Below are 113,782 nucleotides of genomic sequence, written 5' to 3'. Positions count from 1 at the left end.
GACACGGCCCTTGGTGCTGACGGCCTGCAGCGGCGCCGCGACGGTCTCGGGGAGGGCGCGATCGCGCGCGGCGGCGTAGAGGAGCCGGCCCGCCTGCAGCGTGATCGCGATGATCGCGTTGATCACGGCGAGGGCGATCGAGAGCATGACCACCATGGCGACGGCGTGACCGGCGCGTTCGGTGAGGAAGGCCTCGACGGGGAGGTCGGATCCGAAGAGTTCGGTCTGCGAGCGGGCGCCGACCATGATGGCGATCAGCGGGACGAGTTCGGTGGCGACGGTGATCACGGCGCTCCAGATCACGGCCTTCGCGATCGAGCGGGCGGCGTTCTTGGTCTCCTCGGCGAAGTACACGGCGCCGCCGTACCCGTTGTACGCGAAGATTCCCTGGGTGACGGCGAGCATCAGTCCGGAGATCGCGAGGGGTGCGAGCCGGCCGGTGGACGTGTCGAGGACCTCCGGGCTGAGCAGGCTCGACAGCGGCCGTTCCATGTGGACGAAACCGAGGACGGTGAGCAGGGCCAGTGCCGCCATCTCGACGCCCAGGAAGACCCCGGTGAGCCACGCGTTCGTCCGGATGTCGAAACACGCGGTCACGGTGGTGATCACGACGACGACCAGTGCGGTCTGCTGCGGCGACAGTCCGTGGATCGCGACGCCCAGATAGTCGGCGACGCCGAGGGCGAAGACCGCGATGATCAGCGGCAGCGAGATGAGACTGATGAAGAACGTGGCGACGCCGAAGGCCGGTCCGAGTGCCCGCGACACCAGCGAGTAGTCGCCGCCCGCAACGGGATACGCGGAGGCGAGTTCGGCGTAGCAGAAGGCGATGAGGATGCTGACGATGCCGGCGATGAGGAACGCCCAGAAGACGCCGGTGCCGAACAGGGCGAGGGCGGAGCCGCCGAGGATGAAGACGCTCGACGCCGGTGAGATCGAGGACAGGGTGATCAGGATGTTTCCGCCGACGCCGATGCTCCGCGAGAGTGAGGCCTCGTAGGCGTCCGGGGCGGCGGGGGGAGTGGCGGTGGGCGGCCGGGCGGTCTGGTCCATGAGCTGTCCGTTCGGGGAGGGTGAGGGGGTGAAATAGTTTTTTTGACAGACACGTCAAACAACTGGGCCGAGTGTCACAGATCACGTCGGCTACTGTCAACGCCATGGCACGACCGAACACTCAGAAGCAGCGGCGGTCCGAACTCGTCGAGGCCACGCTGCAGGCGGGATCCGCACACGGACTGCGGTCCCTGTCCCTGACCGACGTGGCGAAGCGGGCGGGCCTGACACGCGGTGCGCTGCTCTACTATTTCGACGACCTGAATGCGCTTCTCGCCGAGGCCCATCGGGCGGGCACCGAGCGCTACTGCGATCAGCGCGACGAGGCGGTGGCCGCCCAGACGTCGTACGCCGCCAAGTTGAGGACGGCCATCGACGCGGGCCTGCCGAGCGGGCCCGACGACACCCTGATGCGGCTGCTCTACGAATTCGACTTCATGTCGGGCACTTCGACGCTGCACGACGAACTGGTCCGGAAGATGTATCTGCGGCAACTCGCGACGTACCGCGCGATCCTCGGCGACGGACACGCGTCGGGGGAGTTCGCCGTGAACGGCGACATCGACCAGGCAGCCATGAACCTGGTGGCCCTCGAGGACGCGTACGGTCTGCACATCGTCGGGGGAAACAGCCTCATCACCGTCGACGCCGCCCGAACGGCCATGCTGGGATTCTGCGAACAGATCGGCTGCGGCGTCGCGAAAGACGCCGCAGCCGAACGGGACTGACCGGAACGGCTACGCCGGGAAGCTGCCCGCCACCTCGGCTTCGTGGCGCACCGCGCCGGCCACCACGGTCAGCTGCACCCGTGCGGTGAGCAGAAAATCGGCGCCCGCGGTGAACGGATCCCCGTCGAGGACCACGAAATCGGCGGCCTTGCCCTCGACGAGCTGACCGGTGAGGTCGTCCCAGCGGCACGAGTAGGCGGCGTCGCGGGTGGCGTGCGCGAGCGCGTCCGCCATCGGCAGCGCGTACTCGGGCAGGTTGGGCGCGAGCGCCGGATCGATCGCGGACTTGCGCGTCGTCGCGATGTACATGTTGGGCAGCGGGGGGTGCGGTGCGGTGGGGGCGTCGGACCCCAGCGCGAGGACGGCGCCCGCCGCCGTCATCTCGGGCCACGGGAACGCCCGCTCGACCCGATGGTCGCCCAGCATCGCCCGCCAGTTCTCCTGGATCGCCGGATCGGCGTGCACCGGCTGCATCGAGGCGACGACGCCGAGTCGCGCGAGCCGCTGCACGTTGTCCTCCGTGATCGTCTCCAGGTGCTCCATCCGGTGCCTGCGCGGGCGAATCCCGTTGGCGACGAACGCGTATTCGAGCGCGTCGAGCGCGATCTCCGACGCCTCGTCGCCGATGGCGTGCATCGCCACCTGCAGTCCGGCGGCGTCGGCAGCGGCGACCACCGGTGCCAGCGAGGCGAGGTCCCAGATCGGTTCGGCGTTCGTGCCGTCCGAGTACGGTTCCTTCATGGCGGCGGTGCAGCTGTCGATGACGCCGTCGATGATGACCTTGATCCCGGCCATTCGCAGCCAGGGGCCCTGCAGCCGCTGCTGGAATTGCGCCGCCTCGTGCACCTGGCGGACGTTGTCCTCTTCCGAATCGGTTCGTTCGATCAGCCAGTGCCCGGCCACCCGGAGCGGCAGCGTGCCGTCGCCTGCGGCCAGTGCGCGTTCGAGCGCCGCGACCTCGTCCGCGCCGAGCGCCATGTCGACCGCCCCGGTGACGCCGTCGGAGAGATACTGCTCGAACGCGGCCGCGAGGGCGGTGTCCCGTTCGTCGTTGCTGATCACTTTCGCGAGGGCGGGCCACACGATCTGGGTCACCGCCGTCTCGAACAGCATGCCGGTGGCCTCGCCGGTGACGGGATCGCGCTCGATGCGGCCGCCGATCGGGTCGGGGGTGTTCGCGTCGATGCCGAGTTCGCGTACCGCGGCGGTGTTCACCCACGCCGAGTGCACATCGTTGGAGTCGAGGTAGACGGGTCGGTCGGCTTCGGCCGCGTCGATCATCTGACGCGTCGGCGGGTGCCCGTCGAGTGCGGAGAACAGCCAGCTGCGGCCGAGGAGCCGGGGCGCGTCCGGGTTCTCGGCGGCGAACCGGCGGATGCGGTCCTGGATGTCGGTCAGGTCGGCGGCGCTCTGCAGGTCCACCTTCTGCAGGGCCTGTCCCATCATCAGCAGGTGGGTGTGGGCGTCGATGAAACCGGGCAGGACGAACGCCCCGCCGAGGTCGACGACGTGGGCGTCGCCGGACAGCGTGTCGGCGGTCGCGGTGTCGCCGACGTACGTGAGGCGGTCGCCCCGGACGATCATCGACTCGGCCCAGGCCGGTTCGGCGGCGGTGAAGATCCGGCCGCCGCGGTAGTGGGTCGTGTCCGTGTTCATGGTGTTCTCTCTTTCCGTCAGACGACGACCGAGGTGGTGTACCGGGCAGTGGGATCCTGTCCGGGTGACGCGGAGGCCTGCTCGGTGCGCGTCGACAGGCGGGCGATCCAGACGATCGGCACGAGCAGGACGAGGCTGATGCCCGCCAGGACGAAGCCGAACGCGGCGTACCCGACGGCGCCGGTCACGAGCGTGCCGAAGAGCGGGGCGAACGCCGATCCCACCAGATACGTGCCGAGGAGTGGGGCGGACCAGCGGCCGGACGAGTCCAGCGCGGCGGCGATGGCCACCACGTAGATGAAGGCCGCGGCGTACACCGTGTTCCAGGCGATGATGAGCACCAGGTACGTCGTCGAATCGGTGGCCAGGCAGGAGCCCAGCTTGAGGGCCGCGCCGAGTCCGAGGAGGACGGCGGTGGGGACGGTGCGGCCGAGGCGCGAACCGAGCGCCGTGAGGACGAGGGCGGCGCCGATGCCGCCCGCGGTGGACAGGCTGAGGGCCAGACCCATCTGCTGTTCGGTCAGGGACGCGTGTTCGGCGCCCATGATGCCCGACACCGCCCACAACGAGTCCTCGCCGATCGCCCAGATCGCGAAGAGCACGAGGAGGGAGAAGCCGGCGACGGCCAGTTTCTTCTCGGTGACGCCCTGGGGCAACGGGGTTCGCGTGTGTGCCGCGCTCGGCTCGTCGTCGTCCTCGTTGACGGCGGGGGCGGACGGCAGCCAGGTGATCGTGAACACCGTCGCCAGCGCCAGCACCGCGACGATCCCGAAGGCGTTGGTCATGTGCAGGCCGAGGATCGGGATCAGCGCGAGGACTCCGGTGACCGCGGTGCGGTTGACGAGCCCGTTGATCCCGGACACCCGGTTCGGATTGTTCAGCGCGGCCAGGGCGGCCCCGCCGACCGCGACCGCGCCACCGGCGCCGATCCCGCCGACGATGACGGCGGCGCACGCGACCGGCGCGGAGTGGACGAGGGCGGCGACGCCGAACCCGGCGGCCATCACGACGAGGCTGACGCGGCCGAGTAGGTGGCGTGAGCGGCCGGCGGCCCAGCGGGTGGTCGCGAGGCAGACGAGCGCGGTGGCGAGCAGCGAGCCGGTGAGGACGGCGCCGGCGACGGTCTGGGTGACGCCGAGGTCGTCGACCATCGCGATGATCATGAGCGGGATGAGATTGGCCGTGATGTAGCCGACGACGAAGACGCTGAAGGTGGCGATACCGCGGCCGAGAGTCAGGGGGACGCGGACGGCGGCGGTCACGTGGGATTCCTGGGGTGGGACAACGACAACTCCGGGTCTCGGGTGGCGGCCCGCGTGAGACGTGGGTCACTTAGCGAATGGGATTCGTTAAGTATGCGGAGGGTGTGCCCCGGGCGCAAGAGGGCAAACGAACTTGATTCGTTAATGTTGCGTTTCGGCGTTGTTCGAGGTCGGCGTCTGACACAATGGAGTAGTCGTCCGTGCTCAGCTGGCCAACTTGTCCAGCGCAATCCCGATTCCGACCGGTCAGGGTGGCACGGACCCGACCGCACACTGCGCAGGAGCCGACATGACCGTTCCCGTTCGCTGGATGTTGTCCCAGCCGGACCTGGCTCTCGAACTGAAGGGTGGCGCCGCCGGTCTCGGCAACGAGATCACGTTCGCCCACACCACCGAACTGCAGGACCCCTTCCGCTGGCTCTCCGGCGGCGAACTGCTCCTCACCACCGGTATCCGGCTGCCGCTGACGGCCGCCGACCGGGGGCGGTACCTGCGCGGACTCGGCGAAGCCGGGGTGGCGGCCGTCGGGTTCGGCACCGGACTCTCCCATCCGGAGGTGCCCGAGGACCTCGTGATCGTCGCCGACGAGATCGGGCTGCCGCTGCTCGAGATTCCGCTGCCCACTCCGTTCGCGGCTGTGGTCAAGAGGGTCATGAACCGTCTTGCGGAGCAGGAGTACGAGGCGGTGCTGCGCGCGTCCCGGGCCCAGCCGCGGATGACCCGCGCCGTCATCCAGGGCGGCACCGGCGCCACCGTCCGCGAACTCGCCGTCGCCACGGCGTCCACCGTCCTGCTCCTCGACCTGTCCGGCCGGGTGCTGGAGGCGCATCCTGCGCAGCCCGCGGAGGACGTCCTCGGGGAACTGCGCGACGTGCTGGAGGCGGGCACCGGCGGGGCGTCGAGCAGCGTGTCTCTCGCGCGCTCGGGCGCGTCGATCACGGTGCAGCAGATCAGCGTCGGCAGCACCCCGCACGGCCACCTCGCCGTGATCAGTCCCACCGCGCTCAGCCACGTGGACCAGATCCTGCTCGGGCACGCGAACTCGTTGCTCGCGTTGGATTTCGAGAAACCGGTGCGGCTCCGGACAGCACAGAACCGGCTCAATTCGCACGCCCTCGGCCTGCTGCTCACCGAGGACCGCGACCTCGCGCCCGCGTGGTCACAGATCCGGCACGCCGCGGACGCGGACGGGATGATCCGCGGACTCACGGTCGTGGCGGAGACGCCGGCGCTCGCGGAACGGGCGGAGTCGGCGGTCGCGGTGGCCATGAACAAGGCCGGACGGCAACTGTTCTCGCGCAGGCACGATGCGCGGGTCACCGTGCTGCTGCGCGGAACCGACGACGTGGACTTCGCGCGGGCGATGCTGCGCAGTCTGTCCGCCCCGGAGCGGAAGGCGATCCGTGCCGGGCTGAGCGGGCGGCGGGAGATCGCCGGACTCGTCGCGGCCATCGAACAGTCCCAACTGGCCGCGTCGGCCGCCGAGGCGGGCGCGGATCCGCTGGAATTCGCGGCGCTGACCGGCAGCGCGCTGCTCGCGTTCAGTTCGACGCGGGAGGTGCTGAACTCGCTGGCGGACACGATGATCTCGCCGATCGACGACTACGACCGCACCAACGGCACCGAACTGCTGGGGTCGCTGCGGGCGTTCCTCGAGGCGAACGGGCACTGGGAGTCGGCGGCGGCGACGATGGGCGTGCACCGGCACACGCTGCGCAGCCGCATGGCGCGGATCGAGTCGCTGATCGACTGCAGGCTGGACGTGGCGCGGGTACGCGCCGAACTGCTGCTCGCGATCATCGCCCGGCAGTCGTGACTGCCGGGCGATGACCGGACGGGATTACTTTCCGAGGCGGGCGACGATGTCCGCGGCGGTGCGCTGACCCATCCGGACGGCGCCGTCGACGTGCTGGTAGCCCTCGGCGGCGATGTCCGAGCAGGAGAAGTGGAACGGTCCGACCGGTGTCCGCGTGTCCTTGCCGTACCGGTGCAGGCCACCGAGGTCGAAGCTCGCGGCGTACGCGCCCCGGGTCCATTCCTCGGAGCCCCAGTCGGACTCGTAGTACACGACCGGCTCGGCGGCCTTCGGTCCGAGGTAGCGGGCGAGGGAACCGACGATGGTGGCGCGGCGCTCCTCCTCGCTCAGTGCGAACATCGCGTCGGCCTTCTCGTCCGACACGAACGCGACGAGGGTGCCGCGGGTGTCCTCGTGGTTGGTGTTGTCGTACACCTCCTGCACGACCTCGGAGGCGCCGAATCCGGTGCCGGACAGGCCGTCCGCGCGCCAGAACGGGGTCTCGTACACGGCGTGCACCTTGATGACCAGTCCCAGCGACTGGTGCTGGTGCATCTGGTGCTGGCGGCGCGGCAGCGGCGGGTCGTAGGAGATGCGGGAGTACAGGTTCGGCGGGACGGCGAGGATCACGCGGGAGGCCTCCACGCGAATGTCCCCGTCCGCCAGTACCACCGCGCCGTCCTCGCTCCACCGGACGGTGCGCACGGGGGCGTTCAGGAAGACGTCGTCGCCGAGGGCGGCCGCCATCCGGATCGACACCTGCTGCATGCCGCCGATGACCCGCTTGTCGAGGATGAAGTCCTCGTCCACCAGGTGCGAGAACGATCCGGCGGACGCGGCCATCAGCACCGCCTGCAGCGCGGAGAACGCGTGCGCGGGCTTGGTCAGCATGCCGCCGGCGATGAACAGGCCGATGTTGTCGCGGGCCTCGGCGTCGTCGGACTGCTCGATCAGCCAGTGCTTGAACGAGATCGTGTCCAGTTCGCGGGCCAGCGGATGCGCCCACGGCTCCTCGGCCCCGATCTGCGCGGCGAGGTCGTCGAGGATCTGGACCAGGCGGTCCATCTCCTTGCGAGTGGTCTCGTCGACGGGGAACGACTCACCGGTGTAGCGGGTGCGGTCGCCTGCTGCCGAGATGTAGACGGATTCGCCCTCGCGGTACCGGTCGAACGTCTCGAGTCCGAGTTCGTCGAGCAGCGAGATCAGCGCCGTCTGGTCGGGGGACACCCACTGGCCGCCGATCTCCAGCATCGCGCCGTCGATGGTGTCGGTCCAGGTGCGGCCTCCGACGCGGTCGCGCGCCTCCAGGACGGCGACGGACAACCCCGCCTTACGCAGCGCCGTTGCTGCGGCCAGGCCGGACGGGCCTGCGCCGATGATGGCGACATCACGTTGGAGAGTAGGCACTTTCGAGCTCCTTTGGTTGAAGTGCTGATCGGTTCGGGAAAGGTGGTTCTGGTCAGCAGCGGGTCAGCGCGAGCGACAGTTCGGCGTCGATGACACAGATGCTCGAGTTGTCCACGCGGTCGAGGCTGCGCAGTTCGCCGAGCATCTGTGCCAGGCGGTCCGCGGCGGTGGTGTGTTCGGTGAGCCAGTGGGCGACGGCGTCGGCGGCGGTCGTCGCGGGCGAGGCGCCGCGCAGGACGAGCCCGATCAGGCCGTGCCAGTGCTCCTGGAGGTTGTCGACGAGGACGGCACCCGCCATGGCCTCCCAGTAGGCGGTCCCGGTCTCGCCGACGGAGAATCGTTCCGACAGCCAATCGAGGCCCACCACGCGGCCGAATTCGCGGTACGTCTCGGCCACCTGGGTGATCGGCACGTCCAGCGACTGCGCAGTGGTCTCCAGGGCGAAGGCCTGCGCCAGGATCCGCAGCGTGGCCAGGTCCTGCGCCGGCGCACCGGTGAGGCGTGGCAGCGCGGCCGTGAGTTCCTGGACCGGCTTCGCGAAGCGCTCGATCAGCTCTTGCGCATCCGTTCCACGGTGCCGCAGCAGCCACGACGTGGTGCGCTCGATCAGGTCCTGGATGCCGAAGTGCAGGTTCAGCCGGGTCCGGTGCGACGCGCCGGGCAGCGTGAGGACCTCGTTCCACAGGCGGTCGATGTCGAACACCTGCCGCACCACCGCGTACGCGACGGTGATCTCGGGGGTGCCGACGCCGAGCCGCTCCTCCAGTCGGTGGATCAGGCCCGGTCCGACACGGTCGATCATGTCGCCCGCCACGATGACGGCCACGATTTCCCGGGCGAGCCGGTGCCCGCTGATCTGACGGGGGACGCGTTCGCGGATGGGGGCCGGGAAGTAGTCGGCGAGCACACCGTCGAATACCGCGAAGTCGAGCACGGGGGAGGCGAGCAGTTCGGTGACGACGAGGTTCTTCGACTGCGCGAGCAGAACGGCGATCTCCGGCCGGACCAGTCCCTGGCCCGCGCGGTGCCGCGCGGACAGTTCCGCCGCCGACGGCAGGACCTCCGCGGCCCGGCTGATGCCGGCGTCCCGCTCGAGGTTCTCGATCAGCCGCTCGTGGCGTCCGAGGAGGAACGGGGCGTGGACCTCGGCCAGGCTGATCGCGAGAGTCTGGGAGGCGGCGTCGGCGAGCACCGATTCGCCGATCTCGTCCTGGACCCGGGCGAGCAGCGTGTTCCGTTCCGCCGCGGGGAGTTCGCCGACCGCGACGGCGGCGTCCAGCGCGACCTTGAGGTTCACTTCCCGATCCGACGTGGCGACGCCGGTGGCGTTGTCGATGAAGTCGGCGTTGATCCGGCCGCCGTTCAGCGCGTACTCGATCCGGGCGCGCTGGGTGAGACCGAGGTTGCCGCCCTCGCCGATCACCGCGGCGCGCACATCGCGCGCCTCGACCCGGACGGCGTCGTTGGCCGGGTCGGCCGCGTCGGCGTGCCCCTCGGTGGACGCCTTGACGTACGTGCCGATTCCGCCGTTCCACAACAGGTCCACGTCCGCGGTGAGCAGAGCCTTCACGACCTCGTGCGGGGGGAGTTCGGTCGCGGTCACGCCGAGCCGTTCACGCACCTGCGGCGACAGCGGGATCTTCTTCGCGGTCCGCGGCCACACACCGCCACCCGCCGAGACGAGGCTGCGGTCGTAATCGTCCCAACTGCTGCCGGGCACCGCTGCGAGGCGCTCGCGTTCGCGGTAGGACGCCTCGGAATCCGGTTCGGGATCGAGGAAGATGTGCCGGTGGTCGAACGCGCCGACCAACCGGATGGCGCGGCTGAGCAGCATGCCGTTGCCGAACACGTCCCCGGACATGTCGCCGATGCCGACCACGGTGAACGCGTCCGTGTCGACGTTCTTGCCCATCTCCGCGAAATGCCTGCGCACCGAGACCCATCCGCCGCGCGCCGTGATGCCCATCGCCTTGTGGTCGTAGCCGGCGGACCCGCCGGACGCGAATGCGTCACCCAGCCAGAACCCGCGTCGCGTCGCGATGCTGTTGGCCAGATCGGAGAACCGGGCCGTCCCCTTGTCGGCCGCCACCACCAGATACGGGTCGGACTCGTCGTAGATCACCGTGTCGCGCGGATGCACGACCTCGCCGTCGACGATGTCGTCGGTGACGTCGAGCAGTCCGTCGATGAAACTCGTGTACGCCGCGCGGACCGCGTCCGGGGTCGTCTCGGTGCGCACCACGAACGCGCCCTTCGCGCCCATCGGGACGATCAGCGAATTCTTCACGTGCTGCGTCTTCATCAGACCCAGCACCTCGGTGCGGAAGTCGTCCTTGCGGTCCGACCAGCGCAGGCCGCCGCGGGACACCGGACCGCTGCGAACATGGCTGCCCTCGACGATCGGTGAGTGCACGAAGATCTCGCGGTACGGCGTCACGGCCGCGGACAGCGACAACAGCGACGGGTCGATCTTGAAGGCCGCGGGGGCGGCGCTGATCGTGCGGTCGTGGCGGAACCAGTTGGTGCGCAACACCGCCGAGGTGAACGACAGCAGTCCGCGCAGCAGCCGGTCCTCGTCCATCGTCGCGGTGCGGTCGATCGCGGCGAGCAGCACCCGCTCGGCGTCCGCTGCGGCGCTCTCACGGTCGGAGCCGGCGACGGCGGGATCGAACCGGGCGGTGAACAGGTCGCGGAATCCGCGCACGAAATCGTTGTGCCGCAACAGGATCGCGACGATGTTCGGTTCCGACAGTCCCAGCCCCACCTGCCGGAAGTACCGGCACGCCGCCCGGATCAGGACGGCGTCCGTCCACGTCAGGTTCGCCGCGGCGACGAGGCGGGTGAAGCCGTCGACCTCCAGATGTCCTGCGGCCGCGGCCTCGAACGCGTCGGAGAGCAGACCGGGAGTTTCGGCGTCCCAGGCGAAGTCGCCGGTGCTGAAGTCGAACCGGTGGACGAGCGGGCTGCCGGACTCGCCGTCCGGCAGCTGTTCGTGGGACGCGACCCGCAACCCGAGGTCGGCGAACAACGCGACCAGTTCCGCGAGCAGCGGGGTGCCCTGCGGCCACACCATCACGGCGGCCGGCTCGGGCCGTGCATCCGCGGAGTCGACGAAACGCAGCCGCGGGGTGGTACCTCCGGACGCCAGGACCGCGCTCGACACGGCGGCCTCGTCCCGGCGTGGACCGGGTGTGTCGGTCGTGCTCGGAATGACACCGGTATAGCTCATCGTGTGGCTCCTGACCCCTGATCTGACGAACGCGTGACTGGGAACCAGTGTGTCGGGGAGAGACGCACGCCACATCCGACGAAGTGGAGCGTCGTGTGTCGGTGGGCGCGACGTTTCGGCACCCGTGAGTACTTGTTAACCGCCGGCGGTTAAGAAGTACTCACAGCACGCCACGTCGAGACCGCCGCGGTGCCGAGCAGACCGCCGGTGATCACGAAGATCGACGACGTGCCCGCGACGCCCGCCGCGGCGCCCGCGGCCAGCGGAATCAGGACCTGCCCGAGCCGGTTGCCGGTCAGCCGCAGCGACAGCGCGGCGGCCCGGTTGGCGGCGGTGACGAGCCCGGCCACCCACGTCATGGTCAGGGGTTGGCCGATGCCCCAGAAGAATCCGGCGACGACGAGCAGCAGTGCCATCCCGGCCGGGTCGGGGACGAACGGCAGCAGGGCGGTGGGCAGCGCCGAGCACAGCGTCGCGGAGACCAGCAGTCTCGACCGCGGCACCCAAGTGAGCAGCCACGGCAGGAACGCGCGCGACACGATCGACGCCGCGGTGCGCGCGGTCAGCAGCAACGTCACCAACAAAACGCTGAAACCGAACTCGTGCCCGAGGACGGGGAGGTACGCGACGACGACGTCGACCGACGCCAGCACGATCAGGCTGCTGAACACGGCCGGCCGCATCCCCGTCGTCGAGATCATGCTGAACACGGACTGCCGGTCGCCGGGCGACGGTGGTCCCGCCTGCTGCGGACGTTCGCGAATCGGCCAGGCGAACGGCACCGCCGCCAGCGCCACCGCACCCATCACCGTCAACGCCAGGGTGGTCTCGACGACGCCGCCGTCCGAGCTGCCCGCCGCGATCACACCGACCAGCGGCACCCCGACGGCCTGGCCGATCGAGACGCCGAGCGTCAATCCGGCGAAACCGCGGTCCAGTTCACCCGGTGGGGAGAGGAGCGTGATGAAACCCTGCCCGGCGACGGTCACGAGGATCTGCCCGAACCCGAGGATCACGTTGCCGAGCCCGAGGACGATCAGGTCGCCGCTGACGGCGATCACCAGGACCCCGAGGGAGGTCAGCAGCACCCCGGTCCGCAGAACCGCGGCCGCGTGCCGCCGGTCCACGGCGCGTCCGATCCGGACGGCCACGAGCAGCGGCGCCAGCGAGAACAGGGCGGTGACGACGCCGATCGTGACGGCGTCGCCGCCGAGAGCGAGGACACGGTAGGAGACGAGAACGCGAACGGCGTGATAGACGGCCTGGAGGAGAGCAGTGGCAATGCAGACGTTGAGAAACCAGTGCTTCACCAGGTCAACCGTTGATCACCTGACGATTGCCGAGCGGCCCCTGCAACTGGACCTCGAGGGTGCCGAATACGGCGACGAGGATGCACATCTTGTCGGCCGCCTCCGGGAGAGTACCGGTGCGCAGCGAGATCGTCACGGTGGTGTCGGTCTCGCTCACCGTCGCGTCGGCGCCGTAACACTCCGGGGTTCCGGTGACGAAGTGGATCGCCACCTTGTTGCCGTCCGCGCGGGACCACGACTCGAACGGCGTCGGATTCGCCCGGACGATGTCGGGGCGCGATTCGAAGACGGTGCCGAAGTCGTCGCCGGGCACCTCGGAGGGAATGGGCATCCCCGACGGATTGGTCGGGCTGGGACCCACTGCGGACGCGATCTCCGGGGGAATCGTCGGTTCGTCGGTGCTCGAACCGGACCCGCATCCGGCGACGGCGAGGCAGGCCAGCACTGCGAGGGCGATTACGCGCATAAGCCACGGTAACCTCATCCCGCGAGCAGGCCGGAGACCAGCGCAATCCCCGGAATCGCAGCCAAAGTCGTGACGAACGCGGTGTCCCGGGCCATCACCGTTCCCACCCCGTACCGGCTGGCGTAGACGAAGACGTTCTGCGCCGTCGGCAGCGTCGCCACCACCACGATGGCGAACAGTTCGTGGCCGCTCAGCCCGAGCAGATAGCGTGCCATCACATAGGCCAGCACCGGTTGCACGACAATCTTGAGCACCGACGCCAGCGCGACGTCGCGACGCGGACTCGTTCCCTTCTCCAGCACCCGCACCCCGTACAGCGAGATGCCGAACGCGAGTAGTGCGCCGGGCACCGACGCGCCACCCAGGAGCCGGAACGGCTGCATCAGCGCCTCAGGCGGTGTCCAGCCGAGCAGGGCGACCAGCAGTCCCGCCGCGCCCGCCACGACGATCGGGTTCTTGAACGGCGCGGTGATCGTGTCGAGTCGCGACCCGCCCCGCCGGAGTGTGGTGACGTCGAGGATGGTGAGGGCGATGGGGGAGTACGCGATGATCTGGAACAGCAACAGCGGCGCGACGAACGACGCGTCCCCGAGCACGAACACCGCGATGGGAATGCCCAGATTCGCGGAGTTCACATACGAGGACGACAGCGCGCCGATGGTCAGTTCCGGAAGGGACCTGCGTAGCCACACCCGCGCGACGACCATGTACAGTGCGCCGACCGTCAATGCCGTGACAGCCGCGACGGCCAGTGTGGGCGAGAAGATCACGGAGAGGTCGGACGATGCGAGCGATTCGAACAGCAACGCCGGTGTGGCGACGAAGAACACCAGCCTGCCCAGGACGGACTCGCCCTCCGCGCCCAGCGTCCCACGCCGGCCGAGAATGTAGCCGATCGCGATGATCACGAATATGACGGTGAATCCCGCAACAACTCCCGACACGCTGCGGGGCACCTCCTCGACAGGGATGCCTCCTGTCGGCAAACCTTCCGAAGTCTAGTGCCAGGTATTCGGGTGAGTGACAATAGCGTCCGGTCGGGAACATCGTCTGTGTGCGCGTTCCGTCGCGCTCGAGGAGTCGCAATGCTGCGTCGTACGACCGTTCTCTGCGCGCTGTTCTGCGCGTGGACTCTTGCTTGGGGTGCCGCGCCCGTGGCGTCGGCGCTGGCCCCGCCGTCGAGCGGGGATCCCGCTCTGATCGCGCTCGCCGGGCAGGTCCTCGGGCGCAGCTACCGCGAGCACGCGAGCGTCGCGTACATCGACTCCTCCGGCACCCGGTTCGCGAACTTCGGGGCCACCGAGGACACCGACTACGAGATTGGCTCCGTCACCAAGACGTTCACCGCGGAACTGTTCGTCGACGCGGTCGCCCGCGGCGAGGTGCGGGAGGACACGAAGGTCGCGGACGTGCTGCCGCTGCAGGGCGCGCCGGTCGGCGACGTGACGCTGCTCGAATTGGCGTCCCACACGTCCGGGCTGGCGCAGTTCCCGATGAGCACGGACACCGTAGTGGCCGTCGGGAACTGGGTGGTCGCGTCCAACCCGTTCACGTACGACCCGGACACGCTGCTGGAGCAACTGCGGTCGGCGCCGCTCACCACCCGCGGCAGCTACTCCTACTCGACCGTCGGCTTCGCGCTGCTCGGCCAGGCGCTGGCCGCGGCCGCGCACACCGACTACCCGTCGCTGCTCCGCGAGCGCATGCTGTTCCCACTCGGACTGTCGCAGTCGTGGATGCCGCTCACCGCCGCCGACCTGCCCGCGGACGTCACCCGCGGATTCGACGTCCTGCACCGGTCGCAGGACCCGTGGCCGCTGGACGCGTACGCCCCCGCTGGTGGGTTGCGGTCCACGGTGAACGACATGTCGACGTACGTCCGGGCTCTGCTCGACGGCACGGTCCCGGGCAGCACGGCAATGGATCCGCGGTGGGTCGGCGCCAACTACCGGGCGCTGACGTGGTCGATCGTCCCGTTCGAAGGCCGGGACTACACGCTGCACGGCGGCGCGACGGGCGGCTTCCAGTGCACTGTCGTGCTCGACCGGGCGAACGACCGCGGGCTCGTCATTCTCACCGACACGATCGGCGGACTCGAGCAGCAGGGTCTGGAGATCCTCGCGCACACCCCCATGTGAGTGCGAAAGCGTCCCCCGGCACACTTTGTCACTCACCTGCCCGGCGTCCCCCCACGTGAGTGACGAAGTGTCCTCGGGCACGCGTTGCCACTCACCTGCGTACCCCCGCCGGGTATGTCCGGTTACAGTGGTGCCTGTGGAGGCGGCAACCGGGCGGAGGCGGATGGTCGCGGCTCGTGTCGCCCTGCTGATCGCCGTCGCCGCCGGGGTGCTCCTCATGCACAGCCTGATCGCGCCGACCGCGATCGCCGCGGTGCACGAACAACCCGCGGCCACCGCGTCCCACGCCGAGGACCCTCACGGATGTGGCGGGGACGGCTGCGAGCAACCCCATCTCACCGGCCACCAGTGTGCCGGTGTGGTCGTGGTTATCGCCGCGCTGACGTCGGCGATGCTGCTGTGGTGGCAGTCCGCGGATCCTGCGGCGCGACGGTCGCGGGTGAGCGCCGGCCGGGTGCAGTCGGGGCGCGGCCCGCCGCCGTGGACGGTGTTGTCGTTGGCGGAACTCTCGATTCTGCGGGTGTGACAGGGAGCCCGGGGCGTGTGCCCCGGCGGATCCGACTGTCATTTTCCGAGCTGATTCCGAGGAGTTCCTCATGCGTACCACCAGCACAGCCCTGATCTCCGCCGCGGCGGCCGCTGCTCTCGTCCTGACCGGGTGCAGCACCGATTCGGCGGGCACCCCGTCGACGTCCGGTGCCACGACATCCGTCGTCGAATCGCAGGCGCGGTTCAACGGCGCCGACATCGCGTTCCTGGACGGGATGTACCCGCACCACGCGCAGGCGGTGGAGATGGCCGATATGGTCGCCGGCCGCACCGACACCGCGAAGGTGGTCGCTCTCGCCGCCGCGATCAAGGCGGCGCAGCAACCGGAGATGGACCGGATGACCGCGTGGCTCCAGCAGTGGGGACAACCGGTTCCGGCGTCCGGCATGGACCACGGCAGCATGGACCACGGCGACATGGACCACGGCGACGGCATGATGTCGGCCGATCGGATGGACGCCCTGATGGCACTGTCGGGCACCGAATTCGACCGGCAATGGCTGACCATGATGATCGAGCACCACGAGGGCGCGGTCGAGATGGCGAACGTCGAACTCGCCGACGGTGAGAACCCGGACGCGAAGCAGATGGCCGCCGACATCGTGACCGCCCAGCAGAGGGAGATCGCCGACATGCAGGCCGCGCTCGGCTGACCGGAATGACGAAAGGCCCCGTAATCCCAGGATTACGGGGCCTTTTCGGTGCCTTGCGAGTTACCGGCTCGTGAAGGGCAGCAGAGCCATCTCGCGAGCGTTCTTGACGGCGACGGCAACCTGACGCTGCTGCTGCGGGGTCAGGCCCGTGACGCGGCGGCTGCGGATCTTGCCGCGGTCCGAGATGAACGTGCGGAGGAGGTTGATGTCCTTGTAATCGACGTACTCGATCTTGGCCGCGAACAACGGGTTCTTCTTGGGCTTGCGGCCCTCGACGGGACGCGGCTTCTTCGACGGTGCTCTCTTGACTGCCATCTTCTTCCTTTACCAGCTCGACTTGTGGACGCCTGGCAGCTCCCCGCGGTGCGCCATCTCGCGAACACGCACGCGAGAGAGCCCGAACTTCCTCAGGTGGCCGCGCGGACGTCCATCCGCAGCGTCTCGATTGCGCAATCGTACCGGACTCGCGTCGCGGGGCAGACGCTGCAGTGCCGCTCGGGCCTCCGCGCGCTCGTCTGCGCTGCTCGACGGGCGGCGGATGGTCTCCTTCAGCTCCGCGCGGCGCTCGGCCCAGCGTGCCACGACGATCTTGCGCTGCTCGTTCTTCGCGATCTTCGACTTCTTTGCCATGTGCGGTGTCTTCTACTTCTCTTCTCGGAAATCGACGTGCTTCCGCACGACCGGGTCGTACTTCTTCATCACCAGACGGTCCGGGTCGTTGCGGCGGTTCTTGCGGGTCACGTACGTGTATCCGGTGCCTGCCGTCGACTTCAGTTTCACGATCGGGCGGATCTCGTTGCGGGCGGCCATCAGATCTTCTCCCCGCGGGCCCGAATCCGGGCGACGACGGCTTCGATGCCGTCCCGGTCGACGGTCTTGATGCCCTTCGTGGACAGCGTGAGGGTGATCCGCCTGCCCTCGCTGGGCAGGAGATACGTCTTCTTCTGGATGTTCGGATCCCAGCGCCGGTTGGTGCGCTTGTGGGAGTGCGACACGGACTTGCCGAATCCTGGTTGGCGTCCGGTCACCTGGCAGTGCGCCGACATGGGCGTTCCTCTCTGCCCTCTGCGACAACTATGCGAGAGGGTGATGACAATCATTTTCGACAGCGACGGGATTCCAATGTAGCGTTCTGTCCACGTAATGACAATCGTTATCGAAAGGGTACGCGTGAACGAGATAGTCGACGGCCGGACGCCGCTGATCCTGGTATCCGGCTGGAACGGCCCCACCGAGGACGCGGCGCGCTCGCTGCTCCGCGACGGCACCGTCGTCGTGCATCACGACCTCGACCTCGTGCACGAAGGCGTCGTGCGACGCACCGTCACCACGCTGGAGTCGGGGGCGCCGCGCGAGCGCCTCCGCATCCTCGAACTGACACACGGCTGCATCTCCTGCACGCTGCGCGAGGACCTCCTCCCGCTGATCCGCCGCCTGCACACCCGCAGTTCGGTGCAGCGCATCGTGCTGCACCTCGACCGCAGGCTCGAACCCGAGGCCGTCTGCTGGGCGGTCGAGCACGTGTCGGTGTCCGGTGTGGTCGGGCAGATCGACGGTCCGGCGTCGCGGGACGTGCGCGTCGACGGCGTCGTCACCTGCCTCGACGCGGGGTCTTGGCTGGCCGATGCCACCGGCGACGACGCGCTGGACGACGACCGCACCGTGGCGCAGGTCGCGGTCGGGCAGGTGGATTTCGCCGACGCCCTGGTGGTGTCGGGCAGCGCGGGCGACGGCTGGCAGCAGGCAAGGCTTCACGCCGTCCTGGCGCGGCTCGCACCGGGCGCACCGATCAGCTGGGGCGGGGTCACCCCCGACGTCGAACGACTGCTCCTCGACATCCCGGCCGGCGCGCGACGCGGTGAGCCGTCCCACGCCCACTCACCGCTGCTGCGCGGGCAGCCGCCGCTGTCCCACGACTGCGGCGTGATGCTCGTCGAGTTCACCGCCACCCGCCCGTTCCATCCGGAGCGGCTGTACGAGGCCGTCGACGTGCTCCTCGACGGCGTCGTCACCTCGCGCGGACGCGTGTGGGTGGCGACGCAGCCGGACGAGGCGCTGTGGCTCGAGTCGGCCGGTGGGGGACTGCGGGTGGCAGCCGCCGACCGCTGGCTGGCGGCCATGACCCCGGATGAGCAGGCGCAGGTCGGGGTCGCGCGTCGTGCGATGGCAGCGCTGTGCTGGGACGAACGCTTCGGCGACCGGCACACGTCGATGGTGGTGCTGGTGCACGCCGCCGACCCGACCGAGATCGACCGCACGCTGCAGTGGGCGCTCGTCACCGACGACGAACTCGCGGACGAGGCCGGATGGCGGTCGTGGCCCGACCCGTTCGGGCAGTTCCACGAAGACCCCTGCGAGACCAGCGAATCACCCTACGCAGAACCCGAATCGAGAGAGGCACAGCGCCAGCGCCCGTGAGTACTTGTTAACCGCCCCACGTTAATCCTGGATCCACCGATGCCGGGTGGGGTTGGGTGAGTCGAAACGGCGAGATGCCCTTGCGTGCTGACAGAATTGGACTTCTCACAGAACCAGTTCGATCGACACGAAGGGCATCTCTAGGGTGCAACTATCCCACACCCGCCCGGTGACGGCCGCGGCGTTCGACGACCGCAACCTGCTNGCCGCGGCCGGGCTGATCCCGATACTCGGGTTGGCNCAGCNCTGCGGCCTCGCTGACCTGGCGGACGAGNATCTGTCGGTGCCCACCGACAAGGGCGCACATCCGGGCCGNAAGGTGACCGCNCTGGTGNCGGGCATGGTCGCCGGCGCCGACAGCATCGACGACATGGCGCTGCTGCGGCACGGCGCCATGCCNACGGTNTTCGACCGCCCGTACGCACCGTCGACGCTGGGCTCATTCCTGCGGGCGTTCACCTTCGGGCACGTCCGCCAACTCGACGCCATCGCCACCCGATTCCTGCGTGGCCTGTCCGAACGAACACCACTCGTGTCCGGTCCCGGCACCGGAACCAGTGGACGGATCCTGGTCGACATCGACGACACCATCGTGCCGGTGCACGGGCACCGCAAGCAGGGCTCGGGCTACGGATACTCCGGNATCCGCGGGCTNAACGCCCTGATCGCCACCGNCACCATCGACGGACGGGCTCCGGTCATCNTCGGCCANCGCCTGCGCCGCGGCGCCTGTGGATCCTCCCGGGGCGCGTCCCGGATGGTCACCGACGCCCTCGCCACCCTCGGCCACNTGGGCCCGCAGTCACCGGGTNGGGTGTTGGTGCGGGCCGACTCCGCGTTCTACGGGCACCCGACCGTCTCCGCGGCGCTGCGCACCGGCGCCGACGTGTCGGTCACCGTGCGGCTCACCGCGAAGGTGAAGGCGGCGATCACCGCAATCGACGAGGATGCGTGGACCCCGATCGAATACACCGACGCCGTCTACGACGAACAGACCGACCGGTGGATCTCCCGCGCCGAGGTCGCCGAGATCGACTTCACCGCNTTCACCCGCCTTGCATCCGANCGAACACCGGGCCGGTTGGTGGTGCGCCGCATCCCCGACCTGAATCCCCGATCCACCGACGGTCAGGGCACGTTGTTCGACACCNGGCGGTTCCACGCGTTCTTCACCACCACCGACCCNNCCGTCCTGGACACCGTCGCCGCGGACAAGGTTCACCGCGGCCACGCGATCATCGAGCAGGTCCACGCCGACCTGAAGAATTCTGCGCTCGCGCATCTGCCGTCGGGTCGGTTCGCCGCCAACAGTGCCTGGCTGGTGCTGGCGGTGATGGCGTTCAATCTCACCCGCGCCGCCGCCACCCTCACCGGCNCACGGCTGGNCAAAGCGACGACCGCCACCATCCGGCGGACCCTGATCTCGGTGCCGGCGCGGATCGCGTCCTCGGCCCGCCGGCTCACCCTGCACCTGCCGCGGCACTGGCCNTGGGAATCGGAATGGAATCACCTCTTCNCCCACACCCGACATCGAAAACCCCAGGCCACCTAATCCGNCCGGCCCTCCCGGCCNCGACCCGAAACCCAGTGGAACAACCCGACACCCAGGTCGGACGATCACCCACACCCAGACAGCCCATCAACGCCCGCAACCGGACTCACCACACAACCCGATGCCGATCGGTGGATCGAGGATTAACCACGGGCGGTTAACAAGTACTCACGGGGGCGTCAGCCCAACCAGTCCAGAACTGCTGCGGCCGTCCACGACTGCTGCATGCTGCCGAGGGGCTGACCGGTGAACGGCTCGTAGTATTCGGCGAAGCTGCCGTCGCTGGCCTGCCGCAGCCCCTCGGACCGCAGCAGGTGGGCGCGCTCGGCCCACCCGCGGCGGGCGAACGCCCAGGAGAACAGCCACGTCATCACCGGCCACACCGGACCGCGCCAGTATTCGCGCGGACGGAAGTCGCCCGACACCGGCGACGTCGACGGCGGCACGGCGTACCGGAGGTCGGGGTGGCCGCAGAACTTCGGCCCCTCGAACGTGCGGATCAGGGCGCGTTCGGCGTCGCGGCTCAGGCCGCCGCACAGGAGCGGGGAGAACATGGCGAGGGTTTCGGTGGCGATCCACCGGCCGCTGCGCAGATCGAAATCACGTGCGGCCCCAGACCGTTCGTCGGTGGTCGTGAGAACGCCCTGCCGGAACCGGGCCGCCCACCCGTGCAGTTCGCGGACGTCGGAGTTCGGCATCGAGTGTTCCTCGCCGATGGTCGCGAGCACCTCGCACGCCATCGAGAACACGGCACTGACGAACACGTCCTCCACCGCGAAGCTCATGGCGGTGGCCAGTTCCGCGTCGTCGTAGCGGACGGTCTTCATCTCCTCGAGCAGCCACAGGTAGCGGTCGTACTCGCCGTTCGACGGCCGCTGCCCCGTGTCGGCGACGTGGGACAGGTCCTCGCGCAGATACGTGGGCATCGCCCCGGCCACGACGTTGGCGTACGAGTGGTCCCAACGCGGCGAGTTGTCCATGCCCGACTCCCAGCCGTGGTACAGCGCGATCCGGCCGTTGCCGTCGAGGTCGCGGGCGTTGGCCAGCCAGCGGTGCCAGCGCACGAGGTCGGGCCAGCGCCGGTCGAGGAACTCCTCGGCGACGGCCCGGGTGCTGCGACCGTGCCTGCGCGAGTGGTCGAGGATCCGCTGCACGGCGATGGCGTGGACGGGCGGCTGCGTGATGCCCGACGTCTGCGTTCCGCTCGGCGCGTGCGCCGCGAGGGTTCCACACTCCCACCGCCCGGGGCCGGGGAAGTACCCGTCGACGCCGTTCGCGAACACGATGTGCGGGATCATCCCGTTCTTCCACTGCGCCGACAGCAGGGTGTCGAGTTCGACGACGGCCCGTTCCACACTGAGGGGTGCCAGTCCGACCGCGACGAACGCGGCGTCCCAGCTCCACATGTGCGGGTACAGGCGCGGCGCGGCGCTCGTCATGGTGCCGAGGTCGTTGCCGCGAAGCAGGTACGCGGCACGTGCCGCGAGCTGTGTCGGGGTGAATCCGCGGTCCGCCATTGCCCCATTCTGCTGCCGGTCGGCCCACACCGCTCGTCGGAGGGGGTTCAGGGGCGCGGTCTCAACCTAGCCGGAATGCGCCTCGAGGTACTCCTCGACCGCCTCGCGCATGACGTCGCTGGGCTTCCTGTGCTGATTCTCGGCGAAGCGATCGAGTCTCTCGCTCAACGGACGCGGCAACCGGACCTGCCGGCGCGGCGATTCGCCGCTCACACCAACGGCCTGCCCCAAGGACGGACGACCCGCCCCGACTCGGTCCAGCAACTCCCTGCCGGCTGCGGCAGCGTCCTGGCCTCGCTTTGCGGTTGCGGAGTTCTCGGGCAACTTCATGTCACGCTCCGCCCACTCGGCGAGCCGGCCGAAATCGGGCTCCTCATTTTCAGTGTTCATCTGTGTCATCCCTTCGGGTATGTTGCGCTGCGGTCACCTCTTCAGCGGCCAACATTCAGTCGGTGTCGCATTGGTGGCGGGCGTTCGATGTCCGTCGCCATCAGGGCCGGTCGTTCATTCGGTCGAGGTGCTTTTGGGGTGCCTCCATTACATGAAAGATCACCATCCCTCGCGGCGGAACAACTTCGACCATGACTTCGAGTAGCGGTCCAACCCGTTTGCGCGGTGGACCGATGAACAGCCACGGCTTCGAATGACCCGGCACGCGTGGCTCGTCAAACTCCCGCTCGAGATAAACCGCGTTCTCGATTGCGTGAATTGCGTCCTCACGTTCGATTAGATGTTTCCCTGCACTGTTCGCCCACTCGACCCCCACCAATATTGTACGACATAATTGGTCGACCGTCTCTAACCCGGGGTGCCTGGCCTGGACTCGCGAGTGCAAGCGCCCACGTGCGTGCACTCAGCCCGCAAATCCGCACAGGGTCAGTGTCGGAAGCGAGTTGCGCAGGGGCGGCAGTTCCGACAGCCGGCGGAGGAGGGTCGAGCCCCACGGGCCGCGGCCGAGGGGCAGCATCACCTCGCGGGTGTACGCGAGGTGCGGCACCCGGTCAGGGTTTCCGCCTCGCCTGCGGAGAGGTGGAACGGCATCGGCGGGACGGTGTAGTTGCCGTGGATCCTCATTCCCTTCTGCGTCTTGCGGCTGAACCACCGGGCACCGGATCGAACATCATCCGGCCACCGGGGAATCGCCGGGCGCAGTCGCCGATGAGGGACAGCGACTCGTCGGGAGGCAGATACATCAGCAGGCCCTCCGCCGAGACGAAGAAACCCCGTCCGGTGTCGACGTGGTCCATCCACATGCGGTCGAGCGCGGACACCGCGAGTGTGGTGACGTTCGGCTCGTCCGGCAGCAGTTGCCGGCGCAGCGCGACCACCTCGGGCAGGTCGATCGACAGCTACCGGATGTCGGGGTCGCCGATCCGCCAGTAGCTGGTCTGCGAGTTCCCGCGTGGGCGAGGAACACAGGTCGTCCGCAGCTTTGCGGGAATACGGTAGGGGGGTATGGTAGTTCTCAGAGAAGACATCGATACCCCGAAGAGAGGCGAACCCCGTGAGTACCTCCAGCGTCACCGTCACCGGCATGACCTGCGACCACTGCGTGTCTTCGGTAACCGAGGAGATCAGCGAACTCCCCGGCGTCACCGCCGTGAACGTCGATCTGGCCACCGGCAAGGTCGTCATCGAGAGCACCACCGACCTCGACCCGGGCGCCGTCGCGGATGCCGTCGAGGAAGCCGGGTATTCCGTCGCCGGCTGAGCCGGCAACTCCAGCACGGTCGGCTGAGCCGCCAAACCCGGCTGAGCCGCAACTCCAGCACAGGAGCCCCATCATGAACGCAACCGGCAAGTTCGCCGGATTCACCGTCGGCCTCGTCGTGATCTTCGGTGCCGCGCTCGCCCTCGGGTCGGTTGCCGGCCCGGATGTGGCCGAGCCCGCCGTGCACACGGCCGGGGACGGCGGGCACGGCGCGGCGGGTCATGACGCCGTCGCCGACCCGACGCCGGGCGGACTGTCGCCCACGACGGACGGGTACACTCTCGAACTGGCATCCGACCAGGTCACCGCCGGTACCGCGGTCCCGGTGCAGTTCCGGATCACGAACCGCTCGGGGGTACCCGTGACGGACTACACCCCGGAGCACGAGAAACTGCTGCACCTGATCGTCGTCCGTCGCGACCTCGCCGGGTTCCAGCACGTGCACCCGACCCTCGACGCGACCGGAACGTGGAGCGTCCCCCTCGACCTCGGCCGCGGCGGCGACTACCGCGTGTTCGCGGACTTCACGCCTGCGGGCAGCGAGGGCGTCACCCTCGCCACCGACCTGCGCGTCGCCGGCACCTACGACCCGCAGGAACTGCCCGCACCCGCACCGACCACCACCGTGGACGGCTACACCGTCACACTCGACGGCACGCTGCGACCGGGTGAGACGTCGAACGTCACGCTCTCGGTGAGCCGCGACGGGCGGCCCGTCACCGATCTGCAGCCGTACCTCGGCGCCTACGGTCACCTGGTGGCGCTGCGCACCACCGACCTCGGCTACCTGCACGTCCACCCCGACGGACATCCCGGCGACGGCGTCACCGCGGCCGGTCCCGGGATCGACTTCGCCGTCACCGCGCCCAGCGCGGGCGACTACCGGCTGTTCCTGGACTTCCAGCACGCCGGCGCCGTCCACACCGCCGAGTTCACCGCCACCGCCGGACCGGAGGAGAAGTGATGACCCGCGGGGCCGACATCGCGGCAGCACCCGATTCCCAGATCGAACTGGCCATCGGCGGGATGACGTGCGCGTCGTGCGCCAACCGCATCGAGCGCAAGCTGAACAAACTCGACGGTGTCACCGCGACCGTCAACTACGCGACGGAGAAGGCCCGCGTCCACTACCACGCCGCCGACGTCTCACCCGAGGATCTCCTCGCGACGGTGGAGCAGGCCGGGTACACGGCCCGGCTGCCCGAGGTGAAGCCGCCTGCCCCGGAGGAAGAGGATCCGGCGGCGGAACTGCGGCAGCGGCTGCTCGTGTCGGCGGTGCTGACGGTTCCCGTCATCGCGATGGCGATGATCCCGGCCCTGCAGTTCACCAACTGGCAATGGCTGTCGCTCACGCTCGCGGCCCCGGTCGTGGTGTGGGGTGCGTGGCCGTTCCACAAGGCCGCGTGGACGAACCTGCGGCACGGCACGGCGACCATGGACACACTGGTGTCGATGGGCACGCTGGCCGCGTTCGGCTGGTCGCTGTACGCGCTGTTCTGGGGCACCGCCGGCATGCCGGGGATGACGCACCCGTTCGAGCTCACGATCGCACGGGTCGACGGGACCGGCAACATCTATCTGGAGGCGGCCGCGGGCGTCACCACGTTCATCCTGGCCGGCCGCTACTTCGAGGCCCGCGCCAAGCGCCGGGCGGGAGCGGCGCTGAGGGCGCTGCTCGAACTGGGGGCGAAGGAAGTGTCGGTGCTGCGTGACGGCACCGAACAGCTGATCGGCATCGACCAGCTCGACGTCGGCGACCTGTTCGTGGTCCGCCCGGGCGAGAAGATCGCGACCGACGGCGTCGTCGTCGAAGGCTCGTCGGCGGTGGACGCGTCGATGCTGACCGGTGAATCCGTGCCCGTCGAGGTGTCACCCGACTCCGAGGTGGCAGGCGCGACGGTCAACGTCGGCGGCCGGATCGTGGTGCGCGCCAGCAGGATCGGCGCCGACACTCAGCTCGCGCAGATGGCGTGGATGGTCGAGGACGCGCAGACCGGCAAGGCCGAGGTGCAGCGACTGGCCGATCGGATCTCCGGCATCTTCGTCCCGATCGTCATCGCGTTGTCGGTCGCGACTCTCGGCTTCTGGATCGGAACCGGGGGGTCGATTGCGGCCGCGTTCACCGCCGCCGTGGCCGTCCTGATCATCGCGTGCCCGTGTGCGCTCGGACTCGCCACTCCGACTGCCCTCATGGTGGGCACCGGACGGGGCGCCCAGCTGGGCATCCTGATCAAGGGCCCCGAGGTTCTCGAATCGACCCGGCGAGTCGACACCGTGGTGGTCGACAAGACCGGCACCGTCACCACCGGCACGATGTCGCTGCACGACGTAGTCGCCGCCGACGGTCAGGACGAGGAGCAGGTTCTCCGGTTCGCCGGGGCTCTCGAGGACGCGTCCGAGCACCCCATCGCCCGGGCGATCACCCGCGGCGCGAAGGAGCGGCTGACGACGCTCCCCGACGTCGAACAGTTCACGAACGTCGCGGGCCTCGGCGTCCAGGGCATGATCGACGGACACGCGGTGGTCGTCGGCCGCGCGAAACTGCTCAACGACTGGTCGCTGCACCTCACCACCGAACTCCAGCGGGCGGTCGAAGCGGCGGAGTCGGACGGCAAGACAGCGGTCGGGATCGGCTGGGACGGACAGGCGCGCGGCGTGCTCGTCGTCGCCGACACCGTCAAGCCGACGTCCCGCGAGGCGGTGGCGCAGTTCCGGGAACTCGGTCTCACCCCGATCATGCTCACCGGCGACAACAAGTCCGCGGCCCGGGCCATCGCCGACCAGGTCGGCATCGGCGAGGTGATCGCGGAGGTGCTGCCGCAGGACAAGGTGGACGTGGTCAAGCGTCTGCAGGCCGAGGGCAAGGTGGTCGCGATGGTCGGCGACGGGGTCAACGACGCCGCCGCGCTCGCGCAGGCCGACCTCGGTCTCGCCATGGGCACCGGCACGGACGTGGCCATCGAGGCCAGCGACCTCACGCTGGTCCGCGGCGACCTCCGCGCCGCCGCCGACGCGATCCGGTTGTCGCGCAGAACGTTGAGCACGATCAAGGGAAACCTGTTCTGGGCCTTCGCCTACAACGTCGCGGCGCTGCCACTGGCAGCGGCGGGTCTGCTCAACCCCATGCTGGCCGGTGCCGCCATGGCATTCTCTTCGGTGTTCGTCGTGAGCAACAGCCTGCGACTGCGCCGGTTCCAACCGCTGACCACTCCCACCCGAGGGGAACAATCATGACCGAGCAACCGCACACCGACCACGAGCACGAGGCCGGCCACGGATACATCAGCGCCAAGGACGACTACCTCAAGCGACTGCGCCGCATCGAGGGCCAGGCGCGGGGACTCCAGCGGATGGTCGAGGACGAGAAGTACTGCATCGACATCCTCACCCAGGTCTCCGCGATGACCAAGGCGCTGCAGGCGGTGGCGCTGGGTCTGCTCGAAGACCACATCAGCCACTGCGTGGTCGACGCCGCCGTCGCGGGCGGCTCCGAGGCGGACGCGAAGATCAAGGAAGCCACCGACGCCATCGCACGACTGGTGCGTTCCTGAAAACCTGACCACGAGAGCAGCTTCCGAGGGAGCAGACATGTCTCACGATCATCAGCAGGAAATGGAACAGGTCCGGCACACCGGACACGATCACGACGCCCACACCGATCGGCACGCCGGCCACGGCGCGCACGGTGAGGTGTTCCGGCAGAAGTTCTGGATCAGTCTCGCGCTGTCGGTGCCGGTGGTGGTGTTCAGCCACATGTTCGCCGACCTCCTCGGCTACACCGTCCCCGACTTTCCCGGCGCGTCCTGGATTCCGCCGGTGGTCGGTACCGCGATCTTCTTCTACGGCGGCGCACCGTTCCTCACCGGCGCGTGGAGCGAACTGAAGTCGCGGCAGCCGGGCATGATGCTGCTGATCGGGATGGCGATCACGGTCGCGTTCCTCGCGTCGTGGGTGACGACCCTGCAGATCGGCGGGTTCAACCTCGACTTCTGGTGGGAACTGGCGCTTCTCATCGTCATCATGCTCCTCGGCCACTGGCTGGAGATGCGGGCGCTGGGGTCGGCGTCCGGTGCCCTCGACGCGCTCGCCGCGCTGTTGCCGGACACCGCGGACCGGGTCACCGACGACGGCGTCACCGAGGTCCCCGTCTCCGAACTCGCCACCGGCGATCTGGTGCTGGTGCGGGCCGGTGGCCGCATCCCCGCGGACGGCACCGTCGCGGACGGCCGCGCGGAGGTCGACGAGTCGATGATCACCGGCGAATCCACTCCCGTCGCCCGGACCATCGGCGACCCCGTGGTCGCGGGCACCGTCGCCACCGACAGCGCGCTGCGGATCACCGTCGGCGCAGTGGGGGAGGACACCGCCCTCGCCGGCATCCAGCGCCTGGTCGCCGACGCGCAGTCCTCGTCGTCCCGCGCCCAGGCCCTCGCGGACCGTGCGGCCGCGTTCCTGTTCTACTTCGCTTCCGTCGCAGGGCTTCTCACGTTCGTGGTGTGGTCGCTGCTCGGCAACCTGGACGAGGCCGTGGTCCGGACCGTCACCGTCCTCGTCATCGCCTGCCCGCACGCGCTCGGATTGGCGATACCCCTCGTGATCGCCATCTCCACCGAACGCGCCGCGAGGGCCGGTGTGCTGGTGAAAGACCGGCTGGCACTCGAGCGGATGCGCGGCGTCGACGTCGTGCTGTTCGACAAGACCGGCACCCTCACCCAGGGCAGGCACGCGGTGACGGGCGTCGTCGCGACGGCCGGTGTCACCGAGACCGACCTGCTCGCGCTCGCCGCCGCGGTCGAGGCCGACAGCGAACACCCGGTCGCCCGCGCGATCGTCGCCGAGTCCGCCGCGAAGGTACCCGACGCGTCCCGCCGCACCGCCACCGAATTCCGGTCACTGCCCGGTCGCGGGGTGCGCGCCGTGGTCGACGGCGAGGACGTGGCCGTCGGCGGACCGGCGATGCTCGCCGAATTGAACGTGACGGTCCCGGACGACGTTGCTGCGCAAACTAAACGGTGGGTCGAGCGCGGGGCCGCCGTCCTCCACGTCGTCCGTGACGGGAAGGCGCTCGGCGCGGTGGCGCTCGAGGACGCCGTCCGTGAGGAGTCCCGGCAGGCGATCGACGCCCTGCACGCGCGGGGTGTGAAAGTCGCCATGATCACCGGCGACGCCCGGCAGGTCGCCGACGCCGTCGCCGCCGACCTCGGGATCGACGAGGCGTTCGCCGACGTCCTGCCCGAGAACAAGGACGCGCAGGTGACGGCGCTCCAGGCCCGCGGTCACCGCGTCGCGATGGTCGGCGACGGGGTCAACGACGCCCCCGCGCTCGCCCGCGCCGACGTGGGCGTCGCCATCGGAGCCGGCACCGACGTCGCCATCGAATCGGCGGGGGTCGTCCTCGCCGCCGACGACCCCCGTGCGGTGCTGTCGATCATCGATCTGTCGCAGGCGAGCTACCGCAAGATGTGGCAGAACCTGGTGTGGGCCACCGGTTACAACATCATCGCCGTGCCGTTGGCCGCCGGTGTGCTCGCGTTCGCCGGGGTCGCGATCTCCCCCGCGGTGGCGGCGATCCTGATGTCGATTTCCACCATCGTCGTCGCCCTCAACGCACAGCTGTTGCGACGACTCGATCTGGATCCGGCACGGCTGGCGCGGAGTTGATCGTCTCGACGGCGAATTCCGGTGCGGCGACGACGGGTTCGGCGATCCGCCGCAGTGCGGACACCAGACCGTCGACCGTGCCGGTGACCGCCGCGACGTAGGCGTCGGGGCGGATGACCCACACCTCACCGGGCTTCGCGTCCAGCGCGGCGGTGAGGACACCGGTGGCGTCGATCTCCGACAGCCGGACCAGACGGATCGGTGTGTGCACCGCGCCGAGGGCCGCCGTGCGGATCTCGTCGGCGTCCACGCCGTCACCGAGCAGCAGCAGAAAGCCGTTCCGGGCGATGTTCCGGAGCCGGGTACCCCCGCCGCCGCGCAGCGTCACCGGGGTGTCGGGCACGAGGATTCCCGGCGCCGCCGCCGGGGTGCATCCACGATCCGGGCGACCGGCGAAGATCCGTCCCGGATCGTGTGTGGTCAAGGGTGATTCGACGTACCAGAACGGCTCGGCGAGGCGGCCACTGTCGACGAGGGCGCGGGCCTGCGGGTCGGCGACCGCCGCGGTGAGCACGTCGCGGCGGTGCCGGTGCTGCTCGTCCGACTGCGGGACGAGGAAGTCCATCGTCGCCGTCGTGACGGCGATGTTCTCGACCGCCGCCGCGTGCCGTTCGGTGTGATACGTCTCGAGCAGCGACTCGTCCGCCCAGCCGCGCAGGACGAACGCGAGCTTCCAGGCGGCGTTCTCGGCGTCCGCGACACCCGAATTCAGTCCGCGGGCGCCGAACGGGGACACGATGTGCGCGGCGTCGCCGGCGAGCAGCACCCGGTCGACGCGCATCCGGTTCGCGACCCGGGAGTGGAAGCGGTACACCGATTTCCACACGATGCGGTAATCGGTGTCGCCGATGATCTTGCGGATCCGCTCGTCCAGCGCCCCCGACCGCTCCTCGGCCTCGAGGTCGTAGTCGCCCGGCACCTGCCAGTCGATGCGGAACGTGGAATCGGGGCACGGGTGGATGAGCACCTGCCTGCCCGGGTTCCATTCAGGGTCGAAGTAGAAGCGGCGCTCGTCGGCCCAGCCGGGAATGTCGGCGGCGATGTCGCAGATGAGGAACTTGTCGTCGAACGAGAGGCCGTCGAACGTGACCCCCAGTTGCTGCCGGATCGCGCTGCCCCGCGACCCCACCGCGACCACCGCATAGTCGGACTCGACCACCCGGTCACCGTCGTCCGTGCGGCACGTGACGGTCACGCCGGTCTCGTCCTGGTCGACGGACGTGGCCTCGTGTCCCCACCGGACGTCGATCGTGGGTGTGGCCGCGATCCGCTCGTCGAGCAGTTCCTCCGTGCGGGCCTGCGAGATGTTGACGAACGGCGGGAACGACGAGATGCCGCGGTCGACGAACGTCTGCGCGAACAGTTCGTGGTCGCGGTGGAACGTGCGGGCGCACCCCCACGTCACGCCCTCGTCGGCCAGTTGACGGCCGACGCCGATCGCGTCCCACACCTCGAGGACGTCCCGCTGCTGGCAGATGGCCTTCGACCCGATCGGATCGCGTTCGGCCCGGGCGTCGAGCAGCGTGACCGGTATGCCCCAGCGTGCCAGCAGCAGCGCCGTCGTCTGGCCCACCGGGCCGTTGCCCACGACGGTGACGGTGCCGCCTCGGGTGTGTCGTCTTCCCATGATCCTCGCCTTGTCAGTGTGAAACGGTGACGGGTGAAACGGTGACGGATTTCAGCCCTGCAACTGGTCCCAGACCTCGCGGTCGCGCTCGGCGGTCCAGATGACGGGGCGTTCGATGCCCGAGAGTTCGTCCCACACGCGGGAGACGTCGAACGGGAGGCAGTGTTCGAAGATGGGCCAGTGGCCGTACTGCTCGTTGAGAGCGGCGTGGGTGGCTTCGAACGCCTCCTTGAGGGTGCCGCCGCGTTGCTGCACGGCCCCGACCTCGGCAAGCATGACCTCGATGAAGTGGCGGGTCTGCTCGATCGCGGCGTCGACGGCCTCCCGACCGTGGGAGACGGCGCCGCGTCCGCCGATCAGGACCTCGGCGCCCAGCGCCTTGATCCGGTCGAGGGTGCCGGTGGACCAGTCGCGGTGGAAGGCGTCGCCGGTGTACAGCGCGGCCTGCGCCTCCACGAGGTCGCCGGCGAAGAGGATCTTCTGCTTCGGCAGCCACGCGGTGATGTCGCCTTCGGTGTGCCCGCGGCCGAAGTGCTGGAGCACCAGGTCACCGCGTCCGCCGCCGAGGTCGATGGTGAGCTTGTCGGCGAACGTCAGGGTCGGCCAGGTCAGTCCGGGCACCGAGTCCGCACCCTTCGCCAGGCGCGGCATGCGGCCGAATTCGCTTGCCCAGTCTTCCTTTCCACGCTCCTCGATGAGGGCGCGGGTGGTCTGGTGTGACACGATGGTCTCGGCGTCGAACGCGGACGCACCCAGCACGCGGACGGCGTGGTAGTGCGAGAGCACCAGGTAGCGGACGGGCTTGTCGGTGTGCTCGCGCAGCTTGCGCAGCCAGTCCTGAGCGGCGACCGGGGTGGCGAGCGCCTCGAAGCAGACGACGAAGTCCTCGCCCTCGATGGCGCCGATGTTGGGATCGCCCTCGGCGGTCAGCGCGTACACGCCGTCAGCGAGCACTTCCAGGGTCTGTTCCTTCTCGCCGAGGTCGGCCGAGGACGCGAAGTTGATCGGGCTCATGCGCTGCACCTAACTAATCAAAGGTTTGATTGATGGTGACCACAGTAACCCGGCTCACAAAATAATGAAAGCCTTGATCAATATTTGTCCCGGATCTCTCCGTCCTGCCCCCTCCCCGCTACGACGAACGGGACGCTCGTTGCGTCAGATGCAACGAGCGTCCCGTTCGTCGTGCGAGAATCACCCCGCGAGCAGCACGCCGACCAGTGCGATCGAGCCCACCCAGACCGTGGAGATCGTGGCGAGGACGAAGGGGCGGGCGCCGACCTTCTTGATGGTGGCGATCTGGACGCCGGCGCCGAGGGCGAACATCGCGGCGGTGAGGAGCGCGGTCTGCAGGATCTTGGCGTCGGCGAGCAGACCCGCGGGCAGCAGACCGGACGACCGGAGTCCGACGCAGGCGAGGAACGCGACGACGAACAGCGGGACGAGCGGCGGACGCTTCACGTCGGCGTCGTTACCGGCGAGGGAGCGCTGCCGCACGCTGAGCACGGCCATGACCGGCGCGAGCATGAGGACGCGGGCCAGTTTGACGACCGCGGCGACGCCGAGGGCGGCTCCGCCGATCGCTCCGCCGGCCGCGACGACCTGCGCGACCTCGTGGATCGACCCGCCCGCCCACAGGCCGGCGTCGGTGTCGGAGAGTCCGAGCGCCCGCGACAGCAGGGGGATCGCGGGGATCATCAGGGTGCCGAAGATGACGACGAGCGCGACCGCGGTGATCACCTCTTCCTCGTCGGCGTCCACGACCCCGTCCACCGCCGCGACCGCGGCCGCACCGCAGATCGAGAACCCGCAGGCGATGAGCAGTCGTTGTGTCCAGCTGAGGCCGAGCAGTTTGCCGACGAACATCGTGCCGACGATGCCCAGACAGACGATCGAGACGACCACGACGATGACGCCCCAGCCGAGTCCGAGGATGTCGCTCAACATCAACTGCAGCCCGAGGAGGGCGATGCCGACCCGGAGCAGTTTCTTGGCGGAGAACTGCAGTCCCGGACGAAGGCGCTCGGGCAGTCGCGCGACGTTCGACAGTACGGCGCCGAGCACGATGGCGATCAGCAGCGGGCTCACCGTCGGGAGGAACCGGCCGATGCCCATCGCGAGGGCGGTGGCGGCGGCGCACAGCGCCAGGCCCGGAAGGAGAGTCGCCGTGGCGGTCTGCAGTCGCGGGAGCGTTCCCGCGCTCTCGACGCGCTGTTCCTCGGACTTCGATTCGCTCAGTTCGGTGCTCATGCTCCTACGGTCCGTCACTGCGGCACTTTGCGATAGCCGTCATTTCGGCATGAACACATATCAATCGGATATGTCTTGCGGCAGGGTCATATACTCGGTGCATGTCCCGCAAATGGCCGGAGTTTCCGGTGCTCGAGTTACTCGTCGGTGTCGACGACCACGGAAGTCTCAGCGCTGCCGCCAGACTCGCGGGCATGGCGCAGCCGAATGCGAGTCGCGCCATCAAGCAACTCGAGCGCCAGTTCGGCATGACCCTGCTGCAGCGCAGCCCGACGGGTTCGATCCTGACGCCGCAGGGCACGGTGATCGCGCACTGGGCGCGCCGGGTGCTGTCCGATGCGTGCAGGCTGCTCGACGTGGCCGAGGGGCTGCGCGCGGAACGCTCGGCCGAGTTGACGGTGGGCGCCAGCATGACGGTGGCGGAACACCTGATGCCGGGGTGGCTGGGACAGTTTCGCCGGTTGCACTCCGACGTCACGATCCACCTGCAGGTGCACAACTCGACTCAGGTGTTCGAGCGCATCAACAACAGGATCTGCGACGTCGGGTTCGTCGAATCGCCGACGGTGCCGCGCCCGTTGAAGAGTCTCACGGTGGCACGCGACCGGCTGGTCGTCGTCGTTCACCCGACTCATCCGTGGGCGCGGCGGCGAAAAGCTTTGTCCGTCAGCGAATTGGCGCTGACACCACTGCTGGCCCGGGAACCGGGATCGGGCACCCGGACCACCCTCGACGTGGCGTTGCAGGAATACGAACGGGCGGCGCCGCTTCTCGAACTCGGCAGCGCCGCCGCGATTCGCACCAGCGTGCTGGCCGGGGTCGGACCGGCGGTGATGAGTACCCTCGCGGTCGCGGAGCAGGTCGCCGCCGGCGAGCTGAAGGTGATCGACGTCGACGGCCTCGAACTCGACCGGGTTCTGCGGGCCGTGTGGCGGGGCGCGCGCCAGCTCGACGGTCCCGCAGGCGAACTGGTGCGCCTGGTGCGCCGGGTCGGAGCCGAGAACTGAGCGACGCTCAGCCGAGAAGGAACGTCGTCGCACCGGCGGCGATCACCAGCACGATGACGGCGGAACGGAAGACGCCCGGCGGCAGTCGCCTGGCGATCGCCAGTCCGGCGACGTTACCGATCACCGCCGCCGTCACGAAGACCGGGAGGCGCGGCCAGAACATCGACTCCGTGATCTCGTCGTGAAACCACAGGACACCGAGGGCCATGATGTTGGCGACGATGAAATAGCCTGCGAGATCTGCGATGAACGCCATCGGTGGCAGCCGCGCGCGCATCAGCAACAACACCGGGGGCGGTCCGTTGAGGGAAGTCGTGGTGCCCAGGTAACCGCCCACGGAGCCGGTGAGGACGTGCGCGGTGGTGGAGGGGGTCCGCGTGGTGTCCGCCCGGGTCGGGAGTGCCATCGCGATCCCGCACAGCATGACCACGACTCCCGCCGCCGGCTTCAGATATTGTTCCGGCATCAGTCCGAGCGTGACCGCACCCAGCCAGGCGCCGGGCAGACTGCCCCCACCGAGCAGTGCCACCCGTCCCCAGCTGATGTGTTCGCGCAGGTGATACGCCGCGCCGATCCGGGTGATCAGCCCGGCGACGAGATTGACGAATACCACTTCGGGAACGGCGAATCCGATCATCAGCATCACCGGCGTCGCGATCAGTGCCGTGCCGAACCCGGTGGCACCGCCGATGACCGAGGCGATGCCGATACACAGGGCACCCACGAGGAGCATCGTCATCGCGACTCCCTTCTCGATCCGGTGGCACGGTGTCGTGCCGGTCCGCCGCTCAGATGGCGAGGGATTGGACTGCGCTCACCAGCGCCATCAATTCGATGTCGCTGCCGGTGCATCCGCGGGACAGGTCGTTCCACGGCGCGGCCAATCCTTGGAGGATGGGCCCCAAGGCTATTGCACCGCCGAGCCGCTGGGCAATTTTGTACCCGATGTTACCGGCGTCGAGGTTCGGGAACACCAGGACGTTCGCGCGACCGGCGACCCGCGACCCGGGCGCCTTGGACGCGCCGATCTCGGCGACCAGCGCGGCGTCGAACTGCAGGTCCCCGTCCACGTGCAACTGTGGGTCCCGGACGCGCACCCGTTCCGCGGCCTCGCGGACCTTCTCCACCCGCGGATGGCTGGCGCTGCCCTGGGTGCTGAACGACAGCATCGCCGCGATCGGGGTCTGCTCGGTGAGCTGGAAGTGGGTGGCGCTGGCGGCGAGCGCGATGTCGACCAATTCCTCGACCGTCGGGTCGGGGACGACGGCGCAGTCGGAGAACGTCAACTGCCTGCCGTCCGGCAGCAACATCAGGATCGCACTGGACAGGGTGTTCGAACCGGGTGCCAGCCCGACGATGCGCAGCCCCGCCCGCAACACGTCGGACGTCGGCCTGCTCGCACCCGCGACACCGGCATCGACCACCCCGGCGCGCACTGCCGCCGCGGCCAGGCACACCGGATCCGACAGCGCCGCCTCGATCCGGTCGGGATATTTCGCGAATCCCGATTCGACGGCGCCGCGGATCGCGGGATCGGCTGCGGCCTCGTCCAGGTCGACGACGAGTTCCTCGGCCAGCGGAATGCCCGCGGCCTCCGCGGTGCGCCGGATGACGTCCCGCCGCCCGAACAGGCGCGGGGCAACGACACATTTGTGGTGCAGATGGTGCGCCGCGCAGATCGCGCGTCCGTCTTCTCCGTCCGCGAGCGCGACGGTTCGGTTCCGGCCGCTCAGGGTGGCGGTCCAGTGGTCGATCAGCGATGAATCATTCAGACGTGCAACGTCGGTGGGGGGTGCAGTGGTGACGCCCGGGGCCATGGCCTCGCTCTCCCGTCGATACGAAGAGGGGTGGCGGTCGTCGATGACGACGACCGCCACCCGTTGGAACTCGGGGAAGGTGCCCTTCCCTTACGGCTGGATTGCCTTCTCGATGTCGGTGAGCATGCTGTCGATGCCGTGCAGCAGTTCCGAGAGCACCTCGTCGTCGGCGACGAGCGGCGGCGAGATCATCAGCATCGTGGCACCGCGGTCGTCGCCGCGGAGGATAACCTTGGTGCGGGCGAACGCCTCCGGCAGCACCTTGCGCAGCACCGTCAGCGACTCCTGCTCGGTGAACTCGCGGCCGCTGTCGCTGTCCGCCATCAGTTCGATCGCGTAGAAGAAGCCGGTGCCGCGGACGTCCTTCACGCAGCGGTGCGAGCGCATCAGCGAATCGAGTGCCGACTTCAGCTTCGGGCCGCGTGCGCTGACGTTGCCGAGCACGTTCTCGTCGCGCATCGCGGTGATGTTTGCGACCGCGACCGCCGTCGACACCGGGTGCCCGCCCCACGTGGCGCCGTGGGTGAACACGCCACCCTTGGGCGAGTCGTAGAGTTCGCGAACCAGTTGCTCACGCACGATCAGGCCGCCGAGCGGGGCGTATCCCGAGGTGGAGCCCTTCGCGAACGTGATCATGTCCGGAACCACACCGGTGAGTCCGTACCCGAACCAGTGCCCGAGGCGGCCGAACGAGCAGATCACCTCGTCGGAGACCAGCAGAATCCCGTGCTTGTCGCACAGCGCGCGTAACGCGGCCCAGTATCCGTCCGGCGGGACCAGGGCGCCGCGCCCGTTCTGGACCGGCTCGGCGAACACGGCGGCGATGGTCTCGGCGCCCTCTTCCTCGATGACGGCTTCGATCGCGGCAATGCAGTCGAGTTCGTTCGCCGGGCCGCAGTCGCCGAGGTAACCGAGCGTGTTGGGTACCGAGCGGACCCCGGGCAGCAGCGGGCCGAACGGATCCTTGATCTTGGGCAGCTGTGTCACCGAGAGGGCGCCGAGAGTGGTTCCGTGATAGGCCATCTCGCGGCTGATGATCTTGGTTCGCTGCGGGTTGCCCTGGCTGCGGTGGTACTGGCGGGCGAACTTGACCGCCGTCTCCACGGCCTCGGAACCGGAGTTGACGAAGAATGTCGTCCCGAGGTCACCGGGCGCCAGGTCGGCGATCAGCGCGGACGCCTCGATCGCGGGAATGTGGGCACTGCCCCAGTTGGACGCGTACGCCAGCGTCCCGATCTGCTCGCTCGCCGCCTTCGCGATGTCGTCGCGGCCGTGACCGATGTTCACGCAGAACAGACCAGCCAGACCGTCGAGAAAACGGTCTCCCTCGGTGTCGATCAGATAGCTTCCCTCGCCGCGAACGAACACCGGGAAGTCGCTTTCCCAGGTGTCCTTGCGGGTGAAATGAGGTCCGAGGTGCCGGCGGGCCCGTGCTCGCAATTCGGTGACGTCCACGACCATCTCCTTCGTTGTCGAATGGCTGTGATCCACAACATACCGACGAGGCGGACCGCAGGTCAGAACCAGAAGAGCGGTATTCGATGGGTCCAGACTGGTCCCCGTAGACGGTGCTCAACTGGTCCTTCTGGTCCCATGCCAGAGTGATCCAGACTTCGGTATCGCTCGGGGACCACGGCATGTGGTCGGAGCGGAACAGCCCCAGCTAACGGAGGTCTCAGATGAGGATCGGTATCCCCAAGGAAGTCAAGAACCACGAGTACCGGGTGGCGGCCACTCCTGCCGGTGTCCACGAGATGGTCGCCCACGGGCACGACGTGTTCGTGGAACGCGGTGCGGGGGAGGGCTCGTCGATCGGCGACGACGCCTACGGCGCGGCCGGCGCGAAGATCCTCGACAGCGCCGACGCCGTGTGGCAGAGCGCGGAACTCCTGCTGAAAGTCAAGGAGCCCATCGCGGAGGAATACCACCGGATGCGTTCGGACCTCACGCTGTTCACCTACCTGCACCTCGCCGCGGGCGAGGAGTGCACCCGGGCCCTGCTCGCCGCCGGCACGAATTCGGTTGCGTACGAGACGGTTCAGCTTCCCGACGGTTCGCTGCCGCTGCTGTTCCCGATGAGCGAGGTAGCCGGCAGGCTCGCCCCCCTCGTCGGTGCGCAGGCACTCATGCGACCGGAGGGTGGCCGGGGTGTACTGATCGGCGGCGTGTCCGGTGTGTCCCCGGCGCGGGTCGTCGTGATCGGTGCCGGCGTATCGGGCATGAACGCCGTCGCCGTCGCCGCAGGCACCTGGGCCGACGTCGTCCTGTTCGACAAGAACGTCGACAAGCTGCGCGCCGCCGACCGCATGTACCAGGGCCGGATCCGCACCCTCGCCGCCAACGCCTACTCGATCAAGCAGGAGGTCATGCAGGCCGACCTCGTCATCGGTGCCGTGCTCGTCCCGGGCGCCAAGGCCCCGAAGATCATCTCGAACTCGCTGGTCTCACGGATGAAGCCGGGCAGCGTCCTCGTCGACATCGCGATCGACCAGGGTGGTTGCTTCGAGGACTCGCGTCCCACCACCCACGCGGACCCCACGTTCAAGGTCCACGACTCGGTGTTCTACTGCGTGGCGAACATGCCGGGAGCGGTGCCCCACACCTCCACGTACGCGCTCACCAACGTGACCCTGCCGTACACGCTGCAGATCGCGGAGAAGGGCCTGGCCCGCGCGGCCCGGGAGAACGCCGCGCTCCGCGCCGGAGTCAGCACGATCTCCGGGCGACTGACCAACGACGCCGTCGGTGCCGCACTCGGCATCGAGTCGGTCGGCGTCGACGAAGCGCTCAACCTCGTTTGATTTCGCCGCCGGCCCGGCATACTGAGAAGTGCTCGTTCGGGAACTTCTCGGCGTGCCGGGTCGGCCTACACCTGGCCACTCTTGGATCCACAGGAGGCGATGCGTGCCGAGAACACTGATCGAGATCGACCGCAATTCCGCCGAACCGCTCTACCGGCAGGTTCGGCGGGCGATCGAACACGGCATCGCCAACGGACTGTTCGATCCACGCCACCGCCTCCCCAGTTCGCGCGAACTGGCGGTCGATCTCGCGATCTCCCGGAACACGATCAACCTGGCATATCAGGAACTGATCGCCGAGGGACTCGTTCAAAGCCACCAGCGTTCGGGCATGTTCGTCAATCCCGACATGATCGAGACGCTCGCATCCGACGCCCGCGCGACCATCCCGCGCATCGACTGGTCGTCCCGCATCCGGCGGTACCCCGACGCCGACGTTCCGCACATCGAGAAGAACCTCGACTGGCACAGCTACCCGTATCCGTTCCTGGCCGGGCAGATCGACATCCGCAGCTTCCCGGCCCGCGCGTGGGTCCGGTGCCTGCGTGACGCCCTGTACCAGCCGCATGCCTACGCCAGCCTGCAGGACAGCGTCGGCGCGGACGATCCGATGCTGATCGACATGATCCGCCAGCACCTGCTGCCGTCGCGCGGAATCGAGGCCGGTGCGGACGAGGTTCTCGTCACCGTCGGTTCCCAGCAGGGACTGGACCTCGTCGGCCGCGTACTCCTCGGACCCGAACATCGCGTCGCGATCGAGAACCCCGGTTACCTCGACGCGCGACACATCTTCCTGCGCACCGGCGCTCAGGTGTACGGCATCGACGTCGACGCGCACGGCCTGCGACCGCCGGAGACGCTGCGCGGCACGGACCTGATGTATCTGACTCCGAGCCATCACCATCCGACCAACGTGACGCTCGGCATCGACCGCAGGCAGCGTCTGCTGCAGCTCGCCGCGGAATCCGGCACCGTGATCGTCGAGGACGACTACGACAGCGAGTTCCGCTATCACGGCAGCCCCAGCCCGGCGCTCAAGGCGCTCGACTCCAGCGGCGACGCCGTGTACCTCGGCACGTTCTCGAAGTTCCTGGCCCCCGGTCTGCGCCTCGGCTACCTCGTCGGACCCGCAGATCTGGTGCGTGAACTGCGCAAAGCCCGCCGGTACGTGCTGCGGCACCCACCGGGTCATCAGCAGCGGGCCCTGGCGATGCTCATCGACAGCGGCGAGTATCACCGGGCGCTGCGCCATCACCGCACTCAGATGAAACACAAATGGGAACGCCTGTGCGCGGCCGTCGACAAGTACCTCCCCTGGCCGCAGGAGCCGTACCCGCCCGGCGGGGTCAGCCTGTGGATGACCGGTCCGGAGAATCTCGACTGCCGGGTCCTCACGCGGGAGGCCGAGGCCCGCGGCGTCCTCATCGAACGGGGCGACATCTTCTTCACCCAACCGGTACCGCCCCGCAACCACTTTCGCATCGGCTACGGGGCGATCCCCTTGCGCTCCATCGAGGAAGGCATCGCCCTCCTCGGTCAGGCGTGCCAGGCGAGTCTGCGCCGGTAGCGGGAAACCGTGCTACATATGGTGAGGCCTCGGTATGGATCGCCGGCTCGACGAGATCCTCGAATACAGATCCACCCCCGTCGAGTGACACGTGACCTCACCCCCTCATCGTCTGCCCTTTACGCCGCCTGACGACCAGCACCCTTGGACCCACACAGGCCTCTTATGCGGATGCCGCGGCTGCGACGATCTGCTTCGCCGGCGGGCGGCTGTAGAAGTCGTCTGACGAAGATGCCGGCATCTCGATCCCGTAGCGAGCCTGCAACTCGTCGGTCATGGCGATGAGCTTGGCCATGTCATGCTGATTGATGTTGCGATGAGTCGCGAGTAGGTTGTCGTTCTTCAGTGGCGGATCGTAGTTCATGATCTCGTCTCTGAACTCCTGGCCGGCGCCGGTCATCAGCCGCTTGGCATCCCACACTGCCAGCTGGATCAAGCGGTCCCACGTGAGGTACGTCAGACCTGGGAAGTGCACGGCGCCAGCCGCGTACAGTCCTTCGACTTTGCCCGCAATGGTGCCGAGATGGAATTTCGGCGAGTCCTCGTCCCAATCGAGAAGCTCGGGGTCCAACCACGGAATGTCGAAGACATACCCGGTCGCGCAAATGATGAGGTCGACCTCTGCAGAGGTGCCATCGACAAATCGCACGGTCTTCTCGCTGATCGAATCGATGTCCTGATGGGCCTGCATGTGGCCGTGCGCGATTTGGTAGAGCACTTGGTCGTTCATGATGTAGTGCGTTGCGCCGACCTCGTGGTCAGGCTTTTGCAGACCGTACGAGGTTAGGTCGCCGACGCTCTGGAGAGCCAACTGCATGGCCTCGGCTTCGCTGAGTTTGCTGAGCGGAGTGACGGCATCGGGGACTTTCCCGCTGCGGCTCAGTACCTGCAGGATGGGCTGGCCGAAGAGCAGCTTGGGAAAGAAGTGGTATCCGCGACGCACGGAGAGATGCGCCATCTCACCGGCTATTGCCGCATCACACGCGATATCGACTCCACTGTTTCCTGCTCCGATGACCAGAACCCGCTTACCGACGACCTGTTCGATCCGCTTGTACTTGTAGCTGTGGATGACGTCGCCGGTGAAGTTTTCGAGACCGTTGATCTCAGGCAGGTAAGGCGTTCGTTGGAGACCGCAGGCCCACACGACGCCACGGTAGAGGGTCTCGGCTCCATCTGCAGTCTTGACAACCCAGCGCTGGCCCCCATCGGTCTCGATGGGGTGGGCTTCGGTCACTTCTTTCCCCGTGATGACGTACTGCTCGAGATCATTGTCGCGTGCGAACGCACGAATGAAATCGCGTACCTCGTCCCAGGCGGGAAACACCGGGATTCCCTCCGGCATGGGGTATCCGACCATGGCGCTACTGGCGCGGTCAGAGATGAAGTTGCATGTCTGGTACACCGGGCTGTTCGGGTTGTCGATGTTCCAGATTCCGCCGACGGCATCGTGCCGCTCCAGGATGTCGAAGTCCAGCCCGCCGCGTTTGAAGGCGCGGGCGGCGATCAGGCCGTTCGGTCCGGCCCCGACGATTGCGAAGCGGTTTTCTCGGTTCTCCATGGTCATTCCTCGGTAGCTCTGGTTTTGATGTTCGTGGTTGGGTGTGCTGAACTCGCCTGGATCAGCCGAAGTCGTGGTAGTCGACCATGCGTCCATTTCTGAATGTCATGAGTGAAAGCCTGCTCGACGACCCCGTTCAACTGGTCCTGGGAGCGGACGTCCGCCTTCACCGCAATCACCCGTCGGTCCAGTGCTTCGACCTGGCGAACGGTCTCGGCCAGGTCTTTCTCGACCGCCACAGGGTAGTGAACGCTGGTGATCAGTCTGCAATGTCGATGATCACGACATCCGCGCCCTCTCGGGCGAATGCGACGGCGTGGGCGCGGCCTTGCCCTCGCGCACCTCCGGTATCACGACGCCCTTCCCGCTGACATGTGCATGCCATCTCCTTTGCAACCGCACTTGATTCAAACAGTCGGTTGATAGATTACACCAGTCGATGCGATGCGCGCCACACCTCGCGAGGTGTGATCGCAGACGGCGGCTGCTGCGACCGCCGGTCGGTCGATGCCCCTGTCGGCGCGTCGCTGTCAGCCGAACAGTTCCACAACCATGGCCATCCCTTGCCCCCGCCACGCACATCGTCCGAAGTCCGTAACGCCCACCCCGAGAGCGCAATCCACGAATCAGCGTTCCTGTGATGCGGGCACCCGGACATACCGAACGGGTGGCCCAGCGCGATAGCGCCCCCGAACAGATTGACCTTCTCGAGTGGGACACCGAGTTCTCGATAGGTGGGAATCACCATTGCTGCGAACGCTTCGTGGATTCCACGAGATCGATATCCGAGAGATCCAGGCCGGCTCGATGCAAGCCGAGATCGCCGCGATGCTCGGCGTCAGCAGGAAGACGGCCGGGCGACTGGCACGGCATCACGGCATCCCGATTCGTCCGCCGAGCGAGGCCGGCCGTACCGGACAGCTCAGCGAGCCTCATTGACCGCACTCGAGTTATCGCCCGGTCGACGGGCGTTTACACCGAAGTCGGATTTTCAGGGATTCGGTTCCCACGGGTTGACACATCGGACACCGAGCGGGTCGAAGTGCTTGGCGTTGCGCGTCGCCACGGTCATCTCGGCGGCCTGGGCGACAGCGGCGATGAGAGCGTCGTCGAACGGCGCATGCTCGGGCACCCGGTAGGTGGCCAGCACCCGTGCGGCCGACAGATCGAATGGCAACACACGGTCAGCGAAGGCCGGCAGGACCCGCTCGTCGAACCACCGGCGCAGGACCCCTCCCTGCTTCGGGTCGGATCGCTCCTTGGCGCTTACGCCTCGCTCGATCTCGGCAATAGTCATGGCCGTCACGAACTGGTCGGCCACCGGCACCGACGCCGCCCAGACCTCGACCGACCGGTTGCGGCCCCGAACCCGCAGCGCGGACACGACGTAGGTGTCCAGGACATACTTCACAACTCAGCAGTTCGGGCAGCCAAACCGAGGCGCTCGGGCTCGAACTCGATGTCGGCACCCTCATCGGTGCTCAATAGGTCGACGAGCGTGACTGGCTCCCGCTCGAGGGCCTCGCCGAGGATTTCGCGTACCTCCGCCTCGACCGACCGGTGATGCTGCTCAGCACGCGCCCGCAGGGCAGCCTTGGTTCCCGCGGGAAGGTTGCGGATCAGGATCTGTTCCACCGTGACCACCTCCGATATCACACTAATGATTCACCCAGGGTGTCGGAGGACGGCGGCCCAGAGTGGCAATCGCGTGTCACCGATCGTGAGCGCCGCAGACGAGTGAACGAGGTCCCGGCGCGAAGCGGGCTGATATCCGCAGGTCGGGCAGTCGGTTCCAGTTACGTTCGTCGCGCGCGAAGGGCGGGGCCGGATCACCGGGCCCCGTCCTTCTGTTTGCCGCTACCCGGCCGACACCGGTTGGTGCGCGGATTCGCCGTCGATCATCACCCGCGCCGGACGGGGTATGTCGACGGTGCCGTCGCCCAGATCGCCGAGGCCGCCGTCGAGCGCCACCAGGTCTGCGCGACGGCCGGCCGTCAGGGTGCCGACGCGTGTCTCGTCGTGGACCAGGTACGCACTGTCGACGGTCATGGCCCGGATGGCGCGATCCACCCCGATCCGCTGGTCCCCGCCGAGCACCGTGCCGCCCCGCGTCATCCGGGTGACCGCGGTGCGGATGGTCGCCAGCGGGTCCATCGGCGTGATCGGACAGTCCGAATGCAGCCCGAATCGCAGACCCAGTTCGTCGGCGCAGGCCAGCGGATCCATGTCGGCGGCGCGCTGGGCGCCGAGGAACCGGTCGCGGTGGCGGTCGCCCCAGTAGAAGACGTGGTTGACGAAGAAACTCACCCCGAGTTCGGACTCCCGGATCGCGGCCAGGTCGCTCGGCGCGCTCACCTGGCAGTGTTCGATGCGGTGCCGTCCCACCCGGCCGTCGGTGGCCTGCGCCCGCCGCAGCGACGTGATCGCGGCGCCGACGGCCGCGTCGCCGTTGGCGTGCACGGCGACCTGACCACCCGCGCGGTGCACCCGCAGGATCATCTCGTCGAGTTGCTCCTGCGGATAGAGCAGGTCGCCGTGATGAGCGGGGTCGCAGGCGTACGGGGCGCGGAGTGCGGCGGACAGCCCCTGGATCGATCCGTCGGCCCAGAATTTCGCGCCTGCCAGCCGGAAATGCGCTCCGGCCGCGGGTGCGTGCTCGAACGTGACGCGTCGCTCGTCGAGGGCCTGGAGCGCCAGGTCGCCGCGGAGGAACCCGACGACGTGCACCGGTAACTCACCCGATGCGTCCAATGAGCGGTAGGCGGCCAGTTCCTGCTCGCCCGCCGAGAGGCCCACGCCGAGGTCGTGGATCGTGGTGATTCCCCGCGCACGAGCCGACAGCAGGCTGCGGAGCAACGCACCGTTCACCTCCTGCTCGGTCAGCGCGGGGACCGCCGCGGTCAGCCTCGACACCGCATCGATTTCCCACGCCATGCCGGTCAGCCGGCCGTCGTCCCCGCGGGGGAAGAGCGGGTCGTCCGCCGCCACCGTCGACTCGTCGATGCCCGCCGCCGCGAGTGCGGCGGTGTTGGCGACGGCGAAGTGCCCGCAGATGTGCAGCACGATGACCGGCCGTTCCGTGCTGACCGCGTCGAGGTCCGTCCGGGTCGGGTGCCGTCCCTCGGCGATCTGGGTGTCGTCGTAACCCCAACCGCGGATCCAGCCACTGCCGCCGGCCGAGGCACGCAGCGCCTGCTGAATGTCGGCGATCGACCGGCACGGTGGCGTCCGGCAGTCCGCCCAGCCGTCGGTGAGACCGGCGTAGGTGGGGTGGATGTGCGACTCGATGAGTCCCGGGATCACCGTGGCGCCGGGCAGGTCGAGCCGGCTGGCGCCGATCCCGGCGCAGTCGGCCATGTCCTTCCTGGTGCCGGTCGCGAGCACGCGGTCGCCGGCTATGACCAGTGCTTCCACGGTCGGCGACGACGGGTCCTGGGTGTGGATCGCGTCGGCGGTGAGCAGTGTTCGGGACATTCAGGCACCTACTTGGCTGGGAGCGGCCGTGGATTCCACGGCGACGGCGGGCGTGCGACCTTCGGTGCGAAGGCCACGGACGGGGTCGGTGGCCGGCCAGAACAGCCGGGTCGTCACCACGAACAGGATGTTGAGGACCAGGGCGGCCGCGCCGATGTTCACACCGTGCTCGGTGAGCCACACGGACGCGGGGCCGTGCTTGTCGAGATACAGCCACAGCACCACGGCGTCGCCGAGCACCACGCCCATGGCGAGGGCTGAGGGGCGCAGTTTCCAGCCGAACACCATCGTCGCGAACACCACGGCGGCCTGCGTGACGCCGTAATACGCGGTGTTCACCAGGGTCAGCAGGAGCTGAGGCGTCGCGAGGGTGAGCAGGAGCGAGATCGCGAGATATGCCACGACGACTCCGCGTACCCAGATCCGCTGGCGGGATTCGGGGATCCCGGGAATGATGTTGCGCGACACGATCGCACCGATGCCGAGGGCCGCCCCGCACAGCACCACGATCGCGCAGAGTGCCGCGCCTCCGGCAACGACACCGGTCAGCCAGTCGGGCAGCACCTGCCTCGACAGCCGCAGAAGCACCTGGTCGGATTCGGTTCCCTCGAGCTTGGTCGGCAGCAGCGTGATCGCACCGAACGCGGCGGCGACCAGGAACGGGTACATCAGCATGTACAGCGGGTTGAACTTGGCGACCCGCTTGATCGTCGCCTCGGATTTCGCCGCGAGCACGGCCTGCACGACGATCGGGAAGATGAAGAACCCGAGCGACTGGAACACGATCGTCGTCAGGACGAACGTCAGGGACGACCCGGTGACCGTGGAGTGCGAGGCCGTGCCGCCACTGGATTCCGCCGCGGCGAACAGCTTCTCGGTCCCACCGGTCTGGACGATTGCCGCCAGCCCGATCAGGACGGCGCCGAGCAACAGGGCCGTGTCCTTCACGTAGGACACGAAAGCCGGCGCGCGCACCCCGGACAGCATGAGGAACAGCAGCGTGAGTGCCGCACCCGCGAAGACCGCGACGGTGGGGTCGATGGAGATCCCCAAACCGGTCAGCGCGATCTGCAGACCGGCGAGCTGAAGCTGGCCCCACGGGATGAGGAAGACGACCGCCGCAATGGCGATCGTCAATTCCAGACCCCGCGAACGGAAGTGGCGTCCGGCGACGTCGGGCAACGTCATGGCGCCGTATCGCTTGCCCGCCCGCCACAGGTACGGCGCGAAGAAGTACCCGATCGGGTAAGCCAGCAGGATGTAGCCGATGAACCAGACGCCGTAGCTCGCGCCATGCGCGTACACGCCGCCGGGGAACCCGATCAGGGTGCCGATGCTGTACGCCTCACCGGCCCCCAGGATGAAGACCAGCAGCGGACCGAACGACCGGCCACCCACCAGGTAGTCGGAGATCTCCTTCTTGCTGCCGCGCCGCGACAGCACACCCGCCCCGAGAGCGAGGATCAGCACGAGCGTGAAGAACGCCGCGGTCATGACCGTTCTCCCGTCGCCGTGCTCGCAGCGGCGGCTTCGGCACGCTCGGCAGCTTCGAAATCTTTGCGGTCGAACAGCTTCCAGGCGAGATGGAGGCACAGCGAGGTGAGCGGCATCCACAGGAACAACCACGCGAACAGGATCGGCACTCCGAAGACCGCGGCCGTGGAACCGGACAGGACCACGATGCCGCCCAGAACCCCGGCGAACGGGACACCTATCGCGAGTAAGGCGCTTTTTGCCTCGTTGGACATGATTGTTGGGCTCCTATTCTGACTGCGTCGACCGGCGTCGCGGGTTGGTCCGGTGCCGGTCGACGTGCACTCTGGCACTAGTGTGGTCCGAGTCACTCCCCGCGGGCCATGGGTGAATCCCGGAAAACGCCGAAGCGGTTCGTGAATTTCACGGGAGTGTGGAATGCGAGGGGAATGTGCCCGAGTCCGCGGGTGAAGACACGATCCAGCGGTTGTGCCGGCAGGTGTCGGAGGAGATCGAGTCGGTAACCGACCGTGCGGTGCGTCAGATCCGCGCCGAGTTGCAGTCGTACGCTGCCGTTCCGATCGACGAACAGCACGAATACATCGCCCGGCAGCTCGCGGCGACACTGCGCGCCCTCGCGGAGAGCGAACCCCTCGCCGACGACGTCCTCGAGCGTTCACGTCAGCTCGGCCGTCGCCGGGCCATGCAGGGATTACCACTGTCCGACGTCATCGAGACGTACCACATCGCGTCCCGCGAACTGTGGAACACGATGGTCGCCAGAGCCGCCGAACCGACCACCGACCTGTTGCGTGCCGGCGGCATGATGTGGGACCTCGTCCACACCGCCACCAGCGCGGTCGCCGTCGGGCACACCGACGCGACCCGCAGCGAACAGGCCATCCGCGCGGGCGTGCGGTACCGGTTCTTCGAGGCCCTCGCGAAGTCCGCCGACGGCGACGACCGTGACGTGCGCGAGCTGGCGGAGGCGCTCGGGTTCACACCGCAACACGGGTTCCGAGCGGTGTGCATCGCCGCGGTGGAATGGTCGGAAGCGCAGCTCGAGCGGCTGCAACGCACCCTGGACACGATCCCGGGGACGACCCAATGCAGCGGGCACGGCACCGTCATCGTCGCCCTGAGCCAGCACGCACCGGTCGACGACATCGTCCGCGAGGTCCGGCTCGGTCACCCGGGCACCACCGTCGGAGTCGGACTGGACCGCCCCGGCCTGGCCGGAGCGGCGATGAGCATCACCGACGCGCGGCGGGTCCTGCAACTGGCCTCACCCACCGGCGCCGTGGTCCGATTCGCCGACGAATGGGTCGCCGCCACCCTCGCCGACCATCGCGCCGAACTCACCACGCTGCTGGAACCGGGTGCCACCGTCGCCGCCGACCACCCGCACCTCGTCGAGGCGGTGTCGGCCTTCGCCCGCAACGGGTTCTCCATCAGCGCGGCAGGCCGAGACATCCACCTCCACGCGAACTCGATCACCTACCGGCTCGACCGCTGGCAACAACTGACCGGCTGGGACCCCCGGACCCTCGACGGCCTGCAGCGGTCGGTGTTGAGTCTCGGACTGTTCCACCGCGATTCGGGCGACACGGCCCCCGAAGTCAACGGGGAGTAGCGAACTACCGCAACGCCACCTGCACGAGGACGGCGGCGCCGAGGAAGCCGAGCAACCACAGCACCCGCTGGCGGACCTGGTGGGCGGTGGTGCGGTCGAACATCCATTTCCCTGCGGCGGCGCCGAGCATGCAGAGTGGTGTGAACAGGGCGATCTGCGCGAGGACGGGCAGTGTGAGGAGTCCGCCTGCGGCCGAGCCCGCTGCGCCGAAGGCGTCGATGACGAGGAAGAACACGACGAGTGAGGCGCGTCCGGCGGCCACGTGGGTGGACGCGGAGAAGTACATGAGGACGGCGGGCGGGCCGCCGAGGGCGAAGCCGCCGTTGAGGAGTCCGGACGCCATTCCCGTCGCGGCGGTGACGCCTGGGCCCGGCAGCGACTGCCGGTCGGGGACGGCGGCCATGGCGACGGCGGATCCGATGATGGCGACACCGAGCAGTACGCGCACCAGGTCGCCGGACAGTTGCGTGAGCGCCCACATGCCGAGCGGCATTCCGATCAGGGTGCCTGCGAACAACCAGCGCAACGACTTCCAGTGCACCTGCCGCCACACCTGGGGCAGCATCGCGGCGCTGGCGACGACCTCGAGGACGAACACGGTGGGAATCACGGAGGTGGGCGGGAGCAGGACGACGAGTCCGGCGACCCACACCATCGCGCCACCGAAACCCCCGAAGCCGCGGACGACGCCACCGGCCACCACGATGCCGAGGGCGACGAGGAGCGCGGGCAGCGACAGATCCCACACCGTTGCCGCCATACCCTGTTGCTCCGCTTCCGTTCGTCGTCGTCTCCGTCAGAAGTGTGGGGGTCGCGGCGGCGAAGCGACAGATCCAGACGGCGTCGAATCGTCGGTACCAGGAACGCACGGGACGTGGCCTCCGGCGTGATCGCCGGAGGCCACATGCTGGCGGGGACGGATTACACGTAGTCGCCGTAGTGGAACTACACGTAGTCCTTGTACTTGTCGAGCAGGCGCACGGGCTTGGCGAGGGCGTCGCGGCGGAAGGGGTCGCCGAGTTCGCGGGTGCACATGATCTCGATGACCGTGGTCTTGCCCTCGTTCATCTGCGCGGCGACCGCGCGCTGCAACGCGGGACCGACCTCTTCGAGTTTGTCGACGACGATGCCCTCGGCACCCATCGCCTGCGCGATTCCGGCAAAGGATTCGCTCTCGAGTTCACCGGCGACGAAGCGGCGGTTGTAGAAGTCGACCTGGTTCTTCTTCTCCGCGCCCCATTGCCGGTTGTGGAACACCACGGCCGTGACGGGGATGTCGTGCCGGACGGCCGTCATGACCTCGCCGAGGCTCATGCCCCAGGCGCCGTCACCGGCGTAGGCGATGGCGGGCCGTTCCGGTGCCGCGGCCTTCGCGCCGATGACGGTCGGCAGTGCGTAACCGCAGTTGCCGAAGCTCATCGGGGCGAGGAAGCTGCGCGGCTTCTCGAAGCGGAGGTAGCTGTTGGCGACGGAGTTGATGTTGCCGATGTCGGTGGAGACCATCACGTCCTCCGGCATCGCCTTCTCCAGCTCACGCAGCACCTGACGCGGGTGCAGCCAGTTGCCTTCCTCGCCTTCCTGTTCGGCGATCATGTCGAGGCTGAACGGGTCGCGCTCGTGCGTCCACTCGTCGAGTTCCTTCTCCCACGCCGCCTTCTCGGCGTCGATCTTCCCGGCGCGCTCCTCGCGGTTGGCATCACACGCGAGGGCCTTGCCCTCGAGCCGCTCGGTGAGCGCGACGGCCGCGGCCTTCGCGTCGCCGCAGATGCCGACGGAGACCTTCTTGACCAGGCCGAGCATCTTGTGGTCGGCGTCGATCTGGATGATCTTGGCGTTCTTCGGCCAGTAGTCCATGCCGTGCTGCGGGAGGGTGCCGAAGGGGCCGAGACGGGTACCGAGGGCGAGCACCACGTCGGCCTGGCTGATCAGCTTCATCGCGGCCTTCGAGCCCTGGTAGCCGAGCGGTCCGGTCCACAGCGGGTGGCTGGCAGGGAACGAGTCGTTGTGCAGGTAGCTGTTGACGACGGGGGCGCCGAGTCGCTCGGCGAGTGCCTTGCACTCGTCGACGCCGTCGGCCATCACGACGCCGCCGCCGGAGACGATGACCGGGAACTTGGCCTGCGCCAGCAGTTCCGCCGCCTCGTTCAGGCTCTTCTCCCCGCCGGGGCCACGATCGAGGCGGGTGGGCTGCGGGATCTCCGTCTCGATTTCGCCGTAGAAGAAGTCGCGGGGAATGTTGAGCTGCGTCGGACCCATCTCGGACATCGCGCGGTCGAAGCAGCGGCCGGTGAACTCGGCCATGCGCTTGGGATTGTTGACGTGGCCCTGGTACTTCGTGAACTCCTGGAACATCGGCAACTGGTTGGCTTCCTGGAAGCCGCCCAGGCCCGTTCCCATGGTGCCGGCCTCGGGGGTGACGATGACGACGGGGCTGTGCGCCCAGAATGCGGCGGCGATCGCCGTGACGCAGTTGCTGATGCCCGGGCCGTTCTGCCCGATGACCATGCCGTGACGTCCGCTGACCCGGGCGTATCCGTCGGCCATGTGTCCGGCGCCCTGCTCGTGCACGACGGGGACGAGCCGGATGCCTGCGGGAGCGAAGATGTCCATCGCGTCCATGAAGGCCGATCCCATAATGCCGAACATGTCGGTCACGCCGTTCGCGACCATCGTTTCGACGAACGCCTCCGACGGTGTCATCTTCTGTACGCCGGAAACAGCGGTGCGATCGGCACCGTTCTTCTTCTTGGTCATGTGTGATCCTCCTTCAGGGGCGCGCCGGAACCGGCCGAGAATGTCAAAAATCGGAACGTTTCGTTCGTGATTTTGTGATCTGCAGTGACAGTAGGCCACGTCACACGCTTCGTCAATGAATGTTCCTAAAAACGGAACCGGATGTATGATTTTTCGATACACGATGCGAATGCGTCGCCGTTCTGCCTAGGAGGAACCGTGGGTGAGATTCACCGGATCGACGAGTCGAACGGACACCCGACGACGGAGCTACCCGGAGACACACCGACGCTCCGTCTGTTCGCGCTGCTCGAGATGATCGCGTCCAAGGACCAGCTCTTCACGTTGCAGGGACTCGTCGAGGAGACGGGCATGGCCAAGCCGACCCTGCACCGCATGCTGCAGCAACTCGAGGGCGCCGGACTCCTCACCCGGCAGAACAACGGCAGGCACTACGGCACCGGTGTGCGCCTGCGGCGCTTCGCCGAGAACCTGCTGCTCAACGACACCCACCACGGCGCGCGGCACGCCATCCTCCGCAACCTCGTCGCGGAACTCGGCGAGAGCTGCAACGTGACCACCCTGTCGGGTAGTGAGGTGGTGTACCTCGACCGTGTGGAAACCTCCGAGCCCCTTCGGTTTACACTCCATGCGGGGTCGCGGGTGCCCGCGCACTGCTCGGCGAGCGGCAAGATGATCCTGTCGCAGCTCAGCCCCGCCCAGCGCCGGCGACTCCTCGGGCGCATGCCGCTCGAGCGGTACACCAACAAGACGGTCACCGACATCGAACTCATCGAGACCGAACTCAAACAGGTCCGCCGCGACGGTTTCGCCATCGACGACGAGGAGTTCCTGCCCGGTCTCGTGTGCGCGGCGGTGCTCATTCCCTGTGCCACAGGTAATTCCAATCTCTGCATCGCAGTCCAGGCCCCGGTCATGCGACTCACCCCCGACAAGGCGCTCAAGCTGCTTCCCGCGTTGCGGCGGGCGGCCGACGCCATCGGTGAGATCGAGAACGAGGTCCTGGACGACGGAACGGCAGAAATGAACTGAAGGAGGGCGCATGCCCGAAATGACCACTGCGGCACCCAGCCACGTGCTCTCGGCGCGTGAGCTGTTCGGACTCGACACCGACCTGACGGTGCGTGCCTTCCGCGAACCGGTCGACCACGTCCCCGACGTCGACCCCGCGTACCGGTTCGATCACGCGGTGACCACCGCCCTGCTCGCCGGGTTCGACCGCAACCGCCGGGTGATGGTGCAGGGACTGCACGGCACCGGTAAGTCCACGCACATCGAGCAGGTCGCGGCGCGGCTCAACTGGCCGTGTGTGCGAGTCAACCTCGACGGCCACCTCAGCCGGCTGGACCTGATCGGCAGGGACGCGGTCGTGCTGCGAGACGGCAAGCAGGTCACCGAATTCCAGGAAGGCATCCTGCCGTGGGCGCTGCAGCGCCCCGTCGCCCTCATCCTCGACGAGTACGACGCCGGCCGCCCCGACGTCATGTTCGTCATCCAGCGCCTCCTCGAGCGCGACGGCAAACTCACCCTGCTCGACCAGAACCGGGTGCTGACTCCGCATCCGGCGTTCCGGTTGTTCGCCACCGCCAACACGGTCGGCCTGGGCAACCTGAACGGGATGTATCACGGTGCGCAGCGGCTCAATCACGCGCAGATCGACCGCTGGAACATCGTCGCGACGCTCGATCATCTCCCCGCGGAACAGGAGATCGAGATCGTGTCCGCGCGGGTGCCGTCCGTGGGACGGTCGCTGATCGCGTCGATGGTGGCCGTGGCGAACTTGACCCGCAACGGTTTCCGGCTCGGTGACCTGTCGACGCTGATGTCGCCGCGCACGGTGATCACCTGGGCCGAGAACATCGAGATCTTCCACGACCCGGCACTGGCGTTCCGGTTGTCGTTCGTCAACAAGTGCGACGAGGCCGAGCGGCCGGTCGTCGCCGAGTACTTCCAGCGATGCTTCGACGAGGAACCCGAGTGGTCGGCGATGCTCGCGGCGAGCACGGCCTGAGCGGGCGGTCATGGCAGAACTGCCCGTGTGCCCCGAGTCGGTCCGTCGTCGGCAGGAGGTTCGTGAACTCTGCGCCACCAGCATCCGTGCCCTCGCCGGTGAGGGTGAGTTGCATTTTCGCGGAACGGAACTCCATCGCGGACATCGGCGGGTGCCGATGCCCGCCCCGCACCTGCATCCGTCGTTCGGCCGCGCCGACGTCGCCTCCTTCCGCGGCGCGGGCGACGGCATGGCGCTGCGACTGCTGCACACCGATCCCGCCCTGCACCGCAGCCTGTGCCCGGAGGACACGCCGGGTCGGCTGATCTTCGAGACCCTCGAACAGTTCCGCGTCGAATCGCTGGCCGCCGGCGAGTGGGACGGGGTGCGCGCGAATCTGGCCCACCGATTCTCGCGGTGGTCGCAGGAGTTCGTGGCGTCCGGGCTGACGGAGACCGTGCACGGCATGCTGCTGTTCACGGTGATACAGATGTGCCGGGCGCGGATCACCGCCGAGCCGATACCGGAGACCACGCAGGACCTGATCGAATCGACCCGGTTCGGCCTGGCCTCCGTTCTCGGTGACCAGCTTCCGCTGCTGCGCCGAACCCGGCGCTCGCAATCGGATTTCGCGGTGCATGCACTGGCGATCGCCGACGTGATCGGCCGTCGACTGGAGCAGGCCGCGGACGGGGACGAGCCGGGCGGCGCAACGCGCGACGACCGGGCCGCGACCTTCTCCCTGCTCTTCGACTTCGAGCCGGACGAGAGCGACTCGTTCGCGACGGCCGTCTCGGGGCACAGCCGCGTGCTGGGTGACCGCGGCGACGGGTACCGCGTGTACACCCGCGCCTACGACGAGACCCGGCAGATCACGTCCCTCGTCCGGCCCGAACTGCTCCGCGACTTCCGACTGCGCCTCGACCGCGGCATCGAGAACAATCGTCTCAACGTCCGAAAGCTCGGACGGCAGCTGAAGACCCTGCTGTCCGAGCCCGCCCGCGACGGCTGGGAGGGCGGCCGGGACGAGGGCTACATCGACGGTCGCCGGCTCGCGCAGCTCGTCACCTCGCCCACCGAACGCAGACTCTTCCGCGCCGAACGCACCGAACCGCGGAACGACACCACGGTGACGTTCCTCATCGATTGCTCCGGTTCGATGAAGAAGTTCAGCGAACCGGTCGCCGTCCTGGTCGACGTGTTCGCGCGGGCGCTGGAACTGGCCGACGCCCGGTGCGAGGTCCTCGGCTTCACCACCACCGCGTGGAACGGCGGCCGGGCCCGGAAAGACTGGCTCCGGTCCGGTCGTCCGGACGATCCGGGACGTCTCAACGAGGTCCGGCAGCTGGTGTTCAAGGACGCCGAGACCACCTGGCGCCGCGCGCGTCCCGCCATCGCGGGACTGCTGAAGGACGACCTGTTCAAGGAGGGCGTCGACGGTGAGGCCGTCGACTGGGCGTGCTCACGGATGCGCGACCGCGGCCCGGGCAGGAGGCTGCTGTTCGTGATCTCGGACGGCAGCCCACTGGACGGCGCCACCGCGCTGGCCAACGACGAGTTCTATCTGGACCACCACCTCCAGGTCGTGGTCGAACGGCACGAGGACGAACGCGCGGTCGAGGTGTACGGCCTGGGCGTCGGGCTGGATCTGAGCCCGTACTACGACCGTTGCCGGACGCTCGATCTGACGCACGGAACCAACAGCGACGTCATCGCCGACGTGCTGTCGATGATCGCCCACTGACAGGCGCGCCTGTGAGTGGCTCGACTGCGAAGGAGTCACCCCATGACCGAACCCCGGGTATCGCTGGTCACCCTGGACATTGCCGGCACGAGCGTCGACGAGGGCGGCGCCGTGTACGTGGCGTTGCGCGACACAGTCGAGAACTACCTCGGCGGACCGATTCCGGACGACCGTTTCGACCGCTGGAAGGGCACGGGCAAGCGGCAGGCCATCGAGGGACTGCTGCGTGAGAGCGGAGTCCCGGCCGACACGGCCGTTCTCGACTCCGTCGAATCCGAGTTCACGGCAATGCTTCTCGCGGTGTACCGGAAGAGACCGCCCACCGCACTGCCGGGAGTCCACGACGCCTTCGGCGCCCTGCGGCAGCGCGGCATCAAGATCGTTCTCCAGACCGGATACTCACGCGAAATCGCGCAGCCTCTGCTCGAGCAGGTCGGCTGGGAGATCGGACGGGACATCGACGGCGTGATCACCAGCGACCAGGTACGGATGAGCAGGCCCTCGCCGTATCTCATCTTCCGTGCGATGGAACTGGCCGGCGTGCAGAGTGTGGACGAGGTCCTGGTCGGCGGCGACACCCCCAACGATCTGCGGGCAGGCACGAACGCCGGGGCGCGGTACGTGGTCGGTGTGCTGACCGGCGCCCACGACGCCGCGACGCTGCGCCCCGAGCCCCACACGCACATTCTGGAGAGCGCCGCGAAGATCCCCGAACTGCTGGGCTGATCGACGAGCGCGGGCCGGTCCTGTTCTGCAGGACCGGCCCGCGACCCGTCAGTCCCGGTAACTCGGCGTCGGTGGACCCGCCGTCGGCCCCAGCAAACTCAGCCACTGGTCGTACAGGCGATTCCACGTTCCGTCGTCGCGCATCCGTTCCAGGGTTCGGTTGACGAAGCGGACCAGAGCGTCGTTGTTCTTGTTCGCGACGACGCCGTACGGCTCCAGTTCCAGATTCGGGCCGACGATTTCGAGGTTCGGATCCTGCGCGGCGAGCCCGGCGAGGATGGAGTTATCGGTGGTCGCGGCGTCGGCCTGGCCCAGTTGCAGCGTGGTCAGGCAATCGTCCCAGTCGGGGACGGCGACAATCGTGGCTCCGGGTGCCACCCGCTGGATCGTGGCGAGCGACGTGGTGTCGATGAAGGTGCACACCCGCTTGCCGGCCAGGTCCGCGGGAGAAGTGATGCCGGATCCCTCCGGCACGAGCAGACGCTGGAACGCCTCGAAGTACACGGACGAGAATCCGACCCGGGCGGCGCGCTCGCACGTGATGGAGGTGGCGTGAACCACCAGGTCCACGTCGTTTCGCTCCAGTGCGTCGAAGCGGCCGGCCGACGTGAGCAGACGGAATTCCACTTTGTCCGGGTCGCCGAAGAGGTCGCGGGCGATCTCCCGCGCCAGGTCCACGTCGAATCCCGACAGCGTGCCGGTCGACGGGTTCCGGAAACTGAACAGGTTCGTGTTCTGGTCGGTTCCGACGATCAGCCGTCCCCGCGCGACGATCGCGGCCAGCGCCGACCCCGGCGGCGCCGTGTCCGGCCGCAGACCGGGGTCGGGCTTCAGACTCGACAGTGCGCCGCAGGAAGAGGGATCCGGTGGGGGCGGCGGAACGACAGCCGTGGGCGGCAGGATCTCGGCACCGTCCGGGAGCGAGTATTGCGAGTAGTCACCGGCGAGGGGCGGGGGGAGCGCCGAGGGGGCCGCGCACGCCCCACCCACCACGCACAGGGACACTGCCGCGACGAGCACCGCCCGGCACCGCAGGTGCGGGCCGGCCGGGGTTCGTCTCCACGATCTCGTCATCGGCTGCTGCGCGTTCGATCAGGTCACCGCATCATGGTTCACGACTGCCTCCGGTGGTGGCGGTGGGAATTCGGCTCCTGTTGCGCTGCCGCGGCCAGTTCGATGTCCGAGCCGCCGAGTGTCTCCACGGACTCGATGCGCTTCTCGGCCTGCGAGACGGACTCGTCCGCCGAACCGACCGGGGGAGCGGCGGACAGTGATTCGTCGTCGACGCCCGCCTTGCCGAGCCACCTGCGCACCTCGTAGCTGATCAGGATGGCGATCAACGTCAGACCGCTCATGAGGAACTGCGAGCGGGTGCTCGGGAGGAAGGCCATCGCGAGGATGACCGTGGCCATCAGCGCGATGGTGGCGTAGCTCAGCCAGGGGAACAACCACATCCGGAGTTGCAATGCCGCAGGATCTTCGCACTCGAGGCGCCGGCGGAGCACCACCTGGGAGACGGCGATCAGCAGGTACACGAACAGCGCGACGGCGCCGTAGGAGTTGACGAGGAAATTGAACACGACGTCGCCCCACACGTACGTGCAGGCGACGGAGATGTAACCGATGGTCGTGCCGAGCAGAATCGCGCGACGGGGCACACCGTTGCGGGAGAGCTTGGTGAAGAACTTGGGCGCGTCGCCGTTCCGGGTGAGCGCGAACAGCATTCGTGACGTGGTGTACAGCGCTGAGTTCAGGCAGGAGAGTACCGCGGTGAGGACGATGAAGTTCATGATCGTGGCGACGCCGGGAATTCCGAGCACCTCGAGCACCGACGCGTACGGGCTCACGCCGACGCTCTCGGTGTCCCACGGCTGGATGGTGACGACCACCAGAATCGACCCGACGTAGAACGTCACGATCCGCACCACGATCGACCGCATGGCCCGGGCGACAGCACGTTTCGGTTCTTCCGACTCGGCGGCGGCGATCGTCACGATCTCGGCCCCGGTGTAGAAGGCGACGCAGGGGACGACCGCGGCGAGCACCGCACCCCAGCCCAGCGGGGTGAATCCGCCGTGACTGACGAGGTTGCCGAGCCCCGGCGTCGAATCGGGCCACAGCCCGGTGATCCAGAGGGCGCCCATCCCGAGGAACAGGACGATCGCGACCACCTTGATCGAGGAGAACCAGTATTCGAACTCGCCGTAGGAGCGGGCGGACACCATGTTGGTGGCCGTCAGCAGCAGCATCAGCCCCAGGCTCAGCATCCACAGCGGCACCATCGGGATCCACAGTTGCAGGATCCGGCCGCCGGCGATGGCCTCGACCGCAACGACGATGACGAAGAAATACCAGTACATCCACCCCGTCGCGAACCCGGCCCGGCGCCCCAGCGCCTGGCGGGCGTAGACGTAGAACGATCCGACCACCGGCCTGGCGACCGCCATCTCCGCCAGCATCCGCATGATCAGCAGCGTGATGATGCCCGCGAGGAGGAAGGAGATGATCGCGGCAGGTCCCGCGCCGCCGATGACGACGCCGCTGCCCACGAACAGGCCGGCACCGATCACGCCACCGAGCGCGATCAGGTTCATGTGCCGGCGTTTCAGGCCTTTTCCGAGACCGGAACTGTCGGTGTGTTCGGGAACGGTACTGTCCACATTTCCTCCAGAGGGCGTTGACCGAGCGCGCCGGCTGTCTGCGGCCGTCCGTCGTCGGACGGTGGTGCAGGGCGGGCACCGAGCATGTGTGACCCACGTCACTTATTTGGTGAGTCACCTCACCTTACGACTCGCAAACAGCACCAGCCCAGAGCCAGATTTGCGGGGAGGAGAGGGACCAGAGGATTTATGGAACCTGCCCTGCCACGCCCTTTTCCAGAAGGTCCCGTGCGCAGTCCAGTACCGCCTGTTCGGGCGAGCGGGGCTCCCAGCCGAGGACCCGCTTCGCCTTCTCGATGCTGTGCCGATTCCGCCGCCCCAGCGCCGGTGTGATCTCCCGGAGCGAGGGATCGAGATAGCGGGCGGCGAGGCGAACGATGAAGTCGGGGAGTTGGCGCGTGCGCACTTCCCGGCCTTGATCACCGAGGCCGGAATGCAGGACTTCGGCCATTTCCCGCATCCACCGGTAGTCTCCGGTCGCCAGAAACCGTTCGCCTGCCGCCGCCGGCGAGGTCATCGCACGGATGTGGATGTCGGCCAGATCCCGGACGTCGACGATCTCCAATCCGATGCGTGGAACTCCGCGCATGCGGCCGGAGATCATTCGCTGGACGATCCCGACGGATCCGAGGTTGGCGGTGGTCAGCACCGGGCCGAACACGGCGCCCGGCAACACCGTCGTCAACTCGGTGACGCCGCCCTGCTCGCGCATGAAGTCCCAGGCCGATCGCTCGGCGAGTGTCTTCGATCGGCGGTACGGAATCAGCGTGGGATCGTCGGGGTCGGTCCACAACTCTTCGTCCGTGACACCTTCGGTCGCATACGAGGAGGGGCTCGCCGCGTTTGCGGCGGATGTCATCACCACTCGCCGTACGTTCGCCGCGGTGGCGGCGCGTAGGACCCGGAGTGCACCGCCGCGCGCCGAGGCGATCAGCATGTCTTCGCCGCCGGGGCCCGAGATTCCGAGCGGGGAGGCCACGTGCAGCACGTAGTCGACCCCGTCGACAGCCTCGTCCCAGCCGGCGTCTGCGGTCAGATCCGCGACGGCGAACGTCAGGCGACCCGGATCGACGTCGACCACGCCGGACACCGCCGCCCGCACGTCATTCGCCCTGCTAGCGCTGCGGACGGTCGTCCGGACGTCGTATCCCCGCTTCAGCAACTCGACGATGCACCAGCCCGCGACGTAGCCGCTGCCGCCGGTGACCAGTACCAACTCGGTCATGACGTCCATCCTTCCGTAAACCGACCCGGTCCGATGCGCGCCACAACCGTGGCGTGAGCACGTCGTCACGCTGACACGCGCAGCGCATAACGCCCTTCCCGGCGGGTACTACTTCCGTACCGATCCTCGTCGCCGCGGGAGGCGCTATGACCACCGACAACCAGGGCGACCGAACCGACGTCGACAAGGCGTTGCTCGGACACTCGACGTACCGCAGCCTCGGCGAACAGCAACTCTCGCCCGCGGAGGAGCGATTCGAGAAGGGCCGCCGCACGATCGGGCTCTTTCTCGCGCCACTGCTCACCATCGGATTCCTCGCGCTGCCCCTCGACATTCCGCCGAACCAGCAGACACTGGCAGGCGTCCTGCTCGGCGTCATCGTGCTGTGGGTGTCCGAGGCGGTGCCGATCCCGATCGGCGGCCTGCTCGGTGTGGCCGTCGTGGTGTTTCTGGGGGTGGCGCCTGCCGACGAGGTCCTCTCGGCGTTCGGGTCGTCGACGATCTTCACGTTCATCGGCGCGTTCATCCTCGCTCAGGCGATGCTCGAGCACGGCGTGGCGCGGCGGTTCGCGTTCCGGATCCTGACGCTGCCGAAGGTCGGCCAGTCCACCACCGGGGTCATCGTCGCGTTCGGCGTCATCACGTGCGGGCTCTCGGCGTTCGTGTCCAATACCGCCACGGTGGCCATGCTGCTGCCCACGGCGCTCGGCATCCTCGGCGTCATCGCCAAGCTGATGCAGCACCGCGGCGTGGTCGCACCGGACTTCGACCCGTTACGGCTCCGCGTCGGCGCCGCGATCATGCTGATGCTCGCGTACGGCGCGAGCGTGGGCGGCCTGCTGACGCCGGTCGGGAGCCCGCCGAACCTGATCGGGCGCGGGCTCATCGAGGAGGCCACCGGGGAGCGGATCACGTTCGGGCAGTGGATGGTCATGGCCGTCCCGATCTGCCTGGTGATGTTCATTGCGCTCGCCTTCATCCTGCTGCGCCTCAACAAACCGGAGATCCGGCGCATCGAAGGCGTCTCCGACTACCTGGCGGAGCAGCGCGCGGAAATGGGCCCTCTGTCGCGGGCCGAGAAGAACACGCTCATCGCGTTCGGGGTCACGGTGACGCTGTGGATTCTGCCCGGCGTCGTCGCCGTGTTCGCAGGCAACGACTCCGACCTCTACGCGACGATCAGCGACCGACTCGACGAAGGCATGGTGGCGGTGTTCGGGGCTGCGCTGCTCTTCCTGCTGCCGACCGACTGGAAACAACGCGAGTTCACACTGCGCTGGCGGGAAGCGGCGCAGATCGACTGGGGCACGATCGTCCTGTTCGGCACCGGCATCATCTTCGGGTCGCTGCTCGCCGACACCGGTCTCGCCGAGACGATCGGCACCTCCGTCGCCGACTCGCTGGGCCTGACGAGCGTCGTCGCCATCACGATCTTCGCGGTGCTCCTGGCCATCGCCGTGTCGGAGACGACGAGCAACACGGCGTCCGCGGCGGTCGTGGTGCCGATCGTGATTCCGGTGGCGATCGCGGCCGGGGTCAACCCGTTCGTCCCGGCTCTCGCGGCCACGTTCGCCGCGTCGTTCGGCTTCATGCTGCCGGTGTCGACGCCGCAGAACGCCGTGGTCTACGGCTCCGGCGCGGTACGGATCACCACGATGATCCGAAGCGGTATCACGTTCGACATCATCGGCGGAATCCTGATCATCGTCCTGCTGCCCCTCATGGTCGCCGTGGTCGGTCTCGGCGCCGGCTGACGCACGGACGTGGTCGCAAATGCCGCTGCGGTGGACGCGATCTGAGAGACTGGCCGCGGAACGATCGCGAGAGTACGAGGGGGCAGCGGGAGTATGCGGGGGATCTTCGGACGAGCGGCCCTGGCCGTCGGTATCGGCGTCGTCTTCGCGGCGGGGGCCACACCGCTCGCCGCCGCGCAACCGGCGCCGGGCGACGAACTCGACTGGGGGCCGTGCCCGGCCGAATACGAACTCGATCCGGCGTCCGAGCAGTGCGGGTCGGTCACCGTGCCCCGCAACTATGCGGATCCGGCCGCCGGCACGATCGACGTCCTCGTCACCCGCCACCGCGCCGAGGATCCCGGCGCGCGGCGGGGTGTGCTGTTCACCAATCCCGGTGGGCCGGGCGGCGACGCGATCGGCTCGAACAGCATGTTCGTCGACGTGCTGCCCGACGCGGTCCGCGCGCAGTGGGACGTGATCGGTGTGCAACCGCGCGGGCTCCCGTACGCAGGCGCCGTCGACTGCGCCCTGTCCCCCGAGCAGACGACGGAGATGGGCCTCGGCTTCGGCGGCGCCGCAACGCGTGCCGCGTGCGAGTCCGCCGCGCCGGGCACCACGGCACACCTGACGACCGAGAACACCGCGCGGGACTGGGAGCAGGTCCGGGCGGCACTCGGCGAAGACGTCATCGACATCTACGGCCTGTCCTACGGCACCATCCTCGGATCCACCTACGCGACGCTGTTCCCGCAGCACACCGGCCGGATGGTCCTCGACTCCGCGGTCGACCAGAAATGGCTGTGGAACGACGTGCTGTGGCAGCAGAACGACGGCTACAAGGAACGCTTCTACGACCTCATGGACTGGGTCGCCGCCCACAACGACACGTACGGGCTCGGCGACACCCCGCTGAAGGTCTACCAGCGGTGGTCGGACCGGATCGTCGAGGAGGCGGGCGGCAACCCGACGCTCGCGCCGCCGCCCGCACAGGTCGGTGACGTACCGCCCGGCCTGGAATCGCTCGCCGACGCCTACCGCGGCGGGGTCGATCTGACCGGACCGGCCCGCGTGCAGTTCGAGGCCTTCATCCGTGGCATCGCAAATCCGTCGCACACCCAGACGTCGTCCAGCATCTACGTGATGACACGGCAACTGCTTCCCGCCCGGAACAACTGGCCCCTCCTGGCCCGGGTGGTCCGCGACGGACCCGGCGCGATCCCCGAGGGTGCCGGGCTGAACGACCTGACGGAGCAGGAGTACGCGCGACTGCTCCAGTCCCAGACGATGCAGACGCTCGTGCTGTGCAACGAGAACGCCGTCGCGGCCCGGCCGGACCGCATCCCCGGGTGGCTGTTCTCCACGTTCGTGACCGGCGACCTCTTCGACCTCATCAGGTACGGCTACAGCTCCGGAACGTTCTGCGCCGGTGCGCCGCCCGTCGTCGCACCACCCGCGTTGAGCAACCGGGGGCTGGTGACGGCGCCGCTCGTCCTGCAGGGCCTGCGCGACCCGCAGACCCCGTATCAGGGCGGAGTTCGGCTCGCCCACGACATGGGGGCGAACCTCGTCACCGTCGGGGGCGGAGATCACGGCGCCGGAATCCAGGGCGGCAACGCCGTCGTCGACCGGGCCGTCACCGAATACCTCGAGACCGGGCACACGAGCGTCACGGAGGCACCCGAGGCGCCGATCACCGCACCGCTGTGAATCCGGCCCGGAGCGTCAGCGAACGTAGTCGGCACCCGTGATGTCGACGGTCGCCCCGGTTGCATGACGGGCACGACCCGACGCGAGGAACGCGATCGTCTCGGCCACGTCCTCGGGCGGTGTGGCCTCGCCGAGGGGGAGCGCGGCCGCTGTGCCGCCGACCAGCGCGTCGTCGGCGAGATCGGTGGCCACCCATCCCGGGGCCACCGCGTACGCGAGGATGTTGTCGCCGGCGAAGCCGCGGGCGACACCTCGGGTGAGCGCCAGGATCGCGCCCTTCGCGGCGCCGTATGCCAGGTGGTCGGCGTCGTCACCACGGTGGGAGGAGCGGCTGGCCACGGTGACCACGGCGCCGCCGCCGTGTTCGCGGAAATGCCTGATCGCGTATCGGGTCAGATCGGCGGGCGCGGTGAGATTCAATGCGAGGTTGCGAGTCCACCCCTCGTTCCACTCGGACTCGTCGTCGATCGGGGACGCGATCCAGGCGCCGGCGTTGTTGACCAGCACATCGATCCGCCCGCACACGCGCACCGCCTCCTCCCACACGTCGCGGGTGGCGGCGGGGTCGGTGAGGTCTCCCTGAACAAGGTGCACCCGGGTGCCGCCGAGTTCCTCGGCAAGGTTCTTCGCCGCGCGCTCGTTCGACGCGTAGTGCACGACGACGCTGCCGCCGTCCCGGTGGATCACCCGGGCGGTGGCCGCACCGATACCCCGGGACGCACCGGTCACCAGGACAGCCTTTCCGGCGAACGGACCTGCCGCGGCGGCACTCACGAGACAGCCTGCGCGCCGGTAATTTCCACGGCCGCACCGCAGAGGAACGGAGCCTCGTCGGAGGCGAGGAACGCGACGAGCGCGGCGACCTCCTCGGGCCTCCCGATGCGCCCGAACGGGACCTTCGCGTCGAGGTCGGCGACGGTCAGGCCCTTGCGGGCCAGGCCGGCCTCGAGCATCGGCGTGCGAATCTCGCCGGGACACACGGCGTTGACCCGGATGTTGTGCGGGGCGTAGTCGCGGGCGAGGTTCTGGGTGAAGGAGACCACCGCGGCCTTGGAGACGTTGTAGGCGACGTGCCCCGGGGCGGGGTACAGGCCCCACTGGGACGCGGTGTTGACGATGGCACCCCTGCCTGCCTCGATCATCGTCGGGAGCACCGCGCGGCACAGGTGGAAGAGGGCGTCGACGTTCACGGCGAACGTGGCGGACCAGTCGTCCTCGGTCAGCGACAGGAGGTCGCCGCGCCGGTTGATGCCCGCGTTGTTCGCCAGGACGTCGATCCGGCCGTGGCTCTCGGCGACATCCGCGGCGAGTGCCGCGCACGCCTCGGGATCGGTGACGTCGAAGACCCGGGCCGCGGCGAGCAGACCCCGCCCGGCGAGTTCGTCGGCGACGGCCTTGGCGGCGGCGTCGTCGGCGTCGCACACGAGAACGCGGGCACCCTCCTCCGCGAACCGGGCGCTGATCGCGGCACCGATGCCGCCGCCGGCGCCGGTGACGATCACGACGTGGTCGTCGAACCTACGAGTGGTCTGGGTTGGGCTCATGGCCTGGCTGCTCCCGTTCGGTCGGAGTGTCGGTGGGTGGTGCGGTCAGAACCGGACGGCGTCGATGAACTTGTTCAGCTCTTCGTTGTCGGACCTGGTGAACGCGAGTTCCGGCGTGGTGTTCACGGCGATCTCGCCGTCCTGGAAGAACACCAGGCGGTCGGCCGCCTTCGACGCGAAGGCCATGTCGTGGGTGACCAGCGCGATGGCGATGCCTTCCTCGGCCTTCAGGCGCCGCAGCACCTCGAGGACCTCGGCGGCCACCGGCGGGTCGAGCGCCGACGTGATCTCGTCGCACAGCAGCAGTCGCGGCTTCATCATCAACGCGCGGGCGATGGCGACGCGCTGACGTTCACCGCCGGACAGCTGGGGGCACCGGCTCAGGATGTGCTGCTTCATCCCGACCTCCGCGAGCGCGGACTCGGCACGGTCCCGTGCTTCCGAGCCGGACATGCCGAGCCGTTTGCGGGGCGCGAGGGTGAGGTTGTCGAGGACGTTCATGTGCGGCCAGAGGGTGTACGTCTGGAACACCATGCCGACGTGAAAGCTCTTGTCCGCCCATGCTTCGGTGCGCTGCTGGTCCTCGAAGACGCGGACGCCGTCGAAGTCGATGGTTCCCTCGTCGGGTTCGGTGAGACCGGCGAGCGCGCGCAGCATGGTGCTCTTGCCGGATCCGCTCTTGCCGATGATGACGGTGATGTCGCCGGCGTGCATGTCGAAGTCGACGTTGCGCATGATGGTGCGGCCGTGGAAGCTCTTCTGCAATCCGCGGGCGGAGACGAGGACGCCGCCGATGTCGGTCTGGAACGGTGCGGTGGATTCGAGGGTTTTCATCGCCGGCCTCCGGTTCGGTTTGTGCGATCGGTGGGGGTGCGGTGGTCGGTCGTCATGCCGTCGCCACCCGTCGCCCGGGAATCATGCGACTGAGGAAGCTCTGGCTGCCCGCTGCCCCGCGTGCCGAGTTCTGCTGCATGCGGCGTTCGAGATTGCTGGTGGCCAGGGAGACCGGGAACGCGACCGCGAAGTAGATCACCGCCGCGAGGGTGAAGACTTCCAGTGAACGGTAGGTCTCGGACGAAATCGTGTTCGCGACGAACATCAGGTCGGCGACCGCGATCGTCGACACCAGGGCCGAATCCTTGAAGATCGAGATGTTCAGCGACAGGATGACCGGCGTCTGCTGCCGAATCGCCTGGGGGACAATGATGTAGCGCAGCTGCTGCAGCCGCGTCAGGCGCAGCATCTTGCCGGCTTCGACCTGCTCGGCGGGCACTGCCTGGAATCCGCTCCGGTAGGCCTCGGCCATGAACGCGGTCAGGTTCGCCGACAGCGCGATGACCGCCGAGGTGAATCCGGAGATCGTCAGGCCGGTGAGGGCGGGGAGTGCGTAGAAGATCCAGAAGAGTTGCACGAGCATCGGGGTGCACCGGAACACCTCGATGTAGGCCTGCGCCCCCCAGCGGACCAGTTCGATCTCCGACATCCGCGCGACCGCGATGGGCACGGCGAGGACCATGCTGATCGCGATGGTGATGACCGTGAGTTCGAGCGTGACGACCAGGCCCTGGAGCATGAGGGGAAACGCGTCGGCGACGACGTTCCAGTCGAATTCGTACTTCATGGCTGCCGTCCCTACTTCTTGGCCAGGTCGCCGAGATCGTCGATCTCGTGGTAGTCGACGTCGGCGTAGGCACGGGAGAGTTGTCCGCTCTCGCGTGCACGCTCGATGGCGATGTTGATGATCTGCAGCGACCGCGCGTCGGTGTCGGCGGGGATCCCGTACGCGGCCGACGCGGAGTAGATCGGCGGATCGGGCACGACGATCTTCAGGCTGGGATCGGCCAGGGTCTGGGCCTCGGCGGTCGGCAGATCGGCGAACTCCGCGATCACGCGGCCTGCCTGGAGGGCGGAGAGCGCGTTGGAATAGTTGTCCACCGGCATGACGGTCAATCCTGTTTCTTGAACTGCCTTTTCAGGAGCGGAGCCCTGCGCGGTCGCGACGGCACCCCCGTCCGTCCTGATCTGTTCGGCGGTGGTGTGCGGCGAGTCCGCCTTCACCACGTACACCGCCTGGTACTCGTAGACCGGATCGGTGAACTGAATGGCCAGCGACCGTTCGACGGTGTAGTCGAGGTTGGCGGCGAAGTCGTAGCGATCGGCCTGCAGTCCCGCGACGATGTTCTTCCATTCGGCGGCCACCGGCTTCAGTTCCACGCCGAGTTGATCCGCCAGGGCCTGCAGTGGGATGAGGTTCGGTCCCCCGAGCGTTCCGTCGGCGCCCTGGACGGTCATCGGCGCGGCAATTGCCACACCCACCCGGAGTTCCCCCCGGTCCTTGATGTCGTCGACGAACGAACCCTGCGGACCCCCGACGCCGCCGGACTCCGATCCGCTGCTCAGGCCGGCGCCGACGTAGCCGGATGCCGCGGCGACGACGCAGATGCCGGCGACGCCGAGAACTCTCTTGGTGCTTTTTTGCATGACTGCCCTCTTCGTGTGCAGGGTGCAGGCGCCGTGGGGTGCGGCGGCACTGGGTCCGAATTCCGAGTTCGGTGAGGCGATTCGAGTGAAGCGCGTGTGACTCCATCGCTCGGCTGGTGTGGAAGTCGGCGAAAAGTGTGATCCACGCCGCATTTCCTCCTCCGTAAGATTGTCAAACAATCAGACGGAGCGCAAGAGGTCGGCGAAGGAATTCGAGATTTCGGCCGATCGGCGTCACCCGGACGAAACACCTCCGCGGTGCGTAGAGGACCCCGCAGGCAGCTGAGCTGGGGATTGTCCGGTCGCGCCTGCGCCGGTGCGCGTCAGGCAGCGGTATGTAAATTTCGGATCATCTCGGCGGCCACAGCCGTCCGAGGAGCCCCGAAGCTCAGTCCGAGCCCTCGGCGGCCGCCATCAACGCGACGAGCTCTTCGGCGCTGTCGATGGTGTGCGCGACGAAAGCCGCCCGGATCTTGTCGAGGTTGCGCGTGCGAATCGCGTCGACCAGCCGCTCGTGGACCTCGAAGGCACGCTGGGGGTCCGACCGGGTGAACTGATCCTGCGCGAGCGCGATCGTGATGTGAGCCTCGGTGACCGGCCACAGCTTCAGCAGCAGGTAGTTCTCCGACGCCGCCCAGATGCTGCGGTGGAATCGCAGGTGGGCGTCGTGCTGGACGAGAGGGTCGGGGTCGAAGGCGAGCCGCGCGTACTCGCGCCAGCTGTCCATCACTATCTCGAGACGACGCCCGGAGCCGTCGGCGAGGATCGCGGTCATCGCCTGCATGTCGATCGCGACGCGCGCTTCGGCGATGTCGAGGAGGGCCTTCGCGTCGAGCGACGCCACCCGCAGGCCGCGGTACGGCTCCTGCACGAGTAGCCCCTCCTGGGCCAGCTGGTTGAGGGCTTCGCGGACGGTGGGCCTGCTCACGCTCAGCGAAGACGACAGCTGGGCCTCGGTGAGCTTCTCGCCGGGCTGCAGGGCGCCGAGCACGATCGCGCGCTTGATCTCGGCGATGACGCCGTCGCGCCGGGTGGTCGAGGCGACGGGCAGTAGCGCCGAGGCACTGCTCGGTGCGATCGCCGCCGTGCCGTCGGCCGTGGCCTGTGACTTCGCCATGATCCGCCTTGTCGAGTGGGGACTTCCTTGAAACCCATTATGCATATTGCCTGACAATCCCTGACCTGGGGCTCAGTTGGGCCCAGGGATGCTCCGTTCGATCACGGGCAGGACGTCAATTTCCCCCAGCCGTTGACAGCGGGTCGGCGCAGTGCTTAGTGTTGCCCATCACAAGCGCAGATTGTCTGACAAACTGCATCTCACATTTTTCGCGACCCACCGGTTGCATCGAAGCGCCGGTCGGCGCTGTCAGGAGGCTGAGGACATCATGCGAATCGTTGTTGTCGGAGGTGGTGTCGTCGCCTTGGCGAGTGCGTACCGTCTGGCCAAGGCCGGCTGCGAGGTCGTCGTACTGGAAGCCCGGACCGCGGGGTCGGCCGCCACCCACGGGAATGCCGCGAAGATCGCGCTGGCCGAGAGCGGGCCGGTCCCGGCGCCCGGCGTGATCCTGCAGGGACTGCGGTGGATGCTCAAGCCCGACAGCCCGCTCTACGTGAAGCCCTCCGTGGCACCGGATTTCATCAAGTTCATGCTGACGATGGCCCGGCACTGTAACGCCCGGGACTTCCGTTTCGGCCTGGAGACACACCTGCGGCTGGCGTCCGACGCGAACGACCTGCTCGACGAGTACACCAAGGACGGCATCGAATTCGAGATGCACAAGGCCGGTGTGCTGCTGGCGTTCGAGACCCGCGAGCGCTACGAGGAGCACTGCGGATCTCTGCCGATCTTCGAGGGCTTCGGCATGCACCCGACCCACCTGGACAGCGACGGCGTGCAGGAAACCGAGCCGGCGCTCAACCACCGGATCAAGCACGGCCTGTTCTTCGCCGACGACCGCCAGCTCGAGCCCGATTCCCTGACCCGTGCGCTGGTCAAGCGCTGTGAGGAACTCGGGGTGCAGATCCGGGAGAACACGAAGGTGGGACGGTTCCTGCGCCGGGGCTCCACCGTGACCGGCGTGGTCACCGACACCGGCGAGCAGATCGACGGCGACGCGCTGCTGCTGGCGGCAGGTGTGTGGAGTGGTCCGCTGTCGAAGGAGCTCGGCGCCCCGATGCCCATCCGTCCGGGCAAGGGCTACAGCGTCGACTACAGTCCGGCGCCGATCAAGCTGAACACCTCCCTGACGCTCGAGGACGCCCGCGTTGCGGTCACCCCGCTCGACGGCATGATCCGGCTCGCCGGAACCATGGAGTTCGGGGGCTTCGAGGAGAGCGTGAACCAGACCCGGGTCGCCGCCATCCAGCGCGCGGCCGCGGAGAACTTCGACGGCTGGGACAACCCGCCCGGAGCAGCGGCGCCGTGGGCGGGACTGCGTCCGATGACCCCGGACGGCCTGCCGATCGTCGGCAAGTTCGGGAACCTCGACAACGCCTACATCGCCTCCGGGCACGGCATGCTGGGCCTGACCCTGGCGCCGGGCACCGCCGAGATCATCACCGAAACCATTGTCAATCACCGTGTTCCGGAGATCGCCACCTCGATTTCACCCAACCGCTTCCTGACTCGCCGCGCCCTGCGCCGCGCCTGATCGGCCGTCTCGGCAGGCGCCCTCCGAGAAAGAACCCTCATGCCATGACGATCGCACAACCGGCTACCGGCGTCGTCCGCGGTCTGCAGCCGATCAGCAGCGGCACGCGCCGGGAAGAAGTGGCCGACTCGATCCGCCGGGCCCTCCTCACGGGGGAACTGCAACCCGGCCAGCGGATCAAGGAAGTCGAACTCGCCGCCGTCCTCGGGGTCAGCAGGCCCACCCTGCGGGAAGCAGTACACGTCCTGATTCACGAGGGAACCCTGATCCAGGAGCCGTACAAGGGGATTCGGGTGGCGCAGACCAGCCCGGCCGCGTTGCTAGACCTCGCGGAGGTCCGTGTCTCGCTGGAAACCACGGCGGCGCAACGGCTGGCCGCCGACCCCACCCGCGGCGGACTCGACACCCTGCGGCAGGCACTCGACGACCACCGGACGGCGATCGCCTCGGGCGACGTCGTGGCGTCCGACCTGACGCACCTCGAGTTCCACCGGACGTTGTGGCTGGCGTCGGGCAACGAGATGCTGATCAAGATCTGGCCTCTCGTGGCGGCGCAGATCCGCATGGCCATGACGGTCGACCAGGCCACCCGGTACGACCCCGACCGCGACCTCGCCATGCACGCCCGGCTGGTCGACGTCATCGAGCTGGGGGATCCCGACATCATCCGGGCCGAAGTGACCCGGCACATCCGAAGCAGCGCAGAAGAAGTCGTCTCGATCATCAGCGACTCCGACCAAACCTGACACACAAGGAGACAATTCATGAGCACGCAATTCAGCGGAATCCTCGCCGCGGTCGTCACCCCGTTGACCGCCGACGGGTCCGCCGTCGACCCCGACGGCATCAAGCGTCAGGCCGAGCACATCATCGGCGGCGGCATCAACGGCCTCGTCCCCGGCGGCAGCACCGGTGAGTTCACGACCCTGTCCACCGACGAGCGCAAGCGGGCGACGGAGCTGTACATCGAGGCCGCGGCGGGCCGGGTCCCCGTCGTCGCAGGCACCGGCGCACTGAGCACCGCCGAGACCGTCGAGCTGAGCAAGCACGCCGCCGACGCCGGCGCCGCCGCGGTGATGATCGTCCCGCCGTTCTACGACACCCCGTCCTGGGACGAACTGCTGACGCACTACAGCGCAGTGTCCGACGCGGTCGACATCGACATCATGTACTACAACCTCCCCTCCGCCACCGGGGTGGACCTGGCGCCCGCGCAGTTCGCCGAACTGGCGCGCAAGACCCGCGTCAACTCCTACAAGGACACCGGCGGAGACGCGGCGAAGTTCGCGTCCGTGCTGAACCACCACGCCGCGGACATCACCGCCCTCAACGGCTGGGACACCCTCTCGTTCGCCGGGCTCGCCGCAGGCGCGAAGGCATCGGTGTGGGGGACCGCGAGCGTCATCCCGCAGCTGTGCGCGGACTTCTTCGACGCGCTCTCCGTCCGCGGCGATCTGGTTGCCGCCCGGGAACTGTGGACGAAGATCTTCCCGATCTGCGAATTCCTCGAATCACACAACTACGCTTGCGCTATCAAGACCGGCCTCGAGCTCGTCGGCCAGGACGCGGGCCCGACCCGCCGCCCGGTGCTGCCGTTGGCACCGGAGTACCGGGACGAGTTCCGCCGCCTCCTCCTCGCGGCCGGCGTCAGCGTCGTCGAGAACTAGAACCGAAGGACGAGACCGTGATCCCCAGGCAGACCATCAACGCCGTCGACGTCCACGCCGCCGGCGAGCCCGGACGGGTGCTCATCGGCAGCCACCTGCACGTCAAAGGCGCCACCATGGCCGACCGGCTGCAGTACTGCCGTGAGCACCTCGACGATCTGAGGTTGCTGATGCTGCACGAGCCGCGCGGCTATCCCGGACTGTGCGCCGTCCTGGTGCTTCCCCCGGTCAACCCGGACAGCGACTTCGGCATGGTGGTGCTCGAACAAGGGGGATTCCGGCCGATGTCCGGGAGCAACCTCATCTGCGCCGTCACCGCGCTCCTGGAAACCAGCACCCTGCCGGTGCAGGAGCCGGTGACGAAGCTGAAGGTCGACACCGCCGTCGGTGTCGTGCACGTGCGCGCCGACATCGCCGGCGGCAAGGTCGTGCGGGTCACGTTCGACAACGTCCCCGCGTTCGCCGTGGCCATCGACCATCCGCTCGAACTGCCCGAATACGGCACCGTCCCGGTCGACATCGTCTTCGGCGGGCAGTTCTTCGTCCAGGCCAAGGCCGCCGACCTCGGTCTGGAACTGGTGCCCGGCGCCGCGAAGGACCTGGCCCGCGCCGGGGCCGTGCTGCGCACCGTCGCGCAACGCGATATCGCGGTCCGGCACCCGTTCAACCCGGACATCGACCACGTCGCACTGACGATGATCCACGGCCCGTCCCCGACCCCGGGGGTCTCCGGGCGCAACACCGTCGTCCTCCCCAACGGCACCGTCGACCTCGCCGACCCGACGACGTGGACCGGCGCACTGGACCGGTCGCCGTGCGGCACCGGCACCTGCGGGCGGATGGCCGCCAAATACGCGCGCGGCGAACTGGCACTCGGGGAGCAGTTCGTCCACGAAAGCCTGCTCGGCACCACGTTCACCGGCACACTCACCGACATCACCGACGTCGGACCGCACCGGGCGGTGCTGCCGTCGGTCAGCGGCCGCGGCTGGATCACCGGCTTCAACCAGTACGTCCTCGACGCGGACGACCCGTTCCCGCGCGGCTACACCCTGGGCGACCTGTGGGGCCCGGAATCCGAGGGCGACGACGCCCGGCAACTACTCGACCAACTCGATCTGGAGAATTGATGACCACCCACGAGAAGCTGCAGTTCATCGCCGGGGAACGCCGGCACGGCAGCTCCGGGACGGAGCTGACGATCATCGACCCGTCCACCGGTGAGCCGATCACCACCGGCCTGGCCGCGACCACCGGGGACGTCGACGCCGCCGTCGCGGCCGCTCGCGCCGCCTTCCCGGGCTGGTCCCGCACCACCCCCGCCGAACGCTCGGACATCATGCTGCGCTGGGCCGAGGTCCTGCGGTCCCGCAGCACGGAGCTGACCGCCCTGGAGAGCCGCAACGGTGGCAAGGCGATCAAGCTGGCCGACGGTTTCGACATCCCCGGGGTGATCGACAACGTCACGTTCTTCGCCACCACCGCCCGCAATCTGGAGGGCAAGGCGAGCGGGGAGTACTCCGGCGATCACACCTCGTCGATCCGCCGTGAGGCGATCGGTGTCGTCGGGTCGATCTCGCCGTGGAACTACCCGCTGCAGATGGCGGCCTGGAAGATCCTGCCCGCGGTCGCCGCCGGCAACACCATCGTCCTCAAGCCCTCCGAGCTCACCCCGCTGACCTCGCTGCACTTCGCCGAGACCGCGAAGGAAGCCGGCGTGCCGGACGGCGTCGTCAACATCCTCACCGGGGCCGGGCGCATCGCCGGACAGGCTCTGGTCGAGCATCCCGACGTGGACATGGTCTCGTTCACCGGGTCGACGCCGGTCGGCAAGCAGGTCGCCGCGACCGCCGCCGGCAGCGTCAAGCGGGTCCATCTGGAACTCGGCGGCAAGGCACCGTTCGTGGTGTTCGACGACGCGGACCTCGAGGCGGCCGCCCGTGGCGCCGTCGCCGGTGCGCTGATCAACGCGGGCCAGGACTGCACCGCCGCCACCCGCGCCTACGTCCAGCGTCCCCTCTACGAGAACTTCGTCCGTCGGGTCGCCGAACTGATGGACGAGGTGAAGGTCGGCCCCGCCGACGACACCGACACCGACATGGGCTCGCTGATCTCACTGAAGCAGCGCGACCAGGTCGCGGCGATGGTCGACCGGGCCCGCGACGCCGGCGCGAAAGTGGTTCGCGGCGGCCGCATCCCGGAGCACACCCCGGCGGCGGGCGCGTACTACGAGCCCACGCTGATCGTCGATGCGGCGCAGGACTCCGAGATCGTCCAGCAGGAAATCTTCGGCCCCGTCCTGGTGTGTCTGCCGTTCGACACCGACGACGAGGCCGTCACCCTCGCCAACGACACCCCCTACGGCCTCGCCGCATCCGCCTGGACGCAGAACGTGTACCGGGCGCAGCGGGCCACCCGGGAAATCCAGGCCGGGTGCGTGTGGGTCAACGACCACATCCCGATCATCAGCGAAATGCCGCACGGCGGCTACAAGGCCTCCGGATTCGGAAAGGACATGTCCACCTACTCGTTCGACGAGTACACCAACGTCAAGCACGTCATGTCCGACATCACCGGAGAGGCGCACAAGGGCTGGCACGACCTCATCTTCGGCGGACACTGACCCCGAACACTTTTCAGCTACCCACCGGGGCGGGGTCGATCTCTTCTGCCGAGGAGGTCGACCCCCGGACACGATGGTCCCCGGCGCCCGCCGAACCTCACGCCAATGAGAGCGGGCACCTGAATCCCCAAGGAGGATTCACATGAGCACATTACCGGATTCACCTTCGGCGCCCGGATCCCCGGACGCTCCCGATCACAAACTGAAGAGAAGTCTCGGACTCTGGCAGCTGACGTTGCTGGGGGTCAGCACGCAGATCGGCTCCGGCTGGTTGTTCGCGGTGCTGTCGTCGGCGTCGGTCGCAGGCCCGGCCGCCATCCTGTCCTGGATCCTCGGCGCGGGCCTGTTCATCGTCGTGTCGCTGACCTGGATCGAACTGGGCACCATGTTCCCGAGATCCGGCGGGATCGTGCGCTATCCCGCGCTCTCCCACGGTGCGTTTGCCGGGTGGATCACCGGCTGGGGATACTGGATCGGCACCGTCTGCCTGCCCGCCATCGAAGCGCAGGCCGTCCTGACCTATCTCGGCGGCCGGTTCCCGCATCTCGGTCTGGTGAAGGTGGAGCAGGGCACCACCATCCTCGCCTGGCCGAACGGAATACTCTGCGGCATCGGCATTCTCGCGATCTTCTTCGTCCTCAACCTGTTCGGCGTGAAACTGCTGGCCAAGGTCAACACGTATGTGACGATCTGGAAGCTCGTCGTCCCGTGCCTGACGTTCATCCTGCTGTTCTTCGCGTTCAACTCGAGCAACCTCACCGTCGGCGGCGGCTTCCTCCCCACCGGCGCGGGCGGCATCGTGCACGCTCTCGCGATCGGCGGGATCGCGTTCGGCTACCTCGGCTCCCGGCAGGTACTCGACTACGGCGGAGAAGCACGAAACCCCAAGCGCGACATCCCCTTGGCGATCGTCCTCTCCATCCTCATCCCGATGGTCGTGTACATCGGCCTGCAGATCGGCTTCCTCGGCGCACTCGACTGGTCCGACGCCGGAATCTCCGTCGGAGACTGGGCGGGACTGCGGACCAGCGACTGGGCGTCGGCCCCGCTGTTCCAGGCCCTCGGTGCGGCCGGATTCGGCGCCTTCGCCACCGTCCTGCTCGTCGACGCCGCCATCTCCCCGGCGGGCAACGGCTGGGTCACCCTCGGCAGCGCCGCCCGGGCCTCGTTCGCGTTCGGCATCGACAAGTACGCCCCGAAGAGCCTCGCCAAGGTGAACCGGTACGGCATCCCGTGGGTGTCGCTCGTGGTCGCGATCGTGGTCAGCGCCCTCTTCATGCTTCCGTTCCCGAGCTGGTACCAGTTGGTGTCGGTGGTGTCGGTCTGCCTGGTGCTGAGCTACCTGATGGGCAGCGCGATCGCTCCGGTGCTCCGCAAGACCGCACCCCACGCAGACCGCACCTGGCGGCTGCCTGCCATGGGATTCTGGGCGCCCGCCGGATACGCCGCAGGTCTGTTCATCGTCTACGCCGCAGGCTTCGCATCCCTGGCCCAGCTCCTGGTGATCGCGTTCGCCGGGGTGAGCATCTACGGCGCCTACACGTCGGTGAACCACGGCTGGGTGCGCAGACCCGCCGGATGGTCCATCTCGGCGGTGTTCCTGGTCGCGTGGATCTACATCAGTTCCCGCGGCGGATGGTTCATGAACACCACCGAGGTGCAGCGCGCAGGCAGTTGGTCATTTCCCGTCTACTTCGCGGCGATGACCACGGCACTGCTGGCATTCGTGCTCGCACTGCGGGTGGTGAGCACCCCGGCCGGCCGCCGTCACCTCGACGCCGGTGTGTGGCTGATCGCCACCCTCCTCGCGACGCTGCTGGTCTCCTACTACGGCGAGTTCGGTCCCCTCGACGAGCCGCCGCTCGCCGACTCCTGGGACCTGCTGGTCGTGATCGCGCTGGCCCTGGTCAGTTACGCGTGGGCCGTCCGCAGCGGTTTCCACACCGAACAACTCGACGCCGCCCTCGCCGATTCCGAATTCGCTGTCGAACCCACCGCACCCACCCGCACACCGGCTCACCGGGCGACACGGGTCGCCGCCGTGCACGAACAGGAGGTCAACTCGTGAAGGTTCTCGTCGTCGGAGGCACCGGCCGCATCGGCACCGCGGTGGTGGACGCCCTGACACCCCACCACGACGTCGTCGTCGCATCCCGCTCCACCGAGGTCTCGGTCGACCTTCGGGACGCCGCGTCCGTCACCGCACTGTACGAACGGGTCGGGACGGTGGACGCGGTGGTCAGCACCGCGGGCGTCACCCCGTTCCCCGCCTTCGGCGACACCACCACCGGCGACTTCCGGCAGGGTTTCGACGACAAACTGCTCGGGCAGATCGAACTGGTCCTGCGCGGTCTCCCATTCGTCGCCGACGGCGGCTCGTTCACCCTGGTCACGGGGGTGCTCGCCCGCGAACCGATCCGCTCGGGTGTGGTCGCGTCGACCGTCAACGGGGCCCTGGAGGCGTTCGTGAAAGCGGCCGCCGCCGAACTTCCGCGCGGCATCCGGATCAACGCGGTCAGCCCGAGCGTCGTCACCGAAGCACTCGACGTCTACGGCGACTTCTTCCCCGGATTCGCGCCCGTTCCCGCCGCCGAAGTCGCGCGCGCGTTCGTCAAATCGGTGGCCGGGATCCACACCGGCCGCGTCTACGAACTGGGGTAACGGCAACAGCCGTCAAACCTCACAATCTGGACCTCAGAGGCGCTCCGGAACTGGCACTGTGCTCCCCACCGCACCCTCCATACAGTGTTGTGCATCACATCAACAGTTCAGTTCACGGTGGACCGTCTCCCCTTTCTCCGCCGGCACTGTTCTCCGTTCCAACCGCCGGTGATCCGACCCGGATCGCGATGGCGACCTGACGTTTCCGGTCAGCGCACAGTGGAGGAAAACGTGACTGCAACACCACCCCCGGCCCAATCCCAGGACTCCGACCAAGAAGCCGGCCAGGACTCCGGGCTCGGAAAGGGCCTGAAGAAGCGGCACATGAATCTCATCGCCCTGGGCGGCGTGATCGGTGCCGGATTGTTCGTCGGCAGCGGTGTCGTCATCGAGAGCGCGGGGCCGGCGGCGATCGTGTCGTTTCTCATCGCGGGGGTCATCACGCTTCTGATCATGCGGATGCTGGCGGAGATGGCCGTGGCCCGGCCGGTGGTCGGATCGTTCTACGTGTACGCGAGGGAAGCGCTCGGCAATCGCGCCGGATTCTCCGTCGGCTGGATGTACTGGTACTTCTTCGTCATCGTGGTCGCCGTCGAGGCCATCGCCGGCGGTCGAATACTCCAGCTCTACTTACCGTCCGCGCCGCTGTGGACCCTCAGCCTCGGCCTTCTCGTACTCCTGACCTGCACCAATCTCGTCTCGGCACGGTCGTTCGGTGAGTTCGAGTACTGGTTCTCGTCGATCAAGGTGATCGCGATCGTCCTCTTCCTCGGCCTGGGTGCGCTGTGGATCACCGGAATGTGGCCGGACTCGACCCCCGGAGTGGCGAACCTCGTCGATCACGGCGGATTCGCGCCGCTCGGCTGGGGCGCGGTGCTCGCCGCGGTCGTTCCCTGCGTCGCCTTCTTCACCGGCGCCGAGATCGTGACCATCGCGGCCGCCGAGTCCGCGGAACCCAAGAAGGCCGTCGCCCGGGCGATGCGCTCCATCGTGGTCCGGATCATCACGTTCTACGTCGGATCCATCTTCGTGGTCGTCGCCGTGGTGCCGTGGAGCGCCGAAGCCGTCGGGGTCAGCCCCTACGCGGCGGCCCTGTCCGCCCTGCACATCCCCGGGGTGGCCACGATCATGAACGTCGTCATCCTCACCGCGGTGCTGTCCTGCCTGAACTCCGCCCTGTACACGTCGTCGCGGATGCTGTTCGCCCTCACCCGCAACGGCGATGCCCCGCACATGTTCACCCGACTGTCGGGCGGCGGCGTGCCCCGGCGCGCCATCCTCGCCGGGACGGTGATCGGGTACGCGTCGGTGATCGCGGCGTTCGTCTCCCCGGATCTCGTGTTCTCGTTCCTGGTCAACTCGTACGGCGCCGTGGCGCTCTTCGTCTACCTCATGATCGCGATCTCCCAGGTCGCGCTCCGCCGGAAGCTGGAGGCGCAGGATCCCGAGGCCCTCAGCCTGAAGATGTGGCTGTTCCCCTGGCTCAGCTACGCGACCATCGCGCTGATGGGTACCGTGATCGCGGCGATGGCCGTGCTCCCCACCACCCGTTCGCAGTTCTGGCTGAGTGTGGTGACGCTGGCCTTCATCCTGATCGGCTACGAGTTCCGCCGGCGCAGCCGCACCAGCGCGGAACGCCTCGACACCGTCACCCCGCCCGCGGAACCGGCCGACACGGGTGCGGAAGCGGAACAACTCGTCGGAGTCGTGACGCGCGAGCAACACTGACACACTGCTTTACCGAAGAGGGGCAGGGACCGCACCGGCGGTCCCTGCCCCTCTTTTGTGCCCCCGATGCCACATCGGCTTTTTCCGGCACGACCCGCCGCGAATCGGGGCACACTTGCAGAAGACCTCGGCGGAGGAGGACACCGTGTTCCACCGCGGAGACGACGTCGTCACCGAAGAACACTCGCTCGACGAGTCGCTGCTCGTCGAGCCCGATTCCCGGCGCCGGCCGTGGCGGGAATTCCTCGTCTCGACGCCGGGACGGCTGTCGGTACTGGGAATCGCGCTCGTGGTCGCGGCGCTGGCGACCGGGGCGGTCACGTCGGCAGCGATCGGCGCCCGGCAACAACGCATCGATACCCTGCGGACGCACACCGAACCCCTCACCTACGCGGCCGAGCGGCTCTACAGTTCGCTGTCCATCGCCGACGCCGCGGCCGCCACGTCGTTCATCTCGGGCGGCGTCGAGCCGATCGCCGTCCGTAATCGGTACAACCAGGCGATCGGCGACGCGTCGAATGCGCTGGTCACCGCGTCGAACGGGGTCGACTCGACCGACGCCGCCGCCCTCGGCCAGTTGTCCGAGGTGTCCCGGAACCTCGCCGCGTACACCACGCTGGTCGCGACGGCCCGCGCCAACAATCGATCGGGCAACCCGGTCGGCGTCGCCTACCTCAGCGACGCCTCCTCGATGATGCAGGACACGATCCTGCCCGCCGCCGAGCGTCTGTACTCGGAGCAGTCGAGAGCTGTCGCCGACACCCAGGTCCTCACCGGACGGCTCCCCAGAGTCGCGTTCGCCGCCACCGTCGCCCTGCTCGTCGCGCTCCTCCTGGCGCAGGTATACCTGGCACGCAAGAGCAAACGCCGCATCAACCCCGGCCTGGTCGTCGCGTCCCTGCTCGCCGCGACCCTCCTGATCTGGCTGGCCGGCGCCGCCCTGGTCTCCACCGCGGCCACGGACCGCGCGAGAACCGAAGGGGCGCAACCACTCGCGACGATCACCCAGGCGCGGATCCTCGCCCAGCAGGCCCGGGCGGACGAGACCCTCGCGCTGCTGCAGCGTGGCTCCGACGAACAGTCCGAGATCGACTACGCCCGCCGCTCCGCCGCGCTGGCCGACGTCCTCGCGGGCCTGCAGGGCGGTTCGCACGGACCGGGAGCCACGCAGCCGATCGACGAGGCGGTGACGGCACTCGGCGGCTGGCGGCACGCGCACGAGATGCTGGAGCAGCGACTGGAGGTGGGGGACTACCCGGGCGCGACGGCCGTCGCGATCGGCCCGGCGGACTCCGCGTCGCCCGCGACGTTCGCGGCGCTCGATGAGGCGTTGCAGCACGGGATCGACAGCTTTCGCGGCGAGGAAGTCGACGGCATGACCGAGTCCTTTCGCTCGTTGTCGCTGCTCGCGGTCGGTAGCATGGTGATCGGCGTACTCTGCGGGTTCGCCGTCGGTGGGGGGATCTGGCCCAGACTGAACGAGTACCACTGATGACGCGGGTGAGGCGACCGAGACGACGGACGTGCCCGCGCGCCCTCCTGCTCTCCGCTGCCGTGGCCACCCTTCTCGCGGCCGGGTGCGCCGCCCCGCAACCCCTCACTCCCATCGCCAGCGGTGACTACTCCGACCAGCCTCTGACGAACGGGCTTCAGGTTCATCCGCCGACCGGCGACGTGCCCGCAGAGCCACCCGCCCCCGACTCCTGCGGCGCGCTGGCGAGTCTCCGCCCGGTCACCGCGCCGGACCTGCGGGCGCCGGGAAGCGCGCTGGCCGAGATCACCGCGCGCGGCAGGCTCGTCGTCGGGATCGACCAGAACACCAACCTGTTCAGTTTCCGGGACCCGACCACCGGCGCGCTGATGGGATTCGACGTCGACGTCGCGGGGGAGATGGCGCGGGACCTGTTCGGCGACCCGTCCAGGGTCGAGTTCCGGCTGCTCACGTCCGGCGACCGTTTCGACGCCCTCGAGAAGAAGGCCGTGGATCTCGTGGTCAAGAGCACGACGATCACGTGTGAACGGTCCGAACGCGTCGCCTTCTCCACCGTGTACTTCCAGGCGTACCAGCGACTGCTGGTGCCGAAGGTCTCCGGTATCTCCGGCGCGGAGGATCTGGCGGGCAAGCGCGTCTGCACCGTCGCCGACACCACCTCACTGGACACCGTTCGCCGGGTGCAGCCGGCGGCCACGATCGTGACGGTGCCCGACTGGGACGACTGCCTCGTGGCGCTCCAGCAGCGTCGGGCCGACGCCGCGAGCACCGACGACTCCATCCTGGCCGGGCTCGCCGAGCAGGATCCGAATCTGGAGATCGTCGGCCCGCCGCTGCAGTCGGAGCCGTACGGCATCGGGGTCAACAAGGGCAACGAGGATCTGGTGCGCTTCGTGAACGGGACGCTGGATCGGATGCGCGGAGACGGGACGTGGATGAGGCTCTACGACAGCTGGCTGACGGTGCTCGGACCCGTCACGGGACCGCCGACCGCCACCTACCGGGACTGAGGTGTCACCGAACGTGAGCGACGAGACCAGGCGAACCCCGATGGACGAACCGGAATCCACGCGGGGTGTGCGGTTCGATCCGTTCGCGGACGACGACGAGGACGAAGTCCCCTCGTCCCGCACGGAGCCGGATGCCGCCCACAGCTCCGACCTGTCGATGCTGCTGACCAATCCTGTTCTCGCCGAGAACAAGCGGTACTGCGACCGGTGCAAGCGGCCCGTCGGACGTTCCACCGCAGCCCGGCCGGGTGACACGGAGGGGGTGTGCACGCACTGCGGGACCGTGTTCTCGTTCGCCCCCCAACTCGAGGCGGGTGAGTTGGTGGCGGGTCAGTACGAGGTCCTCGGGTGCCTCGCCCACGGCGGCGTCGGCTGGATCTACCTCGCGCTCGACCACAACGTCAGCGACCGCTGGGTCGTCCTCAAGGGCCTGCTGCATTCGGGCGACCCCCAGGCGCAGGAAGTGGCCCTCGCCGAGCGCCGGTTCCTCGCCGAGGTGACGCATCCGAGCATCGTCAAGATCTACAACTTCGTCGAACACCCCGGGATGGACGGCAATCCCGTCGGCTACATCGTCATGGAGTACGTCCGGGGCCGGACGCTGCGGGACGTGCTCACCGAGCTGAAGGAGGAGGCGGCACCCGACGACCCGAAACCGAGGCTGCCGGTGGAGCATGCCATCCGCTACCTCCTCGAGGTCACGCCTGCGCTCGGCTACCTGCACTCGATGGGGCTGGTCTACAACGATCTGAAGCCCGAGAACATCATGATCGGCGACGACTACGACCAGCTCAAGCTCATCGACATGGGCGCGGTCGCGAGGATCGGCGATCACGGATACATCTACGGCACACAGGGTTACCAAGCCCCCGAGATCGCCACCACGGGGCCCACCGTCGCGTCCGACATCTACACCGTCGGGCGCACACTCGCCGTCCTGACCCTCGACATGCCCACAGCCGGAGGCTGTTACGTCGACGGCCTGCCGTCTCCGGAGGCGGCGCCGCTGCTGGCGGAATACGAGTTCTACCACCGGCTGCTGCTGCGTTCCATCCATCCCGACCCGGCCAGGCGTTTCGCATCGGCAGACGAGATGTCGACGCAACTCGAGGGTGTGCTGCGCGAGGTGCGGGCGCAGCGGACCGGAAACCCGCAGCCGGGACTGTCGCACCGTTTCAGCCCTCAGCGCACGACGTTCGGGACCGACCTCACGATCAGCCGTACCGACGTCTACGTGGACGGGCACCGCCGGAACGAATGCATCAGCGCGATGAGCATCGTTCGGGCACTGCCGATTCCGTTGGTGGACCCCGACGATCCGGCCGCCCCGCTGTTGTCCGTCGTGCACAGCAGACCGCGGGAACTCCTCGATTCGCTGCACCGGGCGAAGGAGGTGGCGGCGAAGGAGGGAGTGGAGTCCACGAGCATCGAGATCCCGCTCGCCGAGGTGCGCGCGCACCTCGACCTCGGGCAGCCGCGTGACGCCGCCACCATTCTCGAATCCCTCGACCACGAACTCGAGGACACGTGGCGCGTCGACTGGCACACCGGGCTGTGCGCTCTCGTGGGCGGCGATTTCGAGGAGGCGTTCGCACGCTTCGATTCGGTCCTGACGGCGCTACCGGGCGAGGAGGCCCCGAAACTCGCCCTCGCGGCGACGGCCGAGATGTGGTGCGAATACCGCGCCGGTGAGAACCTCGGGCGGTGGCGCGGGACCGCCGAGAAGTACTACCGCACGGTGTGGCGCACCGATCACGGCGCGGTCAGTGCGGCGTTCGGCCTGGCGCGGCAACTCGAGCACCGCGACGACCGGGTCAACGCGGTGGAGGCGCTCGACGAGGTGCCGCCGACGTCCCGGCACTACGCCGAGGCGCGGTTGACGAGTGTGCTGATGCTCGTCCACGATCGGCCCCTCGCCGAGGTGAGCGAACGGGATCTGCAGGAGGCGGCCCGCCGAGTCGAACTGCTCGCCCACGACGAGCGTCGCGCGCTCCAGACCCGTGTTCTCGTCCTCGGTGTGGCCGTCGACTGGCTGCATGCCGGCGGCGTCCCCGAGGCGACGAGGATCCTCGGTGTGCCGTTCACCGAGCGCGGTCTGCGCACCGGGGCGGAGGCGGCGCTCCGGGCCCTCGCCCGCAAGGCGCCCGAGCGCAGGCACCGGTACACGCTGGTGGATCTCGCGAATCTGATCCGCCCGACCACCTGGCTGTAGCGCCCGGCTCAGAGCCCGCCGAATCCGACGGGTTCGCGGCCCCACCGGGCATTCCACGCCATCACCTGCATCCGGTCGCTCAAAGCGTCACGGCTGCGCACTGTTTCGGCAAGCTGGCCCATGAGTTCGATGATGCGGCGCCGGGCATCCTCCAGTTCCGCGGCCAAACGCTGCTCCTCCCTCGACCTCGCGGTGCGGTTCCTGCCGGCGATCATCGTGTTCATGTCTGCTCCGATCGTGACGTCGTGGTGTGTGCCACTCAGCTCATCTGACCGACAACTCTGCGGCATCTGGTACGGGTCCAGAAGATCCAGAAGGACAGCGATACAGGGGTCCAATCTGGACCTATGACGCAGCACACAAGTGGCTCTGACGTCGGCGAGAGTTCGACCGTAGGGTTCGAGTGCCCAATGAAATCCCGATCGGAGAGGTACCTATGCGCAATCACACCGACGCACTCACGATCGCGGGCCGGGACTTCTCGTCGCGCCTGGTCATGGGCACCGGGGGTGCGGCCAACCTGGCGGTTCTCGAAGAGGCACTGATCGCGTCCGGCACCGAACTGACGACGGTCGCGATGCGCCGGGTGGATGCCGTGGGGAGAACAGGCCTGCTCGAACTGCTCGATCGGCTGGGCATCGCGTTGTTGCCGAACACTGCCGGGTGCCGCGGCGCCGCGGAGGCGGTGCTGACGGCGCAGTTGGCCCGGGAGGCGCTGGGCACCAACTGGATCAAGCTCGAGGTGATCGCCGACGAACGCACGCTCCTGCCCGACGGGATCGAACTCGTCTCGGCAGCAGAACAACTCGTGGACGACGGCTTCGTCGTGCTGCCGTACACCAACGACGATCCGGTGCTCGCGCAGCGCCTGGTCGATGCCGGGTGCGCCGCCGTGATGCCACTCGGGTCACCGATCGGCACCGGACTCGGCATCTCCAATCCCCGCAACATCGAGATGATCGTCGCGCGCACGGACATCCCGGTCATTCTCGACGCCGGAATCGGCACCGCGAGCGATGCGGCGCTGGCGATGGAACTCGGCTGCGACGCCGTCCTGCTCGCCACCGCGGTGACGAGGGCGTCGGACCCCCCGCTGATGGCGGCGGCGATGGCCGGGGCGGTCACGGCCGGACGCCGTGCCCGGGCCGCCGGGCGCATACCGAAACGGTTCTGGGCGCAGGCGTCGTCCCCGGTTGCGGTGTAAGTCCCCGGTCGCGGTGTAATCGGGCACTCGTGAACGCAGACTCGGCTAGCGTGAAAGCCCATGCGGGTACACCACCTCAATTGCGGTTCGTTCTCCTCGGCGCTCATCGGGCGGTTGATGTGCCACGTGCTGGCATGCGAGACCGACGCGGGCATCGTGCTGGTCGACTCCGGGTTCGGGCTGGCGGATGTCGCCGACCCCACCGGTCGCGTCGGCAAGTACGCGAAGCTGACCGGCGCCCGATTCCGCGAGTCGGAAACGGCGGTCCGCCAGCTCGGAAAGCTGGGACTGAATCCCTCGGACGTGACCCACATCGTCGCGACGCACCTCGACTTCGACCACATCGGCGGGGTCGCCGACTTCCCGAATGCCACCCTGCACACCACCGCCGCGGAAGAGGCTGCGTCGGAGGGACGTTCGTCGTTCCGGGAGAAGGTGCGGTACCGCCCCGCCCAGCTCACCCCGCGTCCGACGACGCACACCTATGCGGGGCCGGGCGAATCCGTGCTCGGTTTCTCCGGCGCCCACCCGATCGACGGGGTCGGCGACCGCATCGTGCTCGTCCCGATGCCCGGGCACACCCGGGGTCACGCGGCGGTGGCCGTCGACACCGGCGACCGCGGCTGGCTGCTGCATGCGGGCGACGCGTTCTACCACCGCAGCACCGTTGCCGCCCCCGGGCAGGTGCCGCCGGGAACCGCAGGCCGCGCCCTGCGGGTGATGGAAGAGCTGATCGCGGTGGACCGTTCGAAGATCCGCGGTAACCACCGCCGGCTCCGCGAACTGAACAATCAGGTGGCACCGCGGGTCCGGGTGTTCTCCGCCCACGATCCCACGCTGTTCGAGGAACTGGCCGCTGAGCGGGGCTGACTCAGTCGCCGGTCTTTACGGCCGTCAGGTAGTTCGCGCGGTCGGCGAGGTCCGCGAGTTCCTCGGGGAGTTCGGGCGCGGGCCTGCCGTACGACTCGGCCAGCGCGAACGGAGAATAACTCCGCACCGACCAGCCGTGCTCGGTCAGCCAGTGCTCCGGGTCGGCGCGCTCGTCGCCGTAGAACAACTGGGTGATGTCGAGGTCGCCGAACGGGTCCTTGTCGAAATACTTCTTCCTGATCTCGTCGAAACGCTTCGCGTCGGCACCCGGCGCGAAGTTGTCCACGGCGAGGTGGCTACCCGGACTCGACAGTTCGTCGATCCGCTCGAACAACGCGTCGTGTGCCGCGCCCGGCAGGTACGCCAGCAGTCCCTCGGCCGACCACGCGGTGGGCTTGGCCGGGTCGAGGCCTGCGGCGTCGAGCGCGGCGGGCCAATCGTCCCGGAGATCGACCGGCACCGCTCGGCGATCGGCCTTCGGCCGCGCGTCGTGCTCGGACAGCACTTCCGCCTTGAACTCCAGCACCTTCGGCTGATCGACCTCGAACACCGTCGTGCCCGTCGGCCAGTCGAGGCGATACGCCCGGGCATCCAACCCGGCTGCGAGGATTACCGCCTGCGACACTCCGTCCGCCGCGGCCGACAGGAAGAACTCGTCGAAGAACCTCGTGCGGAACCCCATGAAACCGGAGAACGGTGCGTCTCCCAGCGAGGACGGGTCGGCCAGCAGCCCGGTGAAATGCGGTTCGCCCGCGGCCTCCACGAACCACGGCGCGTAGTCGTCGCGGATCAGCGCATCGGGACGGCCGGTTTCCAGCGCCCGGAACGTCGCCACTCCCAGGGCGGTCAGTCCCACACTGCTGACGATGTCCCAGGAATCCCCGTCGGTGCGCATGAATACCTCCCGATCGTGCCGAAGGGTCGGCCGCGACGACCGACCAGGCTCCCCGGCGATTCTACGCCGCCACGTGGATTGCATCTATCATGTTGCTTTGCAATATCTTTCGGCATCTACCTCTTCACAAGCGCACGCACGGCGTCGACGACGTCCCCGGGCGCTTCCTCGGCCATGAAGTGACCCGCGGTGAGGGTCCCGTGCACGAGGTCGGGGGCCCAGGCCCGCCACAGGTCGGCGACGTCATAGCCGAGCCTGCTGCCCCAGTCCTGCTGAAGGACGGTGACGGGCATCAGCAACTGTTTTCCGGCAGCCCGGTCCGCCCGCTCGTGTTCGACGTCGATGCCCGCCGACGCCCGGTAGTCGGCGACGATCGACGGCACGGCGTCGCGGGACGCCCGCAGGTACTCGGCGCGCACGTCGGCGGGCATCGCATCGGGATCAGCGGTCCAGGCGTCGAGGAAGTGCCCGAAGAACGCGTCGGCGCTCGCGCCGATCATCTGCTCAGGCAGTCCGGGTGGCTGCGCCATCAGGTAGAGGTGGAACGCGACCGCGGCGTCCGCGCCGTGCAGAATGTCCCACATGTCCAGGGTGGGCAGCACGTCGAGCGAGGCGAGATGGCTGATCGCGCCGGGGTGGTCGAGTCCGGCACGGATGGCGACCAGCGCGCCGCGGTCGTGCCCGGCCAGCGCGAACCGGTCGTGGCCCAGTTCCTTCGCGAGTGCGACGACGTCGGCGGCCATCGTCCGCTTCGAATAGACGGTGCCGTCCGTCTCGGCGGGTTTGCCGCTGGCGCCGTAGCCGCGCAGGTCCGGGCAGATGACCGTGTGGTCGGCGGCCAGTTCCGCGGCGACGTGCCGCCACATCAGGTGTGTCTGGGGGAATCCGTGCAGCAGCACGATCGGGCTGCCGGAGCCGCCCACCGCGACGTACAGGTCCACGTCGTCGGCGACGGTCACGCGCTGGTGGTCGAATCCGGGGATGACAGGGGTCATGGGTGGTGGCCTTCCGTGCTCGGGATGGTGCCGTCCAGTCTCGAGGAGGTCGATGAGCATTCGATGAGCGCTATACCGTGGCGAGGTGACTTCTACGTTCGGTGTGCTCGGGCCGGTGGTCGCGTGGGACGAGGCGGGCGATCCCGTCGATCTGAAGGGTCCGCGCCACCGGGCGGTGCTCGCCCGCCTGATCGTCGCCCGGGGCCGGGTGGTCCCCGTGGGCGTCGTCGTCGAGGATCTTTGGATCGACCCTCCGGCTGGAGCCAAGGGCGCGGTCCGCACGTTCGTGTCGGCGTTGCGACGTGCCCTCGAGCCGCAGCGCACGGCCCGGACACCCGCGACACTGCTCGTCACCGACGGTCCCGGATACGCGCTCCGGGCCGGTCCGGAGTCCGTGGACGCCTGGCGGTTCGAGCACGCGGTCGCCGAGTCCGCGGCCGCCGCACCGGAGCGGGCACTCGACCTGTTGGAGGAAGCACTGGGGTGGTGGCGCGGCCCGTCGTATGCGGAGTTCGCCGGGGAGTCGTGGGCCCACGCGGAGAGGACGCGCCTCGAGGAGTTGCGGCTGTCCGCAGTGGAGCGGCAGGCGGAGGCCCGGCTGGCCGTCGGGCTCGCCGCCGAGTCCGTGCCGGGCCTCGATGCCCTTGTGGCCGAACATCCTTGGCGGGAAGGGGCGTGGCGGTTGCTGGCCCTCGCCCTCTACCGGTCCGGCCGCCAGGGTGAGGCGCTGGCCGTGTTGCGCCGGGCCCGGGAGCTGCTCGCCGAGGAACTGGGAATCGACCCGAGCCCGCAGCTGACGTCCCTCGAGACCGACATCCTGCGCCGCGACGACCGCCTCGAACTCGACCCGGGCCGGATGTGGGAGCGCGCGGCCGCCGCCTACGACCGCACGGTGGCGTCCGGCGCCCGGGCGCGGCTCGAATCGACGGTCGGGTTGCTGCGCAGCCTCGCCGTGGCCGGCGGTAGCGGTCTCGCGGCGGCCCGGGAGCAGCGGCTCGCGACGATCTCCGCGGCCGAACAACTGGGCGACCCCGAGCTGACCGCCCGCGTGATCGGGAACTTCGACGTGCCCGGCATCTGGACCCGGTCCGACGACCCGGGGCAGGCGGCCCTGATCGTCGCCGCGGCCGAACGCACCCTCGCGCGGCTGTCGCCCGGTGACCACGACCCTGCCCGCGCACGGTTGCTGGCCACGATCGCCCTGGAGTCCCGCGGGACAGCGGGCGACCGCGGGTTGCGGGCCGCCCGGGAGTCCGAGGCGATCGCCCGCGCGCTCGACGACCCGGCGCTGCTCGCGTCCGCACTGAACGGCGTTTTCATGCACACGTTCCACCGCTCGGGCCTCGCTCCCGAGCGGGATGCGATCGGCCGGGAACTGATCACGCTGTCGGTGCGGCACGGGTTCGTGAACTTCGAGGTACTCGGGCATCTCGTTCGGCTGCAAGCGCTCGGGGCGCTCGGCGACTTCGCCGGCGCCGACGAGCACGCCGCCGCCGCGGACGGGCTGGCCGAGCGGCACGAGCGACCGCTCGTGGCCGTGTTCACGACGTGGTACCGGGCGATGCGCGCGGCGGCGACGGGTGCGTCCGACGCGGACGCCGAGGCCGGCTACCGGGCGGCGGCGAAGCTCCTCGACGGTAGCGGAATGCCCGGCCTCGAGCGCGGGATCCTGCCGCTGGCGCTGCTGTGCCTGCGGGTGTCGCGGGGCCGGCCGGCGACGTTCGATGCCGACACCGACTGGGGACCGTACGAACCGTGGGCGCGGCCCCACCTCCTGCTGGCGGACGGTCGCCCGGACGAGGCGGCTGCCGCCCTGCGCCGGATCCCCGATCCGCCGCGCGATCTGCTCGTCGAGGCGCTGTGGTGCCTGATCGCGCACGCCGCGGCCGCAGTGGGCGATCACCGGCTGATCGAACGGTCCCGAGCCGAATTAGCTCCCGCGGCAGGCGAAATCGCGGGGTCCGGGAGCGGGATGCTCACGGTGGGCCTGCTGCCCGTGCGTGCGTGACGAGTCCCTGGACTCCTTACTCACTCACGGGTGCTACTTGGCCCACTCCAGCAGGTCGTCGGCGGACCACGTGTTCACGACGCGGTCGGCATCGACTCCGCACCGCATGGCACGCTCGCATCCGTAACCCTGCCAGGCGAGTTGCCCCGGGGCGTGCGCGTCGGTGTCGATGGAGAACAGGCACCCCAGGTCCATGGCCAGGTCGATGAGCCGGCTCGGGGGGTCGCGGCGCTCGGGACGGCTGTTGATCTCGACGGCGGTGCCGTGGTCGCGGCAGGCGGTGAACACCTGCTCGGCGTCGAACGTCGACTCCGGCCTGGTCCCGCGCCCACCCTCGACGAGTCGGCCCGTGCAGTGACCCAGCACGTCCACCAGCGGATTCTCGACGGCCTTGACCATCCGTCGGGTCATCGCGCCACGCTCCGCCCGCAACTTGGAGTGCACGCTGGCGACGACGATGTCGAGTTCGTCGAGCAGATCCGGATCCTGGTCGAGCGAACCGTCGTCGAGGATGTCGACCTCGATGCCGGTGAGGATGCGGAACGGCGCGAGTTCCTCGTTCAGCTCGGCGATCACCTTCAGCTGCGACCGCAGGCGCTCCGCCGACAGCCCGTTCGCGACGGTCAGCCGCGGGGAATGGTCTGTCAGAGCGCAGTATTCGTGGCCGATGAGCGCCGCGCTGCACATCATCTCGTCGATCGGGCTGCCGCCGTCCGACCAGTCCGAGTGGGTGTGCAGGTCGCCCTTGAGCGCCTGACGCAGCGCGCCGCCGCCGATCGGCTCCGCCTTCTCCCGTAGTTCCGCCAGATAGACGGGCACCCCGTCGAGTGCCTCCCGGATCACCGTCGCGGTCTTCGGCCCGATGCCCGGCAGATCCTTCCAGCTGTCGGTGCGCCCGCGGACGTCCCGCTGCTCCTCGGACAGTTCGGCGACCACGTCGGCCGCCCGCCGGTACGCCTTCACCCGGTGCGTCTCCGCCCGCGACCGTTCGAGCCAGAACGCTGTCTCTCGCAGGGCCTGCACCGGGTCCATCGGGCTGTCCGCGTCCATGACTCCAGTGTTGCGCCCACCCGGACGTCACCGCAACGCTTCGCGCGCCCCGTCCCGGACCGCGGTGGTGAGCGCCGCGAGGATGGGCGAATCCAGTTTCCACCGCTGCCAGTACAGCGGGACGTCGATGGGGCGGGACGGGTCGAGTTCCACGAGCCCGTGGTCGTCGCCGGTGTGCAACTCCGGCAGCAGTCCCCAGCCCAGTCCGTAGCGCACGGCGTCGGAGAACGCCGAGGACCCGGGCACGAAATGTCGCGGCGGCTGCAACCGGCGCCGCGTGAACCCGCGCAGGAACCGGGCCTGCAGTTCGTCCTTGCGATCGAAGTCGAGCATCGGCGCCACCGCGAGGGCGTCCGCGGTCGGGCCGTCGGGGAGCCAGCGTTCGGCGTAGTCGCGGCTGCACAGCGCGCGGTACCGCATCGACCCCAGCTTTTCCACGGTGCAGCCCTGCACCGCCTCCGGGACGGACGTCACGGCGGCCATCACCGTGCCCTCCCGCAGCAGGGTGGTCGAGTGGAATTCGTCCTCCCGGTGCAGGTGGAACAGCGCCCGGTACTCCGGCGCCAGTCGGGCGAGGGCCGGAATCATCCACGTGGACAGCGAATCCGCGTTGACGACGAGCGGCAGCGTGCTCGTCGTCGCCTCTTCGGGATTGAGGGAAGTCATGGCCTCACGCTCGAGGTGCGCCATCTGACGGGCGAGCGTGAGCACGACGTGTCCGGAGTCCGTGGCCCGGACCGGCTTGGCCCGCTGCACCAGGACGCGTCCCACCTGCTGCTCGAGCGCCTTGATCCGCTGGCTCACCGCGGACGGCGTGATGTGCAGTACCCGGGCCGCGGCGTCGAAGGTGCCTTCGTCGATCACGGCGGCGAAGGTGCGCAGAGCGGCGAGGTCCAGATCCATATGAAGTGATGCTAATGGCAATGAAGGATAATTAGCTGGATTGATGACGACGGGGTTCGTAGCGTGGTTCCCATGCACCTCACCCCTGCCCTGCTCACGGCGGCCGCCGGCTTCGGCACCGGCCTGTCGCTGATCGTCGCGATCGGCGCGCAGAACGCGTTCGTCCTGCGACAGGGGATCGTCCGCAGGCACGTCCTGCCGGTGGTTGTGCTGTGCGCGGTGTCGGACGTCGCGCTCATCGCCGTCGGGATCAGCGGGATCGGGGCTGTACTCGCACACGCTCCCGCCGCCATCACCGTGATCCGTTGGGCGGGAGCGGCATTCCTGGTGTCCTACGCCGTGCTCGCCGCCCGCCGCGCCCTGCGCCCCGGAACGCTGGACGCCGCGACGGAGGTCGGATCGGCGACCCTCGCGACGTCGATCCTCACCTGCCTCGCACTCACGTGGCTCAACCCGCACGTCTACCTCGACACGGTGCTGATGCTCGGTTCGGTGGCCAACAACCAGGGCGATTCGGGCCGGTGGTTGTTCGGTCTCGGGGCCGCCACCGCGAGCGTCACCTGGTTCCTCGCGCTCGGCTACGGCGCCCAGTTCCTGCATCGCGTGTTCGCCCGTCCGAACGCGTGGCGCGTCCTCGACGCCGGGATCGCCGCGCTGATGCTCGCCCTCGGCATCACCCTCGTCACCGGCTAGTCAACCTTTTGTTGACAGCACCCATCCTGTCAACCAATACTTGACAGATGTCGGACGCCGCCCTCACCCAGCTGCTGTCGGATGCGATCGCCAAGGCGGACCCCGAGATCGACCCGGGGCTCGACCACGACCCCGCCGCCTACCTCGCGCTCGTCCGGCTCACGTCGCAGGCGCGGGAATCGGTCGACGAACTGCTGGTCTCCGCGATCGCCGCCGCCCGCTCCGCCGGCCACAGCTGGGACACCGTCGGCGCCGCCCTCGGCATGTCGCGGCAGGCGGCGCAACAACGCTTCGGCAAACGCATCGGCGACGCCCCCGACCCGGACCCGGACGGCCGCACCCGCCGGCTCACCCCACTGACCGCGTTCAACGAGATGCGCATCCTCAACCACGCCGGCGCGTACGGCTGGCACTCCGTCGGATTCGGCACCCTGTTCCACACCGTCCGCAAGTCCGACGAACAGTGGGAGCACACCCGGGCGTCGGCGCTGGCCGGCCGCGAGAAGCTCGAGGCCGACGGCTGGCAGAAAGTCGGGACGCTGTGGTTCCCGTGGGCGTACTTCAAGCGACCGCTGGGCATCCCCGCGCTCCCCGAACCGGTGAGCGGCGACTACCTGATGGAACCGTGATGGACGCCGTCGCGCGATTCGCGGCCGCCCGCGTCGCCCGGCTCGCCACGGTCGGGGCGGACGGCGTGCCGCACCTCGTCCCGCTCGTCTTCGCGCTCGACTCCGACGCCATCTATTCCTGCGTCGATCACAAACCCAAACGCACCACGGCCTTGCGGCGCCTGAAGAACATCGCGGCCAACCCCGCCGTCACCCTGCTGGTGGATCACTACGACGAGAACTGGGACCACCTGTGGTGGGTGCGGGTCGACGGCCGGGCCCGGATCCTCGACCCTGACTCCGACGAGGGCACCGCCGCGCTCGACATCCTGGCCGCGAAGTATCCGCAGTACGTCGACCGTCGCCCGGACGGACCGGTGATCGCGATCCACGACCTGAATTGGCATCACTGGTCCGCCCTGTGAGTACTTGTTAACCGCCGGCGGTTAACAAGTACTCACGGCCGATAGCCTCTGCGCATGCCCACAGCCCTGATCACCGGTGCCAGCCGTGGCCTCGGAGCCGCCATCGCCCGCGAACTCGCACCGACCCACGACCTCCTGCTCGGCGCCCGATCGGCGGGGTCGCTGACCGGCATCCTCGCCGAACTGCCGGCCGCGACACCCTGGCCGGTCGAGCTGACCGACTACGACGCGGTGGCGGCCGCGTGCGCACCGATCGACCGGCTCGACGTCCTCGTCCACAACGCCGGCGTCGCCGACCTCGCGACCGTCGCGGAGTCGACCGTCGAACAGTGGCGGCACACGCTCGAGGCGAACGTGATCGCGGTGGCCGAACTGACGCGACTGCTGCTGCCCGCTCTGCGCGCCGCAGGCGGCCACGTGGTGCTCATCAACTCGGGTGCCGGCATCCGCGCGAACGCCGGCTGGGCGTCGTACGCGGCGAGCAAATTCGCGCTCCGGGCGTTCGGGGATGCACTGCGACTGGAGGAACCGTTACTGCGCGTCACATCTATTCACCCCGGTCGGATCGACACCGATATGCAGCGTGCCATCGTGGCCGGCGAGGGCGACGAGTACCGGCCGGAGAAGTACCTGCAGCCGTCGACGGTCGCAAAAGCCGTGCGTACCGCGGTGGAGACACCGCGTGACGCGCACCCCACAGAAGTCGTGCTGAGGGTGCGCTGACAGCCGAGAAACCTGCGTGAGATACATCACAGATTGATCTCACACAAAGGCCTTAAGCTGCTCACAATTAGTCGCCCTACAGTTCTACTCATCAGCAGAAGTCCCAACCGCGAGTCGGGTCCACGAACCGACTCCCAGGAGGTATCCCCACGATGAACACCGAACAGCGTATGCACAGCGACACCGCCGTCGCGGTCGACGGCGACGTCTTCGCGACGATGTTCACTCTCGATCTCGGTGACGGCGAGGTCGATCGGGACGCGGTCGAGCGGATTCACGGCGGCGACTTCGACGAGTGGATCGAGGCGGCAGCCCGGTCCGGTCTGTTCACGCCGCAGGCGGTCGCGGCCCTCGTGCAGTCGTGGCAGGAGAACCCGAAGGCCCTGTTCGACGCCCTCCTCGTCGATGCCGACGAGATGACCCACAAGCGCTACGCGATCATCTGGGACGCGCTCGACGACGCCGACACGTTCGAGAGCGTCGAATACGCCTGACGGTCAGAACGGCCACGCGGGGACGGGCGGCAGGCCCTCCCGCGTGGGGCGTCCGACGACCCAGGCCAGCAGTTCGGTGCGCGGAAGTTCCGGCGCCCGGACCTCCGGATGCCCAGCGGCCAGCGCGGGCAACTCCGATTCCAAGGTGTGCTCCACGAAGAGTTCCGGCCAGTCGGCCGCCGTGTAGTCGAGGCCGAGGTCCACGTGGTGGATCTCGAGTTCACGCCATCGCATCACCGGCACCTGACGCGCCGGGACCTGCTGACGCCAGTTCACCGGCGTCTCGTACAGATCTTCGGTGATCCCGCGCAGCGACTCGATCACCCGCCGTCCCGCGAAGCGGAAATCGGCCACCAGTAGTTCCGCCGGACGTCCGGCCCCCTCCTCGATCGCCGCTGCCCGTGCGGCCGGACCGCCCGGATACATCTCGGGCGCTGCCTCCCCGGTGAGCACCCCGACGGCGAATCGGTTGAGCGCATCGGCGTTCCTCGCGAGGTGCGTGACGACGTGTCCCCGACTCCACCCCGGCAGCAGCGACGGCCCCCGCGCCTGATCGTCGGTCAACCCCGCCAGCGCGGCCTCCACCGTGCTGTGCGATTCGGCAACAGCATCGAGCAGTTCGACATACGACAGTGCGGCACCCGGTGACGTCATGCAGACGATGCTCCCACAGTCCACCCCACGCCGATTCTCGGTAACGGTACGGTGACGATCGGCCTCCGGCGGGTGCATGTGGGACACTCGTACTGATACTGAGATCAACTGTCGGACAACGTGGTTGAAAGGTGGTGTGTGATGTACAACGAATCCGCTACGTGGGGGATACCGAGCGAGACGTTCCTGGTGATCTACGTGGCCGCCGCCGTGCTCTCGGTCGGGCTGGCCCTGTTCCTCCGTTCCAGCGGCAACGCTCCCGCCACGACCGCCGGTGTTCGCCTCGATCCGGCGCAGACCGGCATGCTGACCAGCGACGATCGCGCCATCGCCGCATCCCTGACGCTGTTGCGGGGAGCCGGCATCATCTCCGACGACGGCACGATCCTGCGGGCGTGGGGAGTCCCCGACAACGCCCTCGGATGGTTCACGCGCGCCGTCTACGACGAACTCGCCTCCGGTCGCGGCGCGCTCGGCAACGTTCGCCTCCCGGGCCGGTTGCAGGCACCACTCGACGAGTTGCGGTTCACTCTGGTCGCGCAGGGACTGCTCACCGGACCCGAGCTGAAGACGTGGAACCGCCGGGCGACCATCCCGATCCTCGTCGTCATGACCATCGGCGTCGCACGCCTCGTCGCCGGATTCGCCGCGGGCAAGCCGATCGGATTCCTGCTGGTCGCGGTGGTGCTACTGGCGGCCTCGCGCGAACTGGTTCGCCGGACCGGCCGCAGGACGCGACAGGGGACGGCGGAATTGCAGCGACTGCGCCGCGAACACTCGTACCTGTCGCCGCGGATGCGCCCGTCCCTGACCGCATACGGTCCGTCGCCGATCGCGCTGTCGACGGCACTGTTCGGGATGGGATCCGTCGCCCTGTTCTCGCCGGGGTTCGCGAGCGCGGCCGGCCTCTCCGACAGCAGCAGCGGCGGCGGCGGTGGCAGCGGCGGCGATAGCTCTTCCTCCTGCGGCGGCGGAGGTGGCTGCGGTGGCGGTGGGTGCGGGGGATGACCGCACTGATCGAGTCGGGCCTCGGCATCGGCTGGCGGCCGGAGATCTGCGGGATCATCGGCCGGCTCGACGGCCTGCGGTTCTGCGAGGTGATCGCCGAATCGCTGCCCGCCCGCCGACGCGGGGTCGGCGTTCCGGACGAACTGCGGTCGCTGGGGGTTCCCGTCGTCCCGCACGGCATTTCACTGTCGCTGGGTGGCGCCGAGCCCGTCGAGCAGCGCCGGATCGACCACCTCGCGCGGTGCGCCGACGCGCTCGGGGCGCCGCTCGTCAGCGAGCACGTCGCGTTCGTGCGGGCGGGCGGTCTCGAGGCCGGGCATCTGCTGCCGGTGCCGCGCTCGGCGGAGGCCCTGGACGTGTTGGTGCGGAACGTCCGGCGCACGCAGGAGTGTTTGCCGGTGCCCCTGGCGGTGGAGAACATCGCGGCCCTGTTCGACTGGCCGGACGACGAGTACTCCGAGGGCGAGTTCCTTGCCGAACTGGTCGAACGCACCGGGGTTCACCTGCTGCTGGACGTCGCGAACGTGTACGCGAACGCCCGGAACCGCGGCCGCGACGCCGCCGAGGAACTCCGTCGGCTCCCCGTCGAACGCGTGGCGTACTGCCACGTCGCAGGCGGGTCCGAACGGGACGGCGCATACCACGACACCCACACCGACCCGGTGCCCGTCGAGGTGCTGGACCTGGTCCGGCAGTGGGCTTCCGGGGGTGCTCCCGCGATGATGCTCGAACGCGACGGCAACTACCCGCCCGCCTCGGAATTGTTCGCCGAACTGGATGCGATAGCGGACGCGGCCGGCTTCGAGCGGATCACCCGGGGCGCCGAATGGAGCCTGTCGTGACAGGCCTGGCCGATCGGCAGGCGGCGCTGGTGCGGGCTCTCGTCGCGGCGGGGGAACCGCCCGAGGGATTCGACCGCGACGCACTCGGCACCGCGTCGAAGGCCCTGCTGCGCAAGCGGTCCGGTGGGGCCGGGGAGCCCGGCGCACTGCCCGCACCGGCGCGGCGCCGCCTGTTCGGCCTGCTCAGCCTCCGACGAAATTGAGCAGCAGCTCGTTCACCTCTTCGGCCCGTTCCAGCTGAACGAAGTGGCCGGCGCCCTCGAGGAGGTGAACGCCGCGCAGGTCGGGGACGGTGTCGCGCATCCGGTCGAGTGCCTGCGCACCGCTCATCGCGACGACGGGATCGTTCGCACCGGCCACGAACAACGTCGGCACCGCGATCTGGGCAACCCGCACTCTCGCGGAGCGTTCCCAGTTGGCGTCGTACGCCCGGTACCAATTCAGGCCGCCGGTGAATCCCGTCCGGGTGAAGACCTCCACGTAGTGCTCGAACTCCTCCTCCGTCAGCCACGACCACGGCAGGGGTGGGGCGTCGGGCAGCACGTCCAGGTACCCGTTGCCCTCCGACGGGTGCTGCCAGATGTCCAGGTAGCGGTAGTCGCCCGACAATGCGTAGAACAGCCGCTGGAGGAAGCCGCGCGGGTCGCCGTCGAGTTCGCGGTCGGCGACACCCGGCTTCTGGAAGTAGTGGATGTGCAGGAAGTGCTTGCGCGCCAGCGACGCATAGAGCTCCGACGGGCGCAGCGGGAACCGGTCGGGCATGTAGGGAACGGACAGCAGCACCAGCCCGGACACACGTTCGCGGTGACGCAGCGCGACGGTCCAGGCCGCCGGAGCGCCGAAGTCGTGGCCGACGAACACGGCACGGTCGAGTTCGAGGGCGTCGAGCAGGCCGATCAGTGCGTCCGACACCCGCTCGTTGGTGTAGTCGTCGATGTCGCGGGGCACGTCGGTGCCGCCGTAGCCGGGCATGTCCGGGGCGATCGCGCGGTACCCGGACGCCGCGAGGGCCAGCATCTGGTGCCGGAAGCTGTATCCGAGGCCCGGGAACCCGTGGCACAGAATCACGGGCGGACCCTCACCCAGTTCGCTGATCTGCCAACGGAATCCGTCGACCGTGACCGATCGCTCCGTCGACGTCGCCATGATCCGAATCCCTCCACCGGCTGGAACGCGTTCTCGCAGTGTACCGTAACGGCGATGCCACTAGAATGCACTTGATTCGCAGTGGTAACCGTCGACCGGCCGGGGAAGTGGAGTGATGTGCAATGGTGGAGGCACGCTCCCGCCATGAGTTCGTCGCGGTCCAGCTCCGGCAGCGCATCATGCAGCGGCAGTACGCGGTGGGCGAGTCGCTGCCGAGCGAGAGCATGCTGTGCGCAGAATTCGAGGTGTCGCGCGGCCCGGTGCGCCAGGCCCTCGCGACGCTGAAGAACGAAGGGCTCATCCAGCTGTCCCAGGGCAAGCCGGCCGTGGTCCGCAGCCACGACATCACGCAGACCCTCGACACGTTCACCCCGTTCACCCAGTGGGCGCGGCGCACCGGCCGCACCGCGGGGAGCCGCACGCTCGAGATCGCCCGACGCCGGGTGTCCGAGCCTGCCGCCGCCGCATTGGGAGCGGCCCCGGACGACTTCGTCGTCGAGGTTTTCCGCGTCCGACTACTCGACGGCGAACCGACGATGCTCGAGCGGAGCACGTTCACCGGCGGCGTCGGCTCACTGCTGTTCGAGTTCGACATCGACTCCGGGTCGATCACCGACTACCTCACCTCCCGCGGCGTCCGGTTCGAATCGATGGAGCACGTGCTCGACGCCGTCGCCGCGGACGAGGTCGAGGCCGAACATCTCGGCATTGCCCCCGGCAGCCCCTTGCTGCGCGAACGCCGGACGTCGCGGGATCAGCACGGCGACATCTTCGAGTACGCGGACGACCGGTACCGGCCCGACCTCGTCGCCTTCAGCATCGTGAACGCCCGGACCGTCGACCCGCGGGTCCCGTCGGGCGAGGGCAACAACCTCTAGTCGACGGCCGGCATGCGATTCCGGCGCGGGGGGATCAGGTGCTGCGCAGCCGGTCGAGCAGACCGGGCAGGTCCGCGACGCTGTCGAGGACGTGGGTGGCCCCGGCCTCGGACAGTTGGGTGGCGTCGTGGGCGCCGGTGAGCACACCGACGGACGCGCGGGCTCCGGCGCGCAGGCCGGTGGTGATGTCCGAGGTGGTGTCGCCGAGCACCACCATGGACTGCACGGACGGGGCGCCGGTGCGCATCAGCGCGGTCAGCGGCATGTCGGGGAACGGGCGGCCGCGAACGCCGTCACCGGGGCAGAGCACGACATCGGCGACGTTCTCCCAGCCGAGCGCACGGATGATCGACATCTGCGTCCCGTGGGCGAACCCGGTGGTGAGCGCCGTTTTGATGCCCTGCTCCCGCAGTGAGCCGAGGAGTTCTTCGGCGCCGGGAACGGGGCTGCACCAGCCGTCGTCGACAAGTTGCGCGTAACAACGTTCGAATTCCTTGTTCGCGGCCTGCGCCTGTTCCTCGTTTCCGCCGCTGAGGTGGCGGAAGACGACGATCTTGGACTGGCCCATGGTGTCGGAGACGTACTCGAGCATCCGCTGCCGGTCGTCGTCCGTCTTCGACAGCCCGGCATGTGCGTCGGCGGCGAGGAAGGACTGCTGCACCAGCCCGCTGTCCTCCACGGTGGTGCCTGCCATGTCGAAGACGACGAGACTGATGTCCCGGTGCTGTGTTCCCATTGTCGTGTTCCTCTCGGTTTTCGGTGAATGTGTTTGTGGGATAGCTAGTTCGCTGGTGCGGCTTCGCGGCCGAAGATGTGGTCGATCCGGTCCTTCGCCAGACCCAAGCCGGTCGTCATACCGATGCCGGTGGTGACGGTCACGATGTGCACCCCGTCGATGGGCTCCTCGATCAGGAACTCCGAGTCGGGGGCCGAGCTGTACACGCCCTGCCAGCGCTCGGTGACGGTGACGTCCGAGACGCCGAACAGGGCGACGGCCTCGTGGATCAGCACGTCGAACCCCCGCTCCGACTGGAACGGCTCCGCCGAGACCTCACGGATGTGGGTGTCGCCCAGCAGGATCGAACCGTCCGGCTGCGGGCTGTACATCTGGTTGAGGTCGAGGTCGGCGTAGTCGAGGTACTCCTCGCGCAACCGCGCCGCGAGTGCCGCCGTCGCGGGCAGATTCGCGAAACCGCGGTACCGCACGAGCGACCAACCGGTGAACAGCGGTGCGGGCAACGGTGCGGGCAGCGGCATCCTCGCGCGCAGCATGTGCAGCCGGCACTGCAGGAGCCCCCGGCGCTCGGCCGATTCTGGGAACAGCCGGTCGATGTCGTGGTTGACGGTGACGAACACCGTCCCTGCATGAAGATCGCCCCGTGAGGTGTGGACCACTCCGGGGCCGAATCCGAGTGCGGCGGTGCGCCAGAAGAAGTCGACACCGGACGCGTCGAGCCAGCGTGCCACGGCGGGTGCCGCTCCCCTCGGGTCCACCTGGAGGTCGCCGGGCATGTACATTCCGCCGACGACGCGACTGCCGGAAACGGGGAGCGCGGCGAGGATCCGGTCGCGCGGCAGCAACTTCGCCGCGGCCGGTCCGCGCCTGTCCGCGAACTCGGCCAGGACGGCCATCTCGTCGTCGTGCCGTGCCACACAATACGTTCCGGACTCGGAGATCCAGAACCCCGCCTTGCGTGACAGATCGAGCCAGTGCTCCCGGCCGGCCAGAGCGTAGTCGCGGGCGACGCCCGACTGGGCCGTGATACAGATGTGACCGAAATTCTGGACGGATGCGCCCGCGATTCGGTCGGCATGATCGATCACTGCTACCGACAGACCGCGATCGAGCGCGTGGTAGGCGTGCGCGAGACCGAGGATTCCGGCGCCGACAACCACCACGTCGTGGCGTCGTTGATGTGTCATGAATTCCACCTTGGCCCTCGGACGCTAGACTTGTCAATACAAGTTGTTTGAATTCGTCACACGTATAGATAGGTTTGCGTCCGTTCACCGTCCGTTGCGAGTACAGCTGGCGCGCCGGGTGGCACCGGCATGCGGTTGCTGCGAAAATTGCCTCTCGCGTCTACCCACCGCAGAGGGACGAATCGATGAGTGGTGCTTCCGAATCCAGTTCCGTCCCCGTCTACGAACCGGCGTCGCCCGGCGACCGCTTCGGACCCCTGATCGAGCGCCGCGACGACGCCGACTTCCCGTTCTACGACGGGACGCCCACCGCGCTCTCGGCGCGGCAGTGGATTCTGATGTGGGCGTCCGTCGTTGTCGGTTTCGCGGCCCTGGTCCTCATCCCGCAACCCGGCAATCTGGTGGCGCTGATTCCGCGGATTCTGTTCGTCAGCATCCCGCTCGCCGTCCTGGCGATGGTGACGCGCGAACATTGGACCGCGCTGTTCCGTAGGGTGCGCGGCCGCGACGTCCTCGCGATGATCGGCTTTGCGCTGCTGAACCTGGCCGTCACGTTCGCGCTGGCGCTGGTCGTGCAGGCCCTGTTCGGGGTGGCGTCCAACAAGGCCGTCGACGATGCGGGCGAGGGTGGTGCGCTCGACACGGTCGCGTTCTACGTGGGAACCGGGATCCAGTTGGTCGGTGAGGAAGTCTTCACCATCGTCCCGTTCCTCGCGCTGATGTACTTCCTGGTCGCCAGGGCGAGGCTGTCCCGGAAGACGGCGATCGTCCTGGCCTGGCTGATCAGCGCGGTGTGGTTCGGCGCCGCACATCTCCCGACCTACGACTGGAACTTCGCTCAGGCGTTCATCGTGATCGGCGGGGCCCGGCTGGTGCTCACGCTCGCGTACATCCGCACCAAGAACCTGTGCGTCTCGACGGGCGCGCACATCATCAACGACTGGACGCTCTTCACCCAGGCGGTCGTGGCGCACGCGGCCCTTCTCGCCCTCTAGGGGAGCGCGGGCGTCAGTTCGGAATCGGGATGACGATCGGCGGCAGGCCCGGTATCTGCACCTGAATCTGTTGCGGCGGAGCGGGCACCGGTGCGGGCGGCGGGTTGTACACCGGCGGCTCGGGTGCGGGCGGCGGCACGGCGACGGGTGCCGGCGGCGGGGGCGGTGGAGCCGGCGGAGGCGGCGGCGCGGGTTCCGGAGAGGGGACGGACGCAGGCCGGGGAGCGGCCTGCTGCACCACGGCGGGCGGTGAATCGACCACGGGCGCCTGGATTTCCACGGGAGCTACCGGGTTCGGGCGCTCCGCGGGCTGCTGTGGGCCGGAGCCGATCGGCACCGTCGACAATCCCCCGGTCATCAGGTCGACCACGGACACTTCGGTCATCGCCAGGTTGGAGGGCTGCACGACGTACAGCCGGTCCTGCTGGAATGTCGGCCACGGATCGCCCTCGACTTCGGCGTCCTGGTTCACCACCGGGGACAGCAGCGGGCTGCCGCGCATGCACCGGACGCGGGGAACGCCGTGGTCGTCGATCAGCACGATGGTCCCGGCCTGGAGCACCGACTGGAATGCCGTCGCGTGGCCGTCGTCGAAGCCGTGATTGGTGACGCGGGTGTCCGCGCGGAGGAGGACGGGGGTGAGGGTCCGGACGTAATTGCGCACGTCGTCGACCTGGAACACACTCGACCAGGCCTCCAGCCTCGCAGGATCCCCCTCGAGGTCGTCGACGAGACGCTGCCGGTCGCAGAGCACCCGGTCGGGGCTTCCGCCGTAGAGTCCGGCGCGGTCGCCGACCACCCGGATACCGGCGGCCCGGGGCTCGCCCGGCAGATCCGTTCCGGGCGGGCCGAACGGAACCGTCGTCGGTGTCTGCGGCGGGAGCAGCACCTCCGTCCACGGAAGTTGTCCCTGGTCGGTGGCCCGATCGAGGTCGACCGGGTCGGGGTGGCCCCCGGAACCGGAGGAGCAGGCCACGGTCATCGCCGCGGTCAGGGCTCCGACGACCGCCAGCCAGCTACGCGGTGCGCGCCCGGGGCGCGTACCGGCTCGAACGACTCGTCTGCGTCGGGCACGCCGTGCAGCCCGCCCGGCGTCGTCGGTGGCCACCCCGCCATCGTAGGCACAGTCGCCGATCGGCCGGGCCGTATTGCGGTGTGGTTGCCGGCCCGGCTTTCGGTCAGCTGGTGATCATGTCCTCCTGCGACCAGAACGCCCGCATCGACGTGATCTTGCCGTCGTCGTCGAAGGTCATGACGTCGATCGGCGCGATCTCGAGCTTCTGCTCACCGAGGTCGGTGACGAGGGAGAAGTGGAACGCCGCCGAGTTGCCGGCAATCTTCAGCGTCAGGAGTTCGCCGGTCTGCTTCAGCGGTTCGATCACCCCGTAGAACTCGCGCAGTGATTCCACCGACGTCCGTGGCTCGGTACCCACCGGATCCTCCACGGTGGCGCCCTCGGCGTACAGCGCGACGACGTCGTCGGCGGTCCCGGTGGCCACCGCCTCGATGTACCTCTCGACGGTCTTGCGGATGTCTTCTGCGGACGGTGCCATGATGCGACTCCTCAGTCGAATAGAACGTGTTCTAGCCGTGAGAGTAGCGCAGCACGCCGCCGGTGGGCAGCCCCTTCTCCCAGGCAGCGGGACGTCGCCGCCGTGCGCTCCGCGCCCGTGAGTACTTATTAACCGCCGGAGGTTAATAAGTACTCACGGGGGCGAAGCCCAATTCACCTCCACGAGATCGAACCGGGAGTGCAGTTGCGCCCACGTCGTGCGACGCCGGCCGTCGGGAGTGCGGTAACCGCTGCCCGGCTCCGGAAGCCAGGTTCGCATGAGATCGTCACGTACGGCGGGCCGGTCGACGGGTTCGGACGTGTGCGCCAGCCCGGCGACCAGCCACACCCGGGCGGTCTTGCTGCAGCGCGATTCCGAGTGAGTCACTGCGCCAATCAAATTCGTGTTCATGGGGTCGTCCTCGTCCACTCCGGCCGCGGATCCGCACCCGAAAGGGGTTGCTCCTTCAACGAGGTGAGATCCGTGCGAGATTTCTGTCTGACCTCATGCTCCGCCGACTGCGGTGCGGCGGGTGTCTCATTTCCTGACACGAACGGAGGGATGACGATCGATGGTCCGACGAAGGGGGCGTCACACGTCGATGCCGAATTCCTTGATCTTGCGGTAGATCGTGGCGCGCGAGATGCCGAGAGCTGTTGCCGCGGCTTTCTTGTTGCCGTGATTCTCTTCGAGGCTGCGTACGATGGCGTCGCGTTCGAGGGCTTCGATCTGGGTGAGGGTGTGCCGGCTCAGGGCCCGGCACATCGGGGGCAGCTGGTCGACTTCGACGACACCGGAGCGCTGGCGTTGGACGACCTCGTGCAGGACCTGCCGGAGTTCGGTGACGTTTCCGGGCCAGCTGTACTTGCAGAGTTGGCGCATTGCTGCAGGCGAGAGGGACAGCTCCGCGCCGCGACCGAGTTGTCGTAGCAGATGCGGTACCAGACTGTGCAGATCGTCGATGCGATGGCGCAGGGCCGGCATCGTGACGGTGTGGCTGAAATGGGGAAGGAGCAGTGCGTCGAGATCGGTGTTGTGACCGGTGCCGCCGATGGTCGCGCCGATCCATCCGGCATGTTCGCGCCCTTGGATCAGGTCGGCGACGACCCGCTGCTGTGCCTCGCTGAGTAGGTCGATGTCGCGCAGGACGACACTGAACCGTTCCTGGTCGAGTTCCTGTTCGAGGGCCGGTAGCACGGCGCTGTCCGCGGAGAGTTCGGCAGCCGTGAAGATCCGCGTCCGAATGGGAACATGTTCGATGGCAACAGCTTTGAGAGCGGATCCGCGGCCACTTCCGGGCTCGCCCGACACGATGACCCACTGTTGCTCGCGTGCGCAGCGAGCGATCTGCTGGCAAGTGCGGCGCCAGGACGCGCTGGTGCCGGTGACACCGGGAAGCACGGTGCTTGCCGGTGCAGAGGCGACAGATGAGGTGCGGACGTCGAGGAGATGTACGTAGAACAAGGCCATCGGTCTGCGGGCTCCGAGCCCGAAGTCCTCGATCGAGGACAACCTCGCCGTCTGACCGCTGGGCAGAGCGACGATATGCCGATAGGTGGCGTTGACGCTGCTCAGGTCGACGGCGTGTTCGAGTAGCGCTGCCTGATCCTGGGCGTCCAGCGCCACACGAAGTCGCCGGTTGACGAGGACGACATCGTCTCCGAGCGCCAGCACCCCGGTCTGCGGCGATCGGCGACACGCCTTGAGATACGCGTTGAGCAACGACGTCTGGTCGGCGCTGGCCTGCGCCAGGAGACGGCCTTCGATCTGAGCGGTGGCGGATTTGGCGAGGGTGGCCAGCAACGGACCCCCGTCCTCTACCCAGCCGGTGAGATCGAGTGCCCCCACCAGCGTGCCGGACATCGGATGGGTGATCGGGACACCCGCGCAGGCCAATTGCCCGAGACAGTCGGCATAGTGCTCGGCGCCCGTCACGAGGGTGGGCTGGCGGGTTTCCAGGGTGGTGCCGATGCCGTTGGTGCCGGCGAATTCTTCCGAGTAGCTGTAACCGGGTATCAGTTGGACGTCGTCGAGTGTGCGATTGAGTCGGCGGCTGGCGGCGATCCTGGTCAAGATCACTCCGTCAGCCGACGTCAGGATCACGCTGACGGGTTCGTCGACCAGGCCGTCCGCGAGCTGTCGCAACACGGGTTCGGCAGCCGCAGCGAGAGGACAGTCCAGATTCGGCTCGCGGACGAACGGGAGGTCGAGCTGATCAGGGCTCACTTTGAGCGACTTCGATCGTTGCCACGAGAACGAGATGGGTTGGCGAACGGAGCTGTCGAGATCGTTGTCGGCGAGAAACAGCTCGCGCGCTTTCTGCAGGTCCTTGGTGGTCATGCCGTGTTTACGCCCCGTTTCTCCACACGTTTATGCACCCGAGCGTACGTCGTCTCGATGTGAGACGCGTCTCAATATGAGACGGTTCGTCGATGGGGGTTCGACCGTCGCCCGGATACCGGTCAGTACTTCGAGGACGCTGGCGAGGTCGGCCTGCGTGAGGATGCCCGGCACCGGAGGGGGCCCGGGGTCAGTGCGGGGACGGCCGCGCCGCCGGCCGGGGTGCGCTGTCATGGTCGGGGCCTTTCGTCGCGGGGTGGGGCGGATTCAGGGTCGTGGTCGTCATATCGCGCGGCCGGGGTTCAGAATTCCGGTCGGGTCGAACGCCGCCTTGATCCCTGTCATCAGGGATCTCTCGACCGAGCCGATCATGGGTTCGAGGTAGCGGCGTTTGAGGCTGCCGACGCCGTGCTCGCCCGAGATCGATCCGCCCAGCGCCAGACATCGCGTCACCATCTCGTCGAAGGCCCGATGGGCCCGGTCGGCGGCGTCGGGGTCGGCCGCGTCGAACACGATCGTGGGGTGGAGGTTCCCGTCGGCGGCGTGCCCGAACGTGCCGATGAGCAGGCGGTGGCGGTCGGCGATCCGGGCAATGGCGTCGAGCATGTGCGGTAACCGTGGGACCGGTACGGCCAGGTCGTCGAGCAGGGTGCTGCCGCGGCGTTCCAGGGCGGTCAGCGCCACGCGGCGCGCCTGCATGAGAGCGTCACCTTCGGCGGCGTCGGTGCTCACGTACAACTCGGTGGCCGCGGCGGCGCGGCATGCGTTCGCGCTGCGCTGGGCTTCCGCCTCGGCGGCGTCACCGTCGCACTGGATCAGCAGCAGCGCGCCTGCCGTCTCGTCGAGACCCATGTGGGTCATGTCGTTGACGGCCGCGATGGTGGTTCGGTCCATGAGTTCGACCAGGCTCGGGTCGGCCACCGCCTGAATTGCCAGCACCGCGTCGACGGCCTGGACGGTATCGGAGAAGGCGGCGACGACGGTGGCCGTGTGGGCCGGGGCCCGGCGCAGCCGCACGGTCGCCTCGACGATCACCGCCAGGGTGCCCTCGGACCCGACCAGCAGTCGAGTCAGATTCAAACCGGCCACGTTCTTGCGGGTGACGGCCCCGGTGTGGATGATCCGGCCGTCCGCGAGGACCGCCTTGATCCGGGCGACGTGGTCGCCGGTCACCCCGTACTTTGCGCAGCACGCGCCGCCCGCGTCGGTCGCGAGGTTCCCGCCTATCGTGGAGATGGCGCGACTGCCGGGGTCGGGGACGTACCACAGTCCGCGCGCTGCCACCGCGGTCGCGAGGTCGCCGTTGATCACGCCCGCCTCGACCGTGGCGGTGCGGGACTGTTCGTCGACGGCGAGGATGCGGTCGAGTTTCTCGGTGCTCAGCACGATGCAGCCGTCGATCGCGTTGGCCCCGCCGGCCAGACCGGTGCCCGCACCCCTCGTCACGACCGGAATACCATGTCGGTGCGCGGTTTTCAGAGTCGCGACAACATGGTCGACAGTCCGGGCGCGGACGACGGCGAGCGGAAGCCCGGACGGACAGAGCAACGCCTGATCGCGGGTGTAGGCGAGCATGGTGTCGCTGTCGGTCACCGCGGCATCGCCCAGTTCCGCGACCAGATCCGCGACGGGGCCGGTCGTCACGACCGTCATACCTTGGCCTGCGTGACTTCCAGCTCTCCCATCCGCGACCAGTCCTCCCCCGGAATCTCCGTGTGGATGATGCGCGGTGTCTCGCTCAGCGCGGGACGCATCGCGTCCAGTCCCTTCCGGAAGTGGTCGGCGGCGACGTGGTCGGAACCGGCCTGCCCGTCCCGGAACGCCTCGATCAGCACGAATTCGGCGGGGTCGTCGGCGCTGCGGTGCCACTCGAACCAGAGATTGCCCGGTTCGGATCGTGTCGCATCGGTGAACTCCTTGGTGACGAGCAGCCAGTCGTTCTGATGCGTGTCGAGGACTTTGAACTTCACGACGATGAAAATCACGATGCTTCACTTTCTTTCGGGCATACGGGGCCGCAGCGGTGGGTTGGCGCTCGAGCAGGGGAGTGGGTCACCGCCCGCAGGACGGCGACCCACTCGGCTGCGTCAGTAGATGTTCGACGGGCGGACCATGCCTTCGGCGAGATCGCCGAATCCGGGCGCCATGATGGCGCCGGGATTGCCCATGACCTCCTCCACCACAGCGGTTTCGGTGGTGATCAGCAGTGCCGCGATCGAGGCCGCGCTTTCGAGCGCGGCGCGGGTGACCTTGAACGGGTCGATCACGCCGTCGTCGAACATGTCCCCGTATTCACCGGTGAGGGCGTTGAATCCGTGCCCGAGCGGCAGACCGGCGACCACCTCGACGACCTCGTCGCCGTCGAATCCGGCGTTGATCGCGATCCAGCGCAGCGGTTCGGCGAGGGCGCGGCGTACGACGTCGCACCCGATGGCCTCGTCTCCGGACAGGTCGAGGTCGGCGAGTGCCCGATGTGACTGTGCCAGCGCGGTGCCACCGCCGGACACGATGCCCGCCTCCACCGCCGCGCGGGTGGCAGCCAGGGCGTCCTCGACGCGCAGCATCCGCTCCTTGAGTTCGACGCTGGTCGCGCCGCCGACGCGGATGACGGCGACCCGCCCGGTGAGGCGGGCGATGCGCAGTTCGAGGCTTTCCTGGTCCGCCTCGATCTTGGCACGCTCGAGCTGGGATTCGAGTTGGGCGATGCGGGCGTCGAGCAGGCGCTGGTCGCCGTGGCCGCCAACGATCGTGGTCTCGTTCTCGGTCACCGTGATCCGGTCACACGACCCGAGATGCTCGACGCTGACCTCGGACAGTTCGATGCCGGTGTCCTTGGCGATCACGTGCCCACCGAGCGCCACCGCGAGGTCTTCGAGCTCGGCGACCCGGCGGTGCCCGAAACCGGGGGCCCGGACGACCACCGACTGCATCGTCTTGTGCATGTTGCCACCGACGAGCAGCTGCAGGGCCGGCCCGTCGACCTCCTCGGCGAGCACCACCAGCGGCCGGTCGGCGCGCTTGGCGACCTCGACGGCCGGCATGATCTCCTGGACCTGGGTGATCTTCTTGTTGGTCAGCAGGATCAGCGGATTGGCGTGGACCGCTTCCATCCGCTCCGGGTCGGTGACCATGTACCCCGAGGTGTAGCCGTGGTCGAACTCGATGCCGTCGACGATGTCGACGGACAACCCGAGGGTGTCGCTCTCCTCGGTGGTGACGACTCCGGACTTGCCGACGTAGTCCACGGCCTTCGAGATGGCGTGTCCGATCACCTCGTCGTCGCTGGCGGCGAGCGTCGCGATGCGTTGCAGATCGCTCTGGCCCCCGACCTGGGTGGCCTGCTCGCGGAGGGAGTCGACGACGACGGATACGGCTCGTTCGATGCCGCGACGGACCCGCATGGGGTTGGCTCCGGCCTCGACGGAGCGCAGCCCCTCACGGACCATGGCCTGGGCGAGCACGGTTGCGGTGGTGGTGCCGTCGCCGACGACACCGTTGGTCTTCATCGCCACCTCCTTCACCAGCTGGGCGCCCATGTTCGCGAACGGTTCGCGGAGCTGGATCTCGCGCGCGATGGTCACGCCGTCGTTGGTGATGGTCGGCGGCCCGGTGAGCTTCTCGAGCACCGCGTTGCGCCCCTTGGGGCCGAGGGTCACCTTGACCGCGTCGGCGAGGGCGTTCACGCCCTGCTCGAGTCGGGCTCGGGCGTCCGTGTTGTACCGCAGCTCTTTTGCCATGGCTGATGGTCCTTTCGTGCTTTTCTTGTGCGGAGTATGCGGCGTGTTACGGGACGAGAATCGCCCGACCGCGGACCCGCCCGGCATCGAGATCGTCGAGGGCTTGCTGGAAGTCCTCGAGCCGGTATCGGGTGGTGTGCAACGTGACCTTGCCCTGGGCGGCAAGGGTCATGAGCTCCTGAAGATCGTTGTAGGAGCCGACGAGATTTCCGATGAAGTTGATCTCGGTGGAGATCACATCGATGGTCGGGACGTCGATGTTCTCGCCGTATCCGACGACGTAGTAGTTCCCGGCGCGGCGCAGCATCGCGATGCCTTCCCGGGTGGCGCCGCCTTCGCCGACGAAGTCGACGACAGCCTCGGCGCCGTGTCCGCCGGTCAGGTCGAGTACCTGCTGGATGTGGGTACCGTCGGCGACGATGCCGTGGTCGGCGCCGATCTTCACGGCCAGTTCGACGGCCGCGGGGTTGCGGTCGAGCACGACCACGGTGACGCCGGAGATGGCCTTGAGGACCTGGATGCCGATGTGGCCGAGGCCGCCGGCCCCGATCACCACGCACACGTCCCCGGGGCGGGTCGTCTTCGCGGCCTTGGCAACCGCGTGGTAGGCGGTCAGTCCGGCGTCGGCGAGTGCGGCGACGTCGGCCGGTTCGAGCGAGTCGTCGATCTTCACCACGCTGCGTGCGGTGGTACGGAGATATTCGGCGTAGCCGCCGTTGACGTCGATGCCCGGGAACTGACTGTTCTCGCAGTGGACGTCGTCACCGAAGCGGCATGCCCGGCACAGCCCGCACGTGATCAGGGGGTGCAGGATCACCTTGTCGCCGACCGCAACGTTGGTGACGGCATCGCCCACGGCGTGGACCCAGCCGGCGTTCTCGTGGCCGATCGTATACGGCAGTGCGACACCGGACTTCTCCTCCCACTGCCCCTCGAGGATGTGCAGGTCCGTGCGGCACACGCCGGCGCCGCCGATGCGCACGACGACATCGAGCGGGCCCTCGACGGTGGGTTCGGGAATGTCGGTGAGCTGCAGTTTGGTGTGGTATCCCACCACTTGCACGGCCTTCATCGCGGGCTCCTGGTTCTGAGGTTGGTGATTCGCGGTGTGGCGCCGACGGATTCGCTGTCGGCATAGCGGGTGGCGAGCAGTCCGCGGCAGAAGTGGGCGTTGCCCTCCATCGAGATGCGCACCGACTTGGCGAAGCGCAGCCGCATCGGCACCGATTCCGGGGGAATGCGCTTGCCGTCGTCGTCGACGAACACCCGACTGGCCGGGCAGATGCTCAACCCGATGCCGATCCGGCGACGCAGCAACGCGGCCTTCGCCTTTCCCGGAGCGAGATCGCTGAGAGTGAGCCGGTAGATCTCGTTCACCCCCAGGTCGGTGGTCTTCAGGTGCGCCTCGACGCACCGTTCCATCGCGGCGGCGTGTGCCTTGGACCGGAACATTCGACGCAGTTCGTGCAGACTGTCCTCCGCCTCGGAGCCGAACGTCCCGACGTATCCGGCGTCGGCGGCGAGGCCGGCGTTGATCTTGTCGCTGTCGTGGTGGTCGTCGAGCAGCACCCGCACCTCGCCGATGTCCTCGATCAGGCGTAGCGCGTCGAGGGAATCGGAAGCCATGAGGTAGGCGAAGTTCGGCGAGCAGAACGCGGTGGGCAGCCGCAGGTGCACGGTGACCCCGTCGTCGTCGAGGGTGACCGACCGGACGAACCCGAGATCGGTGATGGGTTCGTCCAGTTCCGGGTCGGTGACCGTCGACAGGGCCATCAGGACGTCGTGTTCGGTGCAGACGACGACGGCGGTCATGACGGCACGGATTCCGGCTCGCGCGCCCCGGCGGCGACCTCCACACCTTCCTGTCCGGCCGGCTCGGCCAGTTGCAGGTCGGCGGGAACGTCGATGTCGTACAGCGCTGCCGCGTTGAGACCGAGAATCTTCTGCTTTTGCTCCACGGTGATCGGGGCGTACTCGCTCTGCATGTCCTCGGGGATCTGGAAGTCGACGAACTTCTCGATCAGCCACTTCGGGGTCCACAGTGCGTAGTCGCTGCCGAAGAGGATCTTGTCCTCGCCGATCCAGTAGAGCAGTTCACCGATGATCTGGGCGAAATAGCGGGGCCGGGTGTGGATGAACGGCAACGCCACTGCCAGACCGCCGTACACGTTCGACTCCTGGGTGGCGATCCAGCAGAAGTCCTCGAGCCGCGGCAGACCCACGTGCTCGACGACGAATCGCAGGTCCAGGTAGTCGGTGGCGACCTTGTCGACATCGGAAACGTCGAAAGCGTCGCGGTCGAGGGGGCGGATCGTCGGGCCCTTGTGAACGTGAATGTTCTTGATCCCCAGCTTGATGCATTCTTCGAGGTAGCGCCGCGACCACGGTTCGTCGAGTTTGTAGCCGCGGGAGTCGCCGTGCCATTCGGCGGTGTAGAGCTTGACGCCCTGCAGGTTCATCCGGTCCGCGTCCTTGCGGAGCTGTTCGAGGCCGGCTTCCTCGTGGCGCGGGTCGTAGGCATGGTTGTAGGTGAGCTTGCCGGGATTCTTGGCGACCAGGGCGAGCGCTTCGTCCGTCTGCCCGAATCCCTTGTGGTAGAAGTCGCTGAGCAGGGTGGCCTGGAAGATCGCGTGGTCGACGTATCCGTCCACGAAGAGGTCACGCTCGAAGCGTTCGCTGCCGTAGTACGTGTAGGTGTCGTAATCCCACACGACCTCTTCGGGGCTGAGGTTCTTGTGGTAGTCGTAGAAGCAGTCGATGAACTGCTTGCCGTGCACGTTCTTCTGGTTCGACTCGCGGCCGTCCCAGATGTGCACGTGCCCATCGACGATGAAGTACTTCTGACCGTCCTTCTGATACATCGCGTCCTCGCTTGGTCCTGGTTCCGGGTGGGCTGGGGGTTGTCCGGGGCCACCTGTCTCGGTGGCCCCGGACAGCTGCGGGCTAGTTCTCCGTGAGGTCGAATCCGATGTACTCGGCGGCATCCTCGGGGCTTGCGAACAGCAGGGTCTTCTCGTCGAGGTGGACCATGCGCCCGTAGTGGGTGGAGCTGATCTCCTCGAAGATCGAGCCGTCGAAATCCTGACCCAGGGCGTCGGTCAGTTCGTCGTAGTCGAAGTCGAGCAGCTTCTGGCCGTCGACGCGAATCATCGACGGGTACTCGGTCAGCTCCACGCCGTCTTTCGCGCCCATCACCTCCGCGACGACTCGGCCGATCGGGGTGTTCATCAACGTGACGCCGCACATGTTGGAGAACTCAGTGGACGATCCGAATTGCATGGTCACTGGTCCAACTCCTTGGGGATGTCGAGCCCGATCTCCTCGAGCAGGGAACGGAACTTCGCCGTGGCGGCGTCGAGGCTGTCGGCGAAGGTGACGGCCTTGTCGGCGGGCTGGGACCAGATCGGCTGCAGTGCGCGGGCGGCGTCGAGGCACCGTGGCACCCAGGTGGCCAGCCACGTGCCGAACAGTTCCTTGTTCGACTCGCCGTGCTCGGGGTCACGGGTGAGCAACCGGAACAGGTTGCGGGTGTATGCCAGGTCGCGGTCGTAGTCGTGCTCACCGGTGCCGACGATCGTGGGGGTGATGTAGTCACCGTTACCGGCCGCGATCTGCATCACCAGTTCGGTGCGGAACAGCGAACCGACCAGCTGTTCGAAGACGATGTTGGAGCCGAACAGCAGCTCACACCAGTCCGGAACGGCGGTGAGCCGCTCGACGACCTCCCGGGTGGGCTGCCATTCGGGTGCGGACTGCCAGACCGCCTTGTGCGCGTCTCCGTCGAAATCCTCGGTGGCCTCGGACAGGTCCAGGTTGAACAACGCGAGGTCCTGGGCGAAGCGCATCTTGTGGGCAGCGTTCACCGCGACGGCCGTGTTGATCATATTGGTCGGCCCGGAACGCTGGATGGACGTGAACACGTGCAGTGCCAAACCGTTCTCGGCATGCATCCACGCGCCCAGGTTGCGGGCGATGAACGTCAACCAGGGAGTGTTCCAGGCGTCGTAGACGCGGGCACGCTTGGCGTTGGAGAGACACAGTTCGACCTGGTGGACGACCTTCGAGTTGTTGCGGAAGATCGTCTGGTCCCACTCCTCGTTCGGGTCGAGGAAGGCATGCCAGTTCGACGACTTCGCGACGGTCCAGTCCTGCGGGTATCCGCCCGGTCCATTGCCGAATCCGTAGATCCAGCCCTGGGAGAGGTGGCGATCCGGGTCGGGTTGGACGTCGACGGTCACGTCCTCGTACATCGTCGACCGCTTCTTGGCCGGCGTGTAGTAGTTGAAGGTGCGGCTGCGTGAGCTGGGGAACTCCAGCGCACCGGCTTCGGAGTCGGTGAACTCGATCTTCGGAAAGCTCCGCTGCTTGGGCTCGGAGGTTGCGGTCATCTCGTTTCTCAGTTCTGTCGGGGAAAGAGGGCTGTGAATTCCTGTGGTGGGCTACTCGAAGGCGGGGCTGGTGAACTTGTCGTAGAAGATCTGATCGCTCGGGGTGTCGGTGGCCTCGAGCAGAGCGAGCGCCGCGTCGACCATCGGCGGTGGTCCGCAGAGATAGACCTCGGTCTTGCCGATGTCCGGTTCGCGGCGGCTCACGACGTCGGTGACGTTGCCTTCTTCGACGACGATCGATCCCGCCGGCTCCGGGACCATCGATTCCGACAGGCAGGCCACGAACGTGAAATCCGTGAGTCCTTCTCCGAGTCGGAGAATTTCGTCGACGTAGAACAGGTCGGCGGGCGTCCGGGCACCGTAGTAGAAGTGCACCGAGCGGGTGTTGCCCGTCTCGCTCATGTGCCGCAGGAGAGAGAGGACGGGGGCCATTCCGGCTCCGCCGCCGATCAACACGATCGGCAGGACGTGACCTTCCTTGAGGGTGAACGACCCGTAGGGACCGGTCAAGCTGATCTCGTCGC

107 protein-coding genes and 2 pseudogenes (2 of these 109 only partly in view) are annotated in these 113,782 nt (G+C 68.2%); 46 read left to right on the top strand and 63 right to left on the bottom strand.

Translation table 11 applies throughout. From position 1 onward, the window contains the following. Positions 1 to 1,053, bottom strand: the 5' portion of a protein-coding gene (locus tag CA951_RS21215) for an APC family permease (protein ID WP_087558685.1). 378 nt of this gene lie to the left of the window's left edge; only the first 1,053 of its 1,431 coding nucleotides appear in the window; the start codon lies at positions 1,051 to 1,053; its stop codon lies beyond the left edge, outside the window. A 104-nt stretch (positions 1,054 to 1,157) separates the two neighbouring features. Here CA951_RS21215 and CA951_RS21210 point away from each other — a divergent pair, with 104 nt between their 5' ends. Further along, the gene (locus CA951_RS21210; RefSeq protein ID WP_179220260.1) at positions 1,158 to 1,781 is read left to right on the top strand and encodes a TetR/AcrR family transcriptional regulator; all 624 of its coding nucleotides are present in this window, start codon (positions 1,158 to 1,160) and stop codon (positions 1,779 to 1,781) included. A 9-nt stretch (positions 1,782 to 1,790) separates the two neighbouring features. Here the strand turns inward: CA951_RS21210 and CA951_RS21205 are convergent, their stop codons facing one another. Together CA951_RS21205 and CA951_RS21200 are read right to left on the bottom strand one after the other, a co-directional pair. Then, a complete protein-coding gene (locus tag CA951_RS21205) occupies positions 1,791 to 3,437 on the bottom strand; it encodes an amidohydrolase (protein WP_087558683.1) in 1,647 nt (548 codons plus the stop codon). A 17-nt stretch (positions 3,438 to 3,454) separates the two neighbouring features. After that, positions 3,455 to 4,699, bottom strand: coding sequence for an MFS transporter (locus tag CA951_RS21200; RefSeq protein ID WP_087558682.1), 1,245 nt, complete (start codon positions 4,697 to 4,699; stop codon positions 3,455 to 3,457). A 289-nt stretch (positions 4,700 to 4,988) separates the two neighbouring features. On the opposite strand from CA951_RS21200, the gene CA951_RS21195 reads away from it, so the two are divergent. Continuing rightward, positions 4,989 to 6,515: a PucR family transcriptional regulator gene (locus CA951_RS21195; protein WP_087558681.1), complete on the top strand. Its 1,527-nt coding sequence runs from the start codon at positions 4,989 to 4,991 to the stop codon at positions 6,513 to 6,515. Positions 6,516 to 6,539: 24 nt separating this feature from the next. Here the strand turns inward: CA951_RS21195 and CA951_RS21190 are convergent, their stop codons facing one another. The 5 genes from CA951_RS21190 to CA951_RS21170 form a co-directional block, all read right to left on the bottom strand. After that, positions 6,540 to 7,901: an NAD(P)/FAD-dependent oxidoreductase gene (locus tag CA951_RS21190; protein ID WP_087558680.1), complete on the bottom strand. Its 1,362-nt coding sequence runs from the start codon at positions 7,899 to 7,901 to the stop codon at positions 6,540 to 6,542. Positions 7,902 to 7,953: 52 nt separating this feature from the next. Then, positions 7,954 to 11,130: an NAD-glutamate dehydrogenase domain-containing protein gene (locus CA951_RS21185; protein ID WP_087558679.1), complete on the bottom strand. Its 3,177-nt coding sequence runs from the start codon at positions 11,128 to 11,130 to the stop codon at positions 7,954 to 7,956. Positions 11,131 to 11,279: 149 nt separating this feature from the next. Next, entirely contained in the window at positions 11,280 to 12,443 is a 1,164-nt protein-coding gene (locus CA951_RS21180; RefSeq protein ID WP_087558678.1) for an MFS transporter, read from the bottom strand. A gap of 1 nt (position 12,444) precedes the next feature. After that, entirely contained in the window at positions 12,445 to 12,906 is a 462-nt protein-coding gene (locus tag CA951_RS21175; protein ID WP_087558677.1) for a hypothetical protein, read from the bottom strand. 14 nt (positions 12,907 to 12,920) lie between these two features. Beyond that, a complete protein-coding gene (locus CA951_RS21170) occupies positions 12,921 to 13,850 on the bottom strand; it encodes an AEC family transporter (RefSeq protein ID WP_087558759.1) in 930 nt (309 codons plus the stop codon). A 141-nt stretch (positions 13,851 to 13,991) separates the two neighbouring features. Here CA951_RS21170 and CA951_RS21165 point away from each other — a divergent pair, with 141 nt between their 5' ends. From CA951_RS21165 to CA951_RS21155, 3 genes are all read left to right on the top strand, one after another. Beyond that, complete coding sequence (locus tag CA951_RS21165; RefSeq protein WP_087558676.1) at positions 13,992 to 15,044, top strand: serine hydrolase; 1,053 nt, start codon at positions 13,992 to 13,994, stop codon at positions 15,042 to 15,044. A 163-nt stretch (positions 15,045 to 15,207) separates the two neighbouring features. After that, the gene (locus CA951_RS21160) at positions 15,208 to 15,570 is read left to right on the top strand and encodes a DUF6153 family protein (protein WP_087558675.1); all 363 of its coding nucleotides are present in this window, start codon (positions 15,208 to 15,210) and stop codon (positions 15,568 to 15,570) included. A gap of 70 nt (positions 15,571 to 15,640) precedes the next feature. After that, positions 15,641 to 16,246, top strand: a complete 606-nt coding sequence (locus tag CA951_RS21155) for a DUF305 domain-containing protein (RefSeq protein WP_087558674.1) — start codon at positions 15,641 to 15,643, stop codon at positions 16,244 to 16,246. Positions 16,247 to 16,306: 60 nt separating this feature from the next. Here CA951_RS21155 and rpsR read toward each other — a convergent pair whose 3' ends face one another. Genes rpsR through rpmB form a run of 4 tightly spaced genes read right to left on the bottom strand, consistent with a single transcriptional unit; the run spans position 16,307 to position 17,292 of the window. Beyond that, entirely contained in the window at positions 16,307 to 16,561 is a 255-nt protein-coding gene (gene rpsR, locus CA951_RS21150) for a 30S ribosomal protein S18 (RefSeq protein WP_005238639.1), read from the bottom strand. A 9-nt stretch (positions 16,562 to 16,570) separates the two neighbouring features. Next, positions 16,571 to 16,876: a 30S ribosomal protein S14 gene (gene rpsN, locus CA951_RS21145; protein ID WP_087558673.1), complete on the bottom strand. Its 306-nt coding sequence runs from the start codon at positions 16,874 to 16,876 to the stop codon at positions 16,571 to 16,573. A 12-nt stretch (positions 16,877 to 16,888) separates the two neighbouring features. Further along, positions 16,889 to 17,056 (bottom strand): 50S ribosomal protein L33, encoded by a 168-nt coding sequence (gene rpmG / locus CA951_RS21140; RefSeq protein WP_005238642.1) that lies wholly within the window; start codon positions 17,054 to 17,056, stop codon positions 16,889 to 16,891. Continuing rightward, entirely contained in the window at positions 17,056 to 17,292 is a 237-nt protein-coding gene (rpmB, locus tag CA951_RS21135; RefSeq protein ID WP_087558672.1) for a 50S ribosomal protein L28, read from the bottom strand. Before rpmB ends, rpmG begins: the two co-directional genes overlap by 1 nt. Before the next feature lie 124 nt (positions 17,293 to 17,416). Between rpmB and mrf the strand changes: the two genes are divergently transcribed. Both mrf and CA951_RS21125 read left to right on the top strand, forming a co-directional pair. Further along, positions 17,417 to 18,664, top strand: coding sequence for a ribosome hibernation factor-recruiting GTPase MRF (gene mrf, locus CA951_RS21130; protein WP_373414091.1), 1,248 nt, complete (start codon positions 17,417 to 17,419; stop codon positions 18,662 to 18,664). A 145-nt stretch (positions 18,665 to 18,809) separates the two neighbouring features. After that, complete coding sequence (locus tag CA951_RS21125; protein ID WP_143543076.1) at positions 18,810 to 20,216, top strand: IS1380 family transposase; 1,407 nt, start codon at positions 18,810 to 18,812, stop codon at positions 20,214 to 20,216. A 179-nt stretch (positions 20,217 to 20,395) separates the two neighbouring features. Here CA951_RS21125 and CA951_RS21120 read toward each other — a convergent pair whose 3' ends face one another. The 4 genes from CA951_RS21120 to CA951_RS44390 form a co-directional block, all read right to left on the bottom strand. Next, positions 20,396 to 21,733, bottom strand: coding sequence for an amylo-alpha-1,6-glucosidase (locus CA951_RS21120; RefSeq protein ID WP_087558669.1), 1,338 nt, complete (start codon positions 21,731 to 21,733; stop codon positions 20,396 to 20,398). Positions 21,734 to 21,799: 66 nt separating this feature from the next. Continuing rightward, the gene (locus CA951_RS21115) at positions 21,800 to 22,123 is read right to left on the bottom strand and encodes a hypothetical protein (protein ID WP_087558758.1); all 324 of its coding nucleotides are present in this window, start codon (positions 22,121 to 22,123) and stop codon (positions 21,800 to 21,802) included. 463 nt (positions 22,124 to 22,586) lie between these two features. After that, entirely contained in the window at positions 22,587 to 22,730 is a 144-nt protein-coding gene (locus tag CA951_RS44395) for a hypothetical protein (protein WP_256974015.1), read from the bottom strand. A gap of 73 nt (positions 22,731 to 22,803) precedes the next feature. Beyond that, positions 22,804 to 23,061, bottom strand: a complete 258-nt coding sequence (locus CA951_RS44390; RefSeq protein ID WP_256974014.1) for a hypothetical protein — start codon at positions 23,059 to 23,061, stop codon at positions 22,804 to 22,806. 176 nt (positions 23,062 to 23,237) lie between these two features. Between CA951_RS44390 and CA951_RS21100 the strand changes: the two genes are divergently transcribed. From CA951_RS21100 to CA951_RS21080, 5 genes are all read left to right on the top strand, one after another. After that, entirely contained in the window at positions 23,238 to 23,444 is a 207-nt protein-coding gene (locus CA951_RS21100) for a heavy-metal-associated domain-containing protein (RefSeq protein ID WP_087558668.1), read from the top strand. Positions 23,445 to 23,517: 73 nt separating this feature from the next. Continuing rightward, complete coding sequence (locus tag CA951_RS21095; RefSeq protein ID WP_087558667.1) at positions 23,518 to 24,408, top strand: hypothetical protein; 891 nt, start codon at positions 23,518 to 23,520, stop codon at positions 24,406 to 24,408. Next, entirely contained in the window at positions 24,408 to 26,678 is a 2,271-nt protein-coding gene (locus CA951_RS21090; protein WP_087558666.1) for a cation-translocating P-type ATPase, read from the top strand. Before CA951_RS21095 ends, CA951_RS21090 begins: the two co-directional genes overlap by 1 nt. Then, on the top strand, positions 26,675 to 26,995 hold the full coding sequence (locus tag CA951_RS21085) for a metal-sensitive transcriptional regulator (RefSeq protein ID WP_087558665.1): 321 nt from the start codon (positions 26,675 to 26,677) through the stop codon (positions 26,993 to 26,995). The genes CA951_RS21090 and CA951_RS21085 overlap by 4 nt, the downstream gene beginning before the upstream one ends. Before the next feature lie 37 nt (positions 26,996 to 27,032). Continuing rightward, on the top strand, positions 27,033 to 29,105 hold the full coding sequence (locus CA951_RS21080) for a heavy metal translocating P-type ATPase (RefSeq protein WP_087558664.1): 2,073 nt from the start codon (positions 27,033 to 27,035) through the stop codon (positions 29,103 to 29,105). On the opposite strand, the gene CA951_RS21075 is transcribed toward CA951_RS21080, so the two are convergent. The 3 genes from CA951_RS21075 to CA951_RS21065 all read right to left on the bottom strand — a co-directional run bounded on the left by CA951_RS21075 (position 29,047) and on the right by CA951_RS21065 (position 32,982). Then, positions 29,047 to 30,732 (bottom strand): FAD-dependent monooxygenase, encoded by a 1,686-nt coding sequence (locus CA951_RS21075; protein ID WP_087558663.1) that lies wholly within the window; start codon positions 30,730 to 30,732, stop codon positions 29,047 to 29,049. The genes CA951_RS21080 and CA951_RS21075 overlap by 59 nt on opposite strands. Before the next feature lie 51 nt (positions 30,733 to 30,783). Further along, complete coding sequence (locus tag CA951_RS21070) at positions 30,784 to 31,746, bottom strand: MBL fold metallo-hydrolase (RefSeq protein ID WP_087558662.1); 963 nt, start codon at positions 31,744 to 31,746, stop codon at positions 30,784 to 30,786. Between the two features lie 180 nt (positions 31,747 to 31,926). Further along, positions 31,927 to 32,982 (bottom strand): YeiH family protein, encoded by a 1,056-nt coding sequence (locus CA951_RS21065; protein WP_087558661.1) that lies wholly within the window; start codon positions 32,980 to 32,982, stop codon positions 31,927 to 31,929. Between the two features lie 101 nt (positions 32,983 to 33,083). Between CA951_RS21065 and CA951_RS21060 the strand changes: the two genes are divergently transcribed. Then, complete coding sequence (locus CA951_RS21060) at positions 33,084 to 33,989, top strand: LysR family transcriptional regulator (protein WP_087558660.1); 906 nt, start codon at positions 33,084 to 33,086, stop codon at positions 33,987 to 33,989. 7 nt (positions 33,990 to 33,996) lie between these two features. Here CA951_RS21060 and CA951_RS21055 read toward each other — a convergent pair whose 3' ends face one another. The 3 genes from CA951_RS21055 to CA951_RS21045 all read right to left on the bottom strand — a co-directional run bounded on the left by CA951_RS21055 (position 33,997) and on the right by CA951_RS21045 (position 37,267). Beyond that, positions 33,997 to 34,728: a sulfite exporter TauE/SafE family protein gene (locus CA951_RS21055; RefSeq protein WP_087558659.1), complete on the bottom strand. Its 732-nt coding sequence runs from the start codon at positions 34,726 to 34,728 to the stop codon at positions 33,997 to 33,999. A gap of 49 nt (positions 34,729 to 34,777) precedes the next feature. Continuing rightward, the gene (locus tag CA951_RS21050; protein ID WP_087558756.1) at positions 34,778 to 35,806 is read right to left on the bottom strand and encodes a phosphotransacetylase; all 1,029 of its coding nucleotides are present in this window, start codon (positions 35,804 to 35,806) and stop codon (positions 34,778 to 34,780) included. Between the two features lie 90 nt (positions 35,807 to 35,896). After that, positions 35,897 to 37,267, bottom strand: coding sequence for an aspartate aminotransferase family protein (locus CA951_RS21045; RefSeq protein ID WP_087558658.1), 1,371 nt, complete (start codon positions 37,265 to 37,267; stop codon positions 35,897 to 35,899). A gap of 218 nt (positions 37,268 to 37,485) precedes the next feature. Here CA951_RS21045 and ald point away from each other — a divergent pair, with 218 nt between their 5' ends. Together ald and CA951_RS21030 are read left to right on the top strand one after the other, a co-directional pair. Further along, positions 37,486 to 38,607, top strand: a complete 1,122-nt coding sequence (gene ald, locus CA951_RS21035; RefSeq protein ID WP_087558657.1) for an alanine dehydrogenase — start codon at positions 37,486 to 37,488, stop codon at positions 38,605 to 38,607. Between the two features lie 103 nt (positions 38,608 to 38,710). Continuing rightward, a complete protein-coding gene (locus CA951_RS21030; protein WP_087558656.1) occupies positions 38,711 to 40,174 on the top strand; it encodes a PLP-dependent aminotransferase family protein in 1,464 nt (487 codons plus the stop codon). Between the two features lie 163 nt (positions 40,175 to 40,337). Here the strand turns inward: CA951_RS21030 and CA951_RS21025 are convergent, their stop codons facing one another. The 8 genes and pseudogenes from CA951_RS21025 to CA951_RS20995 form a co-directional block, all read right to left on the bottom strand. Continuing rightward, a complete protein-coding gene (locus tag CA951_RS21025) occupies positions 40,338 to 41,735 on the bottom strand; it encodes an NAD(P)/FAD-dependent oxidoreductase (protein WP_179220259.1) in 1,398 nt (465 codons plus the stop codon). A 122-nt stretch (positions 41,736 to 41,857) separates the two neighbouring features. Further along, positions 41,858 to 42,120: pseudogene (locus tag CA951_RS44385) on the bottom strand (hypothetical protein); the annotation flags it as partial. A 145-nt stretch (positions 42,121 to 42,265) separates the two neighbouring features. Next, positions 42,266 to 42,548 (bottom strand): annotated as a pseudogene (locus tag CA951_RS44380) (acetyl-CoA C-acyltransferase); the annotation flags it as partial. Positions 42,549 to 42,726: 178 nt separating this feature from the next. Beyond that, the gene (locus tag CA951_RS21015; RefSeq protein ID WP_087558654.1) at positions 42,727 to 43,146 is read right to left on the bottom strand and encodes a PIN domain-containing protein; all 420 of its coding nucleotides are present in this window, start codon (positions 43,144 to 43,146) and stop codon (positions 42,727 to 42,729) included. Beyond that, positions 43,143 to 43,370, bottom strand: coding sequence for an Arc family DNA-binding protein (locus tag CA951_RS21010; RefSeq protein WP_087558754.1), 228 nt, complete (start codon positions 43,368 to 43,370; stop codon positions 43,143 to 43,145). The genes CA951_RS21015 and CA951_RS21010 overlap by 4 nt, the downstream gene beginning before the upstream one ends. 222 nt (positions 43,371 to 43,592) lie before the next feature. Then, on the bottom strand, positions 43,593 to 45,209 hold the full coding sequence (locus CA951_RS21005) for an amidohydrolase (protein WP_087558653.1): 1,617 nt from the start codon (positions 45,207 to 45,209) through the stop codon (positions 43,593 to 43,595). Further along, a complete protein-coding gene (locus CA951_RS21000; RefSeq protein ID WP_087558652.1) occupies positions 45,210 to 46,703 on the bottom strand; it encodes a sodium:solute symporter in 1,494 nt (497 codons plus the stop codon). After that, positions 46,700 to 46,957 carry a DUF3311 domain-containing protein gene (locus CA951_RS20995; RefSeq protein WP_087558651.1) on the bottom strand — a complete coding sequence of 86 codons (258 nt, stop codon included), beginning with the start codon at positions 46,955 to 46,957 and terminating at the stop codon, positions 46,700 to 46,702. The genes CA951_RS21000 and CA951_RS20995 overlap by 4 nt, the downstream gene beginning before the upstream one ends. A gap of 176 nt (positions 46,958 to 47,133) precedes the next feature. Here CA951_RS20995 and CA951_RS20990 point away from each other — a divergent pair, with 176 nt between their 5' ends. Continuing rightward, entirely contained in the window at positions 47,134 to 48,315 is a 1,182-nt protein-coding gene (locus CA951_RS20990) for a CdaR family transcriptional regulator (RefSeq protein ID WP_087558650.1), read from the top strand. Between the two features lie 4 nt (positions 48,316 to 48,319). Here the strand turns inward: CA951_RS20990 and CA951_RS20985 are convergent, their stop codons facing one another. Continuing rightward, positions 48,320 to 49,075, bottom strand: a complete 756-nt coding sequence (locus CA951_RS20985) for a sulfite exporter TauE/SafE family protein (RefSeq protein WP_087558649.1) — start codon at positions 49,073 to 49,075, stop codon at positions 48,320 to 48,322. Positions 49,076 to 49,260: 185 nt separating this feature from the next. After that, positions 49,261 to 51,069 (bottom strand): sulfoacetaldehyde acetyltransferase, encoded by a 1,809-nt coding sequence (gene xsc / locus CA951_RS20980; RefSeq protein WP_087558648.1) that lies wholly within the window; start codon positions 51,067 to 51,069, stop codon positions 49,261 to 49,263. 198 nt (positions 51,070 to 51,267) lie between these two features. On the opposite strand from xsc, the gene CA951_RS20975 reads away from it, so the two are divergent. Genes CA951_RS20975 through CA951_RS20960 form a run of 4 tightly spaced genes read left to right on the top strand, consistent with a single transcriptional unit; the run spans position 51,268 to position 55,529 of the window. After that, on the top strand, positions 51,268 to 52,101 hold the full coding sequence (locus CA951_RS20975) for an IclR family transcriptional regulator (RefSeq protein ID WP_087558647.1): 834 nt from the start codon (positions 51,268 to 51,270) through the stop codon (positions 52,099 to 52,101). 10 nt (positions 52,102 to 52,111) lie between these two features. Continuing rightward, positions 52,112 to 53,080, top strand: coding sequence for an AAA family ATPase (locus CA951_RS20970; RefSeq protein WP_087558646.1), 969 nt, complete (start codon positions 52,112 to 52,114; stop codon positions 53,078 to 53,080). A gap of 10 nt (positions 53,081 to 53,090) precedes the next feature. After that, positions 53,091 to 54,803: a cobalt chelatase gene (locus CA951_RS20965; protein ID WP_087558645.1), complete on the top strand. Its 1,713-nt coding sequence runs from the start codon at positions 53,091 to 53,093 to the stop codon at positions 54,801 to 54,803. A gap of 42 nt (positions 54,804 to 54,845) precedes the next feature. Further along, on the top strand, positions 54,846 to 55,529 hold the full coding sequence (locus CA951_RS20960; protein WP_087558644.1) for a phosphonatase-like hydrolase: 684 nt from the start codon (positions 54,846 to 54,848) through the stop codon (positions 55,527 to 55,529). A gap of 48 nt (positions 55,530 to 55,577) precedes the next feature. Here CA951_RS20960 and CA951_RS20955 read toward each other — a convergent pair whose 3' ends face one another. From CA951_RS20955 to CA951_RS20945, 3 genes are all read right to left on the bottom strand, one after another. Continuing rightward, on the bottom strand, positions 55,578 to 56,603 hold the full coding sequence (locus tag CA951_RS20955; RefSeq protein ID WP_087558643.1) for a glutamate ABC transporter substrate-binding protein: 1,026 nt from the start codon (positions 56,601 to 56,603) through the stop codon (positions 55,578 to 55,580). 38 nt (positions 56,604 to 56,641) lie between these two features. Further along, complete coding sequence (locus CA951_RS20950) at positions 56,642 to 58,189, bottom strand: amino acid permease (RefSeq protein ID WP_087558642.1); 1,548 nt, start codon at positions 58,187 to 58,189, stop codon at positions 56,642 to 56,644. Positions 58,190 to 58,376: 187 nt separating this feature from the next. Continuing rightward, positions 58,377 to 59,414: an NAD-dependent epimerase/dehydratase family protein gene (locus tag CA951_RS20945; protein ID WP_087558753.1), complete on the bottom strand. Its 1,038-nt coding sequence runs from the start codon at positions 59,412 to 59,414 to the stop codon at positions 58,377 to 58,379. A 146-nt stretch (positions 59,415 to 59,560) separates the two neighbouring features. Here CA951_RS20945 and CA951_RS20940 point away from each other — a divergent pair, with 146 nt between their 5' ends. Continuing rightward, complete coding sequence (locus CA951_RS20940) at positions 59,561 to 61,168, top strand: DASS family sodium-coupled anion symporter (protein WP_087558641.1); 1,608 nt, start codon at positions 59,561 to 59,563, stop codon at positions 61,166 to 61,168. A gap of 93 nt (positions 61,169 to 61,261) precedes the next feature. After that, a complete protein-coding gene (locus CA951_RS20935; protein ID WP_256974010.1) occupies positions 61,262 to 62,857 on the top strand; it encodes an alpha/beta hydrolase in 1,596 nt (531 codons plus the stop codon). Between the two features lie 15 nt (positions 62,858 to 62,872). On the opposite strand, the gene CA951_RS20930 is transcribed toward CA951_RS20935, so the two are convergent. The 6 genes from CA951_RS20930 to CA951_RS20905 all read right to left on the bottom strand — a co-directional run bounded on the left by CA951_RS20930 (position 62,873) and on the right by CA951_RS20905 (position 67,999). Beyond that, positions 62,873 to 63,631 (bottom strand): SDR family NAD(P)-dependent oxidoreductase, encoded by a 759-nt coding sequence (locus CA951_RS20930; RefSeq protein WP_087558640.1) that lies wholly within the window; start codon positions 63,629 to 63,631, stop codon positions 62,873 to 62,875. Continuing rightward, positions 63,628 to 64,401, bottom strand: a complete 774-nt coding sequence (locus tag CA951_RS20925) for an SDR family NAD(P)-dependent oxidoreductase (protein WP_087558639.1) — start codon at positions 64,399 to 64,401, stop codon at positions 63,628 to 63,630. Before CA951_RS20925 ends, CA951_RS20930 begins: the two co-directional genes overlap by 4 nt. 45 nt (positions 64,402 to 64,446) lie before the next feature. Further along, complete coding sequence (locus CA951_RS20920) at positions 64,447 to 65,235, bottom strand: amino acid ABC transporter ATP-binding protein (protein ID WP_087558638.1); 789 nt, start codon at positions 65,233 to 65,235, stop codon at positions 64,447 to 64,449. A gap of 52 nt (positions 65,236 to 65,287) precedes the next feature. Beyond that, on the bottom strand, positions 65,288 to 66,022 hold the full coding sequence (locus CA951_RS20915; RefSeq protein WP_087558637.1) for an amino acid ABC transporter permease: 735 nt from the start codon (positions 66,020 to 66,022) through the stop codon (positions 65,288 to 65,290). A gap of 11 nt (positions 66,023 to 66,033) precedes the next feature. Then, positions 66,034 to 66,882 (bottom strand): ABC transporter substrate-binding protein, encoded by an 849-nt coding sequence (locus CA951_RS20910; protein ID WP_143543075.1) that lies wholly within the window; start codon positions 66,880 to 66,882, stop codon positions 66,034 to 66,036. A gap of 388 nt (positions 66,883 to 67,270) precedes the next feature. Continuing rightward, the gene (locus CA951_RS20905; RefSeq protein WP_087558635.1) at positions 67,271 to 67,999 is read right to left on the bottom strand and encodes a GntR family transcriptional regulator; all 729 of its coding nucleotides are present in this window, start codon (positions 67,997 to 67,999) and stop codon (positions 67,271 to 67,273) included. 268 nt (positions 68,000 to 68,267) lie between these two features. Here CA951_RS20905 and CA951_RS20900 point away from each other — a divergent pair, with 268 nt between their 5' ends. The 11 genes from CA951_RS20900 to CA951_RS20850 all read left to right on the top strand — a co-directional run bounded on the left by CA951_RS20900 (position 68,268) and on the right by CA951_RS20850 (position 82,926). Further along, complete coding sequence (locus CA951_RS20900; protein WP_087558634.1) at positions 68,268 to 69,533, top strand: FAD-binding oxidoreductase; 1,266 nt, start codon at positions 68,268 to 68,270, stop codon at positions 69,531 to 69,533. Positions 69,534 to 69,577: 44 nt separating this feature from the next. After that, the gene (locus tag CA951_RS20895) at positions 69,578 to 70,279 is read left to right on the top strand and encodes a GntR family transcriptional regulator (RefSeq protein WP_087558633.1); all 702 of its coding nucleotides are present in this window, start codon (positions 69,578 to 69,580) and stop codon (positions 70,277 to 70,279) included. Between the two features lie 18 nt (positions 70,280 to 70,297). Further along, a complete protein-coding gene (locus CA951_RS20890) occupies positions 70,298 to 71,200 on the top strand; it encodes a dihydrodipicolinate synthase family protein (protein ID WP_087558632.1) in 903 nt (300 codons plus the stop codon). A gap of 17 nt (positions 71,201 to 71,217) precedes the next feature. Next, the gene (locus CA951_RS20885) at positions 71,218 to 72,330 is read left to right on the top strand and encodes a proline racemase family protein (RefSeq protein ID WP_087558631.1); all 1,113 of its coding nucleotides are present in this window, start codon (positions 71,218 to 71,220) and stop codon (positions 72,328 to 72,330) included. Continuing rightward, positions 72,330 to 73,823, top strand: a complete 1,494-nt coding sequence (locus tag CA951_RS20880) for a gamma-aminobutyraldehyde dehydrogenase (protein WP_087558630.1) — start codon at positions 72,330 to 72,332, stop codon at positions 73,821 to 73,823. The genes CA951_RS20885 and CA951_RS20880 overlap by 1 nt, the downstream gene beginning before the upstream one ends. Positions 73,824 to 73,965: 142 nt before the next feature. Next, positions 73,966 to 75,891: an APC family permease gene (locus CA951_RS20875; RefSeq protein ID WP_087558629.1), complete on the top strand. Its 1,926-nt coding sequence runs from the start codon at positions 73,966 to 73,968 to the stop codon at positions 75,889 to 75,891. After that, positions 75,888 to 76,484: a short chain dehydrogenase gene (locus CA951_RS20870; protein ID WP_087558628.1), complete on the top strand. Its 597-nt coding sequence runs from the start codon at positions 75,888 to 75,890 to the stop codon at positions 76,482 to 76,484. The genes CA951_RS20875 and CA951_RS20870 overlap by 4 nt, the downstream gene beginning before the upstream one ends. Positions 76,485 to 76,808: 324 nt before the next feature. Then, entirely contained in the window at positions 76,809 to 78,212 is a 1,404-nt protein-coding gene (locus tag CA951_RS20865; RefSeq protein ID WP_256974024.1) for an amino acid permease, read from the top strand. 115 nt (positions 78,213 to 78,327) lie between these two features. After that, positions 78,328 to 79,704, top strand: coding sequence for a hypothetical protein (locus tag CA951_RS20860; protein ID WP_306300854.1), 1,377 nt, complete (start codon positions 78,328 to 78,330; stop codon positions 79,702 to 79,704). Further along, positions 79,704 to 80,714: a glutamate ABC transporter substrate-binding protein gene (locus CA951_RS20855; RefSeq protein ID WP_087558626.1), complete on the top strand. Its 1,011-nt coding sequence runs from the start codon at positions 79,704 to 79,706 to the stop codon at positions 80,712 to 80,714. The genes CA951_RS20860 and CA951_RS20855 overlap by 1 nt, the downstream gene beginning before the upstream one ends. A 40-nt stretch (positions 80,715 to 80,754) precedes the next feature. Further along, the gene (locus tag CA951_RS20850; RefSeq protein ID WP_179220266.1) at positions 80,755 to 82,926 is read left to right on the top strand and encodes a serine/threonine-protein kinase; all 2,172 of its coding nucleotides are present in this window, start codon (positions 80,755 to 80,757) and stop codon (positions 82,924 to 82,926) included. Positions 82,927 to 82,934: 8 nt separating this feature from the next. Here the strand turns inward: CA951_RS20850 and CA951_RS20845 are convergent, their stop codons facing one another. Further along, positions 82,935 to 83,150, bottom strand: a complete 216-nt coding sequence (locus tag CA951_RS20845; protein WP_087558749.1) for a hypothetical protein — start codon at positions 83,148 to 83,150, stop codon at positions 82,935 to 82,937. Positions 83,151 to 83,362: 212 nt separating this feature from the next. Here CA951_RS20845 and CA951_RS20840 point away from each other — a divergent pair, with 212 nt between their 5' ends. Next, on the top strand, positions 83,363 to 84,130 hold the full coding sequence (locus CA951_RS20840) for a thiazole synthase (protein ID WP_087558625.1): 768 nt from the start codon (positions 83,363 to 83,365) through the stop codon (positions 84,128 to 84,130). Between the two features lie 60 nt (positions 84,131 to 84,190). Next, positions 84,191 to 85,000: an MBL fold metallo-hydrolase gene (locus tag CA951_RS20835; protein ID WP_087558624.1), complete on the top strand. Its 810-nt coding sequence runs from the start codon at positions 84,191 to 84,193 to the stop codon at positions 84,998 to 85,000. 1 nt (position 85,001) lies between these two features. On the opposite strand, the gene CA951_RS20830 is transcribed toward CA951_RS20835, so the two are convergent. Together CA951_RS20830 and CA951_RS20825 are read right to left on the bottom strand one after the other, a co-directional pair. Then, positions 85,002 to 85,895, bottom strand: a complete 894-nt coding sequence (locus tag CA951_RS20830) for a class I SAM-dependent methyltransferase (RefSeq protein WP_087558623.1) — start codon at positions 85,893 to 85,895, stop codon at positions 85,002 to 85,004. Positions 85,896 to 86,011: 116 nt separating this feature from the next. Further along, on the bottom strand, positions 86,012 to 86,890 hold the full coding sequence (locus tag CA951_RS20825; protein WP_087558622.1) for an alpha/beta fold hydrolase: 879 nt from the start codon (positions 86,888 to 86,890) through the stop codon (positions 86,012 to 86,014). Between the two features lie 85 nt (positions 86,891 to 86,975). Here CA951_RS20825 and CA951_RS20820 point away from each other — a divergent pair, with 85 nt between their 5' ends. Next, positions 86,976 to 88,898, top strand: a complete 1,923-nt coding sequence (locus CA951_RS20820) for a BTAD domain-containing putative transcriptional regulator (RefSeq protein ID WP_087558621.1) — start codon at positions 86,976 to 86,978, stop codon at positions 88,896 to 88,898. Positions 88,899 to 88,931: 33 nt separating this feature from the next. Here the strand turns inward: CA951_RS20820 and CA951_RS20815 are convergent, their stop codons facing one another. Then, on the bottom strand, positions 88,932 to 89,930 hold the full coding sequence (locus CA951_RS20815; protein WP_087558748.1) for a PHP domain-containing protein: 999 nt from the start codon (positions 89,928 to 89,930) through the stop codon (positions 88,932 to 88,934). 45 nt (positions 89,931 to 89,975) lie between these two features. Continuing rightward, complete coding sequence (locus CA951_RS20810) at positions 89,976 to 90,851, bottom strand: LysR family transcriptional regulator ArgP (protein ID WP_087558620.1); 876 nt, start codon at positions 90,849 to 90,851, stop codon at positions 89,976 to 89,978. A 72-nt stretch (positions 90,852 to 90,923) separates the two neighbouring features. Here CA951_RS20810 and CA951_RS20805 point away from each other — a divergent pair, with 72 nt between their 5' ends. The 5 genes from CA951_RS20805 (at position 90,924) to CA951_RS20785 (ending at position 93,794) form a co-directional block, all read left to right on the top strand. Beyond that, complete coding sequence (locus tag CA951_RS20805; protein ID WP_179220257.1) at positions 90,924 to 91,544, top strand: LysE/ArgO family amino acid transporter; 621 nt, start codon at positions 90,924 to 90,926, stop codon at positions 91,542 to 91,544. Positions 91,545 to 91,591: 47 nt separating this feature from the next. Beyond that, entirely contained in the window at positions 91,592 to 92,173 is a 582-nt protein-coding gene (locus CA951_RS20800; protein ID WP_087558618.1) for a hypothetical protein, read from the top strand. After that, positions 92,173 to 92,577 (top strand): TIGR03668 family PPOX class F420-dependent oxidoreductase, encoded by a 405-nt coding sequence (locus CA951_RS20795; protein WP_087558617.1) that lies wholly within the window; start codon positions 92,173 to 92,175, stop codon positions 92,575 to 92,577. Before CA951_RS20800 ends, CA951_RS20795 begins: the two co-directional genes overlap by 1 nt. A 54-nt stretch (positions 92,578 to 92,631) precedes the next feature. Further along, positions 92,632 to 93,300, top strand: coding sequence for an SDR family oxidoreductase (locus CA951_RS20790; RefSeq protein ID WP_087558616.1), 669 nt, complete (start codon positions 92,632 to 92,634; stop codon positions 93,298 to 93,300). 152 nt (positions 93,301 to 93,452) lie between these two features. After that, positions 93,453 to 93,794: a hypothetical protein gene (locus tag CA951_RS20785; RefSeq protein WP_087558615.1), complete on the top strand. Its 342-nt coding sequence runs from the start codon at positions 93,453 to 93,455 to the stop codon at positions 93,792 to 93,794. 3 nt (positions 93,795 to 93,797) lie between these two features. Here the strand turns inward: CA951_RS20785 and CA951_RS20780 are convergent, their stop codons facing one another. Further along, positions 93,798 to 94,448, bottom strand: a complete 651-nt coding sequence (locus CA951_RS20780; RefSeq protein WP_087558747.1) for a maleylpyruvate isomerase family mycothiol-dependent enzyme — start codon at positions 94,446 to 94,448, stop codon at positions 93,798 to 93,800. Positions 94,449 to 94,589: 141 nt separating this feature from the next. Here CA951_RS20780 and CA951_RS20775 point away from each other — a divergent pair, with 141 nt between their 5' ends. Genes CA951_RS20775 through CA951_RS20765 form a run of 3 tightly spaced genes read left to right on the top strand, consistent with a single transcriptional unit; the run spans position 94,590 to position 96,501 of the window. After that, on the top strand, positions 94,590 to 95,456 hold the full coding sequence (locus CA951_RS20775; RefSeq protein ID WP_087558614.1) for a TIGR04222 domain-containing membrane protein: 867 nt from the start codon (positions 94,590 to 94,592) through the stop codon (positions 95,454 to 95,456). Further along, entirely contained in the window at positions 95,453 to 96,298 is an 846-nt protein-coding gene (locus CA951_RS20770; RefSeq protein WP_179220256.1) for a DUF692 domain-containing protein, read from the top strand. The genes CA951_RS20775 and CA951_RS20770 overlap by 4 nt, the downstream gene beginning before the upstream one ends. After that, positions 96,295 to 96,501: a hypothetical protein gene (locus tag CA951_RS20765; protein WP_179220251.1), complete on the top strand. Its 207-nt coding sequence runs from the start codon at positions 96,295 to 96,297 to the stop codon at positions 96,499 to 96,501. The genes CA951_RS20770 and CA951_RS20765 overlap by 4 nt, the downstream gene beginning before the upstream one ends. On the opposite strand, the gene CA951_RS20760 is transcribed toward CA951_RS20765, so the two are convergent. Beyond that, complete coding sequence (locus tag CA951_RS20760) at positions 96,482 to 97,444, bottom strand: alpha/beta fold hydrolase (protein ID WP_087558612.1); 963 nt, start codon at positions 97,442 to 97,444, stop codon at positions 96,482 to 96,484. The genes CA951_RS20765 and CA951_RS20760 overlap by 20 nt on opposite strands. A 122-nt stretch (positions 97,445 to 97,566) precedes the next feature. On the opposite strand from CA951_RS20760, the gene CA951_RS20755 reads away from it, so the two are divergent. Beyond that, complete coding sequence (locus CA951_RS20755; protein ID WP_087558611.1) at positions 97,567 to 98,322, top strand: GntR family transcriptional regulator; 756 nt, start codon at positions 97,567 to 97,569, stop codon at positions 98,320 to 98,322. A gap of 34 nt (positions 98,323 to 98,356) precedes the next feature. Here CA951_RS20755 and CA951_RS20750 read toward each other — a convergent pair whose 3' ends face one another. Together CA951_RS20750 and CA951_RS20745 are read right to left on the bottom strand one after the other, a co-directional pair. After that, positions 98,357 to 99,058 carry a phosphonatase-like hydrolase gene (locus CA951_RS20750; RefSeq protein WP_087558610.1) on the bottom strand — a complete coding sequence of 234 codons (702 nt, stop codon included), beginning with the start codon at positions 99,056 to 99,058 and terminating at the stop codon, positions 98,357 to 98,359. 44 nt (positions 99,059 to 99,102) lie between these two features. Next, on the bottom strand, positions 99,103 to 100,245 hold the full coding sequence (locus CA951_RS20745; RefSeq protein WP_087558745.1) for a TIGR03364 family FAD-dependent oxidoreductase: 1,143 nt from the start codon (positions 100,243 to 100,245) through the stop codon (positions 99,103 to 99,105). Between the two features lie 185 nt (positions 100,246 to 100,430). On the opposite strand from CA951_RS20745, the gene CA951_RS20740 reads away from it, so the two are divergent. After that, a complete protein-coding gene (locus CA951_RS20740) occupies positions 100,431 to 101,240 on the top strand; it encodes a CPBP family intramembrane glutamic endopeptidase (RefSeq protein WP_087558609.1) in 810 nt (269 codons plus the stop codon). Between the two features lie 13 nt (positions 101,241 to 101,253). Here the strand turns inward: CA951_RS20740 and CA951_RS20735 are convergent, their stop codons facing one another. From CA951_RS20735 to CA951_RS20675, 13 genes are all read right to left on the bottom strand, one after another. Then, positions 101,254 to 102,348 carry a DUF6777 domain-containing protein gene (locus tag CA951_RS20735; RefSeq protein ID WP_087558608.1) on the bottom strand — a complete coding sequence of 365 codons (1,095 nt, stop codon included), beginning with the start codon at positions 102,346 to 102,348 and terminating at the stop codon, positions 101,254 to 101,256. 70 nt (positions 102,349 to 102,418) lie between these two features. Then, a complete protein-coding gene (locus CA951_RS20730; protein WP_012690605.1) occupies positions 102,419 to 102,793 on the bottom strand; it encodes a nuclear transport factor 2 family protein in 375 nt (124 codons plus the stop codon). 153 nt (positions 102,794 to 102,946) lie between these two features. Then, positions 102,947 to 103,180, bottom strand: coding sequence for a hypothetical protein (locus CA951_RS20725; RefSeq protein ID WP_256974009.1), 234 nt, complete (start codon positions 103,178 to 103,180; stop codon positions 102,947 to 102,949). A 204-nt stretch (positions 103,181 to 103,384) separates the two neighbouring features. After that, positions 103,385 to 105,133 carry a sigma-54-dependent Fis family transcriptional regulator gene (locus CA951_RS20720; RefSeq protein ID WP_087558607.1) on the bottom strand — a complete coding sequence of 583 codons (1,749 nt, stop codon included), beginning with the start codon at positions 105,131 to 105,133 and terminating at the stop codon, positions 103,385 to 103,387. A 282-nt stretch (positions 105,134 to 105,415) separates the two neighbouring features. Beyond that, positions 105,416 to 106,786, bottom strand: coding sequence for an FAD-binding oxidoreductase (locus CA951_RS20715; RefSeq protein ID WP_087558606.1), 1,371 nt, complete (start codon positions 106,784 to 106,786; stop codon positions 105,416 to 105,418). After that, positions 106,783 to 107,118: a putative quinol monooxygenase gene (locus CA951_RS20710; RefSeq protein WP_087558605.1), complete on the bottom strand. Its 336-nt coding sequence runs from the start codon at positions 107,116 to 107,118 to the stop codon at positions 106,783 to 106,785. Before CA951_RS20710 ends, CA951_RS20715 begins: the two co-directional genes overlap by 4 nt. Positions 107,119 to 107,220: 102 nt before the next feature. Continuing rightward, positions 107,221 to 108,870 carry a chaperonin GroEL gene (groL, locus tag CA951_RS20705; RefSeq protein WP_087558604.1) on the bottom strand — a complete coding sequence of 550 codons (1,650 nt, stop codon included), beginning with the start codon at positions 108,868 to 108,870 and terminating at the stop codon, positions 107,221 to 107,223. Between the two features lie 46 nt (positions 108,871 to 108,916). Next, the gene (locus CA951_RS20700; protein ID WP_087558603.1) at positions 108,917 to 109,942 is read right to left on the bottom strand and encodes an NAD(P)-dependent alcohol dehydrogenase; all 1,026 of its coding nucleotides are present in this window, start codon (positions 109,940 to 109,942) and stop codon (positions 108,917 to 108,919) included. Beyond that, positions 109,939 to 110,682, bottom strand: coding sequence for an iron-sulfur cluster assembly protein (locus tag CA951_RS20695; RefSeq protein WP_087558602.1), 744 nt, complete (start codon positions 110,680 to 110,682; stop codon positions 109,939 to 109,941). The genes CA951_RS20700 and CA951_RS20695 overlap by 4 nt, the downstream gene beginning before the upstream one ends. Further along, entirely contained in the window at positions 110,679 to 111,731 is a 1,053-nt protein-coding gene (locus CA951_RS20690) for an amidohydrolase family protein (protein WP_087558601.1), read from the bottom strand. The genes CA951_RS20695 and CA951_RS20690 overlap by 4 nt, the downstream gene beginning before the upstream one ends. 82 nt (positions 111,732 to 111,813) lie before the next feature. Further along, positions 111,814 to 112,155: a propane 2-monooxygenase effector subunit MimD gene (gene mimD / locus CA951_RS20685; RefSeq protein WP_179220255.1), complete on the bottom strand. Its 342-nt coding sequence runs from the start codon at positions 112,153 to 112,155 to the stop codon at positions 111,814 to 111,816. Beyond that, the gene (locus CA951_RS20680; RefSeq protein WP_087558600.1) at positions 112,152 to 113,258 is read right to left on the bottom strand and encodes an aromatic/alkene monooxygenase hydroxylase subunit beta; all 1,107 of its coding nucleotides are present in this window, start codon (positions 113,256 to 113,258) and stop codon (positions 112,152 to 112,154) included. Before CA951_RS20680 ends, mimD begins: the two co-directional genes overlap by 4 nt. 51 nt (positions 113,259 to 113,309) lie before the next feature. Continuing rightward, positions 113,310 to 113,782, bottom strand: partial view of an FAD-binding oxidoreductase gene (locus CA951_RS20675; RefSeq protein WP_087558599.1) — the 3' portion only. Its footprint extends 571 nt past the window's final position; only the last 473 of its 1,044 coding nucleotides appear in the window; its start codon lies beyond the right edge, outside the window; the stop codon is at positions 113,310 to 113,312.

The sequence above is a fragment of the Rhodococcus sp. NCIMB 12038 genome, assembly GCF_002165735.1.
In the GTDB taxonomy this organism is placed as follows: Bacteria; Actinomycetota; Actinomycetes; order Mycobacteriales; family Mycobacteriaceae; genus Rhodococcus_F.
This window is presented reverse-complemented; position numbering and strand designations above follow the sequence as displayed.

Bases quoted from the DNA above. Each gene is read 5' to 3' on its own strand.
- CA951_RS21050 (WP_087558756.1), bottom strand. From the start codon at position 35,806: ATGGCCCCGGGCGTCACCACTGCACCCCCCACCGACGTTGCACGTCTG.
- CA951_RS21205 (WP_087558683.1), bottom strand. From the start codon at position 3,437: ATGAACACGGACACGACCCACTACCGCGGCGGCCGGATCTTCACCGCC.
- CA951_RS20855 (WP_087558626.1), top strand. From the start codon at position 79,704: ATGACGCGGGTGAGGCGACCGAGACGACGGACGTGCCCGCGCGCCCTC.
- CA951_RS20780 (WP_087558747.1), bottom strand. From the start codon at position 94,448: ATGACGTCACCGGGTGCCGCACTGTCGTATGTCGAACTGCTCGATGCT.
- CA951_RS21115 (WP_087558758.1), bottom strand. From the start codon at position 22,123: ATGAACACTGAAAATGAGGAGCCCGATTTCGGCCGGCTCGCCGAGTGG.
- CA951_RS21165 (WP_087558676.1), top strand. From the start codon at position 13,992: ATGCTGCGTCGTACGACCGTTCTCTGCGCGCTGTTCTGCGCGTGGACT.
- CA951_RS20760 (WP_087558612.1), bottom strand. From the start codon at position 97,444: ATGGCGACGTCGACGGAGCGATCGGTCACGGTCGACGGATTCCGTTGG.
- CA951_RS21185 (WP_087558679.1), bottom strand. From the start codon at position 11,130: ATGAGCTATACCGGTGTCATTCCGAGCACGACCGACACACCCGGTCCA.
- CA951_RS21160 (WP_087558675.1), top strand. From the start codon at position 15,208: ATGGTCGCGGCTCGTGTCGCCCTGCTGATCGCCGTCGCCGCCGGGGTG.
- rpmG (WP_005238642.1), bottom strand. From the start codon at position 17,056: ATGGCCGCCCGCAACGAGATCCGCCCGATCGTGAAACTGAAGTCGACG.
- CA951_RS21120 (WP_087558669.1), bottom strand. From the start codon at position 21,733: ATGGCGGACCGCGGATTCACCCCGACACAGCTCGCGGCACGTGCCGCG.
- CA951_RS20850 (WP_179220266.1), top strand. From the start codon at position 80,755: ATGGACGAACCGGAATCCACGCGGGGTGTGCGGTTCGATCCGTTCGCG.
- CA951_RS20740 (WP_087558609.1), top strand. From the start codon at position 100,431: ATGAGTGGTGCTTCCGAATCCAGTTCCGTCCCCGTCTACGAACCGGCG.
- CA951_RS20940 (WP_087558641.1), top strand. From the start codon at position 59,561: ATGACCACCGACAACCAGGGCGACCGAACCGACGTCGACAAGGCGTTG.
- rpmB (WP_087558672.1), bottom strand. From the start codon at position 17,292: ATGTCGGCGCACTGCCAGGTGACCGGACGCCAACCAGGATTCGGCAAG.
- CA951_RS20730 (WP_012690605.1), bottom strand. From the start codon at position 102,793: ATGGCACCGTCCGCAGAAGACATCCGCAAGACCGTCGAGAGGTACATC.
- CA951_RS20915 (WP_087558637.1), bottom strand. From the start codon at position 66,022: ATGAAGTACGAATTCGACTGGAACGTCGTCGCCGACGCGTTTCCCCTC.
- CA951_RS20845 (WP_087558749.1), bottom strand. From the start codon at position 83,150: ATGAACACGATGATCGCCGGCAGGAACCGCACCGCGAGGTCGAGGGAG.
- CA951_RS20835 (WP_087558624.1), top strand. From the start codon at position 84,191: ATGCGGGTACACCACCTCAATTGCGGTTCGTTCTCCTCGGCGCTCATC.
- CA951_RS20840 (WP_087558625.1), top strand. From the start codon at position 83,363: ATGCGCAATCACACCGACGCACTCACGATCGCGGGCCGGGACTTCTCG.
- CA951_RS20815 (WP_087558748.1), bottom strand. From the start codon at position 89,930: ATGGACCCGGTGCAGGCCCTGCGAGAGACAGCGTTCTGGCTCGAACGG.
- CA951_RS21025 (WP_179220259.1), bottom strand. From the start codon at position 41,735: ATGGAGAACCGAGAAAACCGCTTCGCAATCGTCGGGGCCGGACCGAAC.
- CA951_RS20755 (WP_087558611.1), top strand. From the start codon at position 97,567: ATGGTGGAGGCACGCTCCCGCCATGAGTTCGTCGCGGTCCAGCTCCGG.
- CA951_RS21085 (WP_087558665.1), top strand. From the start codon at position 26,675: ATGACCGAGCAACCGCACACCGACCACGAGCACGAGGCCGGCCACGGA.
- CA951_RS20800 (WP_087558618.1), top strand. From the start codon at position 91,592: ATGTCGGACGCCGCCCTCACCCAGCTGCTGTCGGATGCGATCGCCAAG.
- CA951_RS21210 (WP_179220260.1), top strand. From the start codon at position 1,158: ATGGCACGACCGAACACTCAGAAGCAGCGGCGGTCCGAACTCGTCGAG.
- CA951_RS20960 (WP_087558644.1), top strand. From the start codon at position 54,846: ATGACCGAACCCCGGGTATCGCTGGTCACCCTGGACATTGCCGGCACG.
- CA951_RS20965 (WP_087558645.1), top strand. From the start codon at position 53,091: ATGGCAGAACTGCCCGTGTGCCCCGAGTCGGTCCGTCGTCGGCAGGAG.
- CA951_RS20865 (WP_256974024.1), top strand. From the start codon at position 76,809: ATGAATCTCATCGCCCTGGGCGGCGTGATCGGTGCCGGATTGTTCGTC.
- CA951_RS20750 (WP_087558610.1), bottom strand. From the start codon at position 99,058: ATGGGAACACAGCACCGGGACATCAGTCTCGTCGTCTTCGACATGGCA.
- CA951_RS21075 (WP_087558663.1), bottom strand. From the start codon at position 30,732: ATGGGAAGACGACACACCCGAGGCGGCACCGTCACCGTCGTGGGCAAC.
- CA951_RS20770 (WP_179220256.1), top strand. From the start codon at position 95,453: ATGACCGCACTGATCGAGTCGGGCCTCGGCATCGGCTGGCGGCCGGAG.
- CA951_RS20995 (WP_087558651.1), bottom strand. From the start codon at position 46,957: ATGTCCAACGAGGCAAAAAGCGCCTTACTCGCGATAGGTGTCCCGTTC.
- CA951_RS21095 (WP_087558667.1), top strand. From the start codon at position 23,518: ATGAACGCAACCGGCAAGTTCGCCGGATTCACCGTCGGCCTCGTCGTG.
- CA951_RS20700 (WP_087558603.1), bottom strand. From the start codon at position 109,942: ATGAAGGCCGTGCAAGTGGTGGGATACCACACCAAACTGCAGCTCACC.
- CA951_RS20895 (WP_087558633.1), top strand. From the start codon at position 69,578: ATGACGATCGCACAACCGGCTACCGGCGTCGTCCGCGGTCTGCAGCCG.
- CA951_RS20875 (WP_087558629.1), top strand. From the start codon at position 73,966: ATGAGCACATTACCGGATTCACCTTCGGCGCCCGGATCCCCGGACGCT.
- CA951_RS21065 (WP_087558661.1), bottom strand. From the start codon at position 32,982: ATGAGCACCGAACTGAGCGAATCGAAGTCCGAGGAACAGCGCGTCGAG.
- CA951_RS20790 (WP_087558616.1), top strand. From the start codon at position 92,632: ATGCCCACAGCCCTGATCACCGGTGCCAGCCGTGGCCTCGGAGCCGCC.
- CA951_RS20775 (WP_087558614.1), top strand. From the start codon at position 94,590: ATGTACAACGAATCCGCTACGTGGGGGATACCGAGCGAGACGTTCCTG.
- CA951_RS21000 (WP_087558652.1), bottom strand. From the start codon at position 46,703: ATGACCGCGGCGTTCTTCACGCTCGTGCTGATCCTCGCTCTCGGGGCG.
- CA951_RS20905 (WP_087558635.1), bottom strand. From the start codon at position 67,999: ATGGCGAAGTCACAGGCCACGGCCGACGGCACGGCGGCGATCGCACCG.
- xsc (WP_087558648.1), bottom strand. From the start codon at position 51,069: ATGACCAAGAAGAAGAACGGTGCCGATCGCACCGCTGTTTCCGGCGTA.
- CA951_RS20745 (WP_087558745.1), bottom strand. From the start codon at position 100,245: ATGACACATCAACGACGCCACGACGTGGTGGTTGTCGGCGCCGGAATC.
- rpsR (WP_005238639.1), bottom strand. From the start codon at position 16,561: ATGGCAGTCAAGAGAGCACCGTCGAAGAAGCCGCGTCCCGTCGAGGGC.
- CA951_RS20810 (WP_087558620.1), bottom strand. From the start codon at position 90,851: ATGGATCTGGACCTCGCCGCTCTGCGCACCTTCGCCGCCGTGATCGAC.
- rpsN (WP_087558673.1), bottom strand. From the start codon at position 16,876: ATGGCAAAGAAGTCGAAGATCGCGAAGAACGAGCAGCGCAAGATCGTC.
- CA951_RS20830 (WP_087558623.1), bottom strand. From the start codon at position 85,895: ATGCGCACCGACGGGGATTCCTGGGACATCGTCAGCAGTGTGGGACTG.
- CA951_RS20825 (WP_087558622.1), bottom strand. From the start codon at position 86,890: ATGACCCCTGTCATCCCCGGATTCGACCACCAGCGCGTGACCGTCGCC.
- CA951_RS20805 (WP_179220257.1), top strand. From the start codon at position 90,924: ATGCACCTCACCCCTGCCCTGCTCACGGCGGCCGCCGGCTTCGGCACC.
- CA951_RS20785 (WP_087558615.1), top strand. From the start codon at position 93,453: ATGAACACCGAACAGCGTATGCACAGCGACACCGCCGTCGCGGTCGAC.
- CA951_RS21090 (WP_087558666.1), top strand. From the start codon at position 24,408: ATGACCCGCGGGGCCGACATCGCGGCAGCACCCGATTCCCAGATCGAA.
- CA951_RS20945 (WP_087558753.1), bottom strand. From the start codon at position 59,414: ATGACCGAGTTGGTACTGGTCACCGGCGGCAGCGGCTACGTCGCGGGC.
- CA951_RS21070 (WP_087558662.1), bottom strand. From the start codon at position 31,746: ATGAGCCCGATCAACTTCGCGTCCTCGGCCGACCTCGGCGAGAAGGAA.
- CA951_RS20900 (WP_087558634.1), top strand. From the start codon at position 68,268: ATGCGAATCGTTGTTGTCGGAGGTGGTGTCGTCGCCTTGGCGAGTGCG.
- CA951_RS20925 (WP_087558639.1), bottom strand. From the start codon at position 64,401: ATGAGCCCAACCCAGACCACTCGTAGGTTCGACGACCACGTCGTGATC.
- CA951_RS20985 (WP_087558649.1), bottom strand. From the start codon at position 49,075: ATGGCGGCAACGGTGTGGGATCTGTCGCTGCCCGCGCTCCTCGTCGCC.
- groL (WP_087558604.1), bottom strand. From the start codon at position 108,870: ATGGCAAAAGAGCTGCGGTACAACACGGACGCCCGAGCCCGACTCGAG.
- ald (WP_087558657.1), top strand. From the start codon at position 37,486: ATGAGGATCGGTATCCCCAAGGAAGTCAAGAACCACGAGTACCGGGTG.
- CA951_RS20890 (WP_087558632.1), top strand. From the start codon at position 70,298: ATGAGCACGCAATTCAGCGGAATCCTCGCCGCGGTCGTCACCCCGTTG.
- CA951_RS20715 (WP_087558606.1), bottom strand. From the start codon at position 106,786: ATGACGGTCGTGACGACCGGCCCCGTCGCGGATCTGGTCGCGGAACTG.
- CA951_RS20955 (WP_087558643.1), bottom strand. From the start codon at position 56,603: ATGACGAGATCGTGGAGACGAACCCCGGCCGGCCCGCACCTGCGGTGC.
- CA951_RS20695 (WP_087558602.1), bottom strand. From the start codon at position 110,682: ATGACCGCCGTCGTCGTCTGCACCGAACACGACGTCCTGATGGCCCTG.
- CA951_RS21175 (WP_087558677.1), bottom strand. From the start codon at position 12,906: ATGCGCGTAATCGCCCTCGCAGTGCTGGCCTGCCTCGCCGTCGCCGGA.
- CA951_RS20920 (WP_087558638.1), bottom strand. From the start codon at position 65,235: ATGAAAACCCTCGAATCCACCGCACCGTTCCAGACCGACATCGGCGGC.
- CA951_RS21060 (WP_087558660.1), top strand. From the start codon at position 33,084: ATGTCCCGCAAATGGCCGGAGTTTCCGGTGCTCGAGTTACTCGTCGGT.
- CA951_RS21195 (WP_087558681.1), top strand. From the start codon at position 4,989: ATGACCGTTCCCGTTCGCTGGATGTTGTCCCAGCCGGACCTGGCTCTC.
- CA951_RS20720 (WP_087558607.1), bottom strand. From the start codon at position 105,133: ATGACCACCAAGGACCTGCAGAAAGCGCGCGAGCTGTTTCTCGCCGAC.
- CA951_RS21055 (WP_087558659.1), bottom strand. From the start codon at position 34,728: ATGACGATGCTCCTCGTGGGTGCCCTGTGTATCGGCATCGCCTCGGTC.
- CA951_RS21155 (WP_087558674.1), top strand. From the start codon at position 15,641: ATGCGTACCACCAGCACAGCCCTGATCTCCGCCGCGGCGGCCGCTGCT.
- CA951_RS21080 (WP_087558664.1), top strand. From the start codon at position 27,033: ATGTCTCACGATCATCAGCAGGAAATGGAACAGGTCCGGCACACCGGA.
- CA951_RS20880 (WP_087558630.1), top strand. From the start codon at position 72,330: ATGACCACCCACGAGAAGCTGCAGTTCATCGCCGGGGAACGCCGGCAC.
- CA951_RS20970 (WP_087558646.1), top strand. From the start codon at position 52,112: ATGCCCGAAATGACCACTGCGGCACCCAGCCACGTGCTCTCGGCGCGT.
- CA951_RS20690 (WP_087558601.1), bottom strand. From the start codon at position 111,731: ATGTATCAGAAGGACGGTCAGAAGTACTTCATCGTCGATGGGCACGTG.
- CA951_RS20910 (WP_143543075.1), bottom strand. From the start codon at position 66,882: ATGCAAAAAAGCACCAAGAGAGTTCTCGGCGTCGCCGGCATCTGCGTC.
- CA951_RS20795 (WP_087558617.1), top strand. From the start codon at position 92,173: ATGGACGCCGTCGCGCGATTCGCGGCCGCCCGCGTCGCCCGGCTCGCC.
- CA951_RS20680 (WP_087558600.1), bottom strand. From the start codon at position 113,258: ATGACCGCAACCTCCGAGCCCAAGCAGCGGAGCTTTCCGAAGATCGAG.
- CA951_RS20935 (WP_256974010.1), top strand. From the start codon at position 61,262: ATGCGGGGGATCTTCGGACGAGCGGCCCTGGCCGTCGGTATCGGCGTC.
- CA951_RS21045 (WP_087558658.1), bottom strand. From the start codon at position 37,267: ATGGTCGTGGACGTCACCGAATTGCGAGCACGGGCCCGCCGGCACCTC.
- CA951_RS21005 (WP_087558653.1), bottom strand. From the start codon at position 45,209: ATGTCCCGAACACTGCTCACCGCCGACGCGATCCACACCCAGGACCCG.